The organism is Ihubacter massiliensis, from assembly GCF_024125305.1.
Lineage (GTDB): Bacteria > Bacillota > Clostridia > Peptostreptococcales > Anaerovoracaceae > Hominibacterium > Hominibacterium faecale.
The window spans coordinates 3,625,749-3,741,091 of sequence record NZ_JAMXVH010000001.1; the positions used below are offsets into that span (position 1 = coordinate 3,625,749).

Sequence of the window (115,343 nt, forward strand, 5' to 3'; positions counted from 1 at the left end):
ATTGAAAATTATCCCGCCGTACCATCGGTAACAGGGCCGGATTTTGCGGAAAAAATGTATGAGCAGCTGACCTCTTTGGGCGGCGTAATCAAACTGGAAGAAGTTAAAAAAATCGATGCGGAGCATAAAATCATAGAGACGGGAGCCAATCAATATCAGGCACAAAAACTGATTATCGCGGCCGGACTCAAGAGGAGAAAGCTGGGCTGCCCAGGTGAAGATGAGCTGGCTGGAAAAGGCGTTTCCTACTGCGCCATCTGCGACGGGCGCTTTTTCACCGATAAGGATGTGGTCGTGGTGGGCGGAGGTAATACGGCTATGGAAGATGCCCTGTATATGGCAGCCTACTGCAATCATATTACCATTGTCTGCCGCAAGGACAGTTTAAATGGAGAAGAAACGCTCAAATCCGGAGTGGAGAAAAAAGACAATATATCGGTGATGTATGGTGTCAATGTAGCTGAGATTCAAGGCGAAACGGTTGTTGAAGAAGCGGTGCTGGATAATGGGGAGATCCTACGGACCAGTGCGGTTTTTGTTGCCATTGGATATGAAGCTGACAGCAGTTTTTTGGAAGGACAGGTGGAATTGACTCAGGAAGGCTATGTAATTGCTGGAGAAGATTGTCGTACTAATGTGCCGGGTGTTTTTATAGCAGGGGATTTGAGAACCAAAGGGGTACGGCAGATTGTGACTGCTGCTGCTGACGGAGCTGTGGCAGCGTTGGGAGCGGCAGACGAGCTATTAAAGATGTAACTAGTCACAAAAAAACTTAAAAAAAACAAAGTTTAATGTTGAAAACGGTTTCATAAAGTGCGATAATTATAGTAGTAATATTCTGAAAATATATGTGGGTGAGCATTTTAGAGAAGAATATTCGGATGATAGCCGCCGAGATGAGACCGAAACTGCTTTCATTCTGCAAGAGCGGGATCTTTTTACTGGGATTCTGACAGGCAGAGATTCGAAATGTAGAGGCTTGGCGGTGTCCAGGCCTTTTTGTCATAAGGAGATGAGAGCTTCAAGGGCGGTGCCGAATTATATAGGAACCAAAAAAACGGAAAACTGAAAATGAGCACCAGATAAGCCTTCTGAAAAGGTGAGGACTGACATGTACGGTGCCGGCCCGGTCAGGCCGCGCAGCGTATGATTGAATTGGACAAAATATTAATGATTGAAGAGGGCGCTATGAATATCAGACATATTGCAAAACAGGCTGGTGTTTCTGTGGCGACGGTTTCCCGGGTACTGAATCACCCGGAAAACGTGGCGCCGAAGACCAGAGAAAAAATCGAAAAGATCATTGCGGAGACAGAATATACACCCAACTGGTTCGCACGGGGCCTGAATTTTAATAAGACTGGGACCATCGGCCTTATGATACCCCATATATTGAATTCCGTACATATGGAGATCGCTAAAGGTGTAGAGGATGTGGCGCATCAAAAGGAATATATCGCCTTAATGTGCAACGTGGAGCACGATGCAGCCAAAGAAAAACGATATCTGGATCAGCTGATAAAAAGAAGGGTAGACGGCATCATCTTTATTTGTTCTTCTTTGGAAAAAAAAGACTTTCAGCTGGTGCAGGAACAAAAAATTCCGGTGGTGCTCATCGGAGAGCATAAAAATAGTCTGGGGCTGCACGTGGTAAGCATCGACTGCAAACAGTCAGCAAAAAAAGCAGTGAACCATCTGCTGGAAAGCGGTCATGAAAAAATAGCTATGCTTTATGGGACCGAACCTCAGATCGAGAATGAGTATAAAATGGCCGGATATAAGCAAGCGCTCAAGGAAGCGGAACTGCCCTTTGTCCGGGACTATCTGCGGGAGGTAGAAAACACCATCGAAGGCGGTTACCTTGGGGCGAAAAAACTGGCAGAACTTGCCGATCCCCCGAGAGCGATTTTTGCCAGCAGCGACTATATCGCCTTTGGTGCCATGGATGCTATTAAAGATAAAGGCCTCAAGATTCCCGATGATATGGCAGTAATGGGTTTTGACAATGTTAGAATGTCAAATCTGGTAGAACCAAAGCTGACTACCGTAGAAGTACCGCTGCATAAAATGGGAGTATACGGTGCGCGTCTGCTATTTGATATTATAGAAGGCGAAGAGGAACCAGAGACGGAGCCGAAGACGATCCTGCTTCAGTCTAAGCTGAAGATTCGAAAGTCCAGCGGCCATAAAGAAAGAATTGGAGAAATGTTTTAATGATGAAGACAGAATTTTTAGGTCTGAGAATGGAAAATCCGATTATGGCAGCGGCGGGTCCCTGGAGCAGGGATGGTGAAAGCATTCGCCGCCTGATCAAAGCAGGAGCGGGGGCTGTGGTGACAGAGAGCGTAGTCAGCGATACCCTGCTGGATGTACGACCACGGATTGCTTACGATGGCATGGGAGCTCAAAATATAAGACTTTACAGCGATATACAAATTGAAGGCTGGGAACGGGAAATGGAGATCGCAAAGAGCGGCGGCGGCGTGGTGATCGCCAGCATTTCCGCCCATACGCCGTCGGAACTGGCCTATTTGGCTACAAAAATGGAAAAGTTCGGAGCCGATGCCATTGAAATCAGCGTATCCAATCCTATGTGGGAATCTTTGGAAGTCATGGCTTCCCATCCGGAAACCGTTTTTGAAATGACCAAGGAGGTTGTATCCAACGTAAAATTGCCGGTAATCGTCAAGCTTTCCCAGAATACAACCAATATCTCCGCGGTAGCCAAAGCCGCTAAAAACGCAGGTGCCAGCGGCGTCAGCGCCATCAATACCATTCGCTGCATTCTCAGCGTGGATATTGAAACGGGAAAACCATCTCTGGCTACATATGGCGGATATTCGGGAGGGCCGATTCGCCCTCTGGGGCTGGCTTCCGTAGCCACCATCGCCCAGACGGTAGATATTCCTATCTGCGGTATCGGCGGCATTACGGATTACCGCAATGCTTTGGAATACATCATGTTGGGAGCATCCGCCGTGCAGGTGGGAACAGCCGTGATGATCAACGGCCCCGAGGCCCTGACCAAAATCATAACCGGTCTCAATCAGTGGTTGGAGGAAAAGAAGATCGGCAACATTTCCAGAATAAAAGGAAAAGCGCTGCGAAATCTCAAATCATTTGATGAGATCAAAATCGAGCCGGCGACCAGCACTGCTATCAGCGTGCCGTGTACGGCTGATTGCGGCATCTGTATCCATGCGTGCATGTATCACGCGATTTCCAAAAAAGACGATCAAATTTGTGTAGATCAGGAGCTTTGCACCGGCTGCGGTTTGTGTACCTGTATCTGTCCGGCAAAAAAATTAAAATTGGATTGGTAAAAAACTCTTGCAATTTTCTGAAAATATGGTATATTATTAAATGTAACCGGTTACAGAAACTTGTTGCATTGTGAAGGTATGGTAACTAATTTTTTTAAATATAAAAAGGAGGACGAAGATTATGTATACTTGTAGTTTGGACAGAATGACTGATAAAATCAAGACATTCAGTAAATATGGTGATGCCGGACACGGTGGAATTACTAGATATTCGCTGTCACCGGAAGCGAAACTGGCAAGAGAAGAGTTCATCAAAAGAATGAAGGCCATCGGCGCGGAAATCGAAATTGATGATGTGGCCAACATTTATGCGACTCTGCCGGGAACCGATCCGGGCGCCAAGAGAATTGTAACTGGTTCCCATGTGGATTCCGTTAAAAACGGCGGCAACTACGATGGTATCCTGGGTGTAATGAGTGCAATGGAAGTTTTGGAAACCGTTGCCGAAAACAACATTCCCCACAAACATCCGCTTACGGCAATGATCTGGACTAACGAAGAAGGTTCTCTGTATCCGCCGGCGATGATGGTTTCCGGTATTGTATGCAACGACTACCTGCCTCCTGAAATTGCAAAGAACTTTAAATATGAAAACATGATGAAATCCAAGGCAATGGAAGAGCATGAAGGCAGCGCCAAAACCTTCGGCGAAGCTCTGGATGCATCCGGCTATAAAGGCGATGCCAAATATCGTCTCAGCCCTGACAAATATCTGTGCAACTTCGAAGCGCATATTGAACAGGGACCGATCCTGGAAGAAGCGGGAAATGATATCGGCGTTGTTGACTGTGTACTGGGCATGTTCAACTACTCCCTGAAGTTCACCGGATTTGCGGCTCATGCGGGAACTTTCCCCATGAGCAAGAGACATGATGCTCTCTATGCGGCTTCCCAGGCCCTGTGCTATCTTCATGATGAGATCGACAAGCTGGGCAGACCAGAACTGGTTTACACCACAGGCGAAATCTACTGCCATCCATGCGTACATACTGTAATCCCGGACGAAGTGGAATTCTCACTGGATGTCCGCCACGAAGATCCAAAGGTCCGCGAGCAGGTTATGGAGATCGTGAAGAAGATCGCCACTATGAAATGGGCTGGCTGTGACTGCGAAATCAGAGAAAATTGGAAGCGCGACACCGTTTATTGGAACGAAAAATTGGTCGGCTATGTAAAATCTGCAGCTGAAGATGCAGACATTTCCCATCAGATGATCCATTCCGGCGCAGGCCATGATGCACAGTTCGTAGCATATATGCTGCCGACAACGATGATTTTCATCCAGACAAAAGACGGACTGTCCCATTGCGAACCGGAATACGCAAAACCAGAACACTGCACCAGCGGCGCTACCGTACTGCTGAATGCGATTCTGAAAGCGGACGAAGACTTTGAATAGTGACGATTCGTCACTACAGAGGATAATGGAGGGAGCTTTTGTCAAGCTCCCCTGAATGGATAAGCTGCATTTTCACTGACCCTAAAAGCCATTTGATGATGCAGCTTTTTTTCCAAAAGGAAAGAAGCGACGCGGTAAGGAGGAATGTAAATTGAGTAAAGTAGTAGAAGCAAAGTACACCGCAGAAGCTGTTTGTGGATTTAGCCATAGAACCGCTATGGAAGAAGCCGCAAGATGCCTGTTGTGTCACGACGCACCATGCAGCCAGAGCTGCCCGGCAGGAACTGACCCTGCAAAGTTCATTCGCTCGATCAGATTCAGAAACGTCAAAGGCGCAGCTGAAACGATTCGAGAAAACAATGTTTTAGGCGGAACCTGCGCAAGAGTTTGCCCATATGACAAGCTTTGCGAGGAAGCTTGCTCGAGATGCGGCATCGACAGACCGATTGAAATCGGAAAGCTGCAGAGATATGCCATTGATCAAGAAAAGACGTTCGGTATGAAAATACTGAATGCGCCTGATGAAAAGAAGGCGGCAAAGGTTGCCTGCGTAGGAGCAGGACCAGCATCTCTGGCCTGTGCCGCAGAACTGGCCAAAGCCGGATATCAGGTGACAATCCTGGAAAGAGAAGCCAAGGCCGGCGGCGTGCTTACATACGGAATCGTTCCCAGCAGACTGCCTCAGGCTGTCGTTGACCACGATATCGCACAGGTAGAAGGTCTGGGTGTTAAGTTTGAATTTGGAAAAGAAGTAAAAGAAGCAGATGTTGCAGATTATGATGCCGTATTCATCGGTGCCGGTTTGTGGGGCATCCGGATTCCGGATATCGAAGGAAAAGACCTGAAAGGCGTTTACGCGGCAGCTGATTTCCTGAAGGAAGCCAGAACCAAGGGCGAAGGCTTCGATCCGGGAAAGAAAGTCGTCGTTGTAGGCGGCGGCGATGTTACGGTTGACTGCGCCGTAACCGCAAAACTTCTGGGAGCGGACGATGTGAAGATCGTTTACAGAAGAACACTGGAAGAGGCTCCCGGCAATATGTCGGAATTCCAGTACGCGCTGGAGTTGGGTATCGGTATTACCACCGGTATGGCGCCGGCAGCGGTAAAAGGAAACGGCAAAGTTGAAACTGCCGTATTCAAAGGATTCAGAGACGATGCGGCTCAGATGCAGGTTTCCGCGGATACCATTGTATTTGCAACCGGCCAGGGTCCACAGGATATGACGAAGATCGCTCCTGTCAAAGTTACGGAAAAAGGCACGATTGATGCCGGCGAGGACGGCATTACCAGCGCCGACAAGTATTTTGCGGCCGGAGACATTGTAAACGGCGGCAAGACAGTTGTAGAAGCAGTAGCGGCGGGAAAAGATGCCGCAGCCTCTATGATTGCATATCTTGAGAAGAAAGGAGTGAAGTAGGATGGCAGTTAAAAAAGATTTATCTATAAACTATTTAGGTGTTGAATGCGAAAATCCGTTCTTCCTTTCAAGCTCACCGGTTGGAAGTAATTACGAGATGGTTGCAAAGAGTTTTGAAGCAGGCTGGGGCGGCGTGTTTTATAAGACCGTAGGTATCTTCGTTGCTGACGAATGCTCCCCCAGATTTGACAATGTGAATAAAGAGGGCCTACCATGGGTCGGCTTTAAAAACATGGAGCAGATTTCCGACAAGCCTACTGAATTGAACTTTGAGAATATGCGTAAGCTCAAGAGAGCTTATCCGGAAAAAATCATGGTTGCTTCCATCATGGGAAGCAACGAACAGGAATGGAGAGATTTGGCTAAGATGGCGGAACAGGCGGAAGCGGATTTAATCGAAGGAAACTTCTCCTGCCCGCAGATGACCAGCCACGATATGGGTTCTGACGTAGGAACCAATCTTGAACTGGTAAGATCTTATTCCAAAGCGGTTTCCGAGACTACAAAAATCCCCTTCATCGCCAAGATGACACCCAACTGCAAGAACATGGAAGAACCTGCAATCGCAGCTATTGAAGGCGGAGCGGCCTCTGTATCGGCGATCAATACCATCAAGTCGATTACCAACATTGACTTTGAGAATATGACGGCAATGCCTGTTGTAAATGGAAAGTCTTCGATTTCCGGCTACTCCGGCGCAGCTGTTAAGCCCATCGCGCTCAGATTCATCGCTCAAATGCTCCAGAATGAAAAGTTGAAAGATCTGGAGATTTCTGGAATCGGAGGTATTGAAACCTGGAGAGACGCGGCTGAATTCCTGGCTTTGGGATGCAGAAACGTTCAGGTTACCACTGCCATCATGCAGTACGGATATCGGATTGTTGAAGATATGGCGAGCGGCCTCATGCACTTTATGGACGAGAGGGGTTACAATAAACTGGATGAATTTATCGGCTGCGCACTGCCGAATATCATCCCTGCGGAAGAGCTGAACCGTGACTTCAAAATCCTGCCTGATTTCAATGAAGATAAATGCATTGGCTGCGGCAGATGTTATATCTCCTGTTATGACGGCGCTCATCAGGCCATTGACTGGAATGAAGAGAAAAGAAGACCCGAACTGAACGACAACTGCGTAGGATGCCACCTGTGTATCAACGTATGCCCGGTTCAGGAATGTATTACACCGGGAGAAATCAAGTGGAAAGACGGCAGAAAACCGGCGGATATCACTCTCAAACATCACTACGAGTAATCTTCACACAAAGTTACCATACACAACGGGATTACACCTCTCCGGAGGTGTTTTCCTGTTTTTGGCTGTGGTTCTTGACAAAAATAGGATCCTCGTTTAGCATGGGACCCAAAGGAGATACGATTATGGAACATATGGATCAAAGCTTGTTTGAAAAAATCAAAGCCAAAGTGGAGCTTTACATGAAAGCGCTGGAAAACGTGGGAATTGCCCAGTACGAGACTTCCAGGATGAAAAAGAGCCCTCAGACAGAGGACGAGCTGCTAGCCGCACTGGAGGTCATCTTTCAGTCGAGCAAAGAGTTGAACCTCATTTTTGAAGAATCTCCCAACAGTTTCTTTGTCTGCGATGCAGACGGCGAATGCCTCAGGGTTAATAAATCTTATGAGAAAATGGTGAAAATGAACCGGCATGAAGTCTTGGGCAAAAACGTGGCTGACCTGGATGGGGACGGGATTTTCCGGCCTTCTGTGTGTTTGCTGACCCTCAAGGAAAAGCGGCCGATTTCTGTACTGCAGGATATCCGTGATGTAAAGCGTATGGCCGTGACCGGCGTACCGGTATTTGATGAAAATGGTACGCTCTTCCGGGTTGTTACCAATGCGGTCAAGCTGGACGAGATGAATTCTTTGACCCGATATATGCGAGGCAAAGAAAAGTGCGAAAAACAGAAGGTAGAGAAAAAAGAAATCATCGCTGAGAGCAAAGCCATGAAAGAGGTTCTGGGATTGGCGGATGTGATTAAAAACACGGAATCCAATGTGCTGATAACCGGAGAAACCGGTGTGGGCAAAGGCGTGCTGGCCTCCTATATCCATGAAACCAGCAATCGCTCCGTAAAACGGATGGTCAGCATCAACTGCGGAGCCATACCGGAAAACCTCCTGGAGTCAGAGCTATTCGGCTACGAGAGCGGAGCATTCACTGGAGCTGATAAAAAAGGAAAGCCGGGACTGATCGAGCTGAGCGACGGCGGAACGCTGTTTCTCGACGAAATTAGTGAGCTGCCTTTGATGCTCCAGGTTAAAATCCTTCATTTTTTGCAGACCAAAAAATTGACCCGGGTAGGGGGTACCAGAGAAATTCCCATCGATACCAGAATCATTGCTGCCAGTAACCGGGCTTTGGAGTTGGAAGTGGAACGGGGAACCTTTCGATCCGATCTCTATTACCGAATCAATGTCATCCCCATTTACATTCCGCCGCTGCGGGAAAGACGGGATGATTTGGGCGTGATCACTCAGCATTTCCTGGACATGTACATGAAAAAGTATAATAAAAAGATGAAGTTGGACGAAGAAACCATGAATTTTATCATGAATCACGATTGGAAAGGCAATGTGCGCGAACTTGAAAATTATATTGAACGATTGGTCGTGACCAATGAATCCGGCTGGGTGCTGGCCCTGGATCAGGATGAACGCAGCCAGGAAGACGGCAGAAAAGATGCCCTCAATAAAACAGTGGAAGAGGTGGAAAAGGATATCATTATTAAAGCTTACGAGCGCTATAAGAGCAGTTATAAAGTAGCTGAGGTCCTGGGCATAAGCCAGTCGACGGCCTATCGCAGAATTAAAAAGTACATAAAGGAAAGTCAAGGCTGAATCGCGTAATTCGATTTAGACTTATATGGGGCCGCCTGAAGGAATTCAAACCTTTAGCACGGTTCTTTTTTAATTCTTTCTAGCCTTTATTTTTTCGTATTTTCAGAATACTGCCGCGTTTTCCAAATGCAACCTGGCATGGATGTTGCGGAATATAGGGGGCAAATATCAAATTTGGAAAGGAGAGACTTAAAACAATGCGAATAAACGAGGAGAGACTTAGACAGCGAATGGATCGAATTAACGCAATAGCTGTAACCGAGGAGGAGGGAATGATGAGGCTTGCCCTGTCGGATGCCGATCGTGAGGCGCGCGATTTATTAGTCTCATGGATGGAGGAAGCTGGAATGTCGGTGCGCATCGACGATATGGGAACCGTATACGGCGTGATGAAGGGAACGGATGAAAAGGCGCTGCCAATCTGCGTGGGCTCCCATATGGATACTCAGCCCAACGGAGGGAAATACGACGGATTTTTCGGCGTCATGGCCGGATTGGAAGCCATCCTCTCCATCAAAGAAAGCGGTCTTGAGCTGGACAGTGATTTAATTCTTGCTGATTGGACCAATGAGGAAGGCGCAAGATTTGTTCCGCCTATGCTAGCCAGCGGGGTAAACGCAGGTGTGTTTGATCCTCAGTGGGTATACGACCGGGAAGATACAGAGGGGGTTCGCTATGAAGATGAACTGAAGCGAATCGGTTATCAGGGAGAGAAAGAAAACCGACTGACAAAGGCCAAAGCTTATTTGGAGCCCCATATTGAACAAGGACCGGTTTTGGATGCCAAGGGCCTTTCGTGCGGAATCGTAACCGGTGCACTGGGAATCACTGGACTTGACATAACCATTTCCGGAGAAGCAAACCATGCAGGAACAACGCCCATGTCCCATAGAAAGGATGCATTGGTCGCCGCCGCAGAAGCCATTTCCCGCATTCGCAAGAACTGCATTGACTTTGGAGAACCGGCTGTCATTACAAACGGCATCATAAATGCTCAGCCGGCCAGCAAGAATATCGTTCCGGGAACCGTATACTTCAGTATTGACCTGCGCTACCACACCGATGAGGGTATGGCAGAACTGGAACAGCAGACGAAAGATATTATCCAGAAGACTTGTGATGAATTTGGTGTTTCCGTTCAAATCGAGCAATACTGGCGGGCTAAACCGGCCGTCTTTAATGAGACGATTGTTGGCTGCGTGGAAGAAGCGGCCAACGAAAAGAATCTGCCCGCTATGCGGATTATTTCAGGGGCCGGCCATGACGCCGTATTTATCAGTGAAATCATCCCCACGGGAATGATCTTCGTCCCCAGCATCAAAGGAATGAGCCACTGTCCTCAGGAGAACACCAAGTGGGAAGATTTAGTGGCGGGAACGGAACTGACTGCCGACGTCCTGGTTAAATTGGACAAGGAAACGATTTAAGTCATCATGACTTAAAAAGTCGATTCTGACTTAAAAATGATAAAAGTTTACGGTATTTTTTGAGGCTGCCCGCTTTTTATAAAATCCTCAAGCCATTGGTTTTCTGTCAATTCTCAAGAATCTGAAAACTGCACCGATCGTATTTGGCACATATATTGCGGTTATATATGGGTGTGAATTGAAAAAGAAAGGAGTCGTCAAGTGAGTGAATTAAATAAGATCAAAGATTTTTTGATCAAATGGAACGAAGAGAACACAGAACGCTTCTATGAAGCGGAACAGAAAATCTGGAATACACCGGAACTGTCCATGCAGGAATTCAAGTCATCGGCTGTGCTGATGGACCTGCTGGAGGAAAACGGATTCCAGGTGGAGAGGGGCGCTGCGGGCATGCCTACTGCTTTCATCGCATCTTATGGAGAAGGCCGTCCCGTGATTGGCATCAATGCGGAATATGATGCTCTTCCAGGACTTTCCCAGAAGGCGGAACCTCTGACTAAGGAGCCGGTTGTTGAAGGCGCACCGGGACAGGGCTGCGGCCACAATCTGCTGGGAGCAGGAGGCGCAAAAGCAGCTATTGCCATCAAAAATGCAATGGAGGAATTCGGTCTTGGCGGAACTGTCAAAGTCCTGGGAACTCCCGCCGAAGAGCTGTGCTTAGGAAAACCTTTCATGGGAAAGGCCGGCTGCTTTGAGGGATTTGATGCTTTTCTGGACTGGCATCCATGGTCCTACACCAAGGCCAATTATGACAGCTGCTGCGCGTATTTCAGCGTGAAATATCATTTTAAGGGGAGAACTTCCCATGGCAACTCTCCGTGGCATGGAAGAAGCGCTCTGGATGCGGCCATGCTTCAGGCTCATGGCGTGGAGTTGATGCGGGAACACATCTATCCAGGATGCCCGCCGGATGCGGCCAATACCATCAACTATACACTGACCAATACTGGTCCGGAATTCCCAAGCGTTGTCCCAGATGTGACTACTGCCTGGTATATTGGCAGGTTCATCACTACAGAAGATGCGCAGAACGCCCTGGGCCGGATTACCAAGTGCGCGGAAGGCGCGGCGCTGGCAACAGAAACAGAAGTGGAAACCGAGCTGATTACCGCTACTCACCACAAAATCCCCAATAAGGCGCTGGCAGAAGCGGTACATAAGAATATGCAGTTGGTCGGTCCGCCGGCCTTTACCGAAGAAGAACATGAAAAGGCCAAGGCGATTCAAAGAGAACTGGGGGCGCCGGAAACCGGACTGCCGAAAGAAATTTCCCCATTTGAAGGCGGATATACGGTTGTCTGCGATACTTCGGAATTCAGCTGGAATGCTCCCTATGCTTCGCCGTGGATCGCGATGGGCATGGAAAACTGCGGATGGCATCACTGGGGCGTTGCCAGATGCGCGGCGGATACCATGGGGCAAAAGAGCATGGACACCGCGGCCAAGGTTATTTCCTTATCAGCGGCCGATCTGCTGTGCGATCCTGATCTGCTGAGCAGAGCGAAGGCGGAATTTGATGAAAGGATGGAAGGGCGTACTTATAAATGTCTGCTGCCGGATGATTATGAACCGCCGATCCATCTCAATGAAGACGTTATGGCAAAATATAGATAAAATAGAAAGGAGACAAAATGAACACTATCGTTACAATTTCCATCGTGGTACTGATCATACTGGTCATCGCTTTCATCGGCGCCGGTATGTGGTTCAAACGGCTTGCCACGACCTCCGACGACTTCCTGCTGGCAGGAAGAAAAGCGCCGTTCTGGCTGCTGGCTACCGCTTATCTGGGCGGCTACGTGGGAGGCGCCAGCGTTTCCGGTTATGTAGGAAACGGCTTTAACTCCGGTATCTCAGAAATGTGGGCATCCCTGTTCGTTGTTACCGGCAGCGTAATTTTCATTATTTTATTCTCAAGAAGGCTGAACTATTTCGGACGAAAGACCAATGCTGTCACGATCTCAGACTTCATTTGTGCCAGGTACGGCGAAAAGCTCCGTGTACCTTCTGCAATTGTTTCGCTGACGAGACCGGCAATCCTGACCGGTATGCAGTTCTTAGCGATTTCCGTTTCCATGAAGGTCGTCTTCGGCACCAGCACCGAGTTCGGTGTAGTCGTTTCTTCAATCATCATTCTGCTGTATCTGATTACGGCAGGGCAATACTCCGCACTGATCACACAGTGGTTCCAATCCATTCTTCAGGCGGCAGGAATTATACTTTTCGCTCTTGTAGCATTCAAAGTGATTGGAGATCCTAATACGGTGACTGTGGCCTTCTATGATGTACTGCCTAAGAGCTTTACCAACTTCTGGGCCATCGACACATCTACCTTTACCGTATATGCGCTAACGCTGGGCCTCTTCTATCTGGCTGATCCGTGGATGTATATGTGGGCATATGTGGGAGAATCTCCGAGAGTAAGCTCCAACGGAATGCTGGCTGTACTGGGCGGATCCTATTACAACGTGCTCCCGTTCCTCAGCGGTATGGCGATTCTGGTGGGTGTGACCATCGGCAAATTCACCATGCCCGACGGTCTGGCAGGCGACTCCCTGTATGCATGGTTTACCATTAATTTCTCCAATACGGCTGTAGGCGTGCTGATTCTCACCGGATTGATGATGACCATTATCTCGTGCGGTTCATCCTTTGCGATGAATGGTGTAACCATCCTCACCAGAGATATTTATCAGAAGATTATCAATAAGAAGGCTACGGACAAACAGGTTCTGTTTGCCAGCAGAGTTTCTTTGGTAATTGTTGTGGCCATCGGTATTGCCAGCGCTCTGTGGCTGCCGATTTTGGTTCCTCTGTGGGCTTTGGCTCAGGCGATCGGACTTTCCGGCCTCTTTGCCACGACCATGAGCGCTTGGTTCTGGAAACGTTCCACGACAGCGGGTGCTCTGGCCGCTACGATTGGAGGCGGAGCTGTAGCTCTTTGCTGGGCAATGTATGCGTGGGCGACGACAGGAAGCCCGGGCGGCCTGGTATTCGGTCTGCATGCGGTACATGTGGGCGTGGCAATTTCCATTCCTTTGATGATCATTGTCAGCCTGGCTACCAAGCCTGATTACGAGATGGCAAAAGCGACCAGCTATAAGGTTCTCGGCGAAGAAATGAAGGCCAGCAAGCTGATTGCAGAAGAAGACAAACCGCAAAGAGGCGGCATCTTTGGATGGCTTTGCGCCAATACGACCGGTTGGAAGGTATTCTGGGTTGTAATCGCGGTTATTTTCCTGGGACACTATGTTCTTTCCCTGGGCTTTGCAAATCAGGGGCTGGGTATGGCCATGGTATGGGTATCCTTCATCGTCGGCGGACTCATGATCTTTATGCTGGCCATCCTGGGCGGAAAAGATATTATCAATATGGCAAAAGCGAGCAAAAGAGCTGGCGATAAGCTGAAAGACAGATAAATGGAACACGGCGGGCAGATCGCCGGAATAATAAGGAAGGGCTGGCTGCGAAAATGGACATTCGCGGCCGGCCTTTTTGTCTGACGCTGCCTGGGTGCGGTGAAACGGCCGTTTTGATCCTCGGACTTGACCAGCCGACAGGTCCAGTTACCAGCCAGCTGGGCCGTTTACACTAATTTTGATAGGTTGGCTGAAATTAGTGTAAAATTTCAACGGTTTCGGCCAGTTGGATATTATGTCAGTGCAGAGATAATTGCAGCCCCGGCCCCAGATCATGAGAGATAAAATGAAACATATCAAAAATTGACTTTACATATTTTTACAAATGACATATAATGGTATAAATAAACTCTAAGGAGAGAATGATGGAACAATTAGAAGAGTATGTATTGCAATTGGATCATGCAAATTTTATAATAAAAGAAGATACGGCGTACTACCGTACCAGCCGGGATTTTAAGGATCGGATCTTCCGTCTGTTGTTCAGCGAAAAAGAGGAGGCGTTAGAACTGTTTAATGCGTTGGAAGAGACGAATTACGCACAAACAGAGAAACTGGAAATCGTGACGCTGGAAGATGCGATTTATAACCAAAAGGTGAATGATTTGGCTTTTCAATATTCTGCGGCGTTGCTTTCCGTTGTGGAGCACCAATCGTCATGGAGTGAAAATATGCCTCTGCGCGAGATGGTGTATTTGGCAAGAACCTATGAAAAGATACTGGATAACAGGAAGGCCTATCAAAAGAAACTCTATCAAATTCCTACACCGCACCTGTTTGTGCTTTACAATGGCCAGGAGGAGCGCCCCACTGAAACGATTCAGTATTTGTCGGAAGCGTTTCTCCGGAAAGAAGGCTCGCTCTATGGCCAGATTATGGTTAAAATCATTAATATCAATTATCATAAACAACATCCCATCCTGCTGCGCAGCAGAACGCTGAGGGAATATTCGTACTTTATAGAAGAAGTAAGAGGGAATATGCGTAAAAAAGGGATGGATCGGGATGAAGCGATTCGTCATGCAATATGGAGTTGTACGGGAAAAGGGATTCTAAAATCTTTTTTAGAGCAACACGGAAGCGAGGTGGAAAATATGTTAACATTGTATTTGACCGAAGAAGAATTTATTGATATTCGTGCGGAGGAGAAGGCGGAAGAACTGGTGGAGGAGCGAGCCGAGAAACTGGTGGAGGAGCGGGCCAAGAAACTGGTGGAGGAGCGAGCCGAGAAACTGGCAGAGGAGCGGGCCGAGGAAAAGGAAAGAGAAATTGTCTGCAACATAGCACGAAGCGGCATGATCCCGGCAAAAATTGTTGAAATGACTGGGATACCGGAAGCAACTGTCAAACGATACCTTGAGTGAATCTGTCGCCACTGACAAAACGAAACGGGAAATAAAAGATAGATCCTCTTACTGGCACGAAAGCTGCACTTGTACAAATCAGGCGCAGAAAAAGCTAAGGAGTATTTCACCATGTATAAGAAGTTTATAAAAGATCATTATCGGGAGTTCTTGGATATTTTAAATTGCCTGAAGGTTGGCGTCTATATTACGGATGGAAAAGGGAAAACTCTTTTTCTCAATGATGAGTCCTGCAAGACCGGCGGCCTGACCAGAGGTGAAGTTCTTGGAAAAAACATGAAGGAGCTGGAAGAAATGGGCTTTATCGCCGATTCCATCACCCTGAAAACCTTGAAGAGCGGCAAGGAAGAAGAGATCATTCAGAGCCTGGGAGACGGGGATAAAGTATATGTAACCGGAACGCCCTTGTATCACAACGACAAGATCGAGCTGGTCATATGTACGGAACGGGATATCACAGAAACCCTGACTTTGAAGGAGCTCTTAAAAGAGCGGGATAACGATAATGTGAAAATTAAAGAAGAGGTAGAATATTTAAAACGCCAGAACATCGTTATGTGGGGCAATATGATCGCAGAAGACGAAGCTTCCAAACAGCTTGCGGAAAAAGCCAGGCGCATCGCCAAGATGGATGCAACCGTCCTTTTGACGGGAGAGTCGGGGACCGGAAAAGAAGTTTTCGCCAATTTTATCTACCAAAACAGCAAGCGGGTGGGAAAACCTTTCATTAAAGTCAACTGCGCCGCCATTCCTGAGCATCTGATGGAATCGGAGCTGTTCGGTTATGAAGGCGGAGCCTTTACCGGAGCTGATAAAAATGGGAAGATGGGCCTGTTTGAGATGGCCAACAAAGGAACTCTTTTTTTGGATGAAATCGGTGAGCTGCCCATTCATCTTCAGTCCAAACTGCTGCGGGTATTGCAGGAACGGGAACTGATGCGGGTTGGCGGATCGAAAACGATTTCCCTGGATATCCGGTTAATCGCAGCGACTAACCGTGACTTAAAGAAAGCCATTGAGGAGGGAGCTTTCCGAGGGGATCTGTATTATCGGCTCAACATCATGCCGCTGGAACTATTGCCTCTGAGGGGAAGGAAAAAAGATATTAAGGCGCTGGCGATGTACTTTGTCCGCCAGTTTAATAAGGAATATAAACTAGAGAAAATCATTACGGAGGAAGCGATGGAGCTCTTGCAGCGCTTTCAATGGCCGGGCAATATCCGTGAGCTTGAGAACGTTATCGAACGTATCATGATCAGCTTTGACGGAGAAACGATTACCAAATTCCAAGTGGAACGGGCCATCGGTATTCCAGTTGAGTCTACAGTTTCAACGGATGCCATTGCCAGCGGCAAAAGCATGGAACAGCTGATGGAAGAATACGAAAAATATATCCTGGAGTCGATGATGAACAAATACAGGAGGGCCAGCGACGTAGCCCGAGCATTGCAGATGAACAAATCCACTTTGTCAAGGAGATTAAAAAAGTACCAAATTGAATAAAAGTTTCAAAATTAAAACCGTTTGTTTCAAATGTGAAACCAATAAGAGGGGTTTTATGGGAAAGCAGGAAAATGTTTCATTAATGAAACAAAACCCTGCTTTTTTCATCCCTCCAATGGGCGTTTTTTATAAAAATGGAATAGGGAAGGCTAAATAAGCGTTGGAATTGCAACGTTTTATAAAACTAAAAAAAAGATGGCACGGCACTTGCGTTATATATAGGCATCGCGATACAATCATAAATTTTCATCTTAAATATAATCGATGGATAAAGGAGGAACAGAGAATGAAAGTATTAATCGTAGGTGCTGGTGGACAGGGTGGAGCATGCGCATCCATTCTCGCAAGACAAGATGCAGTTGAAGAGATTCGCCTGGTAGATTTGAAGGAAGAGACCGCGCAGGCAGTGGCAAAACAGATCGGAAGCCCGAAGGTAAAAACAGGTGCTGTCAACGCCACGGATCCGGATGATGTAGCACGAGCCGCAGAAGGCGTGGACGTTGTGGTAGACATGGTAATGCCGTGGATGGTTACATATGTCATGAAGGGTGCGTTAAAAGCAAAAGCCAATTACATCAATACTGCCTTTGACGATCCGTACTGGGATGAATTCCTGGAGGGAAGAGCCATCGAAGATTTGACCCTTTGCAAAGAATTTAAAGAAGCCGGACTAACCGCGCTTTTCGGCTGCGGATTCGCACCGGGCATGACCAACGTATTGGCTAGAAGATTTGCCAACAAGCTGGACCAGGTGGACAGCATTAAAATGAGAATTGGTAAAGCGACTGTACTGCCGGGCGAAGCTCCCTTCGACTGGGTACTGAGACCTTGGAATCCAGGATGGTCGCCAAAGCAGGCTCTGGTTGACTGCGCCAGCCCGACCTATGCACTGGAAGGCGGAAAGTACGTACTATATCCTCCGTTCGGCGGAGTTGAAATGTGCGATTTCCCCGAACCGGTAGGAACCCTTCCGGTAACCCATCACTCTCACGAAGAAATATACAGTATGCCGTCCACATTTGAAGGCGTAAAAGAGCTGGACTTTAAATATTATTTAATGTACCAGCCGGCAATCTTCTACGCATCCGGACTCTGCTCACAGGAAAAGGTCAAAGTAGGCGATACGGAAGTGGCTCCCATCGATGTGGTAACAGCCATGGTGCCGCCTCCACAGAATAACATTTTCGGCGCCACCGATGAGCAGCTTGCAGAAGCGGACAAAACGGCCTTTATTGAACTGATCGTTGAAGTTTCTGGAGAAAAAGACGGAAAGAAGATGACATACAAAGCAAATTGCCCGAAGATGAATGCTCCTGGTCCTGAATTGAAAAAGCTCTACGGAACCGCGCTGGTTTATGTAGCGCTGCCGCTGGCGATTGGAACCGTTATGCTGGGCCAGGTGGAAATGGATAAGGGAATTATTTTCTCAGACCAGCTGGATCCAGAAGATTTCCTCAAGAGAATGATGGATACCGGTTATCCATATAAGTGGAAGGAACAGTGCATCGAAGGATAGCGTTAAGCGTTCTTTGTAAGGTGAGTCTGCCGGCGGAACTGAAAACCGCCGGCAGGCGGCAATGAAACGAGGTGAAGAACTTGGAACAGGCTGTAGATTATGGATTACTCACATTAGTGCCGCCGCTGATCGTAATTGTGATGGCACTATTGACCAAAAGAACCATTGAACCGCTCATCATCGGCGGCGTGCTGGCCTTTGTAGTAGCGCATGGGATTGGATTTATCCCGCCTTATTTGGAAGCATTATATTTTACCATTTCTGACAATGCGTCAATGCTTGTCACCATGGGCTTGTTTGGAAGCCTGGTCATGCTTTTCGAAAAATCAAGAGGTACTTTTGGATTTTCGAAAATTGTGGCGAAGCTGGCCAATAAGCCGGAAAAATCTTTAATTACTACTTTTTTCTTAGGCATTATTGTATTTATGGACGATGCTCTCAATATTATGACCCTGACCTCGGCCATGAGAGGCGTTTGCGACAGGCAGAAAATCCCCAGAGAGATGTTTGCTTACGTGACAGCTTCCACGGGGGCGCCAGTGTGCGTATTACTGCCTTTATCCACCTGGGCGATTTTCTTCGCAGGAATCTTCTCCGACCAAAAAGAACTGCAGCAGTACGGCGAAGGGATGTCTATCTACATACACGCCATGCCGTTTATCTTCTATGCAATTACGGCTCTGATCGTAGTTCCGCTGGCAATCTACGGTATCATTCCCAAACTGGGCACCATGAAAAAAGCATACCAAAGAGTTGCGGAAGGCGGCAATGTCTATTCTCAGCAGAGTGAAAAGTTCAACCTATCAGAGAAAGTTATGAGCCAAGAAGAACTGGACACTCAGGACGGAAAAGTTATGAATTTTCTGATCCCGATGATCGTTCTCATTGCAGTGGCTGTCGTCACAGGAGAAGTTCTGTACGGGCTGATCGCAGCCATTCTGGTAGCGTTGATCATGTATCTGCCGACGAAAACTTTGACTTTCACCGAATTCGGCGATTCCTTTGTCAACGGTTTTGCATCTATGACACCCATGTTGTTTATCATCGTCTGCGCACTGACCATGAAGACCGGGCTGGATGAAATCGGCCTGCCCGCTTATGTAATCAACGCGGTTCTGCCTTATATGAGTGCCGGACTCTTTCCCGCCATCGCCTTTGTCGTCGTTGCGGGACTGGCATTTGTAACAGGAAGCAACTGGGGAATTCCAGCTATTACGGTACCTATTCTGATACCCCTTGCGGCAGCCATCGGGACCAATGAACTTTTGGTGCTGGGAGCCATTCTTTCCGGAGGAACCTTTGGAAGCCACGCGTGTTTTTATTCCGACTGCACAGCACTCACATCCCAGGCATGTAAAATGGAAAATCTGGATCATGCCCTGTCACAGCTTCCATATGCGGCGATTTCAGCAGCTATGGCAGTGATCCTGTTTATTGCATTCGGATTCTTATTATAGCAATTATCTTACCTTTTCAACATTACAAAACAGCCTTTTGGATTTCGTCCAGGGGCTGTTTTGTATTGTCTGCGTAAAGAGATGGGGCGGAAGATTTTGCCATACAGAATCTTTCTGTTCCCCGGGACCCCTCTATGGGTGTATAATGGAAACAATCTATAGAACAGTACAAATATAAGGGAGGTCTCACTTATGAAAATACAATTTTGCGGAGCAGCATCAGGCGTAACTGGATCCTGCCATCTGATTACGACAGAAAACCATAAAATCCTTTTGGACTGCGGCCAATTCCAGGGAGGAAAAGCTATGGAGGCAATGAACCATGAGCCCTTTCCTTTTGATCCTTCTGAGATCGATTATGTGGTACTCAGTCATGCCCATATCGACCATTGCGGCCGGCTGCCTCTTTTAGTGAAGCGGGGATTTCGCGGCGATATCTATTGCACGGATGCTACGGCCGATTTGCTGGAAGTCATGCTTCGGGACAGCGGGTACATACATGAAAAAGAAACGGAATGGAAAAACCGTAAAAATGAACGGGCAGGGCGGCCGCCGGTGGAACCGCTCTATACAGTGCGCGATGCGGAAGAGTCCCTCAAATATGTCAAACCGGTGCTCTATGACCAGCTGGTGGAGTTGAATCCGGAGATGCGGATCGTATTCAACGATGCCGGACACATTTTGGGTTCCGCCATTACTGAACTATGGGTGACAGAAGGAGATAATGTTTCCAAAATCGTTTTTTCCGGCGATCTGGGCGTAATGGACCGGCCCATTCTCAGGGACCCGACGATTATCAAAAAAGCAGATTATGTGATCATGGAAACGACCTACGGAAACCGGCTCCACCCGGAAAATTCCATGGATGTAAAAACCTTGATGGACATTGTGGTCAAGACGGCCAGACGAGGCGGAACAACGGTAATTCCGTCCTTTGCTGTAGGCCGGACTCAGGAGCTGATTTACGAGTTCAGCCGGTTTTACAACAATGAAGATTATCGCCGGGATTTGGAAAATCTGATGGTCTACGTGGATAGCCCAATGGCCACGACTGCTACCGAAGTATTTCGTAAAAATGCTCAGGTCTTTGACGAAGAAATGAAAGAAATTATTACTGCAGGGGATAACCCTCTGGATTTTAAAAATCTCAAGTTTACGCGCAGCACGGAAGAGTCGGTATATTTAAATAATGACCGTCATCCAAAAGTGATCATATCCGCCAGCGGCATGTGCGACGCCGGCCGGATACGCCACCATCTTAAGCATAACCTTTGGGATGCCAGGGCCAGCGTGATTTTTGTCGGTTATCAGGCGGAGGGAACTCTGGGACGGAGGCTGGTGGAAGGTGAGAAGGAAGTAACCCTCTTCGGCGAGGAGATCAAGGTAAACGCTGAAATCTATAATCTGGAAGGTTTCTCAGGGCATGCGGATCGGGATGGACTGCTAACCTGGCTCAGTGGTTTTCAGAGGGAGCCCAAACATATCTTTTTGGTACACGGCGAACAGGAATCAAAAGATGATTTTGCCAAAACCGTAAAGGAGAAGCTGGGGTATGAACCCATCGTTATTTCCGGAAATTCAGAATTCATTCTGGAAAAGGACGAAATCGTCAATAAAGAACAGGCCATACAGGATGCGATGGACAGCGAAGCCATGGAAAATATGAAAAAGAATATTTCCGATATCCACAGGAGACTGGAAGGAATTTTGTACAACACCCATCTTGCCGTAAGTGAGAAAATGTCTCCTGAAAAGATGGCCGAGATCAATAATATTGTCTTAGAATTGGAGAAATATTCGGTAAATCTCGGATCTGCGGTAACGGAAGAAGATGATAACCATATGGACATTCATACGGAAAGTCAAAATTGATCGAAAGGATTAAGCACAGCTAAAATCGTTCATTTGCGATAAATATTGGCTGCGCTTTTTCAATGCCTACAGCCGCCCCTTTTAGGAACCGACTTATCCCTGACTCTGGCCTCAACGGGGCCTTTGGGGGATATTCATACTGCATAGGCCGAAGATTTTCTTTGTTGTGAATATTCAATCGTATTATGAATGAGAAAAAATCTTAAAAACCATATTAAAATCTTAACTTCCATGGTATAATATTGGTGGAGCTATACGTAAATGATAAAGGAGAGAGCGATGTCCATATTAAAACAAATTTCCAATAGTGTCACCCAGGTGGCGGAGGCTATTAGTATCGCCATTGGTGTGGAAGTTGAGATCGTCGATACGGATTTGACGATTTTAGGCGGAACGGGCATTTACGCTGCGATGATCGGCCAAAAGGAAGAAAGCGGCCGACTGGATAGCAATTATCTGTATGCCAGAGTTCTCAGAAGCGGCGTAACAGAATACATAGAAGATGCAAAAGCAGAAGAAAACTACGATGACATGGGCAGCGGACAGACCCATTTCGGAGAACTGTCAGAGATCTGTACGCCCATTAAAATGGGTGAAAATATCATAGGAGTCATCGGACTGGTAGCCTTTACGGAAGAGCAGAGGGAGATTCTACTGGATAAAAAAAGAAGCATGGTTACCTTTGTTGAGAAGATGGCCGACCTTTTAGCAGCGAAAGCTGCTCAGCAGGAGATACTGGAGGACGTGGAAATCTCCAGGGACGAGATGTCTACGGTTTTGGAGACCACCCACGAAGGCATCTTTGCGCTGGATAGAGGCGGATATATTAAACACTGCAATAATATGGCGGCCACCCTTTTTAAAACGACCAAGGCAGATTTGATCGGAACCCATATCAATGAGTTTATGCTCGGTACACCGGCACTGGAGGTCATAGAAACCGGCCGGGGCTATACGGAAAACGAAGAGATTTTCAAGACGGACCGAGGTCAGATGCATTTTATTGTAACGGCAAAGCCTTACATGTCAGGAGATGACATAGGCGGAGTGGTCATCTCTTTCCGAGATATCGAAGAAGCACAAAAACTGGTTTATAATATCAATACCAGAGCACTGAAAAACACTCTGGACGATATTGTCGGCAACAGCGACGAAATAAAACGGGCCAAAAAGCAGGCTATGATTACGGCCAAAGGCAACTCCACCGTATTGATCACTGGAGAGAGCGGTACGGGAAAAGAGATGTTCGCCAAAGCCATCCATTATGCAAGCCCAAGAGGAGAAGGCCCCTTTGTAACGGTCAACTGCGGAGCCATTCCTGAAAATTTGCTGGAAAGTGAACTGTTCGGCTACGAAAAGGGCGCCTTTACCGGTGCCAGCGATAAAGGCAAGGCCGGAAAGTTCGAATTGGCCAACGGCGGAACCATTTTTCTGGATGAAATCGGCGATATGCCGCCCCACCTGCAGGTTAAAATTCTCCATGTTCTTCAGAACATGCGCTTTGAAAGGGTTGGCGGCAATAAAAATATTATTGTTGATGTTCGGGTAATCGCGGCCACCAATAAGGACCTGGAAGGTATGATCCGCGAGGGAACGTTCCGTGAGGACTTATATTACAGGCTCAGTGTTATTCCGCTGATGATTCCTCCATTGAGAGAGCGGCGAGATGATATCAAGCTTTTGATGTACCATTTCTTGAAAAAATATAATACTTTCATGAATCGCAAAATTACCGGATTCACCAAGGAAGTTGAGGAGCTTTACGTCAATCACGACTGGCCGGGAAACGTCCGAGAATTGGAAAATGCAGTGGAATACGGAACCAACATGGCCTTCGGCGATACTATTGGCATGGATGAAGTCCCAACCCGGCTTTTGCGCAACGAGGACAGCATCATGAAATTTCAGGATACCAATCTGCCTCTGTCGGAGCAGGTCAAGCGATACGAAAAAGAAATCATTACCCGTAAGCTTAAGAAGTATGGCAGCAGCGGCAATGCGAAGGATACAGTTGCCAAAGAATTGGGCCTTTCCAGGGCAACCTTGTACCGTAAGCTCACTGAGCTGGATATCAATGTGTAGTATTTTTACCATTGAATACGGCGTTGCCGCAGGGTAAAAATTACTGAATCTTGCTGCGACGCGGCTTGCAAGGTATACTATTCTGACCAGATTAATACGGAGCTGCCGAGAGGTGCAGAATAAGTGAAACTTGCTCAACCTGGCTCGCAAGTTATAACATATTGACCGGATTGATGTGGTATTGATTCGCACAGATTTTTAAGAGAATATAGAAAACAGGGCTGCTGTATGAATTGCTTTTTCATGCAGCAGCCCTTTTGCGTGAGTGCGCTGGGCAGCGTATGCTTTTTCTGATTTTCTAAGGGGCTATCCCTATTTTTTGAGACTCTGTTTCAGCGCTGTCAGGTTTTTGCTCATGGAAGCCAGATAGCGCTGGCTTTGGTCTTGTTCTTGTGCAGCAGCGCCGATCGTTTGTGCAGCCTGATATCCCAGAGTACGAAGCGTCTGTATCTGCTGCTCCACAGCTGTGATGAAGAGGGTGACGCATTTGTTGAATAGAGCTTGCTGCTCCGGCTGCACATCCGTCTTATCAGAATCACGGGCCAGCTCCTCGGCCGCTTTTTTTAAATGAAGGAGGCCGTGAATCACACCATTGTAATCAAAGCCGTCCCTTCCTGCCTGCATCCATTGCTCGGACATCTGAACATTCAGTTCCCGGTAAGGGTGAATGATCTCTTCAATAAACGTTCTTATTAAATGTGAAATATGTTCCTTTTCATTAATCATAAAAATCCCCCAATATGTTTTTCTCTGGCAGACTGTCGAAATGCACGGCCGCATATCAGCTATGCAAGTCAACATAGAACCAGCTTATAAGATAAAGTATTCTTTCCCATACTTGCATGGAAGTATCTTCTTCCCTTTTATTATTGACACAATCTACCCTAAGAAATACGCAATTCTTGTGCCATTGACGAAATTTTTTGTTTTTTCAATAATTGTGGTGGAATGGAACTTGCAATTCCTATATGTAGAACATATAGGTGTGGGGAGAGGATAGAATGTTTTCATTAAAAGAAAAAATCAGATATGGCGCCGCTTCACTGGGCGATACGGCAGTTTACAATTTATTGGTGATTTATGCGCTCTTTTTTATGACCGATATCGCAGGGGTAGAAACGTTGGCGGCCGGCCATATCATTTTTATTTCCACAATATGGAACGCTTTTTCAATCGGACTGATCGGCTATCTTTCCGACCGCTTTTCCTTTGCCGGCGGCCGGCGGCTGCCGTATATGAAGGCTTCCATTATGCCAATGTCTGCTGCACTGGTGATGATGTTTACCGTTGTAAAAGGCAGCGCCCTGTTTGTCGGCATTTACTATACGGTTGTAATGTCCCTGCTGATGACAGCCCACTCCTTTTTTATGATTCCCTATGAGGCTCTTGGGGCCGATATGACGACGGATTCAGGGGAACGAACATCCCTGCGAAGCTACGCCAGATTTTTTATGGGGTTGGGGAATCTGACCAGTATTGCCATATTGCTGCCACTGGTAAAGCTTCTTCAGTCAGAGGGCTTGAGCCAGGAAAGGGCGTGGCAGGCCAGCATACTGGGTATCGCCGTTCTCTCCGCCCTTTCGCAGATTGCAACATGCAGATGGTTCTCCAGCAAAACGACCGGCTTGCCGCCGAAGCTAAAGCAGCAGAAGACGGTTATAAAAGAATATTGGGAAGTTTTTCAATTAAAGCCGATGCGATTACTCCTTGCCGTGACTCTGCTGGTGTGCATAGCCAATGTTTTCTCCAGCTCCAGCATCGCCTACTTTATGAAATATAACCTAAGCATTTCAGAGGAGAGCAAATCCGTTGTGTTTGCAGTTATGACCGGCTTTGGAATTCTCATGACTCCAATCTTGTCTGCCTGCACCAAAAAAGGTGATAAACGGATCGTCATGGCAGGATGTTACATTGGGGCCGGTATTCTATCGATCGGTTTTGGTATATTCGGCATCAACTCTCTGCTCTTTTTATGCCTTTATATAATCGCCTTTACAATCGGCAGTTCGGCCTATTGGCAGCTGATTTATCCCATGCTCTACGATATCAGCGAAGTGGATGAATACCAAAACCACAGGCGCCGGGAAGCAACGATTCTCTCTTTGTCCAAAATCATTTTGAAAGTATCCAATGCCTGTGCTACACAGCTGCTGGCCGGTGTCCTTTTTTTCTTTGGCTATGAACCCGATATGCTGCGGCAAAGCCGGACCGCCCTATGGGGGATCCAGATTTCTCTGACCGTGGTACCAGGGATTTTATTTTTAACGGCAGCTGTCTTTGTGCTGCTTTATCCGATTTCAAAAACGAAGCACGAAGAGCTGATTCGCCGTTTGAGAAACAGGTGTTGACGCATAGGCATTATGCGCATGCGCATAGAAAGTCTGAAGAATCAGTGAAAATCGTTGAAAATAAGCATTTTCAAATTGGCATAGAGATTGCGGATTAAAAAGGATATCAAAGGAATACTGGTTAGCTATTATGATGCGAACAGGAGGATTTGTTCATGATGAAATTAAAGAAAATGACGTTGAACATGAATGGCGCGGATCGAACGTTTATTTGTGACCCAGAGAAGGATACCCTGGCGTCGGTAATTCGCCGGCTGGGTCTTACTGGGACAAAGGTCGGGTGCGGGACCGGGGTCTGCGGCGCTTGTTCTGTAATTCTCAACGGGAAGGTGATCCGTTCCTGCACAAAGAAGATCAAAACAGTGGAAGAATACAGTCAGCTGACAACGATAGAAGGAATCGGCACGCCCAACCAGCCCCATCCCCTTCAGGCAGCTTGGGTTAACTGCGGCGGCGTTCAATGCGGATTCTGCACACCGGGCTTTATTGTGTCTGCCTATGGACTGCTGAAAGAAAATCCAGCGCCTGCGCGGGAAGAAGTCAGAGATTGGTTCCAAAAACACCGAAACGTCTGCCGCTGCACCGGATATAAACAGCTGGTAGATGCGGTGATGCTGGCAGCAGAAGTGATGCGGGGTGAAAAGACCATAGAGGAAATTTGGTATAAGCCAGATGACCAGACTAAGGAATACTACGGAAAACCTGTTGTAAGGCCTTCCGCATTGGGTAAGGCCTGCGGTACGGTGGACTACGGCGATGACGTGGAGCTGAAAATGCCTCCGGGCACCTTGCATGTAGCACTGGTTCAGCCGAGAAAAGTAAGTCATGGAGCCATCATTAGCATCGACTGCACAGAGGCGGAAAAGATGCCGGGCGTTGTCAAAGTAATTACCAGCAAAGATGTAAAAGGCACCAATCATATGGATCTCTTTACAGCATCGCCCCTTTCCACCAACATGAAAGCGCCCCATCATATTCTAGCGGAAGATCGGATCCGTATGTACGGCGATGTGGCAGCCATGGTGGCGGCTGTAACAAAAGAGCAAGCCAAAGCGGCGGCCGAGAAGGTAAAGGTCGAAATCGAACCTCTGCCGGAGTATGTAAACTATCTGGATGCGGCCATGCCCGATGCCATTCGCATCCATGAAGAATCCCCCAATATTTATGCAAAGTGGCCCCTTGTCAAGGGAGATGAGGATGTGGAAACGCTCATTGATGAAGGGGAGTATGCAGTGAGCGGCAGTTTTTATTCCACAAGAGAGCCTCACCTTTCCATTGAAGGAGATACTGTACAGGCGTACTTTGATGAGGACGATGTTTTGACGATCCATTGTAAATCCCAGTCCATCTATTGGAATAAAAGCGATGTTGCCCAATCCATCGGTTTGCCGCCGGAACGGGTGCGCATGGTTATGAATCCGGCAGGCGGCAGCTTTGGCTGGTCCATTACAGCTGCATCTTTTGCACTGGCTGGGATAGCAGCCATGGCAACAGAGATGCCGATTGCGTTGTCCATGTCCTACGAAGAATTCATGCACTTCAGCGGAAAACGGTCCGCCGCTTACAGCAATGCCCGCTTGGCCTGCGACGAGAACGGAAAGATTACTGCCGCCGAGTTTGATATCGGTATTGACCACGGAGCTTATGCTGAAATGGGCGATGATCTGGCCAACAAAGTCATCCGTTTTGTTCTGTTCCCCTACTCTGTTCCCAACGCCAGAGTCTTGTCACGGGTTGCCTTTACCAACCACGGCTTTGGCACGGCATATCGGGGATACGGCTCGCCCCAGGCTTATACGGCGGGAGAAGCGGTCATCGATATGCTGGCAGAAAAGATCGGCATGGATCCTTTTGAAATTCGCTGGAGAAACATCGCCAGGAAAGGAGACAAAAATCTGGCAGGATCTGATTTTGTCGATTACCCCATGGAAGAAATGATGAAACGGTTAAAACCGCTTTATGAGAAGGCTGTTGCAGAGGCCAGGGCTGAGGATACGCCGCAGAAACGAAGAGGCGTCGGCCTGGCCTGGGGCGGTTATAATGTGACCGATAATCCTTTTGATCAATGCACCGTAGCCATCGAATTGAACCCGGACAATACCTTTACAAAATATGATACCTGGCAGGATTTGGGCCAGGGAGGCGATATTGGTTCGCTGATGGTAACGGCAGAGGCGCTCAAGCCGCTGGGCGTAACCTTGGATCAGATCAGGCTAATACAAAACGACAGCGCTGTGTGCCCCAACAGCGGTTCATCCGCCAGCAGCCGTTCCCACTACATGAACGGAAAAGCGACGATCATTGCTGCAGAAAAACTGATAAAAGCCATGCGCAAAGAGGATGGAACGTATCGTACTTATGAGGAAATGACAGCAGAAGGAATTCCGACCAAATATGTGGGACAGCATGAAAATGCCACTGTACCTGGTCTGGTGCCGACCGATCCAATTACTGGCCAGGGAAACCCGTCCATCGACTATACTTATGCGCTATATATGGCGGAAGTTGAAGTCGATACGGAGACAGGAAAGACTACGATCCTCAAATTCACCTGTATCGACGATGTGGGAGTGATTGGAAATATCCATGCAGTAGAAGGCCAGGCCTACGGCGGTATATCCCACAGTATGGGATTCGCCCTCAGCGAAGATTATCTGGATGTGAGGAAGCATAACAACCCATTCTCCTGTGGTGTGCCATATATCAAAGATATTCCGGATGACATTCAGCTGATCCATATGGGAACCAGGAGAAAGAACGGACCCTTCGGCTCATCGGGAGCATCGGAAGCCTTTCAGTCCAGCGGCCATATGGCAGTGATCAACGCCATAAGCAATGCCTGCGGCGTGCGCATTTACGAGCTTCCGGCAAAACCGGAAAAGGTGAAAGCCGGCCTTGAGGCCATCGCAGCCGGAAAAAAGGTTGAACCGCCTAAAAAATATTATTTGGGTCCGGACATGTACGATGAAATCCAAAAGATACGCGATACCGGAAAGTTTTAGAGACGTCTGGCCATGAGAGAATACGTTAAGACCTGTAAAGAAAACGAACCGTCTTTTTGCTCCGCAGCCTGTCCCTTTCACCTGGATGTACCGGATTTTATGAACAAGATACAGCGGGGCAACTTCCGCGCCGCTTATAAGCTTTATCAAAACTCAGTGGCGTTTCCGCTGGTGGTATCTGCCCTCTGCCCGGAGTACTGCCGGGGAGCATGCCCCAGAAACGAAATTGATGCGGCTGTTGATATGCGCCGGCTGGAAGAGGCTGTGATCGGGTTGACGAAAAACTTAGACCCCATCGACTACAATGTCCCGCTAAAGGGAAAACGGGCAGCTGTGATCGGCGGCGGGATCAGCGGCCTCAGCTGCGCGCTCAAGCTCTGCCTGAAAAAATACCAAGTTGTGGTGTTTGAACGGGATGCTCGTTTGGGCGGTCATCTGTGGGAACTGCTGCCGGAAAGCATATTTCTCACCGATATACAAAGACAGTTTCAGTATGAAGAGCTGGATGTGCGATTAAATTCTGAGATCCTGTCGCTGCCAGAACTGGCTGAGGAAAACTTTGATGCGGTCTATATAGCCACCGGAAGGAATGGAAGAAATTTGGGGATTGAGGAAAAGGAAGGCGTTTTCATAGGAGGTTCCATCCTGGGAGCGGATACAATCCAGGCCATTGCCCAGGGAATCGAGGGTGCTGTGGCCATCGAAACCTATTTCTTAACAGGTAAAATGACTCATGAACACAAATCGTTTTCCACAACGATTCCTTTTCCCGATCTGGGAGAAATCCTGCGGCAGGGGTCGTTTCTCACAGGAGACGGCCCTGCCGAAAAAGAACAGGTCATGCAGGAAGCCGGCAGATGTCTGCGGTGTTCCTGCGATGCCTGTAAGAAAAACTGCGATCTGCTCCGTTATTATCGGAAATCCCCGCTTAAAATGATCGAAGAAGTAAGGGGAACAACCCAAGTGAAAGGGGTGCTATCGGATATAACGGTGGCCACCAAGCTGATTGCATCCTGCAGTCAGTGCGGATACTGCGTTAGATGCTGCCCGGAGGGCATCGATTTTCAGTCATATTTGCTGGAAGCCCGGCGCATTCTTCATAAGAAAGGCCGTATGCCTTGGGCATTCCATGACTTCTTTCTGCGGGATATGACCCATGCGCGGGAAAACAGCGTGTTTCTTTGGGACAGGAGGGAAAACCCCAGCTGGCTGTTTTTCCCTGGATGTCAGTTGGGAGCATCGGATCCTCAGTACGTTTTAAAAACCTATCAGCGGATTTGCTCCCATGTGGGCCGGGTGGCGCTGCTTGTAGACTGCTGCGGCGCACCTGCTCTCTGGTCAGGCGATGAGGAAAGGGAAGGCCGCATGTTTGGGGATTTCCAGAAAAAGTGGGAGGCGCTGGGTCAGCCCAAGGTGATTTTTGCCTGCGCCACTTGTAAAAAAATGATGGAGGAGCATATTGGAGGGCTGAAGGGAGAGATGGTTTATACGCTGCTGGAAAAATGGCGGACTCCTATGAAACAGCAGCTCAATCATGCGTCCTATGCTGTCTTTGATCCTTGCAGCGCCAGACACGACGATGCCGTCCAGCAGGCTGTTCGCAGTCTATCGGAACGGGCAGGTGCAGAGCTTTTGCCAATACCTGCGGAAAAAAGCAGAGCCCGGTGCTGCGGATATGGGGGCCATACGGCGATTGTCAATTCTCAGTACACGAAGGAAGTTACACAAAGGCGGGCGGCACAGAGTCCGGTCCCGTATATCACCTACTGCAGCAACTGCAGAGATCTGTTAGCCGCGGAGGGAAAAGATGCTGTCCATGTGCTGGATCTGGTATTTTCTTTAAACTGCCAGAACCGCACGGCACCGACACAGACGCAGCGGAGGCAAAACCGGGAAGCGCTGAAACATCAGCTGCAAAAAAGCGATGATCAAAAAGAAAATTCCGGCCTTACCGCCGACCGTCTTGTCAAAGGGAAACCAATTGATATTAGCCAGGCATTGAAACAAAAATTGGATCACAATTATATTTTGGAGGACGATCTGTTTCACGTGATTTCTCATTGTGAAAGGACAGAGCATAAGATGCGCAATCAGACCAACGGGCATACTCTGGGATCTTTGAAAATCGGATTTATGACCTATTGGGCCGAATATGTGGAGAAGGAGACCTCCTATGAACTGATCAACGCTTATTGTCATCGAATGGCGTTTGAAGAAGGAGAAGGATGATGGACGAAGAGATGGAAGTGGTCTGCTGTAAGTGCCGGCAGAGGCTGGTTGAAAAACCGGTTAGATTTACTTATTTAGGAAGGGAATTTAACCACGTCATGCCCTGCTGTCCCAAATGCGGCCAGGTATTGATAACAGAAGAGATGGCCCGGGGAAAGATGGCTCAAGTAGAGATGATGCTGGAGGGCAAATAGAAGTGAGGAGGATTTGATTATGATCACAATCCGAAGTAAATATATATATACCAACAAAGAAGGCCAGTGGATCGATGGATATGTCTGCATAGACGGCAATTCGATCCATCAGCTGATTCCTTATGAAAAGCGTGAAGATTTTCCACAGTTGATGAAAGCAGAGGACGTTTACGATTTTACGGATAACTTGGTGCTGCCGGGGTTTTGTGATTTTCACGTTCACTTGATCAACAGCGCAACCATTGAGCTGGATGGCGATTTGCGAACGGCAGCCTCTGAAGAGGAAGCCGCCCGGATGCTGTGGGAAAGAAATAAAAGTAAGACAAAAGAACAATGGGTCCTGGGAGGCGCCTGGGACGACATTCTGTGGAATACCAGCAAAGAGCCGAGCAAGGCTGCTCTTGACCAATATTTCCCCGACGTTCCGGTCTTTGCATTGAATAAAGAGTGTCACGGAGCATGGGTCAACAGTAAGACGCTGGAAATCTTCCATATAACAAAGGAGACGCCGGACCCGCCCAATGGGAGGATCAGCAGAGATGAAGAGGGGAACCCCGCCGGATACCTCCATGAAACGGCTATGTTTGAGGTTCAGAAAAAAATATTTGAGCGGATGTCGGATGAACAGGTCGCCAACTACGCCAAGGTCTTTATTAAAACCGCCAACCGCTGTGGTATCACCTCTCTCGGGGATGTCGTAGGCGTCTGTCCCATTCGGCCGGAAGCGTATAAGTACCTTGAGGACAGCGGTGGGCTTAATGCTAGAATTTTTTTCTATGTGGAGCTTGAGAAGCCACTCAAGGAGGTTCATGAGCTGCAGCGCAAATATTCGTCTTCGATGCTCAAATGCTGCGGCGTGAAAGCCTTTATCGATGGAACGCCCCAAGGTGACTCGGGGTATATGCTGGAAGGCTACTGGGACAATCCGAAAGAAAAGGGAACGCCCATGATCGATCCTGATCGATTTTTAGAGCTGGTGAAAACCTTTCATAAAGGTGATGTCCAAATGCGTATTCATGCCTGCGGTGATGCGGGGGTGCGTCTTTGCCTTGACTGCTTTGAAACTGCTCAAAACTTGTACGGGAGAAAGGATCTGCGCCATTGCATCGAGCATATCGAAGTTACGACGCCGGAAGATATACCCAGGTTCGGAGAACTGGGTGTCATTGCCTCCGTTCAGCCGGAGCATCTGCCCAAATATGATTTTGTGGAGCACCCTTTTCACAAAAAATTAGGGCCAATCCGGATGAATTATTCCTGGCCTTTTGAATCGATCCGCAAAGGGGGAGGCGTTTTGGCCTACGGCACGGACAGCCCTGTGGCACCGCTGGATCCGTGGAGAGGCATCTTTCGTGCGGTCAATCGATTGACAAATCAGCTCCAGCCACAGGGCGGATGGAATCCAAAAGAACGGGTGAGCGTGGAGGAGTCGGTAAAGGCTTATACATACGGAGGCATTTTCGCCGCCGGAATGGAGGAGCGATTAGGTACTTTGGAGGCAGGCAAACTGGCGGATATGGTCGTGCTGGATAAAAATATTTTTCAGATCTGCCATGACAGAGACCAAATGTTCCATGTTAAGCCGCTTCTGACCATGGTAGACGGCAGAATTGTTTATGAGGAGGAAAAAGGGTGAAAGTATTTATTGTAGAGCAGAGTGGAGCAGAGGATGAATGGCTTTCTGCTTTGACCATGGCAAAAGAAATTGAATTGATTAAGGTGGGCCGCCCTGATGGCTGCCCGGATTTTCACGACAAAGAACGTACCGGTAAGGACAAGGTGGTAGTGGATAAAGTCAATGCCACGGATCCGGAAGAGATCGCCCGGGCAGCAAGAGGGATGGATCTGGTGGTGGATATGGTGGATTCCTGGATGTCCCCTTATGTGAAAAAGGGAGCGCTGAAGGCTGAGGCTGATTACGTCAATCCTAAGGCGGACATCAGTTTTTGGAGCAAGTTTAAAGAAGGCAAACGGAAATTACAAAATGCTCCCTATATTGTTTCGCCAGAAGTGAAATCCATTAAACATAAAAAGGGCGTTTAACGCACCGTTAAAAGGAACGAATACTTTGTCAAAAGGAAAAAGGTATCGCCAAAAGTGGTGATACCTTTTTGCTGATGGTCCTCTAAGCAGAAAACAGACTTCCTCTTTCTAAAAGTCATAGGCCTTCTGCAGGATTTCCAAGAACTGCTTATGGCCGATGGGGCGCGGATTTGCTTTTTTGCAGGCGTGGGAGTCGCACAGAGCGGCAATTTCTTCAAAGTCCTTGGGATCAACCACCTCCAGCTCACTGAATTTTGGAATGCCCAGTACATCATTTAAATCAAAGAGTCTGCTGACCCCTTCTGCGGCAGCTTCCTCATCGGACAGTCCAAAGGTTTCAATCCCCAGGCATTTAGCTGCAATGGCATGTTTTTCATAATCTGCACGCATGTTATATTCCGTGACAAAGGGCAGGAAGATGGAATTGGCGATACCGTGAGGGATATCGTAAAAACCACCCAGCCGCTCAGAAAAGCAATGGACAGCCCCAAGAAAGGTGTTGGTAAAAGCAATTCCAGCCATCAGGCTTCCCACCATCATATCTTCCCTGGCTTTCAAATTAGACCCCTCTTTTGTCGCCGTGACAATACTGCCGGCGATTTTATTCATGGCATACATGGCGATGCCATCAGAAATGGGATGCGAGTAGGTGCAAGTAAAAGCTTCCAGTGCATGAGTAAGCGCATCCATACCAGTGGAAGCTGTTACCAGCGGCGGTACCGTCATGGTTAACTCCGGGTCCATGATCGCCACTTTGGGAGCCATTTTAAAACCATCGGACATGGAGACTTTCATGCCCAACTCAGTAGCGGTAATGACCGCTTCAAAAGTTACTTCGCTTCCAGTTCCGCAAGTTGTTGGTACGCAGATGACGGGAAACAGCTCCTTGTCAAATTTTCTGACCTTTGCCCAATGGGAGCAGCTGCCGCCGTTGCTCATGAGAACGCTCACCGCCTTGGCGCTGTCCATACTGCTGCCGCCGCCAATACCGAGAATCACATCAGCGCCAAAATCCTTACCCAGTTCCGCTGCTTCATCGCAGCTGGTATCTCTGGGGTTGGGAAGAATCTTGTCATAAACGGCATACTCAACGCCTGCTTGTCTAAGGCTGATTTGAATTTTATCAACGATACCGGCATTGCGTACACCGCGATCTGTGACGATCAATGCCCGGGTCCCATAACTGCCCACTTCCTTTCCTGTTTCTGAACATATACCAGGCCCAAAACAAATTCTTGTGCGATGGTTGAACGCAAACGTGTGATTGATAATCATATTGTACCTCCTTCATGATCTAGACTTTGTTATTAAATAATGCAAATCCTATACCATTTTTCTGACAAGCTTCCATTGCAGCCCGCGGCGAACGGGTTGGCATGAACATTGCGTTATAAATAATCGTCCGATATTTCTGACGAATCAGGAGGTGCTTATGAAAGGAGTAAGTTTTAATTTATCGACGAGAATCGAATTTGGAAACGGGTATGTGGACCGGGCAGGAGAACTGGTAAAAGAGCAGGGGGCCCAAAAAGTCATGATCGTCACCGACGAAGGGATCCGCAGAGCGGGCATTACAGAAAGGGTGGAAGCGTCTTTAAAAAAAGCGAAAATCTCTTACGTGATCTTCGATCAAATCATGCCCAACCCAAGGGATATCCATTGCGTGGAGGCGGGAAACATAGCCATTGCGGAACAGGTGGACTTTGTATTGGCCGTGGGCGGCGGAAGCAGTATGGACAGCGCCAAAGCCATCGCTTGTCTGGTGACCAATCAGGGACCCATCGCCAACATCCTCAAACCCAATAAAGTCAAGGAAAAACCCATTCCCCTCATGTGCATACCCACCACAGCGGGAACGGGAAGCGAGGTCACATCTTTTGCGGTTTTGACGCTGGATGCAGAGAAAAAGAAAACCTGTATTTTTGACGATAAAATACGGCCCGATATCGCTCTGCTTGATCCGCAGCTTTTGAAAGGGCTTCCGCAGGGGATCATCGCCTCTACAGGGGTTGATGCTTTAACCCACGCCTTAGAGGCTTATACCTGCAAATGCGCCAGTCCCATTACGGATGCCTTTGCCCTGGCTGCCATTAAACTGATCGCTGCCAATTTAAGAAATATGATGTATCAAAAAGGCGATGAACATGCGTATGGGATGATGATGGGAAGTTTGCTGGCCGGGTTGGCTTTCGGCTTTTCTGACATTGCCTCTGTTCATTGCCTTGCAGAAGCAATCGGCGGATATTACGATACGCCCCATGGGGTCGCCAATGCGATCTTTCTGCCGGTGGTATTTGAATACAATATCCCTGCGGATGTGAAAAAACATAGGGATGCAGCCCTGGCGCTGGGGATCGATCCGACAGGAAAATCTGATCGGGAAATCGCGCAGTGCGGTGCCCAATGGATCCGGCAGCTCTCAAAAGATCTTGAAATTCCCTCTTTGCGCTCTCTGGGATATGTAGAGCCGGATAAATTCGATATGCTGGCGGAGGTCTGCATGGTAAATGTATCCACCCCCAGTAATGCCAGACCGGTAAATAAAGAAAAATATATTGAGCTGTTCCAAAAAACCTATGAAGAGGGCTAAGCGTATGCACAGCTGCAAAAACCATATGCGGGAGAGCATAAAAAATAACTGAAAATTCATAAAAAAACAGCAATAAAAATAAAGAGCGCTGAAAAATGCGCCAATATAGAGAAAAAAGTGCAGTGGCACGGATATTGCTCTATTTGGTAGGCAGACAGCACAAACCGTTTTGATGAAAAGGAGGGCCGCAATATGAAGAATAAAACAGTACGAATTACGGAAAGGAGTAAAACCATCGACCAAGCTGTCGCGGAAAAAATGAAAAGCCTCAATGTGAAGTTTTTGGGACTTTTCAATCCGGTTCCGTATGAAATGGTTTCGTACCGACCGGTATTAGTGCCCTACAACATGTTGATCTATTACTATTCCATGCAAAAGGGGCCGCAAAAAACAAAATTTCTCAACAGACAAGGAGAAATCGCGATCATTTTCGACGCCAACGAGGTACACGGTTTTCATTTTGATTTAGTAGAAAAAGAACGTTTCCGTACAAAGAGCAATAATTTATCGGAGCTTGACCAGCCTTTCGAACTTTTGCAAAAAAACTGTACGGAACAGGAGATGGAACAAAAATGCTACGACATGATACGTTATAAATATTTGCAGCGGATCTCCAGAGGGAGATCGGAAATTAAACTAAGGAAGAAAAATGAATTCTATCGTCCCGCGGTTGAAATGGTCGTTGCTGCCAGGGGAAAAGAGATGGTGAAATACGCTTATTTGGATCAATACGCCTTATCATCAGAACATATTAGCGGACTAAAGGTAAGACTGGATAGTTAAAACAGTAAAAGCTTTTTTCAGGAAAGGAGAAAAAAATGATTGATTTTAACGAATTGTGGTCATCGCTGGATTGGATCATACTGGTAGTTTATTTTGTGGCTGTCCTGGGTGTGGGGTTCGTTATGCACAGCAGGGCCAGCAAGAGCTTTAAGAGCTTTTTCGTAGCTTCGCGCCGGCTGACCATTCCCGTCCTCATTGGTGTGGCCATGGCCGGGTGGTATGACTCGTGGACCATCGTCGGTCTGGCTGAATGCGGCTGGACCATGGGAATTTCTATTTTATTTATTTATGTAGTGCCAACCGGGTTGATGCGTTTGCCTCTGGCTATCTGGATTGGACCTTTTACAAGGGACAAGATTCCCGATTATGTGGTGACGCTGCCGGATTTGGTCGGATACTTTTACGATAAGAAAACGAAAGCTTTGTCTACCATTGTCCCGATTTTCTCCGTGCTGTATTCAGCGGCGCTGCTGTTCGCGGTGGGCGATGTGCTCCATATGGTATCCGGGCTTCCTATCTATGCCACCGTGGTCATTGCGGGAGTGGGAATTATTTTCTACACGGCAATGGCAGGTCTGTGGGCGCTGGCAGTAACCGACATGATTCAGTTCGCGGTTATGACCATTGCGGCCGGAGCACTGGGGCTCGGTCTCTTGCTCCATTTCGGCGGATTGCAGCCGGTCTATGATTCCATTGCGGCTACCGACCCAGTACTGCTCACGCCTTTGGGACATAACTCGGCCCTGGATGTGGTGGCATGGGTAATTGGAGCTGCGGCCCTATATGTCAATGCGCAGAGTTATCAGAGATTCGGTGCTGCTAAGGGCGGAGGCGAAATTAAAGTCGCTTATTCGGTTATGTTGGGAATCGGAATCTCCTTCAGCGCAATCATGGTCTTCGGCGGTATGGCAGCATCTGTCATGTTCCCCGAAGCAGAGACCATCTCCCAGGGATTCTGGGCCGCGGTATTCACCGTTTTGCCCACCGGTTTGAGAGGGCTCTTTGTAGCCGCCCTGGTAGCGGCTGTCATGTCCACCTCCAGCGCCGATATTTTAATCAGTGCAGGTATTTTGGCAAAGGATGTGTGCAAAGATTTAATAAAGCCGAGTATGAAGGATGCGGCAGTTCTCAAATTGAGCCGGGTAATGATCGTATTTGTGGGATTGTTCATTATCCTGGGGACGTATCTTTGGAGCGACGGCATTGCCAACGCCTGGTACTACATAGGCGGATTCCAGGTCGCGGTGTTCTTCATTCCCATTGTAGCTGGGTTCTTTTATAAGCGAAAGACCGCCAACGGAGGTTTTATTGCAGTACTCTGCGGCATTGTCGCCTATGCGATATGGGAGTTTGCTTTAAAAGCACCCTATGGAATACCATCCAATGTATTTACCTGGGTAATCAGCTTTGTGGTTTACTTTACCGCCTGCCCCATGACTTACAAGGCACAAAAAGAAAAGGATAAGCTGGGAGCATAGAAAGAAAGGAGAACGTCATGTCTGATAAAAATAATCGAATCGGAAATATTTTTTCGGTTGTCGTCGTAATCATAAGCCTGCTGATTCTGTATGGGTTTACGGTAGGAAATACGCCCATATTCTACTTTTTAATCATTGCTAATTTTGTTTGCGGACCTATTTGTCTGGTTCTCTACTTGATAGAAATCAAACGAGGGGTCTTCCGGGTAGAAGAGGACGAAGAATAAGCTTGAAGGAAGGGGGCTGCCGCTATGCCAGAGAACATAAAAAATATGCGCAGGTGCATGGCGGCGGCAGACCATAGCTGAACGGCAAAAGATTGCCCGACTGTCAAGAGGCGGGAAAACGTTGAAAAACAAGGGATCAGAAATATAATAAAAAATATTTTCGCTTTTGGCACACCGTTTGCGTTACAAATAAGTGCAAATATTTAAACGTAGTGATCGGCAGGAGCAGATTAATTTAGGAGGTAAAACGATGAAAGCGGCAATAACAGGTGGAGCAGGAAGGCAGAGCTTATCTGCAATCTATGATTTTGTAGAAACGGAGGATGTGGAAAAAGTCTTATTGATCGATATCAATGAAGAGGCATTGAAGGCCAGAAAGGAACTGGTCGGTTCGCCCAAGATTGAGACAAAGGCAATCGATCTCAAGGATACGCAGACACTGGCTCAAGCATTGGAAGAATACGATGTTGTCATCAACGGTTCATCCCATGTGTTCAATATGGATGTGATGGACGCCTGCATCGAGTCAAAGACCAATTACACGGATTTCGGCGGCCTGTTTCACTGGGCGGTGGAACAGATGGGACGAGACGAGGATTTCAGACGAGCGGGAATTACCGGAATCGTGGGATCCGGCAGCGCTCCGGGAATCGTAAACGTATTGACTAAATATGCGACGGATCGTTTGGATACAGTAGAGGATATTTTGATTCTGGATGCGATCATCAATCGCAGTGCGTCTGGATATGGCTTTGTTCCGCCCTATGCTCTAAACACCATTATTGAAGAATTCACAATGAACAATTTTGAATATAAGGACGGAGAGCATGTGGAGCTGCCGCCTTTTTCCGGCAAAATGACGGTGGATTTTCCAGAGCCCTACGGAACATTGAATCTGTATAACATGATTCATTCGGAAGTAGCTACCATGCCCATTGCATATAAAGACAAAGGCATTAAGAACGTAGCCTTTAAGCTGGCGCTGCCCACACTGTTTGAAGAACGTCTGCGTTTCCTCATCGAAAATGGACTGGGCAGTCAGGAAAAGATCAACGTAAAAGGCACGGCGATCGCACCTAGAGATTTTCTGCTGGAAGTGTTCGAGACCAAACCGGGAACAAAGATGGGAACGCCGGATGATATGAAACTTTTGCGTGTCATTGTTACGGGCACAAAGGACGGGAAGAAATGCACGTATGAAGTGGAGACGGATCTCCACCACCATCCTTGGGGTTTATCCAACGGACATTTCTCAGTAGGTTTTCCGGGGGCGATTACCGCTAAAATGCTGGCAAGAGGGCAGGTCAAAGAAAAAGGCTTCTTTACCGGCGAACAGGTTCTGGATACTGATATCTATTTCAGGGAGCTGGAAAAGAGAAACGTGCATGTATTTGCCAAAGTCACAGAACAACTTTAGTTCTGACATTTTAATCTTTTGTAAAAGGACACTTGGGGTAATAAAGCTTCAAGTGCTCTTTTACTATTCGGAAGCAAACAAGAATTTTTACAGAATTATTGTAGTGATTTTAAGCAAAATGTAGTACATTTGAACGGGTGGGTGTGTAAACAACGAGGAGAACCAAATATGGAAAAGGAATTTGAGCTAAAAGGCTCTGCTGAAAAGGCGATTGTGGAGAATCGGCTGTATGTGGGGCTTATTTGCGGATGCAGCGACGGCCTGATTTTGTGCGAAAAGAAAAGTTTTAAAATCTTAATGATCAACAACAATGCGAAAATGCTCTTGGATCTGGACCCGGCTGAGAAGGCCGGCAGCGTTAAAAGTATCTTAAAGAGTGAAGAGCTTGGCCGTCTGATGGAGGGGGAGCTGCTGAACACAGAGATTAACGGCATGCCGGTCAAAATCAACTGTGCGGTTGAAGAGGATTACATCTGGTTCTTCATTGTAGACTTTACAGATGTAATCCGGGTGGAAAATCTGTCCCAAAAGACGCTGGAACTGAACCGGGAGCTGATCAGCGTTTTTAATGAATACGGCGACGATACGCTGATGGTGACCGACGGCAAAGGAAACATTGAATTCGCAGGGGAGAAGATCTCCCAGACCTGCGGGGTATCGTCCAATTATTTCGTAGGCAAAAATGTGTACGATGTGGAGCGAGAGGGTATATTTGTCCCATCGGTAAGCGTTAAGGTACTGGAATCAAAGCAATCCCAGGTGGTCATACAGCGGACTCGAATCGGCGAAGAACTGGTTTCCGTCAGCGCGCCTGTTTTGAATAAGGACGGAGAAATTGAAAAGGTAATATCCGTCACCAGAGACTATTCAACACAGATGAAGATCAGCAAAATGATCGCCGAGCTGGGCGAAAGCGAAGCCTTTGATAATATCCTCAGGGAGAAAGAAGACAAGATCGTAACTTGCAACGACACCATGTTTGAGATTAAGACTCTGGTAAAAATGATTGCGCCTACAAAGGCTACGGTGCTGATCAACGGCGAGACCGGAACTGGAAAAGAAGTGATTGCCCGGTATATATACAGCCTCAGCGACCGCAAAAATCAGCCGTTTGTCAAAGTCAACTGCGGAACGATTTCGCCGTCTATCGTAGAATCCGAGTTGTTCGGCTATGAAGAGGGTTCTTTTACAGGAGCCAATAAAGGCGGAAAAATTGGATTGGTAGAGGCGGCCAGCGGCGGTACGTTATTTTTAGATGAAATCAGTGAACTGCCCATTGAACAGCAAGTAAAACTCCTGCATGTGCTGCAGGAAAAAATGCTGATTCGAGTGGGAGGCACCCAGGAGATCGATCTGGATATCCGCGTCATCGCGGCTACCAACAAAGACCTGGAAGAGCAGGTGGCTTTGGGAAATTTCCGTGAGGATCTGTATTATCGGTTAAACGTGATTCCCATCAGCATTCCGCCTCTGCGGGAGAGAAAAGAAGACGTGCCCCTATTATCAAAACATTTTTTCAAACGGTTCTGCGCTGCTTACAACAAAGAAATGCAGCTTTCCAACAATGCCATTTCTGCATTGGAAGAATATCCGTGGCCGGGCAATATCCGCCAGCTGGAAAATACCATTGAAAGGCTGGTTCTGACCACGCCCAAGCCGACGATTACCATTGATGATCTTCCGCCGGTCTTTAAAGGAGAAGAATTTCAAAAAAAAGTAAAAGTCAATCAGATTACCAGGCTGGATGCCGCTATCGAGGAACTGGAAAAAGATCTGATCAAAATGGCGCTGGACGAATACGGCACCACGGTCAAAGCGGCTGAAGTGCTGGGAGTCAATCAATCTACTGTCTCACGAAAGATCGCCCAATATGGCCTCAAAAGCCGCATGGACAAATCCTGAGCCGAATTTCTTGAAAACGAGACGTTAAATCAAATATTAGATTCATGGAAAACAAAGGTGTCCTGCAATAAGGGCAAACAGAAGTATTCAGACCATTTTAAAAAATGAGAAATTTGCTATATACCTTGCGTTTCAGGTCAAAGTAGGATAAAATTAGATTGTTACTTACAATTGATAATTTTGAAGTATATTATGGAGGAAACAAAATGTTAAGAGAAGCATTACCGAAAATCGTAACACCGTTACCTGGTCCAAAGGCAAAGGAAATCATCGCCAGAAGAGAAGCTGCGATTCCTAACGCGATCAAGTGCGGATATCCGCTGGTTATCAAACGCGGTGAAGGCGCAATGATCGAAGACGTTGACGGCAACCTGATCTTAGACTGGGTAGGTGGAGTAGGTGTACTGAATATCGGATACAGCAATCCTCAGCTGATCGATGCTGTAAAAGAACAGTCCGAAAAATACTTCCATGCAATGATGAACATCACAACCCATGAAAGATATATCGAACTGGCTGAAAAGATGAACGAAATCGTGCCAGTAAGAGGCGACAAGAAAAAGACCATGTTCGTTAACTCCGGAGCAGAAGCAGACGAAAACGCTGTTAAAATCGCTAAGAGCGCAACAGGCCGTCCGAATATCATCGTATTTACAGGCGCGTTCCACGGAAGAACGCAGATGACCATGGCCATGACCGCTAAGAAAGCATATGCGATCGGTATGGGACCATTCCCAGACGGCGTATACAGAGCAGAGTTCCCCAACCTCTACAGAAGACCGGAAGGCATGAGCGAAGCAGAAGCGATCGAATACTACGTAAACAAGCTGGAAGACGTATTCATCGAAGCGACTCCGAAAGACGCTACAGCAGCCATCGTATTCGAGCCTGTACAGGGTGAGGGCGGATTTATTCCGGCACCGATCGAATGGGTTAAGGCAGTAAGAAAGATCTGCGACGACAACGGAATCCTGATGATCACAGACGAAGTACAGTCAGGCTGGGCAAGATCCGGAAGAATGTTCGCGTCCGAATACTTTAAAGAAGCAGGATGCGCACCTGACATCATGACCACAGCAAAATCCATCGCAGGCGGAATGCCTCTGTCAGCTGTAACAGCAAGCGCTGAAATCATGGATGCGGTAACAGCCGGAACCATCGGCGGTACATACTGCGGTAACCCGGTATCCTGCGCAGCAGCACTGCAGGTAATCGATGTTATGACAAAGGAAGATTATCCGGCAAAAGCAAGAGCAATTGCAGAAAAATGCACAGCTAAGTTCAACGAATGGGCGAAGAAATATGATGTAATCGGCGACGTTAGAGGAACCGGATGCATGATGGGTATCGAATTTGTAACAGACAAAGCGAAGAAGACTCCGGCCGCTGACCTGGTAGCTAACATTGTAAACGCTGCAGTTAAGAAGGGCCTGATTCTGGAATCAGCAGGTACATACGGCAACGTAATCCGTTTCCTGTGCCCGCTGTGCGTAACCGACGCTCAGATCGATGCTGGTCTTGAGATTTACGAAGAAGCAATCAAGGAATGCCTGTAATATCGGAACCATATCGAGTATATTTCAATTACAAGGGTGCATGATTTTTCATGTACCCTTTTTTTAAAGGAATTTACATAATGCAGACGAAAAAAATTGTTTATGCAGCGGCGGTCATTGAATCGGTTCTTTTTGGCCTCACTTTTTTGGGATCAAAGATCGCGCTTACACAACTGGATGCGATTCAGGTCTTGGCCTGCAGGTGGACGATTGCCATGGTTCTTTTCCTGGCATTGGCTATGTTTAAACTTATCCGAATTCATTATCGAGGAAAGCGGGTTTGGCTGGTTGCGCTGGCAGCTTTCATTCAGCCATGTATCAATACAATTTGCGAGACCTGTGGAGTTGATCTGACAACAGCCTCAGAATCCGCTATAGTCTATGCCATGATTCCCATTGCAGTGGTCCTGATTACGGCTCTGATCTTAAAACGTTCCATCAAGCCCGTTGTGGCCGGCGGGATCGCCCTATCCTTTTTGGGCGTAATTATTTCCATTGTGTTCAGTGAAGGTTTTTCTCTGGGAGGAAAAGCAGGAGGTTATTTGTTCCTGATCGGCATGGTGGTGACTGGGGCGGTGTTCACCATTATGTCGGGACATATATCAGACCAATTTTCCCCCATGGAGCGGACCTTTACCATGGCTCTTATGGGGGGCATCTGGTTCAATCTTCTTAACCTTATAAGAGGCAAAGGCTTTTCCTGCTATGCCGTCTGTTTTCAATATCCGGAAGTGGGTTTGGCGGTATTGTTTTTAGGTGCGGCCGGATCCTTTCTTTGCTATATTTTGTTTAATTACGTGGTTTCAAAGATGCCGGCGCCCCAGGCTTCCATGCTTCAAGTGAATTTGATCACCCTGACCGGAGTTGTGAGTGGAATCGCATTCCAAGGAGATTCCTTCGGATGGTACACCGCAGCGGGTTTGATCCTGGTTGTGGCGGGGGTAATCGCAGCAAACCGCGTTTCTGAATAAAATGTTGTGGAAGCAGACCGCTTTTTCTTGTATAATGGACTAAGAGCAGAAGAGAAAAAGGAGGGCGTTTCATGAAAGAGGTAAAATTGGCTTTAATCGGTTTTGGCAATGCAGGACAGGCGTTTGCAAAGATTCTATTGGAAAAGGAGGAGGTGCTCCGAAAAAAGTATAACACGCGGGTGACCGTTGTCGCGATCACGACCAAAACGAGGGGCAACCTGGTAGATGCTTGGGGCATTGATCTGGATAAAGCGCTTAAGAATGTTCAAAATAGCGGTAGATTTGATAAGATTTTAGGATTTTCTGAGAATTCCACATCGCAGAATATCGTGGACAAAGTGGATTATGATGTGCTGATCGAGCTTACGCCTCTGGAATTCGCATCTGGAAAAGTGGCAACTAACCATATCCGGGGAGCCTTGAAGCGGGGCAGACATGCCATAACAGCCAATAAAGGCCCGGTTGCATGGGCGTATCGGGAATTATCCCAGCTGGCTGAAGAGAATAATTGCAGGTTCTTATATGAAACGACCGTAATGGACGGTACCCCCATATTCAATATGAAACGCGATTATCTGAGTATGTGCGAGGTAAAACGAATATCCGGAATCCTCAACAGTACGACGAATTACATACTCTGCGAGCTGGCAAAAGGCCGCAAGTGTGCAGAGATTATTTCCGAAGGAAAAAAGCGGGGCTTTATTGAAGCCAACCCATCCACCGATATGGGAGGATATGATGCGGCGGCAAAAGTTGCTGTGCTTGCCAACGTATTTATGGATGCGGATATGACGCCGCTGGATGTGGAACGCGAAGGCATTGAACATATAACGCAAGCGGACATCAAGGAGGCTGAACAAAAGGGCCGCGTCATTAAGCTTATGTGCAGTCTCTACCGTGATGAGGACGGAGTTGTCCATGGAAAAGTAGGTCCGGAAGAGGTGGATAAAAACAATATTTATGCCGCAATTGACGGTACATCTTCCATTATTACTGTGGAGACCGACCTGATGGGCAGATTGACGCTGATCGAGGAGGCACCGGAGACTCGCCAGAGCGGATACGGCATCTTTGCTGATTTGATGGCTATTATTGCACGTGATTGACGTTTAAAGAAAAGAGGCAGCTTTGCAGGCTGCCTTTTTCCATTAGGGGAAAGAGGGTTTATTTTTTGAAGAGAAACATATTGCTAAAGACAAATCTGTTGATCTGTGCAATCGTTATCATTGGGTTTGTTTTGACAGCACTGCTCAGTTATCAGGCTAACTACAGCCAATCTATTGAAAATATCGAACAGGTGTCAACCTTGGCTTCAGAGGGAATTTATCAGGAACTGAGTTCCATACTTTCAAAACCGGTGAACATCTCTCAAACCATGGCGAATGACAGTTTATTGAGAACGCTTCTGATAGAAGAATCTGATCATCTAAAGAGCAACGCCTACATAGACACGATTCGCGAATATTTGGAAACCTACCGCAGCAAGTATGGATATGATTCGGTATTTCTGGTTTCTGCGGCAACAAAGCGCTATTATAATTTCCAAGGATTAGATCGAACCTTGACAAAGGATAACCCTGAAAATGACTGGTATTATACCATGGCCGGCAATGATGAGGAATATTCGCTGAATGTGGATAACGATGAAGTTGCGGCTGCCAACAATGAAATTACCATTTTTGTAAATTGCAAAGTCAAGGACGCATCGAACAACCTTCTGGGTGTGGTCGGTGTTGGTCTGCGTATTGCTGATCTGCGAAAAAAACTCCTGCAGTACGAAGAAGAATTTGGCGTAAATGCGTTTTTTATCAATCGCAACGCAGAGATTGAGCTTTCTGCCGATTATAATGGGTATGAAAAAAAGAGTCTTTTCCAAGTCAACGACTATGATCGAAACAGCCGGGAAAAAATTCTCAGCTGGAAGAACGCCAGCGGAAAGGTAGAAAGCTTTTGGTCCGGCGGGAAAGACAAAAGCGGAAAAAAAGACTATGTTGTAAACCGTTATATTCCCGAGCTGGACTGGTCGCTGGTGGTTGATCAAAATACGGGAAAGATTATAAAACAAATCCGAATGAACCTGATTGAGACGGTTTTGATTATTATTCTCATTCTGGCGATTATCTTGATTGTACTTACCCGGGTAGTTAAAAGCTTTAACCGAAAAATTATGGAGCTTACGGAAGAACGGCAGCAGACATTTCGCAAGGTAACAGAGCAGTTATATGAAAATATCTATGAACTGAATATCACCAAAAACTGTGCGGCCGGTGCAAGTACGGTCCGTTACTTCGAAAGCCTGGGAGTACCTAAAAACATGATGTTCGATGAGGCGCTGAAAGTAGTTGCAGAAAAACAAATTAAAGAAGAATTTCGTCAGGGGTATATTGATCTGTTCGCGCCAAAGCATGTCATGGAAGAGTTTGAAAAGGGAAATTCGCATCTATGCTATGACTTTATGATCAGCGAAAACGGTACCGATTATTTCTGGATGCGTATTGATGCAAATATTTATTACAGCCCTGAGGATGCTTGTGTTCACATGTTTACCTATCGGCGAAACATTGACCAGGAAAAACGTCAGGAAATCCACATGGCGCAGCGAGTAGAAACCGATGAAATGACGGGCTTGTACAATAAGACTTCGACCAGGCAGCATATTGAACAGCTTTTAAAGGAAAATACGGATCAAAACTATGCATTTGTTATTTTTGATATTGATAATTTCAAGCTGGTTAATGATCGGTACGGACATGCAGCCGGTGACTGCGTGATATGCGCCTTTGCCAAAACCATACAAAGCCGTATTGCATCAGATGCTTTTGCAGGTCGAATCGGGGGAGATGAGTTCGTAGCCTTCATGCCATTTCGGGAGATGAGCCAACTCCAAGAAAAGATAGAAGACTTATCACAAGCTCTGGATCGAGATTATGTCATCGGCAATTTGTCGCTGCACAGCACGGCCAGCATCGGAGCGGCGGCAGCCCCAAAGGATGGAGCTGATTTTGATACACTTTATAGAAATGCGGATGCTGCGTTGTATCAGACAAAGGAACGTGGTAAAAACGGCTTCACAATCTATTAATTATTCTGCGGACGAGAAGATGATCCCCTTTTCGTCCAACTTTTCTTTTATAAGGGAAAACACGGCTGAATCTTTGCAGCCAATCCGGTGAAGGTGAATGCCTCCTGTGAGAACGCTGAGGGGTTTGGCATTTTCCGCAGCTTCTACTTTTTCAATGAACAGGTCCACATCGTAGCGGGAGCCGATGTTCAATGGGCCGGACAACTGGCCGTATAGAGGATGTTCGATAGTGACATCGATGACAAAACCTCCGTAATCGACGATGGTATAGAGTTCTTCCCGGAGCTGGTCAGGACTATGGCGACAGGCCAGCAGACCTTCATAAGGGAAGGCGGAAGCCTCTTCTTCATAAACATACCCTCTGGGTGTAGCTGAAATATGGGCGCCTGATGCTCTTAAAATGGCCACATCTCCTACAATAATCTGCCGGCTTACCGATAACTGTTCTGCCAGAGATGATGCGCTGACCGGCATCTGAGATTTTTTCAATAGGGCGAGGATTTGAGATCTTCTTTTGTTTGCATCCATATGGCTGCCTCCTTTCTTCCACCAATCATAGCACAATCTCATTTATGAAGCAATAAGGCGAACTAAATATTCATGACATGTGTCTTGACATGAAAGAAAGGTCTTTGCTACAATGAACACAATTGTCCAAGAAAGAAAAGGAGAGACTGTCATGGAAGAAAAACAAAGCTTTCTAAAACGAAAAAACATTGAATTCACAGCCAAGCGCTATTTTCAGGATGCGCTGTCGGCAATGGCTCTGGGGTTGTTCGCATCCCTTCTCATCGGACTGATTATCAAAACCCTGGGAGAACAGACGATCAATCTCTTTGGTGATAATACGGTTTCAAAGTTTTTGGTGGATACGGGAACTACAGCGATGGGCTTGATGGGGGCGGCCATCGGTATTGCTGTAGCGTGGGGATTAAAAGCTCCGCCGCTCGTTCTATTTACCAGCGCCATAACCGGGATGATGGGCGCTGATCTGGGCGGGCCGGCTGGGGCCTTCATAGCGGTTGCCATTGGAGTTGAATTCGGCAAAGCCATCTCCAAAGAAACGAAAATCGATATTATTGTGACGCCGGCGGTGACGCTGTTTATAGGCGCTTTGTCGGCCAAGCTGATCGGCCCCCTTGTGGGAGAGCTGATGTATGGTCTTGGTAAGATTATTATGACGGCGACAGAATGGAAGCCGTTTCTCTTCGGGATCGTCATTTCCGTGATTGTAGGACTGGCACTTACAGCACCCATTTCCAGTGCCGCGCTCTGCATCATGCTGGATTTGTCCGGTCTGGCCGCAGGGGCCGCGACGGTGGGCTGCTGCGCTCAAATGGTTGGATTTGCCGCAATCAGCGTCAAGGAAAACGGAATCGGTGGCATTGTGGCACAGGGCATTGGAACGTCCATGCTGCAGATTTCCAATATAATTAAGAATCCATGGATTTTGCTGCCGCCAACTTTAGCCAGTGCTATCATAGGACCCATGTCTACGGTCCTCTTTCAGATGACCAACATCCCTGCGGGCGCAGGGATGGGAACTTCCGGCCTTGTGGGACAGATCGGCACCTTTACCTCCATGGGGTTTACCGTGCCGGTGCTGCTGTCTGTTTTGTTTCTGCATATCTTCCTGCCTGCGATCCTGGCAATCATTTTTGACCGACTCCTCAAGGCAGTGGGAATGATTCAGGTGGGGGACTACAAGTTGGATTTGTAGGAGCTTTAGAATAGGTAAGAGGGGCCAGCAGCCAAAATCTTTCATGCTGCTCATTTCACACTTTTTTGCGGAATCCTATTCGAAATAAGCAAAAACACGATGCATGTCCATATAAAAAAGTAAGAATTTCCCTATTTTTTCTTCTGGCAGCAATTAAGTTGCTGTTTCACGAACAGATTTTGTGAGAAGTTCGCACGAACTTGTCTCATAATACCCAGGGAGTACTGCGTTTTCGTAGAAAAAGGCCAAATTTATATGGACATTGACTGCTAGAAGGCTGGTTTTGAAGAGGAACGACGAAAATTTTTGTTGTAGCAGCTGATGTGCTGCCGAGCAATTAAAAATGGTGTAAGATGTTCAATACTGCGAACATCTTACACCATTTTGTTGTTCTCGGGACTAAAACTTATTCGGATTTAATTTCAGAAGCAGGTGAGTCGGCTGTTTCTGCTGCCGGTTGAGCAGAGCCTTCCAGCTTCCGTTCTTTACGAAATGCCCATTTGACAATGAACGCTTGAATGATTCCGGCAATGGGAACCGCCAGGATCATCCAGATGATTCCGCCGAAGTACCCAAAAACACTTACCGCCAGCAGAACTGTCAGCGGATGGAGCCCAGTGGAAGAACCCACTACTTTCGGATAAATGATATTGGAATCGATCTGCTGCACGATGATGAGAACGATGACAGCCACCGCCGCTTGTGTAAAGTCTTCCGTAAACAAGCCGATGATAAAGGCCGGGATCATTCCCAGCAGAGGTCCGAAGTAAGGAATTACATTGGCGATTCCTGCAAATACTCCGATAAACACAGCAAAGTCCAGGCCAATGACCGAAAGACCTATGGATGACAAGATGGCCACGATTACTGCATCCAGGAGCGCTCCTCGCACAAATTGGGAAAGAACGCCGTTGACCTCGCTGAGGGTTTCGGTAACTGCGGCATTAGCGCGCTGCGGCAGAAGCAGGTGCAGGAGCTTTCTCCATAAGCTGAGGAAAAAATCCTTATCCTTCATCAGATAGATGCTGACAATAGCCCCGATGGCCACGTTGACCACGCTTCCCACGGCTCCGGTGACCGCGCTGATGGCATTGGAAGCGCTGAAATTGGTAGAAATCCAGCTGATAATAGAGTTGGCGATTTCCATAAACTTGTCCGACATGAAGCCTGCCGGCAGATTTTGCGCAATCCATTGGCGAAGCTCCACTTCATAATTAAGGAACGTCTGAACGACCCCTTGCGCCATTTCCGAGAAGTTGGAAAAAACGAATTGACCCAGAATCATTACCGCAAAGCCATAGATAATAGCAGCAATAGCGGCGATGACAATTAAAAACGTCAGCAGCACACTGAGAAACCTGCTCAGATTTCGTCTTTTTTCAGCTTTGACCGGATCGTCAGGAATGCGGAAAAACATCCGCCGCATCATACGTTTGTCAATGATGGTTACCAGCGGATTGAGCAGATACGCGATCACCAGCCCGATAAAGAGCGGCGAAAAGGCGGAAACCACACTGCTGATTCCCTTGCCTGCAGCAATGGCAATAACATCAAAGTTTTTTACAATAAAATAGAGAACGTATAAAAGAAAGGCATTGAAGACGATAAACAGGCTTCCTCTTACAAATGACCTTTCTTTCATGACCTCTTTGAACTTTTTCATCCTTGTATCCCTCCCATATACGGGTTATTATATACTATACCCAACAGAATAGCAAAATTTTTCTCATCACATGACAGGAGAAGATTATGATCATAGAAAAACCGGAACTGCTGGCCCCGGCAGGCGGCATGGAGCAGCTGACTGCCGCAGTTGAAAACGGAGCCGATGCGGTCTACTTAGGCGGCCCGCTTTTCAATGCCAGGATTAATGCGCAGAATTTTACAGAAGAAGAAATTAAACAGGCGATCGACTATGCCCATATACGAGACGTAAAAGTGTATGTGACCCTGAATATTCTGCTGACCGACCAGGAATTGCTGCCGGCGCTTCAGTACGCGGCCAGACTTTACAATATGGGAGTGGACGGGCTGATCGTGCAGGATCTGGGCTTAATCGATCTGCTGAGGGAGCATCTTCCTCAGCTCCCGCTGCACCTGTCTACGCAGGGCAGCATCTACAATCTTTCCGGCGTACGCAAGGCAAAATCTTTGGGCGTTTCCAGGGTGGTGCTGGCAAGAGAGCTCTCTCTGTCAGAGATTCGCAGAATAACCGAAGCATCGATCTGCGATATTGAAGTCTTTGTCCACGGGGCGCTTTGCATGTGCTATTCCGGTCAGTGCCAGATGAGCAGAATGCTGGGCGGAGGAGAACGGAGCGGTAACCGGGGCCTCTGTGCCCAGCCGTGCAGGCTGCCCTATAGGAATGAGAAGGGGAAGGTTTCCTATGCCCTAAGCCCAAAAGATCTGTGTACCATTGACCGTCTGGGGGAATTGATTGAGGCGGGAATCAAGTCTCTTAAAATAGAAGGCCGGATGAAATCCGCCGAATATGTGGCAGCGGTAACCGGAATATACCGCAAGTATCTGGATCAATATTTTCAGCAAGGGTACACAGATGTTTCACAAGAGGACCGAAGGATTTTGATGCAGATTTTCAACCGAGGCGGTTTTACCGGAGGGTATCTGGACGGCCGCCCTCAAAAACGATTTTTGTCAGGCAGACTTCCAAAGCATCAGGGCATCTACATTGGACAAGTTATCCGGCGAGTATCCAAAAACAGATTGATCGACGTAAGGCTGGATGAGTTGCTGGAGATGGGGGACGGCATTGAGATCAGAAGCGACAGCCTGACTGGAAATGTGGTGACTTATCTGGAGCATCGCGGAGGGAGCATTTGGCGGATCGGCGATATTAAGGGATCTGTAAAAGAAGGGGATCAAATCTATAAGATTACCGATTTAGAATTAATGAAGCAGATGCGAAAAACCTTTGAAGAGGGCGGCCCCGGTGGCAGCAAACATCGAAAGACGGTCCCTGTTTCCATGAAATTGGAAGCCGCGGCGGGAAAACGGCCGAAGCTGACGATCCAGGATGGAACACAGGAAATTATGATTTTAGCCGATGCTCCGGCGGAAAAGGCCCAGCACAGACCCTTGTCCGCAGAGGCCGCGGAAAAACAGCTGCGAAAAACAGGAGGCACGCCCTTTCATGTGGAAAGGGTGGATCTGCAGCTGGAGGAAGGGTGCAGTATGCCGCTTTCGGTACTGAATCATTTGCGGAGAAAGGGACTGAACGCCCTGCAGGAGAAAAAACAAGTCCGCAGGCATGCGGAGATACCGGAAAGAATTCCTCAGATGTCAGCCTCCATGGAAAACCGTATGGCCTTTTACTTCTATGATTGGAGAAAATTCGAGGAATGGGATTTTCAAAGTGCGCTGAATGCTTTGGAAATAGAAACTGCACGGGCCTATGTACCGCTGCGGTATTTCATGGATGCCGATCCCAGGCGCAGCTCTATTGAGGTTGTGCCGTATATCCTCAATATCAGTAAAGGCTTGTTGGACAAATATATTGAGCAGCATCTGGATGAGATCGCGGATCGGGTGAAAAGTTGCGGTATTGCGGCTGGCAACTTGGGCTGGATCGACGAATTTACCCAGCGGGGTGTAACCGTTTATGGAGATTATGGATTGAATATATATAATAATAGGGCGACCCTTGCGCTGCAAAAGGAAAAGGTTGTTCCGATTTGTCGTTCCCATGAACTGCATGAACGTGCTTTTGGGCCGATCCCGCTTATGATCATGGAACATTTGCCTGAGGCAAAGACCTTGAAAGACCGGAAAAATCAATTGTATAAAATCGTATACAATCCGGAAGGCGATAAGGCCATGCTAGTTCCCCATCACCGGCAGCCGGACTGGGAAACCCTGAAAATACTGCTGAAAAACACCTGGCAGGAGGCCCGGATTTATATCCCGTAATCCTTTAACTCAAAGGGTTGCAGGATTTTCAGAATAGTGAGAATTGTTTCTTTTGCAAGTATCTCAAAAAGAACAAAAAAACCGGTTGACGAAGGATTGTACTCGGGTGTACTATGTATACAAACAACGGCGATCGTGAAAACTGACATCCTTTACTTCGCCAAAAGGGAAGGAACAGAAGGCTTGGGAGAAAGGCAAAACGCCGAGCAAATTTTTTTCTGATTATTTGTATACATTATACAACATACAATGTGAAGGAGGGTACAATCATGAAAGAACAATGGAAAGGGTTTAAGCCGGGAGCATGGACGGAAGAAATCAGCATCGAGGAATTTATGCAGCTCAATTATCATCCGTATGAAGGAGATGAGAGCTTCCTGGCCGGCCCTACAAAACGTACGGAAATCGTTGCCGAAAAGGTTCAGGAACTGCTGAAAGAGGAAAGGAAAAACGGGGGCGTTTTAAAAGTAGACGCCAGCAGGATTATGACTGCCACCGCATTTCCTCCGGGATATATTGATAAAGATCGGGATTTAATCGTCGGCCTGCAGACCGATGAACCGTTGAAGCGGGGCATATGTCCCTTCGGCGGCATTCGAATGGCCAGACAGTCGGCGGAAGCATACGGCGAAAAGCTGGATGACGGCGTGGAAGAGATCTTCAAATATGTGACGACTCATAATGACGGTGTGTTCAGCGTATACTCCGATGAAATGAAAAAGGTGCGACATTTGGGGTTCATTACAGGACTTCCGGACGCTTACGGCAGAGGCAGAATTATCGGCGATTACAGGAGAATTGCTCTGTACGGAATGGACTTTCTGATTGAACAAAAGAAGCGCGATAAGGCTTTGCTGGCTGAGAAGGCTATGACCAACGAAAATATTCAGCTCATCGAAGAAATTCACAAACAGATTGTAGAAATGGGTGAAATTAAAAAGATGGCCGCCATGTACGGCTATGATATTTCAGATTCCGCCAAAAATACAAAGGAAGCGATTCAGTGGCTTTATTTCGGGTATCTGGCAGCGATCAAAGAAGAGAACGGCGCAGCGATGTCTCTTGGAAGAACCTCCACTTTCATCGACATCTTTGCCGAGAGGGACCTGGCAAACGGGGTATATACGGAAAGCGAAATTCAGGAGATGATTGATGACTTGATTCTCAAACTTCGTGTCGCCAGACATCTGAGAACTCCTGAGTATAACGAGCTCTTCGGCGGCGACCCCATGTGGATTACAGAAGGAATCGGCGGTATGGGAGCGGACGGCAGAACCAGGGTTACTAAGAATTCCTATCGGATGCTCAATACCCTGTACAACCTGGGGCCATCGCCGGAACCGAATATGACCGTGCTCTGGTCGGAAAACCTGCCGGAACCGTTTAAGCGGTTCTGCGCCAAGGTTTCCATTGATACAGATTCGATCCAATATGAAAACGATGATGTCATGAGAAAATCCTACGGCGATGATTATTCGATCGCTTGCTGCGTATCCGCCATTAAGATGGGGGAACAGATGCAGTTCTTTGGAGCGCGGTACAACCTGGCGAAAATTCTCTGCCTGGCTTTAAACGGCGGTGTTGATGAACGAACCGGCGAGCGGGTCGGACCCCAGATGGAACCGGTGGGAGACGGACCGATCGATTATGAGGATGCGATGCGCAGGTTCAATATTTACAGAGACTGGCTCTGCGGCCTTTATGTAAACATTATGAATATCATCCATTATATGCATGATAAATACGCTTATGAAAAGAGTCAGATGGCGTTCCTGGACAGCGACATCGGCAGACTGATGGCCTTCGGCGTAGCAGGCCTCTCCGTTGCGGCGGATTCTTTCAGCGCCATTAAGTACGCGAAGGTTTATCCGATTCGCAACGAGGCCGGCGTCATCGTTGACTACAAGACCGAAGGTGACTTCCCCAAATACGGGAACGACGATGATCGTGTGGACAGTATTGCAGTTGAGCTGACGCAAGGGACAATTAATGAATTGAGAAAGCACAAGACTTACAGAAATGCCGTGCATACCCTGTCGGTTCTCACTATTACTTCCAATGTTGTCTACGGCAAAAAGACCGGCAATACGCCTGATGGCAGAAGAGCTGGAGAACCGTTTGCTCCGGGAGCAAATCCAATGCACTGCAGAGATGACCATGGAGCTATTGCATCGCTGAACTCCGTGTCCAAGGTTAAATGGGACGATTGCAAGGATGGTGTGTCCTATACCTTCAGCATCACGCCTGAAACCCTGGGCAAGAGCAAAGAAGAACAGGCCGATACTCTGGTGGGCCTGATGCGCGGATATTTTGATCAAGGAGCGCATCATCTGAATGTCAACGTGCTCAATCGTGAGCTTTTGATCGATGCCTACGAAAATCCGGATAAATACCCAAACCTGACGATTCGCGTGTCCGGGTATGCTGTGAAGTTCAACGCTCTTTCCAAAGACCATCAAAAAGAAGTCATCCAGAGAACCTTCCACTCAGCTATTTAAAAAGCTATAATTCTCCATTATAATATAAGGTGTCTGCTCTGCAGGCATCTTATATTACTCTCTATCGCGCGTGCAAGGAGGAACTATGACTACTGGTAAACTACATTCAATTGAAACATTCGGTGCTGTTGACGGCCCGGGAATCAGAACGGTATTTTTTCTGCAGGGATGCCCTGCAAGATGCATGTACTGCCATAACCCGGACTCATGGACGGTTACAGAAGAAACGGAACAGATTACCATCGAACGCGTCGTTCATACCGCCAAACGGGGCCGCCCTTATTATGGGAAAGATGGTGGCGTCACCTTTTCAGGCGGAGAGCCGCTCATGCAGGGGGCCTTTTTATCGGAAGCGATGGATGCCCTGGCAGAAGAGGGAATCAGTACAGTGATCGATACCAGCGGCACTTATATCGATGAATTTACTCAAAAAGTCATTGAAGACAGCCAGCTGCTTCTGCTGGATATCAAGCATTCCGATCCTAAGAAGTTCGAAGAAATAACCGGACTGAAACAGGACAATCTGCTCCGCGTCATCGATCTGGCCAATGAAGCGGATAAGCCCCTTTGGATCCGGCAGGTTATTGTTCCCGGCTTCAATGATACGGAAGAAAATGCGGCAGAGTTGAAAGCGTTTGTCAAACAGAGAGTGAAGAATTTATACAAGATCGAGCTGCTGGGCTATCACAATATGGCGATTGAGAAATGGGATAAGCTGGGCATACCATATAAATTGAGAGACGTGGAACCTATGGACCGGGGAAAGCTGGCAAGGCTCAGTCAGACCATCGGGCTTTGATTGCTTCAGGAACACGGCAGGGAATTCTGCGCAAAAGGAGGACCAGCTGGCCTTGTGAACAGGCTTCCTTTTATAGAGATAAAAAAACTCATACATTTTATGTATAAGTAGTCGTATTATGGAAAGCCTATTTATTGGGAAACCGAATAAGAACACGTTTCCTACTATATTACCAAATAAAACAGGCTCTGTTTTAGCGGCTTTCTCCCATGTAAAACGCAAGGACAGAAACTTTATGAAAAATAGAAAGAAAAAAGTTGAAAAAAGCGGTTGACATGTTAGTAGAAGTTTGGTAATATAGACAAGCTGTCAGGTGAGAGCAGCCACAAAAGAGCTAGAATGACAGACAAATGGAAAGTGAAAAACTTTCCAAAAAAAGAAAAAAGTGGTTGACAAAACACCGGAATGATAGTAAAATATTAAATGTTCGCTCGACAAGAACGAACAAGGCCAAAACCGAACGGTTGAAGCCTGAAGAACCTTGAAAACTTCATAGTGTAGAAATTTAGTCAAAACGGGAATCGAGAGATTCTCAAGGAGATTAAAGAAAGAAACAATCATAAAATTGGTAAGACAATTGCGTGAGAGTTTCCGACAATTTCTAAAAAAGAAACAACAATAATTTCGAAAGAAATCGCGAAACGCGATGCGTTCGGAAGAGTAAGAACAAACTAGATTTATGTCTCGAAAGAGATTTAAATACCATTTATATGAGAGTTTGATCCTGGCTCAGGATGAACGCTGGCGGCGTGCCTAACACATGCAAGTCGAGCGAGAAGCTGATGATTGACACTTCGGTTGAGAGAATCAGTGGAAAGCGGCGGACGGGTGAGTAACGCGTAGGCAACCTGCCCTTTGCAGAGGGATAGCCTCGGGAAACCGGGATTAAAACCTCATGATGCTGTATGTCCGCATGGGCAGACGGTCAAAGATTTATCGGCAGAGGATGGGCCTGCGTCTGATTAGTTAGTTGGTGGGGTAACGGCCTACCAAGGCAACGATCAGTAGCCGACCTGAGAGGGTGATCGGCCACATTGGAACTGAGACACGGTCCAAACTCCTACGGGAGGCAGCAGTGGGGAATATTGCACAATGGGGGAAACCCTGATGCAGCAACGCCGCGTGAGCGAAGAAGGCCTTTGGGTCGTAAAGCTCTGTCCTTGGGGAAGAAAAAATGACGGTACCCAAGGAGGAAGCCCCGGCTAACTACGTGCCAGCAGCCGCGGTAATACGTAGGGGGCAAGCGTTATCCGGAATTATTGGGCGTAAAGAGTATGTAGGTGGTTTCTTAAGCGCAGGGTATAAGGCAATGGCTTAACCATTGTTCGCCCCGTGAACTGAGAGACTTGAGTGCTGGAGAGGAAAGCGGAATTCCTAGTGTAGCGGTGAAATGCGTAGATATTAGGAGGAACACCAGTGGCGAAGGCGGCTTTCTGGACAGTAACTGACACTGAGATACGAAAGCGTGGGGAGCAAACAGGATTAGATACCCTGGTAGTCCACGCCGTAAACGATGAGCACTAGGTGTCGGGCTCGCAAGAGTTCGGTGCCGGAGTTAACGCATTAAGTGCTCCGCCTGGGGAGTACGCACGCAAGTGTAAAACTCAAAGGAATTGACGGGGACCCGCACAAGCAGCGGAGCATGTGGTTTAATTCGAAGCAACGCGAAGAACCTTACCAGGGCTTGACATCCCTCCGACCGGTCCTTAATCGGACCTTTCTACGGACGGGGGAGACAGGTGGTGCATGGTTGTCGTCAGCTCGTGTCGTGAGATGTTGGGTTAAGTCCCGCAACGAGCGCAACCCTTGTCATTAGTTGCTAACAGTAAGATGAGAACTCTAATGAGACTGCCGTGGATAACACGGAGGAAGGTGGGGATGACGTCAAATCATCATGCCCCTTATGTCCTGGGCTACACACGTGCTACAATGGTCGGTACAAAGAGAAGCAAGACCGCAAGGTGGAGCAAATCTCAAAAACCGATCCCAGTTCGGATTGCAGGCTGCAACTCGCCTGCATGAAGTCGGAGTTGCTAGTAATCGCAGATCAGAATGCTGCGGTGAATGCGTTCCCGGGTCTTGTACACACCGCCCGTCACACCATGGAAGTTGGGGGCGCCCGAAGTCGGCTAGTAAATAGGCTGCCTAAGGCGAAATCAATGACTGGGGTGAAGTCGTAACAAGGTAGCCGTATCGGAAGGTGCGGCTGGATCACCTCCTTTCTAAGGAGACGAACGTTTCTGCACTATGAGTTTACACTGTCGAATTCTGCAAATCGCAGATTTGTGAATTCAGTAGTGTAACACCTACTACGGTTTGCTGTGCAAACCTAGTTAGGTGTTTATATGGGGAATTAGCTCAGCTGGGAGAGCACCTGCCTTGCACGCAGGGGGTCAAGGGTTCGAGCCCCTTATTCTCCACCAAGAATCTCTTAAGAGATTCTTTTATCTTGTTTGTACCTTGAAAACTGAATAATGTAAAGAAGTGTAAAAACAAATTTACAACGAAAACGAAATCGAGCTATTTACCAAACGGTAAATAGAAAAAAGTATGCAACTAAGACAAAGTCTTTTTGAAAAGACTGCGATTAGGGTAATACTGCGATTTCAACCGAGAAACCAGAAAAAAGCTGATTCACAGAGTGAATTAACAGTAAAAGACCTGATCACGCTAGATCAGGCAGACCAATAGGTCAAGCGAATAAGAGCATAAGGCGGATGCCTTGGCACTGGGAGCCGAAGAAGGACGTGACAAGCTGCGAAAAGCTACGGGCAGGAGCAAATATCCGACAATCCGTAGATATCCGAATGGGGGAACCCACCGCTCGTAATGGGGCGGTATCCCGTACTGAATACATAGGTGCGGAGAAGGCAACGAGGGGAACTGAAACATCTAAGTACCCTTAGGAAGAGAAAGAAACATCGATTTTCCTAGTAGCGGCGAGCGAACGGGAAAGAGCCCAAACCGAGAACTTTAGTTTTCGGGGTTGCGGACCACTCAAAGGACATGAAATTCATAGCCGAAGCTGCTGGAAAGCAGGGACGAAGAGGGTGAAATCCCCGTAGGCGAAATGGAGTTTATGCAGGAGTGGCACCAGAGTAGGACCGGACACGTGAAACCCGGTTTGAAGCAGGGGGGCCCACCCCCCAAGGCTAAATACTACCCAGTGACCGATAGCGAACAGTACCGTGAGGGAAAGGTGAAAAGAACCCCGGGAGGGGAGTGAAAGAGAACCTGAAACCTTATGCTTACAAGCAAAGGGAGCGCAAGTGACCTTGTACTTTTTGTAGAACGGGCCAACGAGTTATGGTATGTAGCGAGGTTAAGATGCTGGAGCATTGGAGCCGAAGCGAAAGCGAGTCTTAAGAGGGCGAAAGTTACATGCTGTAGACCCGAAACCGGGTGACCTATCCATGTGCAGGTTGAAGCGAGAGTAAAATCTCGTGGAGGACCGAACCCATATACGTTGAAAAGTGTTGGGATGACGTGTGGATAGCGGTGAAATTCCAATCGAACTCGGAGATAGCTGGTTCTCCTCGAAATAGCTTTAGGGCTAGCCTGGGGGAAAGATACACGGAGGTAGAGCACTGAATGTTCTAGGGGCCTTCACCGGTTACCGAAAACTATCAAACTCCGAATGCCGTGCGATCATACCCCGGAGTCAGACTACGTGAGATAAGTTTCGTGGTCGAAAGGGAAACAGCCCAGACCTACAGCTAAGGTCCCAAAATGTAAGTTAAGTGGAAAAGGATGTGGAGCTGCATAAACAGCTAGGATGTTGGCTTAGAAGCAGCCACTCATTTAAAGAGTGCGTAACAGCTCACTAGTCGAGTGGCTCTGCGCCGAAGATAAACGGGGCTAAAACTTACTACCGAAGCTTAGGATACCGCAAGGTATGGTAGAGGAGCATCGTATACAGGCAGAAGGTGATCTGGAAGGATTGCTGGACGGTATACGAGAGAGAATGTTGGCATGAGTAGCGAGAGGCAGGTGAGAATCCTGCCCGCCGAAAATCTAAGGTTTCCTGAGGAAGGTTCGTCCACTCAGGGTAAGTCGGGACCTAAGCCGAGGTCGAAAGACGTAGGCGATGGACAACTGGTAGAGATTCCAGTACCACCGAAAGTCATTTGAGCGAAGTGGGGACACAGAAGGATAAGCAGAGCGCGCCGTTGGTAGAGCGTGTGCAAGCGTCAAGGGAGTCACGGGAGGCAAATCCCCTGTGATAATTCTGAGGCGTTACGCGGAGGGAAGATTAGTACCGGAAGCTGCTGATTTCAAGCTGTCAAGAAAAGCCGCTAGCGAGACCGTAGGTGCCCGTACCGCAAACCGACACAGGTAGATGAGGAGAGAATCCTAAGGCGAGCGAGAGAACTATTGTTAAGGAACTCGGCAAAATGACCCCGTAACTTCGGGAGAAGGGGTGCCTGCGCAAGCAGGCCGCAGTGAAAAGGCCCAGGCGACTGTTTACCAAAAACACAGGTCTCTGCGAAAGCGAAAGCTGAAGTATAGGGGCTGACGCCTGCCCGGTGCTGGAAGGTTAAGGGGACTGCTTAGCTTAGGCGAAGGCATGAACTTAAGCCCCAGTAAACGGCGGCCGTAACTATAACGGTCCTAAGGTAGCGAAATTCCTTGTCAGGTAAGTTCTGACCCGCACGAAAGGCGTAACGATCTGGGCACTGTCTCAACAATAGACTCGGTGAAATTGTAGTACCGGTAAAGATGCCGGTTACCCGCAGCAGGACGGAAAGACCCCGTGGAGCTTTACTGCAGCTTGATATTGAGTTTCGGCATTGCACGTACAGGATAGGTGGGAGACTGCGAAGCTAGGGCGCCAGCTTTAGTGGAGTCACCGTTGGGATACCACCCTTGTAATGTTGGAATTCTAACCATGCGCCGTGAACCGGCGTTGGGACAGTGTCTGGCGGGCAGTTTGACTGGGGCGGTCGCCTCCTAAAGAGTAACGGAGGCGCCCAAAGGTTCCCTCAGTGCGGACGGAAATCGCACGAAGAGTGTAAAGGCAGAAGGGAGCTTGACTGCGAGACAAACAGGTCGAGCAGGGACGAAAGTCGGGCTTAGTGATCCGGTGGTACCGAGTGGAAGGGCCATCGCTCAACGGATAAAAGCTACCCCGGGGATAACAGGCTGATACCCCCCAAGAGTCCACATCGACGGGGGTGTTTGGCACCTCGATGTCGGCTCGTCTCATCCTGGGGCTGAAGTAGGTCCCAAGGGTTGGGCTGTTCGCCCATTAAAGAGGTACGCGAGCTGGGTTCAGAACGTCGTGAGACAGTTCGGTCCCTATCCGCTGTGGGCGTTGGAGATTTGAGTGGAGCTGTCCTTAGTACGAGAGGACCGGGATGGACATACCTCTGGTGCACCAGTTGTTCTGCCAAGAGCATAGCTGGGTAGCTAAGTATGGACGGGATAAGCGCTGAAAGCATCTAAGTGCGAAGCCCCCCACAAGAAAAGATCTCCTTCATGAAAATGATAAGACCCGTGGAAGACTACCACGTAGATAGGCCTCAGGTGAAAGTGCAGCAATGTATGAAGCTGAGAGGTACTAATCGGTCGAACGCTTGACCAATGGTTTCAAGGAAGAAGCGTGTAAAGGAAGAAAGACACTTGACATTATTCAGTTTTGAAGGTACAATACTTTCAGATGAAAAGAAAATCCGGTGACTATAGCGAGGAGGTCACACCTGTTCCCATCTCGAACACAGAAGTTAAGCTCCTTAGCGCTGATGATACTTGGCGGGCGACTGCCTGGGAAAGTAGGACGTTGCCGGTTTTTTTAGGCCCTATGGTCAAGCGGTCAAGACACCGCCCTTTCACGGCGGTAACCCGGGTTCGATTCCCGGTAGGGTCACCAAAGATAATCCACGTTAAAAGTATAGGCTGCTTTTAATCGTGGATTTTTATTATATGAAAGATATTTTAGTGCTATATGCGAGGGATCAGGAAACTATGAATAACAGTAAGGGTAAGATTCGGTTTGTTTTAGAGTTACTAATTGTATGTGTATTATCATTACTCTTCATAATGATCGGCAATCGAATTTGCGGCTATATACCAGGGGGCGCTGGAGAAACGGATGTCGAAAGCGCAAAGGTCATTAAACTAGTAGATATTCGAGAAGAGATAATTGAAGGCCTTCAAAATACCGTAATTGTCTTTCAAGCAGAAATGCTTACAGGAGACGAAAAGGGACAAGCCCTCGAAATGGAACAAATCATCAATGATGTAACGATTGATAAACCCAATCCGGTAGAAGTAAAGGATCGAATACTTGTCTCCAATACAGATCTCATGGGTAATGCAACAGAAGATGCCCAGTGGTACTATTTACAGCAGGATAGAATTCCCGGGATGCTGTGTCTTGCAGCCATATTTTTGATATTGTTGTTGATTATCGGGAAATTAAAAGGGCTGACAACGATTATTTCTTTAGCCTTTACGGGAGCGGCAGTATTCTGTGTATATATTCCAGCGATCCTATCCGGGAAAGATGTCTATTTGACTACTATTATTATTACTATTTACATTATTTTTTCCAGTTTGATTCTTCTCAATGGATTTAATAAAAAAACGCTGTGTGCAATCGTTGGCAATATTGGCGGGATATTAGCGACCGGAGTCCTGGCTTTCGTTGTAAATTATGCTTTAAAAATCACAGGGATGGTCAATGAGGATTATGTCTTTTTAGCTGCAATTGGAGACGATTCTTCTATAGATCTTCGTGCCATCGTTTGGAGTGGAATTATGATTGGCTCCTTAGGAGCGATTATGGACGTTTCAATGTCCATTGCCTCGGCCATGCAGGAATTAGCTGTTGAAATGAAAGACCGCACCTTTAAAAGAATGGTTTCTTCCGGAATGAATATTGGAAGGGATGCAATCGGGACAATGACTATTACCTTGATCCTGGCCTATGCAGGCAGTTCGATCGCCTCTATTCTACTCTTTACTTTGAATAATCGTAACCTGCTGATTCTCATGAACTTTGAAATGATTGTGGTAGAAGTGATACAGGCTATTGTGGGAAGCCTGGGAATTCTTTTAGCGGTCCCAATTACCGTATTATTTGCCGGAGCAACCTTTAATAAGAACAAGAAGGCCCCTGGACAGTTTGACTAAAAATTGATTGTTTCGTTTTTACTTTCCATTTGAAAAGTACTTGCAAAATGAAACTTGGTATAGTATAATCTAATCTGTTGATTCGCATTTGAATGTTTATACGCGCCTGTGGTGGAATTGGCAGACACGCTAGATTTAGGTTCTAGTGGGCGACCGTGGGGGTTCAAGTCCCTCCAGGCGCACCACAATCTATCCGAAAAGGGCTGGAAACACATTGAAATCGGGAAGATTTCAATGTGTTTTGTTTTTTGCGGAGCTAAAAAAGAGGGTTATACTCTCTCAATGACATCCAATAGGAAGCGGGCGCCGACCCAATTGACTGCCCCTTGACAAAGTGTAGGCAAGAAAACTCAGCCCAGCTCGGCCGTGACTTTCGCAATTCCTTTGCCGAATACGTAATACGCGCTGTAATACCACGGGGCGGTCCCAAAAGGATGCTCAGAAATACACAGGTGTTGTTTTGATTTCTCCACATCATCTGTGATTTTTAGAAGTATGGTCTTCTCCGCGGGTAAAGGCTCCGATCTCCCCAAGGCCGTAGACTTCAATATATAGATTACCGTGCGCATAACAAGTTGGCAGCACTCTCGCGCGCAGACAGATTCGATCATGAGTGTCCTGCTGGAACGGACTGTCTTGAAGCGACGTGTCCAAGCCGGAAGAAAGGAATTCTTTACTTGTTTTTGTGCTTTTCGTTTATTGCTTTCATTGTTTCGTATATAATAAAAGAAAAGATAAAGAAGAATGTGATTTGATAATAAGTTGTGTTCTTTTTTATTTTACCTTCGTACATCTCATTGATCAGCCCAAAATAGGATGAAGGTTCATTAGAAAAAGCGTTCAAAACGAAAAAACTGTACCTAGGTACCATATGAATAATTTTTTAACAAATGTATAATATTCATAATTAATATCGCTATGAACGTAGCCGTGTACTTGATTTATATGGATTAATTATTGAAGAATCAAAGGAGCTATTATGAATAGTCATTTAACTTCTAAAGACTGGAAACGCATTAACGATATTATTCTGGAGATGAATTACGAAAGTGATATTTTGAAAGCGCTCAATTTATTTCTAGTTGGGATCGATAAGATGGTGCCATATGAAAAGGCGACAGTCTATTTTTACACGCTAACAAGGAATAAAGTGAATGTCGACACCCGAATCAGCCAGGGGTTTGACAAAAGAGATCTTGAAACATACGATGAATACTATTGTAAAATTGATGATATCGTTGAAAAAATGCTTCCTACCAAACTGACTACGGTTAGGAGCAGCGATATTTTCAACCTTAAAGAACGGAAGCAAACCGAATACTATAACGATTATATTCGGCCGGTGCGAACACATTTTTCCCTGGATTCAAATTTTAGGTGGAATAAAACGGTAAAGGAGACAAGTTTTGGTTCCCTTGACCTTTTCAGAACGGAAAAGGAGCGGGATTTTACGGATAAGGAAGTTGAAATCTGTAAAATTCTGCAGCCGCACCTTGAAACAAAGGCTTCCCAGTATGTATTTTCATTTGTTGATTCGCTGGAAGATATTCTAAGTAAATTTTCCTTTACAAAAACGGAAAATGAAATCGCGCGCTTAATATTACGTGGATATACAAATGAACAAATATCCAGAGAAAAATTTATCACTGTATCAACTGTAAAAAAGCATGTGACCAATATTCTGGAAAAATCCAAGTCCATTTCCAGGATTGAGTTTATATGCAAAATAAATTTTGATGGAAAGGATATATTATGAAATACGAAAAAGATGTTATGAATGTCGCGGTTGTGGACTTTAAAGTATATGCAGGACAAAAGGAACGCAACCTTAAAAGAATGAATGAATACTCGATCGCTGCCGCAAAGCGCGGTGCCGACCTTGTTCTGTTTCCGGAACTGAGCTTGAGCGGATATGATTATTTTATTGATGATAACATCAGCCTGGAAGAAAAGAGAGCCATGGCTGAAACGATACAGGGACCATCTTGTTCCTATATGGCCGAAACGGCGAAGAAATATGGCATATATATTGTGTTCGGTTTGGCAGAAAAAATGGAAGGCGATGAAGATAAAATATACAATTCCGCTGTGGCAATTGGGCCTGCGGGCGTGATCGGTTCCTATCAAAAAATCCACCCTTTTGATTTGGAAAATAAGTTTTTTAGCAAAGGGGAAACGCCCTTTATGTTTGATACGGAGTGGGGCCCCATTTCCATCGGGATCTGTTATGATACATATCAATTTCCAGAACTGATGCGGTATTATGTTGCAAAGGGTTCCAGGCTTTATTTAAATCCCACAGCGGTAGTAGAAGAAATTTCAAAGCAAGGCAGCAGACAAGCATTTATTGATTATTATGCTCCCACACTGGAATACGGCGTATTGTGCAATACGATTTTTATTGCCAGCGCAAACTTGACCGGCTTTGATGATATCAGCTACTTTGGCGGGGGAAGTGCAATATTAGGTCCCAAATTAACACCATTTTTTGAGACCAATGTGTACTATTATGCTGGGAGCAAAGAAAACACACAAGAAGGAATCAGCCTTACAACTATCGATCTTTCATTGGCCAGAAGACGGCTGATGGATTGTTCAGGAGCTGCTGGAGAGCCGGATTACAGACCGGATTTATATAAACAGTTTATTTAATTATTACTATTTTAAAGGAGGAAACACAATGGATTCTCAATTACAAAATGCTCCAACATTTAAGCGGAGCCTGAAGCTCTACCATTTGACCATCTTGGGCGTGGCTTATATGACACCAATGATCGTCTATGGTATGTACGGTGTTATTGCGGTCACTTCACATGGGCAGGCGGCAGGTGCCTTTGCGATCGGCGTTGTAGCTATGTTTTTTACCGCGTACAGTTATTGCCACATGGTAAAAGCATTTCCGATCGCAGGCTCTTCTTACACCTTTACCCGTCAGGGACTCAATCCAAAGCTGGGATTTATGACCGGATGGATGATCCTTCTGGATTATCTCTTTATCCCTATGGCGATCTGGCTGATTGGCTCTTCATACTTTGAAGCGGCGATTCCTGCAGTGCCTCGTTGGGCGTGGGTTTTGATTTTCATATTTGTTACATCGGCTCTTAACATTATTGGCATGAAAATTGGGGCTAATGTAAATATTTTTATGGTATTAATCCAAATTATGATTATTTTGGCATTTATCATTTTTTCCGTTAAAGCAGTCATGGCCGGTATGGGTGAGGGAAGATTCACACTAACTCCCTTCTTCAATCCGGACGTTCCGTTTGACTTTGTTGTTGCCGGCGCGGCGATATCGTGTTATTGCTATTTAGGGTTTGACGCGATCACGACGTTTGTTGAGGAAGCGGTAGAGCCGGAAAAAAATATCCCGAGGGCTATTATGCTGACTCTGTTAATCTGCGGGCTCGCATTTGCTGGCGCATCCTTTTTCACAACGCTGGCGCATCCGTCCTATGATTTTGCAAATGTCGATAATGCATCCTATGAAGTGGCGAAAATAATTGCACCTCCAATTTTTGCCTCAATTCTATTGATCGGTGTAATTATCGCGCAGTTTGCCTCCGGCGTATCTGCCCAAGCGAGCGGAGCAAGATTATTGTACGCAATGGGCCGCGATGGCGTGTTGCCGAAAAAAATCTTCGGGGTGTTAAATGGAAAATTCAATACTCCGGTAAGAAGTATCATCGTCACCGGCATCATCGCTTTGCTGGCTACGACGCTTGATGTGGCCACCTCTACTTCATTTATCAACTTTGGCGGCTTTATCGCATATATCTTTGTTAATCTGTCTGTAATTTTCCATTACTTTGTCAGAAAAAAAGCGAGAGGGATTGGCTCTGTGATAAAATATCTGATTTGCCCGGCTTTGGGAGCGCTCTTTGTATTCTACTTACTGATCCATCTGGATAAGTCCGCCATTATTTTGGGATGCAGCTGGGCTGTCGTTGGATTTATTATTCTCCTTTACCTGACGAATATGTTTAAGAAAGAACCGCCTGAAATGACGATCGACGAATAAATAAGTAATCAAAAGCAAACACCTGATTTACATGAGTGAATCAGGTGTTTTTTGATGAAATTAATTTGGCTTAGGCTGTAAATAAACACTTAGCTAAACAATTTTATCTTGACAGAAGATGAATTGTTGTATATAGTAAAACTAACGAACGGTCGATAGATAAAATAACCCATCGATTTGGCAAACAAACTTTGAGATATTTGCCGATTTAGACTTGTTTAGCAGAGGAGGAAATAATATGAATAAGTGTAGTTTTTTGGAAACAGCAATGCAATGCGGAGTCAGCCATTCTTTTTTAAAAAGTGATTATGTATCATTTGACAATGCCAGCTTCTCGCTGGAGCAGGCCGATTACGCAGTGATCGGCGCTCCATTTGAACAATGCTGTGTTTACCGGCCGGGAAGTGGATTTGGGCCCCAATCGATTCGTATCGCATCAGAGCAGTTTTCAACCTATAATATTGAACTGGATGTGGAGATTACCGACCACTTGAAGTTGGTTGATGCAGGCGATGTTGCAGTGATTCCCGGCAATCGGGATAAAAGTTTGGAACGCATTGAGGAAGCGGTGGAACGTATTTATCGGCATGGGACCATTCCTATTTTGCTGGGAGGGGATCATTCTGTTACTCTACCGGCGGTTAAGGGGATTTTAAAGAATTTTAACGGAAAACTGGGAGTGATTCATTTTGATACGCACCTGGATACGGGGGATGAATATGCGGGCGAGAAAATCAGCAACTGCACACAGATGCTTCGGATTTCGGAATTCGATCAAGTGGATGGATCAAATATCGTACAGATTGGAATTCGTGGATGTTTAAACCCTAAGGAAGAGTATGAGTTAGCTAAAAAAGCTGGGATTCATACAATTCTCATCAACGAAGTTTTGAAGCGTGGAATGGATTCTGTTGTAGAAGAAGCAATTCGACTGGCGTCAGAAGGAACGGATGCTATTTATTTAACGGTTGACATCGATGTCTTGGATCCTATTTATGCGCCAGGAACTTGTGCGCCAAGTCCGGGAGGACTGTCAATCCGCGAATTAATCGATGCAGTAAGGAAAATCGGAAAAGAAAAAGTAGTCGGATTTGACTTGGTAGAGGTGGCCCCTCAGTATGATTTGGGCGGTGTAACACAACGCTGTGCGGTAAGCACGATTCTAGAATTCTTATCCGCTTGCGCTATTGAAAAATAACCTTTTGAATATTACGTTTATGAACAACGCTGTTTCCAAATTATTTATTGGAAACAGCGTTGTTTATCGATCTTGTTTCATCATCTGCCAAGCAGTATCCCAAATGATCGTAATACGCTTTTGAAATTGTTCCGGTGAGTAGTAATGGTACTCCAAAGCAACGCCGTCCATAAGACAAAAATAGTAGTCAATCAGAGATTCAATAGCAATCGGTAGGATCTCTTTCCGCTCGATACCCTGCTTCAAAATCGATGCTATGATTTCCGATACATCTGCTTCATATTCCATGAACGTTTCCTGCATGGCGCTCTTTAAGGCCGGAGGCTTAAACTGACAGAAGCGATCGAAGAAATACATTTCCATTTCAAATTTTGCATTTCGTTCGCCATAGTATTTTAGAAATGCAAATAATTGATCCTCAACCGGCAATTCTTTCACAGCTTCATAGAGCTGTTGCATTCGCATAAGATCAGAATCGATAACGCTGTTATAAATACTCATAAACAACTCTTCTTTGTTTTTAAAGTGAAAATAAATAGTAGAGGCACGGATACCGACCTTTTCTGCAATATTTCGAATGGAGGCCCCTTCATAATCGTATAAGGCAAACTCTCTTAGTGCACACTCTTTAATGCGCTGCGCTGTATCGCTGGTATTTTTTTGTTCCGTATTAATCAGAGCTGTTTTTCCCATTGTAAATTCCTCCAGTATAAATAATACTAACATATTTAGCCTGATGATACAATTGCCGTTTAAAAGGAGATAATATGACTAATTAATTTCTTGATTGACAAGGGTCAGGTTCTTGTGTACAATATAAACATACCGATCGTTCGTTAGGTTAATTATCGTTTTGCTATTCTCCAAGGAGAGAAAGGGAAAAAATGAGTTTTTTTAACTTTATCGGATATGATCAGGACGGCAGTATTCAAGAACTGAATACCAATCTTGAAAAAAATCAACTTTCTACATGGCATATCATTTTGGCTTCTATGGGCTGGAACGCGCCTGCCTGGGTAGCAGCATCCTCCATACCACTGCTGTATGCTGCAGCAGGACATGCGGGCCCTCTAGTTTTACTCGTAACCTTTCTTTGTTCCACGTTGATCATTATGTTTTGCATGGTATACCTTGTCAGACAGGCGCCCTCTGCAGCTGGAGTTTTTACCTTTACAGAAAAATTTGTGAATCACGATATAGCTACAGTAATCGGTACAAGCTATGTGATTTGCGCTATGATTATTTTGGGAATGACTACGAATGTGGCAGGCACTTATATAAAAGCGCTATTTCCTTTCATTAAGGGGGAATACTCAGGGCAGATCGTAGGAACCTTCTTTATTTTGATTTTATTGACAATTGCATTACAGGGTGTCGCGCTCAATGCCAAACTATCTGCGGTTTTCCTGGCAGTTGAAGTTACGATTGTAGTCGGACTGGGTATCTGCGGAATTGTGAATCCGCGTATTGAAGGAATTTCTCTAGCGGAATGCTATTCAATTGAGGAAGTAGGCGGCATCGGCGGTTTGGTCAGCGGTGTACTAATTGGAATCTTTATCATCTGCGGATATGACACCACGATTAATTTCATTGAAGAAGCGAAAAAACCAGTACGTTCTGTACAGAGGTCATTGATGATTATTGTTTTTGTCATTTTCGCTATTTACACCATTGCTACAATTGGATGGCAGCGAGCTGTACCATTGGAAGTTTTGACTCAATTTGAAAATGGAGACGGCGGACCAATCGCCTCGGTTGCAGCAGCGTATTTGCCGGCCTCCATGCAATGGATCGCCATTTTTGTTGTCATTACTTCCACCTATGCCGGATCAAGTAGCTTTGATGTCTGGAGCCAGAGCAGCGTATCGTATGGGAGAAGAAGGCTGCCTACCGCCTGTTTTCCGATTGCTGAACAAGCATAAAACCCCGTGGTTCTCGACAGTACTGATTGCAGGCGTAGGGCTGTTGTTTATTTGGATCAAGCCCATGTCAGAACTGGACTGGTATCTGAATATTATTTCCATCGGGTTGATCCTATCATTCTCAGCAACATTGATTGCGTTCATCTTTGCAGTATTTAAACAGAAAAAACGGGCGCATGCTATTGCTGCTTCTCTTCTTCCAGCCTTTGCGGTATGCTTCATGGTCTATGCTGCGTATGCATCAGGCGCGGGAGCATGGAAATCAGGACTTGTGATTGTATTGATCGGTATAGCATTCATTGTTTGTGGAAAGACGATCGGCAAAAAATATATATGAGAATTTGGTTGCATTAATATGGAAAGGTTTGATATATTCGGCTGCGCAGCCGACTGCGCCAGAACGCGGAAGGTTTTCTGATATGGAGAACAACACCGAACAATCCTGACAGCTGGGATATAGCTGGCGGCGTCTGGGGAGATAATTGCGATTTTATGTTTGGTTATGATTCCTGTAAACTGGATACAGGCCTAAGGACGGCAGCCAGTCTTGTGCTGTCAAGGCAGAAGTAAAGTAGCTTATATATTAAGGCTAATACTCATGCACCAATTTTGCTGTTTTCAAAATTGGTGCAATTTTAATACTTTCGATGGTTAAAGATTATGCTTTATTCCGATCAAATATGGGATAAAGTGAGCTTTTCTTTTTCCCGGAAGTCTGTCTTATTTTATCATGCTCTCAACATATTCATCCACGACTCCGCGAGCCAGTTTGGGCTTGTCGGTTATAATACCCATGGCCCCCATTTTTAAATAAGACTCCATAGACTGCTTTTTATCCACCGTCCAGACATATACCGGAAGATATGCACGATTGCATTCAGCAATAAAGCTATTGGTAGCCATGCTCTCCTCAATGATGAGAAAATCTACATTAAGCTGACGCAGCGAGTTGAGCCTTGCTTGCCCCAGATTACCATATACACAGTATCCTACGGTATATTCGGGGTAATGCGTCTTCAAATCTTCTACAAGGCCGTACTCAAGAGACATGATCTCGCAGTTTTTTTGGAAATGGTTTTGTTCGACGACTTGCGTGACGGCTTTGACAATATTTTTCTTCTCATGGCCGTGGAGCTTCAATTCAATCAGCAGGTCAATTTTCCCCCGGGAATAATCGATGACCTCATCCAATGTAGAAATCTTTCCAGCCTTATCATTCTGTTTCAAATTAATTTTTTTCAATTCACGAGCCGTCAGATCATATACGTTGACGTTTTCTCCGGAAAGCCGTTTTAAGTTATCATCATGGATGACCATGGGGATCCCGTCTTTGGAAAGAAGAATGTCAATTTCCGCATAATCTGCTTTTGTATCGATTGCGCCTTGAATAGCTTCCACGGTATTTTCGACTCCATATTCACTGCCTCGATGACCGACCACCACCTGGTCGTAGGAATTGGGCTGGCTGTAAAGAATTCCAAATACCCCGAGAAATGCTAATATGCAGATTATAGTCCAAATGGGTTTTTTGTGATTTTGATAAAAGGGCCGTCTTTGAACCCAGCCGGCAATCGCCGAAGCGATCGTTTTCAAGGCATTGTAAATCTTTGACGCCGCCCCCTGCGTCTTTCTCAGCCTGCGATCGATCGTCGGCATGGCTTCTTCGTTGAGGCTGACCCTGCCGCGGCATTGGAGATACAGAGCCACCAGAAACGATAGCAGCAGTAAAATCAGACAGATTTGTAGGCATTCTGTTAATAAAAGCTGTAGTAAACTTTTCCAAGAAAAAAAGAAATTTCCTAATATTTCTACAATCCCTGTATCCGAGATACCGGCATAATAAGTCGGAAGAACGCCTGGATAAAGGAATAGGACACACCAAACTACGAAGATGATAATTAAGGGTATGGCATTTCGCAGCTTCATCGATAGCAGCAGAGCTAAGCTGCTTCGGCAGGCCCGGCCGAATTTGCGGCGGCGCAGGACCATGGAGGGCAGCACGAAAATCAGGCAGAAGAACAGCAGATACATAAGAACATAAAAGAACACCATCAGAATACTGCCGAAGGTAGATTTGTACAGCTCACCGCTGATAAAATTGGGAATATCCCCGTCGGGACGAATAGACGGCGCGATCCCCATCCCCACGAGAGGAAGCAGGCCAAGGGCATATAGGATGAATCCAATGGTGCCAAAGCTTTTGAGACTCCTGAAGGTGGTCAAAGCCATTTTTGCCGCATTTACCAGCGTTATCGGCGTACCGGAATATCGGTAGTAAATCATGATAATTATGACCGAAAATTCATAAAATGCAAGGAACGCTCCCAGAATGCATAATAAGATAGTAGCGATGATTCCTGCCGCATTGGTGAAGAAGCCTGCGATATCTCCATTAAAAACCACCTCGTGGCCGCTGATATGGAGGGCCTGCTGCATAATCAGCGATAATAACGGGCGGAATATCAGGGTACAAATCAGTTTATAGATAATTTCAAAAAATAGAAGCGCCGGCAGCACGCGTATGAAGGTCAAGGCTGCTGTTCCAATCATATTTAAAGTTGGTGATTTAACGTGTTTCATAAAATTACCCCAATCGTTTCTTTCCATTATAGGCTCTGTAACAGAAGAATTCAAGACCGTTATCAAAGAGGTATTAGATCCCCCCTTTCGGGAATACTGAAAGCAGGAGGAGTGAATGAGAAACGGCGGGTACAAATGGTTTCGCATTTTTTTATATGGCCTGTTTTGTGTTGGAGTCACAGCTGTATTGGCAGTAAGTCTGCCTCAGATGCTGCTTCACTTTTATGATGCGGGGTACCAAGATCGCTGCGGTGAGAAGGTGTCCTTATCTAAAATTTTGGAAAAAAACCGACTAAGCAGCAATGACTACCAAATCATCTTTGAACAAACTGGACTGGGGCGGCAGGCGGTAGAATCCCTAAGAGATCGGCAGGGTTATCAAAAAGATGAGATTCAAGCTTTTCAGACGGCAATTTTTTCAAAAATAAAGATAGAATGCAGAGCTACGAGCCCAATTACCAGACAGGATCGATGCTGCTCAGCAGAGGTGAAAAAACTGCCGATTGCGCCGATTGAAGATGGTGACATCCTGATTTCTTTTTCTTCTCACACCTTTGGGTGGAGGCATGGGCACGCAGGGATCGTGGTGGACGCGCAAGAGGGGCTTTGTCTGGAAGCGCTTACGCTGGGCAGCGAGTCAGAGCTAAAGGATCTGGATCATTGGCGGGAATATTCCAATTTTGCTGTTTTACGGTTGAAGAACACCGATGCACAGGAACGGAAAGTCATTGCCCAATATGCAAGGGATTGTTTAAACGGTGTCCCTTACAGCTTGTTGAGCGGCCTACATGGAAAAAAAGAGGCTGTTTCTAACTGCTGCGGTCAAGCCCAGTGCGCCTATCTAATCTGGTATGCATTTGCTCATTTTGGATATGACTTGGATAGCGACGGAGGCCGGATTGTTACTGTAGCTGACCTTGCAGCCAGTTCTTTGCTGGACGTTGTTCAGAGTTTTCATATCAGTCCTGAAGCTTTCTATAGATTCGAAGACGATAAACGGTTAAAATCAGTCAAAATACGTGAATGAGTTTGAGAGAAATTGATTGACTTTGGAAGAGATTGTGTTATAATAAAAGCGCTAGGAGGCAAAGCGATGTTGCAGGATGAACGGCATGAAAAAATTTTAAACGAGCTGAAGATCAAACACGCTGTTAAAGTAACCAGCCTGGCCAAGGAACTGGGAATCAGCGAATCCACAATAAGGCGTGATATCAACGAATTACATCAGATGGGAAGGCTGAAGCGAGTATTTGGCGGAGCAGTCTCCGTATCCGCAGATATGGCTTCAAGAGAAACCGATGTTGCTGCCAGATCCCAAATCAACATAGAGGAAAAAGAGCGGATTGCCAGATACGCGGCAACGATGATCAACGACAATGACTTTGTTTTTATTGATGCAGGGACAACAACAGAAAGGATGATCGGGTATCTGGAAAAGAAAAACGTTACATATGTTACCAACGGCATTGTTCATGCGAAAAAACTAATTCAAAAGGGGTTTAATGCATATATCATAGGAGGTCTGCTGCGGCCCTCTACGGAAGCTGCTATTGGTACGGCCGCCATCGCTTCAATGAGCAGATACAACTTTACCAAGTGCTTTATGGGAACCAACGGCATTGATATAGAAAGGGGATTTTCAACGCCGGACATTGGAGAAGCAGCCGTAAAGACCGAAGCGATGAAGCAATCCTATGAATCGTTTGTTCTAGCCGATCATGCGAAATTCGGATTGATCTCTTCTGTCACGTTTGCCGGCCTGGAAGATGCCTGCATTCTTACCGATTGGACACCGGATGCCAGGTATCGCCAGTTTACGATTATCAAGGAGATCGAGCGCTTATGATTTACACAGTTACCTTCAGTCCAGCCATAGATTATATAATTCATATGGATGCACTGACGCAGGGAGAAATCAATCGATCGAAACGGGAAACGTGCCATTTCGGCGGCAAAGGTATCAATGTATCCGTTATGCTGGAACGTTTGGGCGTTAGAAATACGGCGATGGGTTTCATCAGCGGCTTTACGGGGAGGGCGCTGGAAGAAAGCCTTTGGAAGGCAGGAATAGATACAGATTTTGTTTATCTGGATGAAGGCATTACCAGAATCAATATTAAGATTAAAACTGATCAGGAAACAGAGATAAATACGCAGGGAGCCTCCATTTCCCATGAAAAGCTGAAAGAACTGTTTCTTAAACTGGACGCACTGAAAGAGGGAGACATACTGATTGTTTCCGGCAGTGCTCCCAGCACAATTCCTGAGGGCAGCTATGAAACTATGCTGGACAGGCTGGAAGGAAAAGGAATCCGCTTAGTAATCGATACAACAGGGCCGCTTTTAAAAAAATTGCTGAAATACCGTCCCTTTCTCGTTAAGCCTAACAAAAAAGAGCTGGAAGAGCTGGAAGGAAGCAAGATTAGGAGCGATCAAGCATTGGAAGACAGGGCCGGTGCACTGCAAAAACAGGGTGCGCGGAATGTCCTAGTTTCACTAGGGGCAGAGGGTGCATATTTACTCAGCGAAGATACAAGAGCTTATAGAATGCAGTCTCACAGCGTGAGTGTTGTAAATACGGTGGGTGCCGGAGATTCTATGGTAGCGGGTTTCTTGGCAGGTTACTTGAAAACCGGCGATTACCCATTTGCGCTGCGCCTTGGTCTTGCGGCAGGTTCTGCAACAGCTTGCAGTGAAGGATTGGCCAGCCTGGAAAAAATTAAGCGTTTTATGAATCCATTTGATCGATTGGATTTAGGGAGATGATTTACCACGTCAAAAAGGAGACGGAGGCGAGAAAGGTTTTAAAGCCTGAAGTCGCAATTTCGTAAAACTTTCATATAATAAATGATGTAATTCAAGGAGGATGAGCACAATGACAAAGATTGCAATTAATGGGTTTGGGAGAATCGGAAGATTGGCGTTTAGAAAGGTTTTTGACAATCAAGACTTTGAGGTGGTAGCCATTAATGATTTGACAAAACCGGATATGCTGGCTTATTTATTAAAGTATGACAGCGTGCAGGGCGCTTACAGAGGCCATACTGTGGAGCATGATGAGGAATCTCTGATCGTAGACGGAAAGCGGATCAAAATCTATAAAGAGTCTGATCCTAAAAACCTTCCCTGGGGGAAACTGGACATTGATATTGTATTGGAATGCACAGGCTTCTTTACTTCTAAGGCAAAATCGCAGGCACATCTAGAGGCAGGAGCTAAAAGAGTGCTGATCTCCGCGCCGGCCGGTAACGATTTGCCGACGATTGTATATGGTGTAAATCATGAAAAGCTGACAAAGGATGACCATATCGTATCAGGCGCATCCTGTACAACCAATTGTTTAGCACCGATGGCAAAAGTCCTCAATGAATATCGAGAACTGAGAACCGGGTTTATGACCACGATCCATGCTTATACCGGAGACCAGATGATTCTGGACGGCCCTCACAAAAAGGGTGATTTCAGACGTGCAAGAGCCGGGGCTATAAACATTGTTCCCAACAGCACCGGTGCAGCGAAAGCAATCGGCCTGGTCATTCCGGAGCTGGCGGGCAAACTGATTGGATCCGCCCAGAGAGTACCAGTACCCTCTGGTTCAATCACCATTCTTGATGCAACCCTGAAAGATGAAACAGAAAGTGTCAGTGTGGAAGGAATCAACGAGGCGATGAAGGCGGCTGCCAACGAATCCTTTGGGTATTCTGAGGAAGAATTGGTGTCCAGCGATGTAATTGGCATGAGCTATGGCTCTTTATTCGATGCTACACAGACATTGGCGGAGCGGTGCGGCACTAAAATTTACGAAGTCCGTATTGTCGCCTGGTATGATAATGAAATGAGCTATGTTTCCCAACTATTGAGAACCTTGGGCCATATGGCAAGCTTGCTGTAACCTATTGACCATTTTCCGCGTCCCATCTCGGCCTAAATTTGGGTTCCAACTCCAGGTTTTAGCTTAGGGCATTCATATGCGCATCTGGCCTAGCGATGCTCCGAAAATCAATACGCAATAAAATCAAATGGCAGCGAAGGCGATTCAGCACAGTGCTGTCAGATAAAATTAAACGAATAAGGGTGAGGGCTTTCGGTTTACAAAGATAGAACGGAGGCCCTAGCTCTTTTTTGTGGTGTTTAAGATGAGGATTTTGATTTGTCGACTCGACGATTGCTTGTGAATGTGGTACACTTTTAAAAGGAGAAACTCATGATAGATAAAGAATTCCGGTTGAAAAATTATAGAGTGCAGAGACAGGCCCTGCTCAACGCCGGATATCGGGAATACGTGGGAACGATATCTATTTTAAAGGCCAATTTGTGGGCCTTGGCGACTGCCGGTCCATTCGCGATTCTGGCGGCAGTGATCTATATAATAAAATGGGGAGCATTATCCATCCAGCTGAATCTTTGGAATGTGGTGCTTTTCTTACTGCTGTTTCTGATATCGATTCCCGTACATGAAGGGTTGCATGGTCTGACCTGGGGAATTTGTTGCCGGAATCATTTTAAAAGCATACGATTCGGGATTATGAAAGATTCGGGTACTCCGTATTGTCACTGTATGGAGCCCCTGCATTTCGGCAGCTACATAGCGGGAGGACTAATGCCGTTCTTCCTTTTAGGGATCATTTTGTTTTTGATCAGCTTGTTGTTGCATTGTTTCTTATTGCTGCTGTTAAGTATGATTAATATTTTGTGCGCGGGCGGCGACACCACGATCGCGTTAATGCTTTTTCGCTATCGGGATGCAGAGATTCTGGATCATCCTACAGATTGCGGATTTGTAGCATTTCGCAAGGAGAAAGGAAGGGAAAGATAGTGAGTAAAAAAAATATTTGGGCCATGTATTTCAGCCCAACAGGTACAACAGAAAAGATTGTTCGCTGCGTTGCGGATGTTTTAGCGGACAGCGGGCAGACACAAGTCTTTGATTTTACGCTGCCGCAGGCCAGGACAGAGGGAAAATCGTTTACTCAGGATGATGCGGTAGTCTTCGGCGTTCCAGTATATGCAGGAAGAGTGCCTAATGTGCTCCTGAAATATTTAGACACAGTGCAGGGATGCGGTGCGCTGGCGGTTCCCATTGTTTTATATGGAAATCGAAATTACGATGATGCTTTAATTGAGCTGCGGAATATTTTGGAGAAAAACGGTTTTCGAACAGTGGCGGCAGCCGCCTTCATTGGAGAGCATTCCTTTTCCAAAATATTAGCGGCGGGACGACCCGATGAAGCTGATATGAAACTTGCCCGGGATTTTGCATCCAAGATCGTTCTTGAGGATCGGGGCATGATCCAAGTAACAGGAGAAGACCCTATTCGAGGATATTACCAGCCGCGGGACCGGAAGGGGGTATTCATCGATATTCGTAAAGTAAAGCCTCTTACCGCAGACTCTTGCGACAATTGCAAACTTTGTGCGCATGTGTGTCCGATGGGTTCAATTTCTATGGAAAATGTAAGGGAATTTACTGGAATTTGTATAAAGTGCGGAGCATGCATTAAAAAGTGCCCTCAGGGTGCTAAGTATTATGAAGACGAGGGTTATCTATATCATAAGCGCGAACTTGAAGAAGGATATACTCGCCGGGCCGAGCCAGATTTGTTTTTGTAAGATAAAGGCAGGCTGGCAGACTGCAGTCCCTTTTTTGTGTTTTCTTTATACGAACAGCTCATAGATACCAAGGATTACGATGAGAATGCCGGAAATTAGCTCTGAGTAGGCGCCTAATCGATTATTGGTGAACGTAAGCCCTATTTTCACACCAATAATTAGCAGAACCATGCTAAAAATAAGGGTACATAAGGATGTGAGAATAATTGGAAGCCCGGCAATATTGGCCCCAATACCAAAGCCCATGTTGTTGATCATTAGCACCAAGGCAAGGCCAAGACTTTGCCGAGTACTCATCGAAATTCTGTACCCGCTGCCTTGGACAGAAGCTTGCCCCTGTGCTTTATCATCGGCATTATCATTTGGGCCAGAGACGGATTCTGTTCCTGTTCTTTGATTAGAGGATGCCTTATGCTTTTTTCGAAAAAAGCCGGCGACGAGCCATAATCCCATGATAATGAGAATGCTGCAGCCGATCAGTGCTGCAGTCTCTTTTTTTAAAAACAGGGTGATTATTGTACCAAGGGACATAGAAATGAACGTACCGGCACTGGTGATCAGCGCGATTAATAGGTTGCGGGCAAAGTTGATCCTGATTCCGCGGATTCCGTAGGCGATCCCGAGGGGAATATTGTCCATGTTGGCAGATATGGCGAACAGGACGGCTGAAATAACATGCATAAATGACCTCCGTTTTTTGACACTACGTTATATATATGAATCAATGACAGAAGAAGGTTCGAGGAAATATGGAAAATATGTTTGAACAAGTCTATAAAATTGTAGCAGAGATTCCGACCGGCAAAGTAACGACCTATGGGCGGATTGCCAAAATGCTGGGCAATCCCCGGCTGTCAAGAGCAGTCGGATACGCGCTTTCTGTCAGTCCGAGCAATCTGCCCTGTCATAGAGTGGTCGACAGGAATGGGAAATTGGCAGATGCCTTTTTTCATGACGGAATCAATGAGCAGCAATTGCTTCTTGAGGAAGAAGGCGTGCCTTTTACTGAGCAGGGATTGGTGGATTTGGAGGCTTGCATCTGGGATAGTAGTAGGCTGGTATGAGAATAGAAGACAAACATTCTGCGCACAATAACATGCAAGGAGTGTGAAAAAAATGAATGAGAAAAATTATAATGCCGAACTATTGAATTTCATATATCAAAATTCACAGATGGGTGTGGACACCATTACGCAGCTTTTGGAAATCGCGCAGGACGGAGATTTTAAAGATCATTTGCATGCCCAGCTGAAAGAATATCGGCAGATTCACGATAAGGCGGCGCAAATGCTGGAAGCAAACGGGTTTACGGAAGAGGGCCTGACTGCTTTTGAGAAAATCCGTACCTATTTAATGATTAACTTCCAAACCTTATCCGATGATTCCACTTCTCATATTGCGGAAATGCTGATGGTGGGGAGCAATATGGGGGTGATCGATGCTATTAAAAATATCAGAAAATATAAGGATGTGGCAGAAGCAGATATTTTGGAGCTGATGGAACATCTGAAAAAATTTGAAGAAAATAATGTAGAGCGCTTTAAACCATATTTATAAATAAAATCGCGTTTTCTGTCCCTTTGGGCGGGCCTCGTTTGTTCTAATGAAAAAAGCAAACTTCGTACAACGCGACGTTTGCTTAAAAGAGGGTGCTTTTAAGTTGTTATTCGCCTTACTAATAGCGAGGGTTTGCTGCTATGGTCAAGGCCGGTCCCACCCGGCAGCAGCAATCATCCTGCTGAGTCGTTATCAGCGCAGAATGACTAGACTGCAGCTTTTTTCAGAGCCTCTTTATCGACTTTCTGTTCTTGTAGAAATTTGGACCAGTCAATTGCTGCGCCCAGATCCGTTTCCAGAATTTCGAAATTGCGCTGGGCCTGATGATGAAGCTCTGCGGTCTTTTGTCTGGAAAAATCGTTGAGCTCGTTCATGGAAACTTCCAGACCAGCAAGTCTCGATTCCAGGCTGGAAATTCTTTCGCCCATGGAAGATTCCAGGCTGGAAATTCTTTCGCCCATGGAAGATTCCAGGCTGGAAATTCTTTCGCCCATGGAAGATTCCAGGTTGGAGATTCTTTCGTCCATGGAAGATTCCAGATTGGAGATTCTTTCGTCCATGGAAGATTCCAGATTGGAGATTCTATTGTCCATGGAAGATTCCAGGTTGGAGATTCTCGTATCCATTGCTTCAACTTTGTTTTCCAGTAAAGTCGCTCTCTCCAACAGATTGGCAAAGCCTCTTTCCAGATTGGTGACCCGAACCTTTACTTCCTTCACCTCGTCATAGATCATCACTAGCAGTTCTTTGATTTCACGAATGTTTTGCTCCATAATAAAGTCCTTTCCCCATTGTCCCTGACAATGGCTTTTTTGATTGAATCAATATCCGTATTATAGCATGCACAACACATTGTTGCAAGAGAAAAAATGTAAAAAAATTACAAATTTAATTGAGTCAATTGTAAACTTTATATAAAAAAAGGTTGACAATTTGCCCGGCGCAAGTATACTAGGCATAGAAGAAACTTTTCTTGTGGAGGTGTTGATATGACAAAAGCCTTTTCTGTGCAGAAGATGATTCTGTGTTCCTTGTTTGCAGCTTTGATTGCTGTGGGCGCCTTTATCAAAATACCGGTTCCTGTGGTGCCCTTTACTCTTCAATTTCTCTTTACCACATTGGCGGGTATGTTTCTGGGAGCACGAAACGGGGCTGCGAGCGTGATCCTTTATTTGATTCTGGGTCTTGCAGGACTGCCGATCTTTGCCCAGGGCGGCGGCCCGGGATATGTCCTGGTGCCCAGCTTCGGCTACTTGATCGGATTTGCGGCAGGAACGTGGATCACGGGAAAAATGACCGAATACTGGCCTAGTCCAAACTTGAAACAATTACTGGCAGCGAATTTTTTCGGACTAATGGCTGTGTATGCGATTGGCATGGCATATTATTATATAATATGCAATTATGTTCTTGGAACACCCATCGCTTTTTGGCCATTGTTTTTGTATTGCTTTTTATTGGCAGTTCCTGGCGATCTTTTGATTTGTGTCGTATGTGCGATTCTAGGTCAAAGGCTTTTACCTCAAGTAAGGAGGTTTATAAAATGATAAACAAGGAAGAGCTGATAAAGCTGGCAGAGCGACCTTTTAAAAAGTTATGCGAGGAAGCGGACCGGCTTCGCTTTGAGATGTGCGGAACCGAGTTTGATCTGTGCAGCATTGTAAACGGAAAGAGCGGCCGCTGCAGTGAAGATTGCAAATACTGCGCTCAGTCTATGTATTACCAGACGGAAATTCCAGAATATCCATTGATGGATGAAGAGGCGATCTGCAGTGAGGCAGCATATAATCAGGAGAAAGGCGTGGCCCGATTCTCTGTCGTTACTTCGGGAAAACGCCTATCTGATATCGAGATTGAGCAGCTTTGCCGTACATATAGAAAAATTGCTGCTGAAAAGAAGATTTCCCCATGTGCATCCCACGGGCTTTTGACAGAAGATCAATTCAAAAAACTAAAGGAAGCTGGGGTAGTGCGCTATCACAATAATCTAGAAGCAAGTGAACGTTTCTTTTCGAAGATTTGTACAACCCATACACAAAAAGATAAACGAGAAGCTCTTAGGCGAGCAAAAAAAGCAGGTCTTTCCATATGCAGCGGCGGAATCATCGGCATGGGGGAAACGATGGAAGACAGGATCGACCTGGCGCTGGAACTGCGGGATTTAGGCGTAAACTCCGTTCCTCTAAACATTCTCAATCCAATTCCAGGAACACCTCTGGCCGCTCAAAAGCCGCTGTCAAATGAGGAGGTATGCCGAACAGTAGCGCTTTTCCGTTTCGCCTTGCCGAAAGCATCAATCCGTCTGGCCGGAGGAAGAGGTCTTTTGCCCGACAAAGGAAGGATGGCTTTCCGATCCGGAGCAAACGCTGCTATTTCCGGCGATATGCTGACTACCGCCGGTATCAGCATTAATCATGACTTGGAAATGATTGAAGAACTTGGATATAAGGTGGTGAAATGCAATGACTAAAGGACTTTTTATTACAGCAACTGGAACCGATGCCGGAAAGACCTACCTGACCGGACTGATGATCAAAAAAATGCGGGAATCCGGGTACACTGCCGGATACTATAAAGCGGCGCTGAGCGGGGCGGAGCGAAAGGGAGGGGCGCTGATTCCCGGCGACGCAGATCATGTGAAACGAACCGCAGGGCTAACGGAACCCTTTTCGCAGATGGTTTCCTATATCTATGAAACTGCCGTATCACCCCATTTGGCGGCAGAAATAGAAGGCCCTTTGATATCGGAAGAAAAGGTCCTTGCGGACTATAAAAAAGCTTGCCTGAAGTATGATTACATAACCGTTGAGGGAAGCGGCGGAATTATATGTCCCATCAGACGGGAAAAGCCCCAGCTGATGCTGACTGATCTGATCAAGGCGATGAACTTGGGGGTACTGATCGTCGCGCCGGCCCAATTAGGTACGATTAACAGCACCATTCTAACCATTGAATACGCCCGCACAAAAGGGATCCCGGTGCGGGGGGTTATGCTCAATTACTTCCACCCAGGTGATCGGATGGAGGAAGATAACAAGCGATTTATTGAAGAATATACCGGTGTGCCCGTACTCGCTTGCGTTAAGGAATTGGAACAGGATCTGCCGATGGATGGGAAACTGCTGGCAGAGCTTTATCGATAAGGAGATCATTATGAATTTGAAAAAGGACTACATCTGGCATCCGTGCACACAAATGAAGGATCATGAAGCGTTTCCACTGGTCATGGCTGATCGGGCGGAAGGAATCTACATCTACGATGAAGAGGGGAAAGCCTACATAGATATCATCAGCTCCTGGTGGTGCTCCCTGCTTGGACACAATCATCCGCGGATAAGCAAAGCGGTAAAAGACCAGCTGGATAAAATGGAGCACGTCATGTTCGCGGGATTTACCCACAAACCCGCAGAGGAGCTGTGCAGACGGCTTGCAGGACTGCTGCCTCCAGGGCTGGAGAAATGTTTCTTTGTGGACAATGGCTCTGCTGCTGTGGAATGCGCCATGAAGATGAGCTTTCAGTATCATCTCCAGACCGGATATCCAAAGAAACAGAGATTTATGACCCTGGCAGGCGGATATCACGGTGAAACACTGGGAGCACTTTCAATGGGCGGTATGGACTATTATTCTGACATCTATCGCCCGCTGCTGCTTTCCGCGATCCATGTGGATGGTCCGGACTGTTACCGCTGTCCCTATGGAAAAGAACGGGACTCCTGCCAAGCGGAGTGCATTCAGGGAGCGGAGAAGGCTTTTGAACAATACGGAGAAGAAACAACAGCCTTTCTACTTGAACCCATGTTTCAGGGAGCAGCCGGCATGCGGATCTATTCCCCTGTCTATTTGAAAAGGCTGCGCCAGTTGTGTGATCGTTATCATGTGAATTTGATCGCAGATGAGATTGCGGCCGGTTATGGAAGGACTGGAAAGCTCTTTGCTTGTGAACACGCGGGGATTACTCCGGATTTCATCTGTCTTTCCAAGGGGCTTACCGGCGGGTATCTGCCAATGGCTATGACGGTGACCACCCCGGAAATTTACCAGGCTTTTTATGCTAATTTCAATGAGAAAAAAGCATTTGTCCATAGTACCACCTACAGCGGCAATCCGCTTGCTTGCGCAGCGGCCGTTGAAGTATTGAAAGTGCTAGAAGAAGAGGATACTCTTGCGCATACGGAGGAAGGTTATCTAAAAAAGGTATTGAATAAGGCTTTGGCAGGCCATCCCCATGTGGGAGAGATAAGGACGATCGGATTAATCAATGCCATTGAGCTGGTAGAAAATAAAGAGACAAAAAAAGCTTTTGCCCCGGATCAGCGTATAGGGTATCAAATTTATAAAGAGGCTATGATGCGGGGGCTGGTGCTGCGGCCCATGGGAGATGTGCCTTACTTCAATCCGCCGCTGAATATCCGGCGGGAGGAGATTGATCAGGCGGTTTTGATCTGCCGGGAAAGCATTGAGGCAATCCTGGGTTAGCGGTTATCCTTCTAAGGCTGCAGGAGATGATAGAAATGGATTTGCCTCTGAATCTGTGTTATAATAAACCATTATTGCAGCGTGCGGACCGACCTGGACGGAAGATCGGATTACGACAGACTGCACAATGGCAGATCGAAAAAAGGAGGCAAGGAATATGAGACAGGAACTTTGGGAAAAAGCAGTCGCGTTTCACGGCCACCAATGCGGCGGGATCGCACTGGGTGTTCGGGCCTGTATGGAAGCGATCGACCGGCTTGGAATCACCTTTTCCGAAGATGAGGATCTGGTGTGTGTAACGGAAAACGATGCCTGCGGCGTAGATGCGGTACAAGCGATTTTGGGCTGCACCCTGGGCAAAGGAAACCTGATCTATTATGGAACGGGAAAAATGGCCTTTAACTTTTATAACCGCAGAACAGGTGAAAGCTTTCGCATGATCGCCAAACCAAAAAAGGCCGGCGGAAAAAAGGGAAAGGCGTATATCGATGCTGTACTCAGCGGCCCTTTGGAGGAAATTTTCGATGTGGGCGAAACCAGATATCCGCTGCCGGAGAAGGCCAGAAGCCTCAACACGGTCCTATGCCAGATTTGCGGAGAAGGAGCGCCGGAAACCAAGATGCGGATTCAGAATGGAAAGCAGGTCTGCCTGGAATGCTTTAACGATTATACCAGGGGGTGGTAGCGGCGATGGATTACATCAAACTTGATAAAAAAGCCATCGCAAGCTGGAGAATCGGCAGAGTCCTATCCTTTGCAATCCTGCTTCTGGCATGCGCAGCCCTGCGTATCATCAGCGGCAGGATCCCTCAACTGGATCCTTTTCTATGGATCATTACCTTGGCGCTTTCCGTGATTGTACTGTACAAGCTTTTGGGAATTCTTATCTATCCGATGATCGAATATCGTCAGTGGGGATATTATATAACGGAAGACAAAGTGGACATTCACCATGGAATTTTTTTCGTGACCAATACCATCGTTCCCATTATCCGAATCCAGCATATCACCGTCAGCCAGGGACCGATCAATCGCAGACTGGGGCTGTACGATGTGGAGCTTTCCCTGGCCAGCGATAATTTTAAGATCGAATGTCTGGCAAAAGACGTTGCCGATGAAATTGCCGAGAATCTGAAAAACAAGCTATACACAAGGCTGAAAACCAAGGAGGAAGGCTAATGAGATTCGGACCAAGACGCGGCCACTTTCTATTCATCTTTGAACGGTTTTTCCGGGATTTCGGACTCCTTTTGGCAGCTGTAGTCATTTCGCTGGTTCTTGGTGATTATCAAAAACTGTTGGAAAACGTTCCTGTGCTGGTTGTAGTGCTTTTTGCACCGATAAGCAGGCTGATCCAATATCTCTTTACCTATTACAGCATCGACGATGAGAAGCTGCTGGTAGAAAGCGGATGGATCAAAAAGAAAACCCAAGAAATCCCCCTTACCAACATAACCACAGTGGACTTTTCGCAAAATATCGTTTTCCAACTGTTCAAAGTTTACAGCGTAAACGTGGACAATGCGGGCAGCATCAGCGGAGATTCGGGAAAGGTCAAGATGGCCTTCAAGATGAAGGATGCCATTGCGGTGAAACAACTGCTGCTTTCCAAGCGGCAGCAGCCTGATCCGGAGATTCACAATGACCGCATTTCGGAAGATGATAGCGGTAATACCATTTTAGCTGGAACTGGAGAGATCCTGTTGATGGGGCTTTTGCGTTCAAAAGCGCTGGTGGTGATACAGGTTCTGGCTTACGGCGGTGTAGCCATCAGCCTTATTTCAAGGATTTTTCTCTCTAAAAACGTGGACGGCCAGGAACTGATGCTGAACTATTTTCTCAGCATTTCTGCGCCCCTGCTGATTGCAGCGCTGATCATCGCCCTTTATTTGCTGGGAGTAGCCATCAGCGTGATTCTGACTACGATTAAATATTACGGCTTTCGGATTACCAATCGAGAAAATTCGATCTTCATTGAATATGGATTATTGAACAAAAAAACGTATACTTTAATTAAAGAGAAAATCAGCGGTGTATCCTATAATCAATCGATTCTCATGCGGATTTTCAAAAGAGGGACTCTGGAAGTTTTTGCAGTGGGCTACGGCAGCAATGAAGAGGATAGTCAGGAAGTGGCTATACTCTATCCTATAATCAAAAAGGACCGGTTAGAATTTTTTTTGAAGCGATTTCTGCCGGAACTGGAGCTGGAGAAATCACCAATAGGAACTGAAGCAAAAGCCTTTCCATACTTTTTCCTCTGCGGACGTTTCCTTTTCTCTGCACTGCTGCTCCTTTCCGCAGCAGTATCGACGGTCTTTTTTATTAGATTGCCGATAATCAAAGCTGTGGTGCTGGTTGTCTGCCTGCTGATTTTCCTGAGCGCTCTTGCGTCGGTAATACTGGAATACGGCAATACGGCGATGGCGGCGGACAGCAGAACCGTTTTTTTGACCTGCGGCGGCTTTACTAAACGCACTGTGCTGCTGAGGACAGAAACCATTGAATATATTGAGGAGAGGGCGACCACCAGAAAAAAGAGGAAAAGAGGGCTAACGACCATACGTCTGGGTATTCTCGCTCCGCCAGCGGTTTCACACCAGAGAGTGCGCAACTTGGCAATGGGCGTTTTTGAAGAGGTCAGGGAAAAGCTGACCTACTGATTTAAGGATGGAATTTATGACACAACTAACACAGCGAGCAATGGCGGCTTCTTTAAAAAAAATGCTGTCAAGAAAAACATTGGATAAGATAACCGTGAAGGAGATTGCGGACGACTGCGGCGTAAAAAGGCAGACTTTCTATTACCATTTCAAAGATATTTACGATCTTCTGGAATGGACCTTCGTACAGGAAGGGGAGCAGTTCATCGATGCGGAACGGATCTGCAAAAATTGGCAGGATGTATATCTGGAGGTATTCCAATATATTGAAAACAATAAAAACTTTACAATCAATGCCTACAATTCCATGGGACGGGAGCACTTGGAACGATATTTTTACAAAATTGTCTATGATTTAATCGCGCTGTTCATCGAAGGCACAAGGGATTCTCATAAAATTTCCCAAGAGGACAAAGACTTCATCTGCAACTTTTATAAATACGCGCTGGTGGGAATTATCTTAGACTGGATCCGAGGCGGGATGAAGGCGGACCCGAAAGTGATTACCAGTAAGCTGCACAGCCTGCTTAAGCAGCAGATGCATACAGATCTATTTCCTCTGAGCAGCGATTAATTTTTGACAAATCAGGAGCAGTGTTAAAATTTTTAACACTGCTCTTTTTTTGTCTATGGCACAGCCGGTTTCAAAGGCTTAGAATGAATAAGATTTAAGAGAAAAAAAGGAGGCCGGATATGTTAAAGTTCGGGGAAAAAGTAGTAAACCACAGGAGGGTCATCTTAGTCGTTTGCTTGCTGCTTTTGATTCCGTCCGTTCTTGGGATGATCAAAACCAGAATTAATTACGATGTACTGACTTATCTGCCCGATGATATTGAGACCATAAAAGGTCAGGACATCCTACTTAAAGACTTCGGCAAAGGTGCTTTTTCCATGGTTATGACTGAGGGTCTTTCTTCCAAGGAGAAGGTGGTGCTGGAAGATAGGATGAAACAGGTGGATCATGTGGCCTCGGTCATCAGTTACGAGACCGCTTTGGATGCGTCCGTTCCCATGGAGATTCTGCCGGATAAGTATAAAGCATCCATCCAAAAAGGCGATACATCTCTGATGGCAGTTTTTTTTGACACGTCCACATCCGCCGATGAGACCATGGACGCCATACGGGAAATCCGCCATTTATCCGCAAAACAATGCTTTGTCAGCGGAATGTCAGCTGTTGTGACGGATACCAAAGATTTGGCGGAGCATGAAGAACCAATTTATGTCATGATTGCAGTTGCCTTAGCTGCTGTTGTATTGGGTGTCTGTATGGATTCGTATATTATTCCAATTATATTCCTTTTGGGAATTGGTATGGAAATTCTGTACAATTTGGGGAGCAATTACTTTATGGGGGAAATTTCTTATGTGACAAAAGCCCTCAGCGCAGTATTGCAGCTGGGCGTAACCATGGATTATTCCATATTCCTGTGGCACAGTTACCAGGAAGAATGTGAAAAACTGCCGGGAGATAAACCGGCGGCAATGTCCCAGGCAATCGCCCATACCATAACCTCGGTATCGGGCAGTTCCATCACCACCATCGCCGGCTTCATCGCTTTGTGCTTTATGACCTATAAGCTGGGGCTGGACCTGGGGATCGTAATGGCCAAGGGCGTTATTTTCGGCGTCATCGGCAGCGTCACCATTCTTCCGTCCATGATTCTGGTATTCGATAAATTGATTCAAAAAACTATGCATAGGGAAATCATACCGGAAATGAACCGGCCGGCAGCCTTTATCATACGCCATGCCCGCCTCTTTGGCCTTCTGTTCCTGATTTTGCTGGTACCGGCCCTGATCGGATATACCAGGACCGATGTCTATTACAATTTAGATGCCAGCCTGCCAAAGAATCTGGACAGTATTGCAGCCAATGAAAAGCTGGAAAAAGAGTTTGATATGGGGTCCACCTATATGATTCTGGCCGATGCCAACCTTAGTGCCAAGACTGCCGACCGGATGACAAAAGAGATTGAGAAGGTAGACGGCATAAATACTGTTCTTGGTTTTAACTCAGTGATGGGACCGGCCATACCAAAGGATATGATTCCGGACAGCGTTTTGGATGAACTGCAGGAGGGCGGCCGCCAGCTGATGATTATCAATTCCAAATACAAGGTGGCAACGGGAGCCGTTTATAAACAGATCCGGCAAATTAACCAGATTACGGAGAAGTATGATCCCAAAGCCATGGTCATCGGCGAGGCTCCATGCACCAAGGATTTGATTTCCATCACCAACCACGACTTCAAGGTGGTCAGCTTGATTTCCATCATTGCCATCTTCCTGATCATCGCCATCAATTTTAAGTCGGCCTCTTTGCCGGTCATACTGGTGGCTGTCATCGAACTGGCGATCTTTATCAATATGGGAATTCCATTTTACACTGGCACCCGCCTTCCCTTCATCGCATCCATCTGCATCGGTACCATTCAGCTGGGGGCGACGGTGGACTACGCCATACTGATGACCACTCGATTCAGGCGAGAGCTGCAGCTGGGAAGGGAAAAAAAGGAAGCTGTGCGGATTGCACTCAGCACTTCCATTCCGTCAATCATCGTCAGCGCGCTATGCTTTTTCGCGGCCACATTCGGCGTTGGCATTTATTCGGATATTGACATCATCAGCTCTCTGTGCGGCCTGATGGCGAGAGGGGCTCTGATCAGCATGATGGTTGTAATCTTTATTCTGCCTGCAATGCTGGTTTTATTCCACCGCATCATATGCAGCACCAGCATGGGCTTTAAGCATTCAAAGGAGGAAGCAGAAAATGAAAAGAAACTTGAGGCAAACTAGAATCCTGACTGTGATACTGAGCCTGGTCCTTGCGGCAGCAGGCAGCACCGCTCCGGTCTTTGCCGCCGAAAAAACGGATGACGCCTTAATTTCCAAGGAGGAAACCGTGTATGTCATGGCCGACGAAAATGGAGATGCCAGTAAAATTATCGTCAGCGAATGGCTGAAGAACGCTGGTGAGCTCAGTCTAATCAAAGACTATACGGAACTGAAAGAAATTGAAAACGTTAAGGGCGACGAGTCCTTTGATCAAAAAGACGGCAAGGGAACCTGGAAAGCGGAGGGTAAGGATATTTATTATCAAGGAAAAATAAAAAAGGAGCTGCCCGTCGAAATGAAGGTCAGCTACTACTTGAATGATAAGGCTGTCACATCGAAGGAAATTGCCGGAAAAAGCGGTAAGGTAAAAATTCGCTTTGACTATACCAACAACCAAAAGCTGCACGGCGTCTACGTTCCTTTTGTGGTGATGACCGGCATGAGTTTGGATAACGATATTTTCAGCAAGGTGGAGGTGAAAAACGGCAAGGTGATCAACGACGGTCAGAAATCCATGGTTGTTGGCTATGCGCTCCCGGGACTTGCTCAAAGCTTGGAGCTGAAAGATACGGAGGTTGTTATACCAGATTACGTGGAGGTGACTTGTCAGGCAGAAAAGTTTGCATTAGGCGGGACCATGACCGTTGCTTCAAGCAGCTTACTGGATGATCTGGATTTGGGAAGAATTGATTCCATGGACGACTTGAAAGCTGCGCTGGATCAGCTTCAGTCAGCGGCAGCTCAGCTGGAGGAAGGCGCTGAAAAACTCCAGAGCGGAGCGGGCGATCTGGCCAAAGGAACCAGTGATCTCTCGAAAGGGGCGGGGACGCTTTCCAAAGGGACAACGGATTTGTACAAAGGGGCGGGGACGCTGAAAGAAAAAGTGGAGCAGTTGGGGAATGGACTGAAGGAGGCCAAAGATGGAAGTGCCCGGCTGCAGACAGGCGCCGATCAGCTTCTGAAAGGCGCAGGCGATCTGGAGTCAGGTGCCGGCCGGCTGAAAGGAGGGATCGGCCAAATCCCGGGTAAGCTCCAGGAAGCCGTAGGCAAAGTATCGGCGGGAATTCAAGGAGCGCAGGGTCAGCCGGGAACCATACAGGCGGATGAAGCTGCACTGGCCGCATTAAACAAGATCGATGCAAGTAAGCTGAGCGATGGGGAGAAGACAGCGCTGGCACAGGCGAAAGGCGCCCTCCAGAAGAGCATAGACGGCCAGAAAAGCATTGTATCAGGGCTGACAAGTGAAAGTGCAAAGATGAAAGACAGCGTGGCAGCCTTGAGTGACGGCGCGGAAGAGCTGGCGGCGGGAACAAAGGACTTGAAAAACGGCCTGACCGATCTCTCCAGCGGCGCCAAAGACTTGAATACAGGAATTACAAAGGCCTGCGAGGGCGCAGGACTTTTAAAAGACGGAGCTGCCGATTTAAAAAAGGGGGCCCATCGAGTTAACGATGGTGCAGGCGATCTGAATGCAGGGGCCAAAAAAGTAAATGCCGGTGCCGGTACTTTGGCGACGGGAGCCAGAGATTTGGCCGGGGGCATTTCCAAGTTCAAGAGCGACGGGGTGGATAAACTGGCAGAAGCCTTTAACGGAGATCTTTCCAAGGTAGTCGATCGTCTGAAAGCTTTGCAGAAGGCGGCATCCGATTATCAGAGCTTTGCCGGCAAACAGGCACAGACCAAAGGTACCGTAAAATTTATCTATAAAACCGACGAGATCGAGTAAGAGAATTGCTTTTGCTGCCGCAAGTGTGTTAAAATTACACAAAAGTCAATAAATGCGGGAGGAATGAGACGATATGGTAATTGCAGTAGTAGACGGACAGGGCGGAGGTATCGGAAGGGCCGTCGTTGAAAAGATAAAGGCAGCGATGCCGGCAGCACATGTGATCGGGCTGGGCACCAATTCAGTTGCTACCGGCCAGATGCTGCGGGCAGGCGCTGATGATGGCGCCACAGGAGAAAATGCTATTGTCCACAATATGCAGCATGTTGATATTGTGGTAGGAGTAATTGGAATACTCAATGCCAACTCTATGATGGGTGAATTGACACCGGCTATGGCCTCTGCCATCGGCGGCAGCCATACCTATAAAGTGCTTCTACCCATCAATCGCTGTCATATCCATGTGGTAAGCGTCGAAGATGTTCCTTTGGGCAAACATATCGACCATGCCATTGAAGCAATCAGGAGGTATATTGAGGAACAGGAATGAGGAGAAGGCCGCTGCCTGGAAAAACTGAATATCATAGAAAAACCCTGCACTGCGGGGCTTTTTTAGTTTGAAGGAAGACTTTAGGAGATGTGTCAGACCATGGATTTTCGGGGAACAGAGGAGTAGCAATACAGGCTGTATGGCTCAAGGCAGCAAGCATCAACAGGGATGAACAGCGATGGTATTAGAAAATATTGGTTACATTAAATGTAATCGAAATGTAACCTTGAACAATTATAATAACCTTAACGTAAAAAACAAGGGAGTATTTCCATTTACATAGGGAGGATTTTGTTCATGAAAAAAGGAAAAGGTATTCGAATCGCATACAGCCTGCTCATCGTATGCTTTCTGTTCGCTCAGATGACGACGATGGCTTTCGCGGAATCCCAAGGCGGGTCTGAAAAAGCGTCGACTGCGGAACAACAGAAAACGGAAAGAACACAGGATAAGAGCAGCAGACAGGCGGATTCGAAAGAAGTCGGTTATTATACCATCGAATATATCGTTGATCCCGCCTACGATCACTATTATGTGTTAAAGCAAAGCGGCAGCCGCAGCTATACAATGAAGAAAAAAACCACCGAAAAGATTACCTCTTTCGGTGTATGGCTGCTAGCAAAAAATCAAACCGGAAACGGAGACATGAACGTAAAGATGACACTGCTCAACACGGCTCATGGAAAATGGGGACAAAAGGATGTACGTTTTGCACCGGGCGATGCCATCGATGTACACAAAAATAATCAGGCTTTCGTTAATTATAGCAATGGGTTCGGATTTACTAATTTTGATGCGGATTCGACGATTCGTATTATGGTCAGCCCATATAATCCGCCGGTGGAAACAGCTTTACATTCCATTGAATTCCGCGTCAGTCCCAGAGGCGGCGGAAAATTGACTGGTAAGACGTATTTTGAAGACATTGCTCATGGAACCCTTTTCGGAGATGTGGTAACAAAGCTGCCCGGAGCCGACCCTGACCCGGGATATCAGTTTGCGGGATGGGATCCTGTAAAAGGGCTGCCTGCAGCGGACAGTAAAGTGGAAGGAAATCTGCATATTGAAGCGGAATTTGAAGAAACGGAGGCTGCGATCCGCTATCGATCTTCTGATGAAACCGCAGGTACGGTGGATCGTGAGGCTGAATCGGTGAAAGCAGTCAGCGGCAGTACCAAAGGCGTTGCTGCCAGTGCCAACTCCGGCTTCCGCTTTATCAACTGGACTGATGAGAGCGGAAAAGAAGTAAGCAAAGAAGCAGGCTTTAACCCGCAAAAGAATGATGACAGCGTTTATGAAACACAGACCTATACGGCTCACTTTGAAGAAGAGGTGGAACAGTTTTATAAAGGTGAGGAGAATACGTCTTCAACCCAACAGCAGCAATCCTCTGCCGGAGAACGGCAGCAGAACGAGTACGTTAAGAAGGGAGCTGCAGGGAATACAGCAGAATCCGCCGTTCAGACAAGGGCAAATCGGAATGCTTCGGTGAATACAAATACGGCGGATGCAGCTGTGGGCAGCGCTGACTCGCAGGATAAAACGGCCCCGGCCGCTGTCTCCATCCAGGACAGTCAGGTTCCGATGGCCGCGGGGATATCCAAGGAAAGCGGCTGGGCATTTCTCAACTTGATCTTCGCAGTCTTGGCAGCTTTGATGAGCGTATATGTTCTGGCAGGCAAAAAGCAGAGCAAAGGCATGTTTAAGGCAGGCAGCGCATTTGCGGCTATCTGTGCAATTATGATCTTTATACTGACGGCTGAGATGAACCTGCCTATGATTTTGGCGGATCCGTGGACTGCGCTTATCGGGCTGTTGACGCTTTTAGAAGCAGTGATAACAGGGCTGGCGATAAAAGATGCTGCAAGAAAAAAAGGAAACTAAGGGTTACAAAATGAAAGCTGGGGCTGCTCACATTGCTTGGTGCGGCAGCTCCAGCCTTTTTATGTTACACGGCTGATGGAAAGGATTACTAACCTTAACGAAATAAGCCTGGATCATGCGTACTCCTATGGGAGGTAGTCGAACAATAAAATTGTTAGCACTCTACTCGGGTGAGTGCTAAAAAAGTTCTTTACTTTTTGCTCATGCAGGATTACAATATAGGTGTAAGATAAATTATCCTTGTTAATACTAAAGTTAACAGGCGCGGAGGTGAACATAAATGAACTTAGAAAAATATACGCAAAATGCCCAGGGGGCCATTATGGATTGCCAGAATATCGCCATAGAAGAAGGACATCAGCAGCTTGAGGCAGAGCATCTGCACCTTGCACTAATCATGCAGCAGGACGGGCTTATCCCGAAACTTCTCAAGTTCATGGAAATAAATGTTGGGGCTGTTATTGGGGATTTAGAGGAAGAGATGGAAAAGCTTCCGAAAGTAACCGGCGGAGCCGACAACATGTATTCGTCCAGGCGGCTTTCTCAGATCCTGATGAAAGCGGAAAAAATCGCAGAGGAGTTCAAGGATGAATATGTCAGCGTAGAGCATATGTACCTGGCCCTCCTCGAAGAAAAAGGGACGCCGTCTTCCAAGATATTCAAGAAGTACGGCATTACAAAAAACAAATTCCTGGAGGCCTTGGAAAAAGTCAGAGGCAACCAGAGAGTAACCAGCCAGAACCCAGAAGATAATTATGATGCATTGAACAAATACGGCCGTGACCTTGTGGAAATGGCAAAAGAGGGAAAGCTGGATCCGGTAATCGGCAGGGACGCGGAAATCCGCCACACCATCCAAATCCTTTCCAGAAGAACGAAGAATAACCCGGTGCTGATTGGCGAACCGGGCGTAGGCAAGACAGCCGTTGTAGAAGGCCTGGCCCAGCGTATCTTAAACGGCGATGTGCCGGAAGGGCTGAAAGATAAGACCATCTTTGCCCTGGATATGGGGGCGCTGATCGCAGGCGCCAAATTCAGAGGTGAATTTGAGGAGCGGCTGAAAGCCGTATTGAATGAAATCGAAAAATCGGAAGGCCGGATCCTGCTGTTTATCGATGAAATCCATAACATTGTAGGCGCCGGCAAATCGGAAGGCGCGATGGACGCAGGCAACCTGCTCAAGCCAAAACTGGCCAGAGGCGAACTCCACTGCATCGGCGCGACCACGTTGGATGAATACAGAAAGTACATTGAAAAAGATGCAGCTCTGGAGCGGCGTTTCCAAAAAGTATTGGTGGACCAGCCGACGGTAGAGGATACCATTTCAATTTTAAGAGGATTGAAAGAACGCTTTGAAATTCATCACGGTGTGCGAATCACGGATAATGCGCTGATTGCCTGCGCGACCCTTTCCGACCGCTATATCACGGACCGGTTTTTGCCGGATAAAGCCATCGACCTGATGGACGAGGCGGCATCGAAGATTCGGACCGAGATCGACAGCATGCCGGCCGAGCTGGATGAGATTTCACGAAAGATCATGCAGCTGGAGATTGAAAAACAAGCGCTGGGTAAAGAGACGGACGACGCTTCCAAGGCCCGGATGGATCATTTGGAAAAAGAATTGTCCCAGCTCAAGGATGAAAGCGCTACTATGCGGGCTCAGTGGGAAAATGAAAAGAAGGCCATCACTGAGGCCAAGGGGACCAAGCAGCAGATCGAGGAAGTTAAACTTCAGATTGAAGAGGCTGAGAGAAATTACGATTTGGAAAAACTGGCCCAGCTGAAATACGGAACCCTTCCCGAACTGGAAAAGAAGCTGGAAGACGAAAAGGAGCAGGCTGACGAGGCCAAGGAAAACCGTCTTCTGAAAGAAGAAGTCGGCGAGGAAGAGATTGCAGAAGTCGTTGCAGGTTGGACTGGAATCCCGGTGAGCAGACTGGTGGAATCGGAGCGGGAAAAATTGCTGCGTCTGCCGGAAACGCTGCACAAACGAGTCGTCGGCCAGGATACGGCGGTGGATGCAGTAGCAGAAGCCGTGCTCAGGGCAAGGGCCGGATTGAAGGACGAAAGCAAACCCATCGGTTCCTTTATCTTCCTGGGACCCACCGGCGTGGGCAAAACCGAGCTGGCAAAGGCATTATCAGAAGCCATGTTCGATTCGGAACGCAATATGGTGCGGATTGATATGTCCGAATATATGGAGAAGCACTCTGTATCCAGATTAGTAGGGGCTCCTCCGGGATATGTGGGCTACGATGAAGGGGGACAGCTGACGGAAGCCGTAAGGAGAAAACCATATAGCGTGATCCTCTTTGACGAAATTGAAAAGGCTCACCCGGATGTGTTCAACATCCTGCTGCAGCTTCTGGACGACGGCCGCTTGACGGATAATCAGGGAAGGACCGTGGATTTTAAAAATACCATTGTTATCATGACGTCCAACATTGGCAGCCAGTATTTGATCGATGGAATCAAGGCCGACGGCACAGTGGACGATGGCGTAAAACAGCAGGTTGAAGACGAGACGAAAAAGTATTTCCGGCCAGAGTTCCTAAACCGTGTGGATGATATCGTCGTATTCTCGCCGCTGACAGAAGACCAGATCGGCAGAATTATCCAGCTGTCCATGGTGGATATTGAAAAGCGGCTGGCGGATAAGAATATCCATCTGACCCTTACAGATGCGGCCAAGAGCTTTATTGCCCGAGAAGCTTACACACCTGCGTATGGCGCAAGACCTGTCAAACGGTACCTGCAGAAACATGTGGAAACCGAGCTTGCAGGCGAGATTATCCGCGGCAATATTAAAGACGGCGACAGCGTTGAGATGAGTACGGACGGTGAAGCTTTGACCTTTATTACAAAATAAAGACGTGTGCATAGGAATCTTGGAGTCCTGGACCGATTGGAAGAAGCCAATCTCAGGCAGGGCCCATGCAAAGAAGGGGCTGTCACAATGTGGCAGCTCCCTTCTACTGCGGGATTCCATCATGCACACGTTTTTTAGATGGCATGGGCTTTTTCGTAAAAAACTTAAAATAAATTCTAGTATTTACGCAATTTGCAACGGTTGTGCCCTCTCCAACCGGTGTTAAAGCAGTTTTGACCGTTCCCGGCCACCATCAGACCCCGCAAACCCACAACTTTGCGTAAAAAATAAAACGTTTTCGAACGTTTTCCCGGTTTGGCTTCCGGGACCTCCCGGATCAGTCAGGCCTGGCCAGGTCCAGCCGCCTGGAGCAGCCATTTGGCACTGCCCCTGTCGTTTTGCCTGTCCAAGCTAATTTCCCCGCAATCAGAGCAGATTGAAGCTGGATTTTATCTGCGGAAACTGATAAAATCTATCGTGGATAGATTGGAATTATAATCTTAGATAGGAGATAGACGATAGATGCTTGAACTGGATCAATTAAAGCGCAGCACCTTGGCGCGGTTTTACACCAGAGGAAAACAATTGTACGAACAGGGACATGTGCGCAGCCTGGAAGTTCAGAGCTTCGGACAGGGCGGCGGAGCGCCCGCTGTCCATGTAAAGGGCGAAGTTCTGGGAAGCAGCGGAAAGGTGTATAAGACCAGCGTGTTTATACGAAGCGATAAAATGTTTTCCTATGGCTGCACCTGCCCATCAGTTAACCAGTTTCCATATCCCTGTAAACACTGCGTTGCTTTGGCCCTGAGGTACCGGCAGCAGCAGGAAGATGCCAAGGGAAATACAGGCGTCCTTTTCCTACAGCAGGAACTTCAGAAGCAGGAAGAACCGTTTTCAAGACGGCTTTCGTCTTCCTTTCCTATACAAGAAATGATCTATCATTACTCGATGACGGACAAGGCGAGATATTTTCAGGCAGAGATTACCGGTACTATTGATTTAACACCAACCCTTCATAAGAGTTTTGGATCGCCCTGGCAGGTGGAATTCAAAATCGGAACGGAAAAACGAATGTATGTACTGAAAAACATTGTTGATTTTGTCCGCGCCGTAGAAAAGAAAGAAACGACGGCTTACGGCAAAAATCTGGAATTTATCCATGAAATCAGCGCCTTTACAGATCGTGCGCAGAAATTTTACATTTTTCTCAGAGAATGTCTGCAGGAGCGATCTGTAAGGGACAGCCAATATGGATACTCGAGGCGATATGGAGAAATGGAGAAATTGCGCAAGATGATCCTGACGGATAAAAATTTGGCCGATTTCTTTTCTATAATGTGGCCTGAACCCTGCCAGGTCAGCGACAAAAACAGTAAGTATATCACGTTTTCGGAAGAAGAACCTAAACTGGAAATGGCATTGGTGAAATCTGCGGCGGGCGGCTACGATCTGGCTATTCCAAACGTGCAGATGGTCAGCAATGAGCAGGATAATTTTCTGATCAGCGGCGATCAGGTATTACGATGCAGTGATGAATTTCGCAGTCATATGGAAGCTCTGTGCAGCGCAGCGGGCCGATACGGAGGAGAAGTTCTTCATATTGGAGAGAAAGATATGCAGGCATTTTGCGCCACAGTGCTTCCGGCCGTTCAGGGATTTTCTGAGATTGCAGGTCTTGAAGCTGCTGAACAATATCTGCCCGAGCCATGTCAAATCCGCTTCTTTTTGGATAAGGAGGACGGCATGTTTGTCTGCCGCCCGGAAAGCCGGTATGGGCAAAAGGAGACGTTCAACCTGCTGCAAAAGCTGGAAGTCAGTCAGATGTACCGGGATACGGTCGCCGAGGGAAAGGCGGTCCAGGCCGCGGGCCGGTATTTTCCTGAGCAGTACCGGGACCATCTCTGGCTGGATGAAATGGACGAGGACCGGGTGTACGATCTTTTTTCCGATGGTATCGCAGACTTGGAGCAGCTGGGGGAAGTCTTTTTATCGGCTGCCCTCAAGAGGATTTCCATTCATCAGGCGCCGGAAGTAGGCATTCATGTGGGAATGGACAGCGGTCTTTTGGATCTGAGCATCGATGCCGGAGATATGCCTCAGGAAGAAATGGAGGATTTGCTCCAGGCCTATCGGTTGCGCAAGAAGTATTATCGGTTGAATAATGGCGATTTTATGCGTCTTGCGGACAGTGGCCTTGCGGCGGTCTGGGAGCTGGCCGACGGTCTGGGAGTGAGCGACGAGGAATTGCGGGACGGCCATTTCCATGTGCCTCAATACCGGTCCTTTTATATCGATCAGGTGTTGAAATCCTGTGAAGGTGCGGTTGTCAGCCGCTCCTCGTCCTTTAAAAATCTGGTGCGCAATATTAAGGCGGTTGAGGACAGCGATTACGAGGTCCCCGCGCCGATCACGCCGGTTCTCAGAGGTTATCAGAAAAACGGGTACCGGTGGCTGATGACCCTGAGAGATCTGGGATTTGGCGGCATACTAGCGGATGATATGGGACTGGGTAAAAGTTTGCAGATGCTGACCTTTCTCTATACGTCCAGGGAAGAGGCAAGGAAGAACGGAGAGCAGAGAACCAGTCTGCTGGTCTGCCCGGCTTCCCTTGTCTATAACTGGATGGAAGAGGTGCTCAAGTTCGCGCCGGATTTAAAAACCCTGCTGGTTACCGGCACTGCTGCCGAACGGGAAGCAATGCTGGAGGAATGGACGCAATATGATCTTCTGATTACCTCCTATGACCTGCTCAAGCGGGATGAACACAATTATGAAGAAAAAGCATTCTATTGTCAAATTCTCGATGAGGCCCAAAACATAAAAAATTATCAGACCAAGGCTGCCAAAGCGGCGAAGAAGATTCGGGCGCAGGTTCGCTTTGCTCTGACCGGCACCCCTATCGAAAACCGCCTCAGCGAGCTGTGGAGCATCTTTGATTATTTGATGCCCGGCATTCTGGGCTCCTATGCATCCTTCCGAAAAAAATATGAGCTTCCCATCGTGCAGGATGGCAATGGTGAACTTTCTTTGCGGTTGCAGAGAATGATCAGCCCCTTTATTTTACGTAGGCTGAAACGGGACGTACTGAAAGAGCTGCCTGAGAAGAACGAAACCATCGTCTATGCCAGGATGGAGAAGGAACAAGAAGCCCTTTACAAGGCCAATGCCAAGCAATTATCGGAGACCATCGCCGGTAAAAACGGAGAACAGTTTCGAACCGGAAAGATTGAAATCCTTTCCGCATTGACCAGGCTGCGCCAGCTGTGCTGCGACCCCCATCTGGTCTATGAAAATTACCAAGGGGCTGCCGCCAAGCTGGAAACCTGCATGGATCTGGTGGAGTCGGCCATTGAGTCGGAGCAGAAGGTGCTGCTCTTTTCCCAGTTTACCTCCATGCTGGATTTGATCGCAGATGAGCTGGAGCGCAGAGGCATTTCCTATTACATGCTCACCGGAGCCACCGGAAAAAAAGAGCGGCTGGAGATGGTCCACCAGTTCAATGAAGGGGATATTCCGCTGTTCCTCATTTCCCTGAAAGCAGGAGGAACCGGACTCAACCTGACTGGTGCTACCGTGGTTATCCATTACGATCCCTGGTGGAATGTGGCTGCGGAAAATCAGGCGTCCGACCGGGCTCACCGGATCGGCCAGGATAAACAGGTCACGGTATTCAAACTGATTATGCAGGGGACCATTGAGGAACGAATCCGCAAACTGCAGGAACGCAAAGCCCATTTGGCCGATGAGCTGATAGGCGGCCAGGGCATGGCATTATCCCAGCTTACCAGAGAAGACTTTATGGAGCTGTTGAATGTGTAAGTGTACACACCGCAGGCAATTTCCTATTTGCTTCAAAACGGACCACCGGCCATGAAGCCAAAAGCAAAGAGGGCTGTCGCATGAAGTGTGATTGCCTATGAATTTTGGTTTACCGTAATACCAGAACAGCCACATGAACAAATCCGTACGCAAAAAACAAAGGCCCCATATGTCGGTTCATATGAGACCTTGTTGTAAAATATGCGGACCTATCTTCCATCCTCCTTAAACCAAGAGAACAAGCCTTTGGTCATACATAGGATAACGACGATAAATGGCAGCGACGTGATGATGGTAATGGTCTGCATGGTGCTGAGCGGCGCCCCGATGAAGTTCATGCACAGGGGGATCAGCGCCAGCGTCACGCACCAGAACAGCCGCAGCAGCGGGGATGTGTTCTCGCTTTCCTTCAGCTCCTTGGTCGATGCGGCCGATAAGGAGAAAGCCGCAGAATCAAGGGATGTTGCCAGAAACAACACAGTAATGACAAGGAAGGCAATAATGCCGACTATGCCGAATACGGTTTCATCCAGAATGGCGATAATCGCATTGGCGTTTCCTTCTTCCAGAAGAGTGTCCACAACATTGAGCTGATTCTTCAGCTCCAAATTCATACTAAAACTGCCATTGATGCCGAAGAAAACGAAGCAGCCGATTCCGCCGCCGAACATGACGCTGCAGATCATTTGCCGCAGAGTACGGCCTTTGGAGACCTTTGTGATGAAGATCGCCATCAAAGTGGCATAAACGATGCCGAAGGCATAGAAGAAAATGGTCCATGCTTCGGGAAATCCGCCCTGTTCGACCGGATCGGTCCACAGACTCATACCGATGTAATTCTGCACCATAATGCCCAGGCCGTTGGTGATTTCCTTAATAATGAACTTGGTCGGGCCGGTGAACAGCAAAGCCAGTATGAAGATAATCGCCGCATAAACATTGAAGGAACTGAGTTTTTTCATGCCCTTTTCAATGCCCACATAGGAACTGAGGGTAAAGAGGGCGGCGATGGCCAGGGTTACAATCACATTGGTGGTAAAGGTGGGCTCGAACTGAAAGATTCTGCCCAGGCCGGTTGCAATAACGGGAATCCCCAGGCCCAGAGTTACGCTGAGCCCGCCGACAACGCAAAATACGAAAAAGAAATCCACCAGCCGCCCCAGGGGACGGGCATACGGCTTATCGCCGATCATGTTTTCGCAGATTGAGCTGAAACGGAGAGCCGGTATTTTTCTGCAATGATAGCCATAGGCCACAGGAATTGCCAGAACTACGAACATGGCCCAGGGCGTAAATCCCCAGTGAAACAAGTTGTATGCCGTCGCCCACTCGGCGGCGGACACGCTGAAAGGCTCGATATGCTGTGCCGGACTGGAATAATAGTAGGCCCATTCAACGAAAGACCAGATTACGCAAGCAGAGCCCAGCCCGGCGCAGATCATCATCGACAGGTATTGGAACATGGTAAACTCAGGAGCGCCCTCGCCCAGATGGATTTTGCCGTAACGGCTGAACGCCATAAAACAGCAGTACACAAAGACGAGAAAACCAAACCAGAGTATGGGTGAACCCAGATTATCTGTGATCAAACTGAACAACGAGGCGATGAAATCCGTCCCGCTTTCCGGGAAAACCGCCAACAGGACAACGACCACGATAATCAGAAACAAACTGACGATCATTAATGGTAAATCGATATTCTTACTTTTCATGCCACCCTCCTTTCTCTATGTGAATCGGAACCTATTTCTTCTCATAAATCTTTTCGCCGTCCAGCCAGGTTTCCATGACTTTGATGTCCCGCATCCGCTGAATTTCATCCTCTTTCAGGTCCAGGGGAGACTCGCTGAGTATGGCGAAATCAGCCAGCTTTCCAACTTCAATGGAGCCGGCGATATGGCTGCGTCTCAGCGTTCGGGCCGCATAAATGGTATAAGCCTTCAGGCCGTCTTCAACGGTGATTGCCTGCTCCGGACAAAGAACCGTTCCTTCGTTGGTTCTTCTGGTAACCGCGGTAGAAATCGCTTCCATTGGGTTGGGTGTGGTTACCGGCGCGTCGGAAGAAATGGTGTAGAGACTGCAATATTTTTTAAAGCGGGCCATAGGCATAAATTCTCTGCCTTTTTCCTCCCCAATGGCGTCTACTACGCCGTCGCCGTACAAGTAGAGAAACTCCGGCTGGGTGGAAGGAATCATGCCCAGCTTACCCATGCGGATCGCCTGCTCTTCCGTAACCAGACCCGCATGCTCGACCCGATGGATTGCTTCTGGCCATGGATCTTCTGCCTGGGCTTTTTCGATCGCATCGATAATCGGATCGACGGCACCATCGCCGGTGGCATGGGTCAAAGTATGAAGCCGGTTTTTATGGGCCTTAACCAGAATCTCGATCATTTCTTCCGGTTCATGATAGTTGTAGCCTTCATGGCGATCGCTGTCCAGATAGCCGGTGCTGACATTGGCGGTTCCAGACAGGAGGGAAGCGTCGGAATAGAACTTGATGGAGCCGATGGTCAGCCAGTTGTCCCCAAAAGTGCTGTTAAAGCCCAGGGCAATAACATCATCCAAGTAATTGGAAAGGAAGGACATTTCCATACGCATCTTCAGCTTTCCCTGATCCCGGGCCCGCAGGTAGGTGTTTAATTCCTGTTTGGTAAGCTGAACTTCGTTTACGGTGGTGATACCGGCCCTTACGAAAAAGTCCTGACCCACTTCAAACCGCTGCATCAAATGGTCCGGGCTGTCGGGCATGTGAATGTTGGGGCCGTGGTTTTGGGGCTGAACGCCGTCCAGACCTGATAAAAGATCGTTGGCGCTGTCAAAGAGCTGTCCGTTGGGTTTGCCGTCTTTGTCACGTCCCAGCGCGCCGCCTGGAGGGTCGGGTGTCTCATCTGTCACGCCGATGGCCCGCAGCAGCTTGGTGTTAACCACATTGCAGTGGCCGCTGGCATGCATGATCTGAACGTAGACATCGGTAGAAACCTGGTCCAAATCTGCGGCAGTGGGGTGCCTTCTTTCTTTAAAGTTCCTCTGGTCAAAGGCATAGCCGCGGATGGCTTCGCCGGCCGGAAGGGTTTTGCCGTGCTCCTTTAAAACGCGGATCAAATCATCGATCCCCGCCACCTTGGGGTAGTCCAGATCGGCCCAAATTCGGCACATCCCCAGCATCATCGGATGGGTATGGGTATCGACAAATCCCGGCATCATGCAGCGCCCGTTCAAGTCTACGGTCTGATAGCCGCTGCCGGCAGCCTCTCGGCATTCAGCCAAAGTGCCGACGGCCTTGATCACATTGTCCTCCACATAAACTGCTTCCACTTGTTTGTTTTCTGCCATTGTGAGAATGGTTCCGCCTGTAAAAATCCGTTTCATATAATCCTCCTTTTTATTACGCGGGAAATATCATCAGCGATATTTCCGGAGTATCAACAAAGTCTACTTCTTTTAAGAAACGGCGAAGCCGACTTTGTTTTAAAGAAAAACGCCTTTTGCGTTTATAAAAAGCAAAAGGCGTGCCAATGGACATATACGGGAAGCTGAAAGGCGTGCGGACCGCTGAAAATAGAAGGATTATTCTTTCTCAAATAAGCGCGGGCGCTATGTATGAGCTGACTAGATTGAAACCTGTTCTCAATCTTGCATAATGGACACAAAACATGAAATTTCAACGCTTAAGGCCAATATGTAAATATCTGTTATTCAGAGTTGATTAGACGGATGGCGTATTTTTTTATCTTACGCGCGGCAGTGGCCTGGCTGATGTTCAAAGCCTGGGCAACCTTGATGGAAGTGCCATATTTCAGATAGGCGTGGCGTATGATTTCACCTTCGTATTGATCGAGCGCAAATTGCAGGTCGGAAACATCATAAATTGACGTATGGTTTTGCTGCGGGCCATGACACAGGGAATCCATTAAGTCGGCGGGCAGGGCGTCTTTGGTAATAATCTGGTCCTCAGAAGTGACAACCATCCGATAAATGACATTTTCCAGTTCCCGCACATTGCCCGGCCAGTCATAAGTATTAAAGGCGTTCATTACATCCTTATCGATCATCTTCTCCAATCCGAATTTTTTGTTTGCCTTTTCCAGGATACTATTGGATAAGGTGACAATATCCTCCCGGCGTTCTCTCAGCGGCGGAAGGGTGAAGGTTACTGTATTCAAGCGATAAAGCAGATCCTGGCGGAATCGGTTTTGTTCCACTTCCCGGCTGAGATCCTTGTTGGTCGCTGATATGATTCGGCAATCGATTTTGATCGACTGACTGCCGCCGATCCGGCGGACTTGACTGTCTTGGAGAACTTTTAAGAGCTTGGCCTGGGATTGCATGGGAAGCTCGGACACTTCATCGAGGAACAGAGTGCCGCCGTTTGCTACTTCAAAAAGACCTTTTTTGCCCTTCTGGTCGGCGCCGGTGAATGCTCCCCGCTCATAGCCGAACAATTCCGATTCGATGAGATTTTCGGGCAGAGCGCCGCAGTTGACTTCTACAAAACGGCCGTCTTTGTAATCGCTCAGCTCATGTACTTTTTTTGCCAGCAGGGTTTTCCCCACGCCGGTTTCCCCTAAGAGCAGCAGGTTGATATTATATTTGGCTGTGCTTTGCAAGGCTTTCAAGGTTTTCTGAAAGGAGCCGTTATTGGTAAAAAAATTATCGATTACCAGGGATTCATAAGACAGCTCATCCATGGTTTTTTCGTACTGCCTAACCTTGTCCATCAGTTCTTCGTACATGTTTTTAATTTTGATATGCTGGCCCATATCCCGGGTAAAGGTGACGACTTTTAAAATCTTTTTGTTTTGGCCAAAAACAGGGAAGGCGGATACAATGACGTGCTGGCCATCTTTCAGGGTTTGTATGCGGGTGATTTCACTTCCTGTCTTTAAGACGATGGCGGCAGAAGAAGGGCGGAAATATCCTTCCTCTTCCAAGTCGAATACGCTGCGGCCCAGCAGTAAATCGGCATCCAGACCGTAACTGGCTTTGAAGTTGTCATCTACGTAGATTACCATACCTTCGCCGTCGGTGATTAAAACGCCGGAAAAGCTGGCGGCCTTAAAGAGCTCTTTCATGATATCCGTGCTGCACATAATGTTTCACCTACTCCTTCCTGCTGCAGTTTGACTGGGCGCAGTCATTAAAAAAGGGGCGCATGCACAAGAGAGATCAAGTACACGCACCCGGTTTGTTCATTGGCTATTTTTCTTGGTGGACGACCGGTTTGGCCGGCGGTCTTTTGGATGGCGCACCGCCTTCGGTATCCTTGATGATTTCCGTCAGGGAGCTGGCCAGACCGGCGATTCCCTGAATTTCCGATGGAATGATGATCTTAGTCGCTTTTCCGTCCGCCGCGGCCCGGAACGCGTCCAGGCTCTGGATGGTCAAGACCTCCTGTGTGGGTTCGGATTCGGAGAGCATGCGCAGTCCGTCGGCCGTAGCTCTCTGAACCATGCGGATCGCCTCGGCTCTACCTTCCGCTTCTCTGATGGCCGACTGCTTTGCGGCTTCGGCTTCCAGAATAACCGCTTCTTTCTGTCCTTCCGCGATGAGGATGGCGGATTTCTTTTCTCCTTCAGCGCGCAGAATGGATTCACGACGTTCACGTTCAGCACGCATCTGCTTTTCCATGGCCATCTGTATATCCCGGGGCGGAGTAATGTTCTTTACTTCCACACGATTGATTTTGATGCCCCAAGCATCGGTGGCTTCGTCCAGGACAATGCGGATTTTGCCGTTGATATGCTCCCGGCTGGTGAGGGTTCCGTCCAGCTCCAGCTCTCCGATGATGTTACGAAGGGTGGTGGCAGTCAGGTTTTCAATGGCAGCCATTGGGTTTTCCACGCCATAAGCATACAGCTTGGGATCGGTGATCTGAAAATAAACCACCGTGTCGATTTCAATGGTTACGTTATCCTTTGTGATAACAGGCTGGGGCGGAAAGTCGATAACGTGTTCTTTGAGGGAAACCTTTCTCGCCACTTTGTCGATGAGCGGAATTTTAAAATGCAGTCCCACCTGCCAAGTGCAGTGATAAGCGCCAAGACGCTCCAAAACATAGGCGTGCGCCTGGGGCACGATACGGATATTGGTCACGATCAGCCAGATGATCAGTACGATCAGGATGATCGGAGCAATGATAGACATGATATTCATGTAAGATCCTCCTTTTATTTTGTAATCGGTTCTTCAGAAGGAGTTACGACCAGCTTTACGCCTTCCACTCGATCGATGATTACCGTTGTTCCTTTTTGAATCGTAGTATGGCTGTCTTTTGCTATGGCAGACCATACGAGTCCGTCAACTTTGGCCTGTCCCGAACCGAACGGTTCGATGGTCCCTGTTACCATTGCCTCTCTTCCAACCAGCGCATCCACATTGGTCTTTTCATTTCCGATCTTCAGCCTTTTTTTGGCCAGAGGCCGGGTAAAGTAGATGAGCAGGATGGAGACGATAAGAAAAACGATAATCTGAATGGGCAGGGAAAACTTAGCCATAGCCACAATGGAAGCGATAATCGCCCCGCCGGTGAACCAGATTGTTGTAAGGCCCATGGTTGCAGCTTCGATGATGCCGCACACGGCTGCGATGATCAGCCAGATAACCGCCGCGCTCAGGGTAATTCCAAAGATTGTCATAAACACTCCCCCTTCTTTATTCATACACAAGCAATACCGGATTAACTTATTTTATCACAGTTTTCTGTTTATTTACATCTTCTTTTTTTGGAATTGTCGATATGTTTCTCCATCGCTTCGGCGCCTGCTTCCACATCCTTCTCCGTAAAGGCCTTAAAGATCATTCGGTGCTCTTCCAATACGGTGGTCAGATAATCGTCGGCATAGATGTCTTCCTGTAAGCGATATTTAAAATAAGTCTGGTAGGAGGAGAGGAGCTGCCGCAGCATGCGATTGTGCGATGCTTCGTAAATAATCTGATGAAATCCGGCATTGATGGTAAGCATTTTGTCCACATCGTTTCGCAGCGTATAAAACTCCATAAATTCGAAGGTTTCCTCCAGCGCTTCCATTTCATCATCGGTGATCCGCTCAATGGCCCACTTGACCGCCTGAATCTCATAAGCCTTTCGCAGCTCGAACATGTCCTCAAAATCCTGCTGGGAGAGGCCGATAACAAAAGACCCCCGATTGAGAATGTTCTCCACCAGGCCTTCCGTTTCCAGCTGACGCAGAGCTTCTCGCACAGGGGTGCGGCTTACCTTGTACTCCTTGCAGATCGTCTGTTCAGTAAGCTTCTGACCGGGAGCAAGCTTCCCGGTCAGAATATCTCTTTGCAGCTCTGAAAACAAATTTGTGGAAATTGGCGCATTTGATTTAGGATCATCAGAATGCTTGTAGAGTACCATAACTGTCTCCTTTATTGTTTAGCAAATGTTGCTGCTATTTCAGATGGCTGATTACAAATTCGGTAAAGTCGTCTGTCGAATTTCCCGTGCTGTTTGAGGTCATGCTGAGGGCGTCCAAAGCTTCGTCCAGTGCATTGTCCAGGGCCGCAGCCTGGTCACCGTAGCCGATATGTCTCAGCAGCATAGCGCCTGCTCTTACGATGCTGGAAGGGTTGGCATACTGGCCTCTTCCTTCGGAAATCATTCTCGGAGCAGAACCGTGGATGGCTTCAAACATGGCGTAACGGCCGCCCTGGTTGATGCTTCCTGCCGTGCCGACGCCGCCCTGAATCTGCGCGGCTTCGTCCGTGATGATGTCGCCGTAGAGGTTGGGCAGGATGAATACGTTGAACTTGCTGTTGGCCGGTTCTTTAATCAGGTTTGCTGCTGTGATGTCAACGTAATAGTCGTCCACCTGGATTTCCGGGTAATCCTTAGCCACTTCGTAGCAGAGGCTGAGGAATTTGCCGTCGGTCTTTTTCATGATGTTGGCCTTGGTTACGATGGTGACTCTCTGGTTGCCGTTTGCTTTGGCAAATTCGAAAGCAGCGCGGGCAAGGCGGGTGGTTCCGATAGTGGTAGTGACTTTAAAGTCCATGGAAATATCGTCGTTGATATCCACGCCCTGGCTTCCCAGCGCATATTCGCCTTCTGTGTTTTCTCTGAAGAAGGTCCAGTTGATGTTCTTTTCCGGAATGGATACCGGTCTTACATTGGCAAACAGATCCAATTCTTTTCTCAGCTTTACATTGGCGCTTTCCAGATTGGGCATGTTGTCGCCTTTTCCCGGGGTCATGGTAGGTCCCTTGAGCAGAACGTGACAATCTTTTACGGCTGCCAGTACGTCAGCGGGGACGGTTTCCATTTTTTCAATCCGGTTTTCGATGGTCAAACCTTCGATGTCTCTCAGTTCCAGCTTTCCTGCCGCGATCTCGTCCGCCATCAGATGCTCCATGATTTTTTTGCAGGACTGGGTGATGATGGGGCCAATGCCGTCACCGTCGATGATACCTACGATAATTTTATCCAGAGCCTTATAGTCCGTGGACTGGGGAGCGGTTTTCATCCGCTCTGCCCGCTCCAGCTGTTCTTTTACGATTGTTTCAAATGCCTTTACATATTCCATAGTGTTCCACCTTTTTAACCTTTCATGTAATTAATCTTGCCGCCCTTTAAGATCAGTGCGATCTCCAGGTCGGAGAAGTTAGTCTTTGTCTGATATGTTTTGCCTGTATTTTTGTTTTTTACTTCAACCGTGCCGCTCTGCACCTGCTTGGGCGCCTGCTCGATGACCAGCTCATCGCCGATGGTGAAATCGTCGTAATCAGCCGGATTTTCAAATACCAGAGGCATGATTCCGCTGTTGATCAGGTTGGAGCGGTGGATCCGCGCAAAGGATTTTGCCACAACGAACTTTACGCCCAGATACAGCGGCGCCAGTGCGGCGTGCTCCCGGCTGGACCCCTGTCCATAGTTGTCGCCGCCGATGATGGCGCAGGTTCCGGCCTCCTTGCATCTTCCCGCAAACCCGCTGTCAACCTTCTCAAAGCAGTAGTTGGCCAGATGAGGAATGTTGGAGCGATAAGGCAGCAGTCTGGAGTCGGACGGCATGATATCGTCTGTCGTAATGTTGTCGCCTGCGTGGAGAGTCACGGTTACTTCCACGGTTTCAGGAAGGGCGGTGTTTCTTGGGAACGGTTTGATGTTTGGTCCCATGGCCACCGGCGTATTTTCGGTATTGGTTCCTTCCGGGTAAACGATGAAGTTATCGTTTGCGGTAAAGTCGGTGTCTTCGATCTGCGGCAGGGCCTGGCCGGTTTTGCTGCCGTCTGTCAGCACGCCGGTAACCGCAGAGATGGCCGCGGTCTCAGGGCTTACCAGGTAAACGTCCGCATCCAGGGTTCCTGATCTGCCTTTGAAGTTCCGATTAAAAGTCCTCAGGGAAACCGCGCCTGATTTTGGCGATTGTCCCATTCCGATGCAGGGGCCGCAGGCGTTTTCGATGATACGCGCTCCGCTGGCGATGATATCGGCCAGGGCGCCGTTTTCTGCCATCTTAGTGAGAATCTTACTGGATCCCGGTGAAATAACCAAGCTTACATCAGGATGGACTTTCTTTCCTTTGAGGATAGCGGCAACCTTCATCAAATCTGTGTAGGATGAGTTGGTGCAGCTTCCGATGGCAACCTGATCGACTTTGATTTCGCCGATGTTTGCGATGGAATCCACATTGTCCGGGCTGTGGGGCTGGGCAGCCAGCGGTGTCAGACTGTCCAGATCGACGATCAGTTCCTGATCGTAAACCGCATCGGCGTCTGCGGCCAGCGGCGTGTAATCGGCCTCTCTGCCCTGGGATTTGAGATATGCTTTTGTATTTTCGTCGCTGGGGAATACGGATGTGGTCGCGCCCAGCTCCGCACCCATGTTGGTGATGGTCGCTCTGTCGGTTACGGAAAGGGATTTCACGCCTTCGCCGGTGTATTCTACGATTTTGCCAACGCCGCCTTTTACGCTCAGCTGCTGGAGCACGTACAGAATCACGTCTTTTGCCGATGTCCAGGGATGGAGCCGGCCTTTCAGCTCGACTTTAATTACCTTGGGAGCAACCAGGCTGTAGGTGCCTTTTGCCATGGCTACCGCAACATCCAGTCCGCCGGCGCCGATGGCGATCATGCCCAGTCCGCCGCCGGTAGGCGTATGGCTGTCTGATCCCAGCAGGGTTTTTCCCGGTTTGCCGTAGTTTTCCAGGTGCAGCTGGTGGCAGATGCCGTTGCCTGGCTTGGAGAAGAGCACGCCGTGTCTCTGAGCGACGCTCTTGATGAAGGCGTGGTCGTCGGCGTTTTCAAATCCGGTCTGCAGGGTGTTGTGGTCTATGTAAGCGACGGAAAGCTCAGTCTGTACTTTGTCGACATCCATGGCTTCCAGCTGCAGGTATACCATCGTTCCGGTGGAATCCTGCGTCAGTGTTTGATCGATCTTGATCGTGATTTCTTCACCCGGTGTCAGATTGCCGCTCACCAGATGATTCTCCAGGATCTTATATGCTAGTGTTTTTCCCATTGTATATGGACCTCCTTGTCTTATATAAAAATATGTAATTTTGATTGACGCCATTGTATACAAGTATACCAGTATGCGGAATTGGGGTCAAGAGGCAGAATGGGGTTTTTTGAGGTGGTGGGGCGGGGGAAGGAAGGTGGGGGTGCGCAGGGGAGAGGAGCGGGCCCTCTGGGCCAGGATAAATTAAGGCCGAAAAGTAAAATCATCGCTGGAGGCTATTTTAGCCTTGGCCCACGATAATTTTTAATCGCTGGAGGATGAAAAAAGGAGAATCAGCGATGATTTTCCGCTGGTTTTAGATGGAAAGACGGCAAAAAAGGAGCAAAATCATCGTGGAGAGGGCTGCCGGAGAGCGATCACGATGATTTGTCCGGGAGCTCTGGAGCCAGCCCAGCCCGGTAAGTCCCAGCATCAGCCTTCCCCGGAGCCCCGGGCCAACAAGAAATGAAGATTTTATGATATTTTTAGAATCTATTTGAATTTCAAAAGCTGATATGGTACGCTTAGGAACAGAAAGGGGCGCTTTGAGGATGTTAGGATATGTAACAGCGGATAGACCGGAATTAAAAATGCGGGAATTCGAAGTTTATAACGGATACTATTGCGGCGTTTGCAAATCCATCGCCCGGCGTTACGGACAGCTGCCGAGGATGGTGCTCAGCTATGACGCGGCGTTTTTGGCGCTTTTGATCGGCAGCCTCTACAGAGAAGAAGATCAGCCGGCCAGAGAACATTGCATCATTCACCCCATTAAGAAAAAAACCATTGTCAGCAATGAAGCCATCGATTATGCCGCAGATGTGATGCTGATCCTGGCCTGGCACAAGCTTCAGGATGACGCCAGGGATGAGGGAAAGCTGCACGCTAAGGCAGCGGCGAAAGCGTTAAAGCATATCTATCACAGGCTGGAAGCCGCCAGGCCCGGTCTTTGCCTGAGAGTTGAAAAAGGGCTGCAGGGACTGACCCAGCTGGAAAAAGACAAATGCGCCAATTTGGATCAGGCCGCGGAAGCCTTTGCCAAAATCATGGAAGCGATTTTTGAAGAGGGCCCTTTGCCGGGCGGATTTAAAGAACAAGAAGTCCTGCGCAGAATCGGCTATCATCTGGGAAAATGGATTTACCTGATGGATGCCATCGACGACATCGACGAGAACATTGAGAGCGGAGCCTATAATCCGCTGCTCTACCGATTCAGCTACGAGCAGGGAGAAGAGGACTTCCGCGGCCGGATCATGGAAACCTGCGAGTTCAATCTCTACCATTATTTGGGGGAGATAGGGAGGGCCGCAGATTTGCTTGCTATTAAGAAAAATGAAGGTATAATAGAAAATATAATTTACAAGGGGTTACTTCGAAAAACACAGAATATGACCCAAAAGGAGGAATAATGGATCCATATGAAGTACTGGGAGTCAGACAGGGAGCTTCCGAAGCAGAAATCAAAGCCGCTTATAAAGAGCTGGTAAAAAAATACCATCCGGACAAATATCAAAATAATCCGCTGTCCGACCTGGCAGAAGAAAAACTTCAAGAAGTAAATGAAGCTTATGACATACTCATGAAAGGCTCTGGGAAAAATGCCGGAACAGGATATGGACCGGGCTCCAGTCGTGGAAACAATTATGGCCAGGCGCGAACCACACCGGAATTCAACCAGGTCAGACGAAATATCGATATGGGAAATTTGCAGGCAGCGGAAGAAATTCTTAACCGGACCCAGAACCGCAACGCCGAGTGGATGTTTCTGTCGGGGATGCTGTCCTACCGCAAAGGCTGGTACGATGATGCAGTCAGCAAAGTACAGCAGGCAGTCAATATGGACCCGTCCAACCCGGAATACAGTCAGGCTCTGGGGCAGATGATGAACGTGGGACAGAGCTATCAAAATACAGCCTATGGAAGAGGATATAATTCCACAGAAGACGCTTTCTGTAAAGCGCTGCAGTGCTACTGCTGCGCAGATATGTGCTGTGACTGCTTCTAGATTCAAGGGGGATCAGGTGACAAATAAAAAGACCTTCAAGCTTGCACTGGGCGGAATCTGCCTGGCGCTGTCCGTTGTATTTATGTTCGGCGCCTCTTTCGTGCCTGGAGTGGAACTGACACTTTACGCGCTCAGTTCATTGTTTATCGCCGTGATGATCATTGAAACCGGCGTCAAAGGAGGAATTCTCCTCTATGTTGCGGCCATTCTGCTGGGACTTTTGATCGTACCCAATAAAATAGGGATTTTGCCGTATGCCTGTCTATTCGGTCTCTATGGAATCCTGAAATATTTTATTGAAAAGATTAAAAATCCGATTATGCAAGTAGGCCTAAAAGTATTGTTCTTTGCAGGAGTTCTTTCAGCGGCATTCTACGGCTTTCAGGGACTGCTGCTGGGAAACGTGGATTTGCCGGACTTGCCGGCGGCAGTGCTGCTTGCAGCGGGCATCCTGTTTTTACTGCTGTATGATTGGATCTATACTTTACTCATTCGCATCTATCGAAAACGATTCGGAAAGCCGGAAATGGCATCCTTTCAGCTATCGGAAAAGAGAAAAAACGGAAATGACAAGCAGGTATGAAAAAACGCTGGAAAAGGCCTTACTGATCCATATGCAGACCCTTTTGGGTATGGCCGTGGTCGCATTTGCGGCAGAGATTGTCTTTTATTTTGTGCTGACCGCCCAGGGGACCATGGAGTCAGAGCCAAGCAGATATTTCTTGAAATATGTGGCCCTGCCTACGGGCCTTAACGGAATCTGTGTATTGACAGCGTGGCTGACATATCGATCTAATGGTACAAACTTGAAACAAAAAGAATATACCGTGTCACTGCTGGCCGTGGCCGAGGCCTTTATCATTGCCATTGTCCATGCAACCTTTCCTTCTGTCTATCTGCTGTTCGCCTTCATGATTATTGTTACCGTTTTTTATGGTGACAAGCTTTTGACGACGATCATTTTCTTCGCAGCACTGATCGGCCGATGTCTGAGTGCAATTTACTGCATTGACCAAAGCGTTTCCTTCTGTGCTGACGAGCTGGCGGATCTGCTGCTGGCTGTGATTATTTTATGCGGAATTTATGTGCTCTCGTTAACCATTATACGCTTGGAAAATGAAAAAAGAGAAATGATGGTACGCAGTATTGAGGAATGGGGCCGGATGAAGGAGACCGCACAGAAGGACCCTATGACAAAACTATATAATGTCAGAGCCTTGGAAGATTTCCAGAAAAAAGTGCAAGAAAAAAAATTGGGAAGACTGCCTACCTTTTTTGCCATGTGGGATATTGACGGTTTTAAGGAAATCAATGATACATATGGCCATCTGGAAGGCGATGCGGTATTGAGGTTTCTGGGAGAAAGATGTTTGGAACCTGCTTGCGGCATGCTATGTTTTCGCTATGGAGGCGATGAATTCAGTGCGTTTCTCTTTGACGATAAATGGGAGGATGGGCAAAAGAGGCTGAAATTATTGCAAGAACAGTTGAGACAATACACCATAAGCAGTACGGGAGAGAAGTTGCTGCTGTCGATCAGTATCGGGGCTACGCCTTACGCTTCTGATGTTGAGCTGGCAGAATTGATCGCCCGGGCGGATAAAGCATTGTACCAAGTAAAAAAGAAAGACAAAGGAAGTATTCGCTTCATCCAATACTGACTTGGAGCCGCTGCCTGATTAAAAGACTAGGCTGAA

The 115,343-nt window shown here is 47.3% G+C and carries 84 protein-coding genes, 3 tRNA genes, 3 rRNA genes and 1 pseudogene (1 of these 91 only partly in view); 75 read left to right on the plus strand and 16 right to left on the minus strand.

Annotation, left to right across the window (positions count from 1 at the left end; genetic code table 11):
* From NIA71_RS16645 to NIA71_RS16725, 17 genes are all read left to right on the plus strand, one after another.
* Positions 1-756 carry the 3' portion of an NAD(P)/FAD-dependent oxidoreductase gene (locus NIA71_RS16645; RefSeq protein WP_253021009.1) on the plus strand. 132 nt of this gene lie to the left of the window's left edge, so the window shows 756 of its 888 coding nt (coding positions 133-888); the start codon falls outside the window, past its left edge; it ends in the stop codon at positions 754-756.
* Positions 757-1,188: 432 nt separating this feature from the next.
* Positions 1,189-2,214, plus strand: coding sequence for a LacI family DNA-binding transcriptional regulator (locus NIA71_RS16650; protein WP_253021010.1), 1,026 nt, complete (start codon positions 1,189-1,191; stop codon positions 2,212-2,214).
* Complete coding sequence (locus tag NIA71_RS16655; RefSeq protein ID WP_148398423.1) at positions 2,214-3,323, plus strand: nitronate monooxygenase; 1,110 nt, start codon at positions 2,214-2,216, stop codon at positions 3,321-3,323. Before NIA71_RS16650 ends, NIA71_RS16655 begins: the two co-directional genes overlap by 1 nt.
* 121 nt (positions 3,324-3,444) lie before the next feature.
* A complete protein-coding gene (locus NIA71_RS16660; protein WP_148398421.1) occupies positions 3,445-4,722 on the plus strand; it encodes a Zn-dependent hydrolase in 1,278 nt (425 codons plus the stop codon).
* A gap of 151 nt (positions 4,723-4,873) precedes the next feature.
* Positions 4,874-6,139, plus strand: a complete 1,266-nt coding sequence (locus tag NIA71_RS16665) for an FAD-dependent oxidoreductase (RefSeq protein WP_148398419.1) — start codon at positions 4,874-4,876, stop codon at positions 6,137-6,139.
* A 1-nt stretch (position 6,140) separates the two neighbouring features.
* Positions 6,141-7,394 (plus strand): NAD-dependent dihydropyrimidine dehydrogenase subunit PreA, encoded by a 1,254-nt coding sequence (gene preA, locus NIA71_RS16670; RefSeq protein WP_148398417.1) that lies wholly within the window; start codon positions 6,141-6,143, stop codon positions 7,392-7,394.
* A 125-nt stretch (positions 7,395-7,519) separates the two neighbouring features.
* Positions 7,520-8,998: a sigma-54 interaction domain-containing protein gene (locus tag NIA71_RS16675; protein WP_253021011.1), complete on the plus strand. Its 1,479-nt coding sequence runs from the start codon at positions 7,520-7,522 to the stop codon at positions 8,996-8,998.
* 197 nt (positions 8,999-9,195) lie between these two features.
* Positions 9,196-10,425, plus strand: coding sequence for a Zn-dependent hydrolase (locus NIA71_RS16680; RefSeq protein ID WP_148398413.1), 1,230 nt, complete (start codon positions 9,196-9,198; stop codon positions 10,423-10,425).
* 201 nt (positions 10,426-10,626) lie between these two features.
* Entirely contained in the window at positions 10,627-12,039 is a 1,413-nt protein-coding gene (locus NIA71_RS16685) for an amidohydrolase (protein WP_148398411.1), read from the plus strand.
* Positions 12,040-12,056: 17 nt separating this feature from the next.
* Positions 12,057-13,844, plus strand: coding sequence for a sodium:solute symporter family protein (locus NIA71_RS16690; protein WP_148398409.1), 1,788 nt, complete (start codon positions 12,057-12,059; stop codon positions 13,842-13,844).
* Between the two features lie 362 nt (positions 13,845-14,206).
* Positions 14,207-15,208, plus strand: coding sequence for an Rpn family recombination-promoting nuclease/putative transposase (locus NIA71_RS16695; RefSeq protein ID WP_253021013.1), 1,002 nt, complete (start codon positions 14,207-14,209; stop codon positions 15,206-15,208).
* A 111-nt stretch (positions 15,209-15,319) separates the two neighbouring features.
* The gene (locus tag NIA71_RS16700) at positions 15,320-16,711 is read left to right on the plus strand and encodes a sigma-54 interaction domain-containing protein (protein ID WP_148398405.1); all 1,392 of its coding nucleotides are present in this window, start codon (positions 15,320-15,322) and stop codon (positions 16,709-16,711) included.
* A 55-nt stretch (positions 16,712-16,766) separates the two neighbouring features.
* A complete protein-coding gene (locus NIA71_RS16705; protein WP_148398403.1) occupies positions 16,767-16,868 on the plus strand; it encodes a YqaE/Pmp3 family membrane protein in 102 nt (33 codons plus the stop codon).
* Positions 16,869-16,997: 129 nt separating this feature from the next.
* Positions 16,998-18,227 (plus strand): saccharopine dehydrogenase family protein, encoded by a 1,230-nt coding sequence (locus tag NIA71_RS16710; RefSeq protein WP_253021014.1) that lies wholly within the window; start codon positions 16,998-17,000, stop codon positions 18,225-18,227.
* Between the two features lie 71 nt (positions 18,228-18,298).
* Positions 18,299-19,684: a Na+/H+ antiporter NhaC family protein gene (locus NIA71_RS16715; RefSeq protein WP_148398399.1), complete on the plus strand. Its 1,386-nt coding sequence runs from the start codon at positions 18,299-18,301 to the stop codon at positions 19,682-19,684.
* A gap of 192 nt (positions 19,685-19,876) precedes the next feature.
* Positions 19,877-21,556, plus strand: a complete 1,680-nt coding sequence (locus NIA71_RS16720) for an MBL fold metallo-hydrolase RNA specificity domain-containing protein (RefSeq protein ID WP_148398398.1) — start codon at positions 19,877-19,879, stop codon at positions 21,554-21,556.
* A 279-nt stretch (positions 21,557-21,835) separates the two neighbouring features.
* Positions 21,836-23,638: a sigma 54-interacting transcriptional regulator gene (locus tag NIA71_RS16725; protein ID WP_148398396.1), complete on the plus strand. Its 1,803-nt coding sequence runs from the start codon at positions 21,836-21,838 to the stop codon at positions 23,636-23,638.
* A 312-nt stretch (positions 23,639-23,950) separates the two neighbouring features.
* Here NIA71_RS16725 and NIA71_RS16730 read toward each other — a convergent pair whose 3' ends face one another.
* Complete coding sequence (locus NIA71_RS16730; RefSeq protein WP_253021015.1) at positions 23,951-24,364, minus strand: hypothetical protein; 414 nt, start codon at positions 24,362-24,364, stop codon at positions 23,951-23,953.
* Between the two features lie 275 nt (positions 24,365-24,639).
* Here NIA71_RS16730 and NIA71_RS16735 point away from each other — a divergent pair, with 275 nt between their 5' ends.
* From NIA71_RS16735 to NIA71_RS16760, 6 genes are all read left to right on the plus strand, one after another.
* Positions 24,640-25,986 carry an MFS transporter gene (locus tag NIA71_RS16735; RefSeq protein ID WP_148398392.1) on the plus strand — a complete coding sequence of 449 codons (1,347 nt, stop codon included), beginning with the start codon at positions 24,640-24,642 and terminating at the stop codon, positions 25,984-25,986.
* Between the two features lie 155 nt (positions 25,987-26,141).
* Entirely contained in the window at positions 26,142-28,988 is a 2,847-nt protein-coding gene (locus NIA71_RS16740; protein WP_253021016.1) for a molybdopterin-dependent oxidoreductase, read from the plus strand.
* 12 nt (positions 28,989-29,000) lie between these two features.
* Positions 29,001-31,217, plus strand: coding sequence for a pyridine nucleotide-disulfide oxidoreductase/dicluster-binding protein (locus tag NIA71_RS16745; protein ID WP_253021017.1), 2,217 nt, complete (start codon positions 29,001-29,003; stop codon positions 31,215-31,217).
* Positions 31,214-31,411 carry a DVU_1557 family redox protein gene (locus tag NIA71_RS16750; RefSeq protein ID WP_148398388.1) on the plus strand — a complete coding sequence of 66 codons (198 nt, stop codon included), beginning with the start codon at positions 31,214-31,216 and terminating at the stop codon, positions 31,409-31,411. The genes NIA71_RS16745 and NIA71_RS16750 overlap by 4 nt, the downstream gene beginning before the upstream one ends.
* A 19-nt stretch (positions 31,412-31,430) precedes the next feature.
* Positions 31,431-33,047, plus strand: coding sequence for an amidohydrolase (locus NIA71_RS16755; protein WP_253021018.1), 1,617 nt, complete (start codon positions 31,431-31,433; stop codon positions 33,045-33,047).
* Entirely contained in the window at positions 33,044-33,454 is a 411-nt protein-coding gene (locus NIA71_RS16760) for a hypothetical protein (protein WP_253021019.1), read from the plus strand. Before NIA71_RS16755 ends, NIA71_RS16760 begins: the two co-directional genes overlap by 4 nt.
* A gap of 108 nt (positions 33,455-33,562) precedes the next feature.
* On the opposite strand, the gene NIA71_RS16765 is transcribed toward NIA71_RS16760, so the two are convergent.
* Positions 33,563-34,729, minus strand: coding sequence for an iron-containing alcohol dehydrogenase (locus NIA71_RS16765; RefSeq protein WP_148398384.1), 1,167 nt, complete (start codon positions 34,727-34,729; stop codon positions 33,563-33,565).
* A gap of 157 nt (positions 34,730-34,886) precedes the next feature.
* Here NIA71_RS16765 and NIA71_RS16770 point away from each other — a divergent pair, with 157 nt between their 5' ends.
* From NIA71_RS16770 to NIA71_RS16815, 10 genes are all read left to right on the plus strand, one after another.
* Complete coding sequence (locus NIA71_RS16770; protein WP_253021020.1) at positions 34,887-36,044, plus strand: iron-containing alcohol dehydrogenase; 1,158 nt, start codon at positions 34,887-34,889, stop codon at positions 36,042-36,044.
* Between the two features lie 192 nt (positions 36,045-36,236).
* Positions 36,237-36,827, plus strand: a complete 591-nt coding sequence (locus NIA71_RS16775) for a hypothetical protein (protein WP_148398380.1) — start codon at positions 36,237-36,239, stop codon at positions 36,825-36,827.
* Between the two features lie 35 nt (positions 36,828-36,862).
* Complete coding sequence (locus NIA71_RS16780) at positions 36,863-38,305, plus strand: sodium:solute symporter family protein (RefSeq protein WP_148398378.1); 1,443 nt, start codon at positions 36,863-36,865, stop codon at positions 38,303-38,305.
* A 17-nt stretch (positions 38,306-38,322) separates the two neighbouring features.
* Positions 38,323-38,532 (plus strand): hypothetical protein, encoded by a 210-nt coding sequence (locus NIA71_RS16785; RefSeq protein WP_148398376.1) that lies wholly within the window; start codon positions 38,323-38,325, stop codon positions 38,530-38,532.
* 250 nt (positions 38,533-38,782) lie between these two features.
* On the plus strand, positions 38,783-39,949 hold the full coding sequence (locus NIA71_RS16790; RefSeq protein WP_253021021.1) for a saccharopine dehydrogenase family protein: 1,167 nt from the start codon (positions 38,783-38,785) through the stop codon (positions 39,947-39,949).
* A gap of 168 nt (positions 39,950-40,117) precedes the next feature.
* On the plus strand, positions 40,118-41,851 hold the full coding sequence (locus NIA71_RS16795; RefSeq protein ID WP_148398372.1) for a sigma-54 interaction domain-containing protein: 1,734 nt from the start codon (positions 40,118-40,120) through the stop codon (positions 41,849-41,851).
* Between the two features lie 206 nt (positions 41,852-42,057).
* Positions 42,058-43,407: an aspartate aminotransferase family protein gene (locus NIA71_RS16800; RefSeq protein WP_148398370.1), complete on the plus strand. Its 1,350-nt coding sequence runs from the start codon at positions 42,058-42,060 to the stop codon at positions 43,405-43,407.
* 80 nt (positions 43,408-43,487) lie between these two features.
* Positions 43,488-44,378 carry a DMT family transporter gene (locus tag NIA71_RS16805; RefSeq protein WP_253021022.1) on the plus strand — a complete coding sequence of 297 codons (891 nt, stop codon included), beginning with the start codon at positions 43,488-43,490 and terminating at the stop codon, positions 44,376-44,378.
* A 71-nt stretch (positions 44,379-44,449) separates the two neighbouring features.
* Positions 44,450-45,484, plus strand: a complete 1,035-nt coding sequence (locus NIA71_RS16810; protein ID WP_148398366.1) for a hypothetical protein — start codon at positions 44,450-44,452, stop codon at positions 45,482-45,484.
* Positions 45,485-45,549: 65 nt separating this feature from the next.
* Positions 45,550-47,460, plus strand: coding sequence for a sensor domain-containing diguanylate cyclase (locus NIA71_RS16815; RefSeq protein WP_253021023.1), 1,911 nt, complete (start codon positions 45,550-45,552; stop codon positions 47,458-47,460).
* Here the strand turns inward: NIA71_RS16815 and NIA71_RS16820 are convergent, their stop codons facing one another.
* Positions 47,461-47,988, minus strand: a complete 528-nt coding sequence (locus tag NIA71_RS16820) for a transcription repressor NadR (protein ID WP_148398362.1) — start codon at positions 47,986-47,988, stop codon at positions 47,461-47,463.
* A gap of 151 nt (positions 47,989-48,139) precedes the next feature.
* Here NIA71_RS16820 and NIA71_RS16825 point away from each other — a divergent pair, with 151 nt between their 5' ends.
* Positions 48,140-49,180, plus strand: coding sequence for a PTS transporter subunit IIC (locus tag NIA71_RS16825; protein ID WP_148398360.1), 1,041 nt, complete (start codon positions 48,140-48,142; stop codon positions 49,178-49,180).
* Between the two features lie 406 nt (positions 49,181-49,586).
* Here the strand turns inward: NIA71_RS16825 and NIA71_RS16830 are convergent, their stop codons facing one another.
* Positions 49,587-50,843 (minus strand): AI-2E family transporter, encoded by a 1,257-nt coding sequence (locus NIA71_RS16830; RefSeq protein WP_148398358.1) that lies wholly within the window; start codon positions 50,841-50,843, stop codon positions 49,587-49,589.
* An 86-nt stretch (positions 50,844-50,929) separates the two neighbouring features.
* On the opposite strand from NIA71_RS16830, the gene NIA71_RS16835 reads away from it, so the two are divergent.
* The 14 genes from NIA71_RS16835 (at position 50,930) to speB (ending at position 68,757) form a co-directional block, all read left to right on the plus strand.
* A complete protein-coding gene (locus tag NIA71_RS16835) occupies positions 50,930-53,107 on the plus strand; it encodes a peptidase U32 family protein (protein WP_253021024.1) in 2,178 nt (725 codons plus the stop codon).
* Between the two features lie 269 nt (positions 53,108-53,376).
* Positions 53,377-55,605, plus strand: coding sequence for a formate C-acetyltransferase (pflB, locus tag NIA71_RS16840; protein ID WP_253021025.1), 2,229 nt, complete (start codon positions 53,377-53,379; stop codon positions 55,603-55,605).
* An 85-nt stretch (positions 55,606-55,690) separates the two neighbouring features.
* Entirely contained in the window at positions 55,691-56,404 is a 714-nt protein-coding gene (gene pflA, locus NIA71_RS16845) for a pyruvate formate-lyase-activating protein (protein WP_148398352.1), read from the plus strand.
* 706 nt (positions 56,405-57,110) lie between these two features.
* Positions 57,111-58,626, plus strand: a 16S ribosomal RNA gene (locus NIA71_RS16850).
* Positions 58,627-58,751: 125 nt separating this feature from the next.
* A tRNA-Ala gene (locus NIA71_RS16855) sits at positions 58,752-58,827 on the plus strand.
* A 267-nt stretch (positions 58,828-59,094) separates the two neighbouring features.
* Positions 59,095-61,988 (plus strand): 23S ribosomal RNA (locus tag NIA71_RS16860).
* Positions 61,989-62,075: 87 nt separating this feature from the next.
* Positions 62,076-62,192: ribosomal RNA gene (gene rrf / locus NIA71_RS16865) — 5S ribosomal RNA — on the plus strand.
* Together the 16S, 23S and 5S rRNA genes with 2 tRNA genes alongside form the textbook arrangement of a ribosomal RNA operon.
* 6 nt (positions 62,193-62,198) lie before the next feature.
* Positions 62,199-62,273 (plus strand) — tRNA-Glu (locus tag NIA71_RS16870).
* Positions 62,274-62,326: 53 nt separating this feature from the next.
* Positions 62,327-63,538: a YibE/F family protein gene (locus NIA71_RS16875; protein ID WP_253021026.1), complete on the plus strand. Its 1,212-nt coding sequence runs from the start codon at positions 62,327-62,329 to the stop codon at positions 63,536-63,538.
* 102 nt (positions 63,539-63,640) lie between these two features.
* Positions 63,641-63,723: transfer RNA gene (locus NIA71_RS16880), tRNA-Leu, on the plus strand.
* Between the two features lie 794 nt (positions 63,724-64,517).
* Entirely contained in the window at positions 64,518-65,294 is a 777-nt protein-coding gene (locus NIA71_RS16885) for a helix-turn-helix domain-containing protein (RefSeq protein ID WP_148395362.1), read from the plus strand.
* A complete protein-coding gene (locus NIA71_RS16890) occupies positions 65,291-66,190 on the plus strand; it encodes a carbon-nitrogen hydrolase family protein (RefSeq protein ID WP_148395363.1) in 900 nt (299 codons plus the stop codon). The genes NIA71_RS16885 and NIA71_RS16890 overlap by 4 nt, the downstream gene beginning before the upstream one ends.
* A gap of 28 nt (positions 66,191-66,218) precedes the next feature.
* Complete coding sequence (locus tag NIA71_RS16895) at positions 66,219-67,559, plus strand: APC family permease (protein ID WP_148395364.1); 1,341 nt, start codon at positions 66,219-66,221, stop codon at positions 67,557-67,559.
* Between the two features lie 238 nt (positions 67,560-67,797).
* Positions 67,798-68,757: an agmatinase gene (gene speB / locus NIA71_RS16900; protein WP_148395365.1), complete on the plus strand. Its 960-nt coding sequence runs from the start codon at positions 67,798-67,800 to the stop codon at positions 68,755-68,757.
* Between the two features lie 63 nt (positions 68,758-68,820).
* Here speB and NIA71_RS16905 read toward each other — a convergent pair whose 3' ends face one another.
* Positions 68,821-69,450 carry a TetR/AcrR family transcriptional regulator gene (locus NIA71_RS16905; RefSeq protein WP_253021027.1) on the minus strand — a complete coding sequence of 210 codons (630 nt, stop codon included), beginning with the start codon at positions 69,448-69,450 and terminating at the stop codon, positions 68,821-68,823.
* Between the two features lie 299 nt (positions 69,451-69,749).
* Between NIA71_RS16905 and NIA71_RS16910 the strand changes: the two are divergent.
* Positions 69,750-71,016, plus strand: a pseudogene (locus tag NIA71_RS16910) (APC family permease).
* Positions 71,017-71,399: 383 nt separating this feature from the next.
* Here NIA71_RS16910 and NIA71_RS16915 read toward each other — a convergent pair.
* Positions 71,400-73,259 (minus strand): glycerophosphodiester phosphodiesterase, encoded by a 1,860-nt coding sequence (locus NIA71_RS16915; RefSeq protein ID WP_253021028.1) that lies wholly within the window; start codon positions 73,257-73,259, stop codon positions 71,400-71,402.
* Between the two features lie 115 nt (positions 73,260-73,374).
* Here NIA71_RS16915 and NIA71_RS16920 point away from each other — a divergent pair, with 115 nt between their 5' ends.
* From NIA71_RS16920 to NIA71_RS16945, 6 genes are all read left to right on the plus strand, one after another.
* Positions 73,375-74,286: a hypothetical protein gene (locus NIA71_RS16920; protein ID WP_253021029.1), complete on the plus strand. Its 912-nt coding sequence runs from the start codon at positions 73,375-73,377 to the stop codon at positions 74,284-74,286.
* Between the two features lie 66 nt (positions 74,287-74,352).
* Positions 74,353-75,105, plus strand: a complete 753-nt coding sequence (locus NIA71_RS16925; RefSeq protein WP_148395370.1) for a DeoR/GlpR family DNA-binding transcription regulator — start codon at positions 74,353-74,355, stop codon at positions 75,103-75,105.
* A complete protein-coding gene (gene pfkB, locus NIA71_RS16930; RefSeq protein ID WP_148395371.1) occupies positions 75,102-76,025 on the plus strand; it encodes a 1-phosphofructokinase in 924 nt (307 codons plus the stop codon). Before NIA71_RS16925 ends, pfkB begins: the two co-directional genes overlap by 4 nt.
* A 109-nt stretch (positions 76,026-76,134) precedes the next feature.
* Positions 76,135-77,151, plus strand: coding sequence for a type I glyceraldehyde-3-phosphate dehydrogenase (gap, locus tag NIA71_RS16935; protein WP_148395372.1), 1,017 nt, complete (start codon positions 76,135-76,137; stop codon positions 77,149-77,151).
* 312 nt (positions 77,152-77,463) lie between these two features.
* Positions 77,464-78,075 (plus strand): DUF3267 domain-containing protein, encoded by a 612-nt coding sequence (locus NIA71_RS16940; protein WP_148395373.1) that lies wholly within the window; start codon positions 77,464-77,466, stop codon positions 78,073-78,075.
* 23 nt (positions 78,076-78,098) lie between these two features.
* Positions 78,099-78,869, plus strand: a complete 771-nt coding sequence (locus NIA71_RS16945) for an EFR1 family ferrodoxin (RefSeq protein ID WP_253021328.1) — start codon at positions 78,099-78,101, stop codon at positions 78,867-78,869.
* Between the two features lie 45 nt (positions 78,870-78,914).
* Here the strand turns inward: NIA71_RS16945 and NIA71_RS16950 are convergent, their stop codons facing one another.
* Positions 78,915-79,550 carry a sporulation membrane protein YtaF gene (locus NIA71_RS16950; protein ID WP_148395375.1) on the minus strand — a complete coding sequence of 212 codons (636 nt, stop codon included), beginning with the start codon at positions 79,548-79,550 and terminating at the stop codon, positions 78,915-78,917.
* Positions 79,551-79,618: 68 nt separating this feature from the next.
* On the opposite strand from NIA71_RS16950, the gene NIA71_RS16955 reads away from it, so the two are divergent.
* Positions 79,619-79,933 carry an MGMT family protein gene (locus tag NIA71_RS16955; RefSeq protein WP_253021030.1) on the plus strand — a complete coding sequence of 105 codons (315 nt, stop codon included), beginning with the start codon at positions 79,619-79,621 and terminating at the stop codon, positions 79,931-79,933.
* A 52-nt stretch (positions 79,934-79,985) separates the two neighbouring features.
* The gene (locus tag NIA71_RS16960; RefSeq protein WP_253021031.1) at positions 79,986-80,426 is read left to right on the plus strand and encodes a hypothetical protein; all 441 of its coding nucleotides are present in this window, start codon (positions 79,986-79,988) and stop codon (positions 80,424-80,426) included.
* Positions 80,427-80,632: 206 nt separating this feature from the next.
* On the opposite strand, the gene NIA71_RS16965 is transcribed toward NIA71_RS16960, so the two are convergent.
* Positions 80,633-81,199 (minus strand): hypothetical protein, encoded by a 567-nt coding sequence (locus tag NIA71_RS16965; RefSeq protein ID WP_253021032.1) that lies wholly within the window; start codon positions 81,197-81,199, stop codon positions 80,633-80,635.
* A 216-nt stretch (positions 81,200-81,415) separates the two neighbouring features.
* Between NIA71_RS16965 and NIA71_RS16970 the strand changes: the two genes are divergently transcribed.
* The 14 genes from NIA71_RS16970 to NIA71_RS17035 all read left to right on the plus strand — a co-directional run bounded on the left by NIA71_RS16970 (position 81,416) and on the right by NIA71_RS17035 (position 101,197).
* Entirely contained in the window at positions 81,416-81,973 is a 558-nt protein-coding gene (locus tag NIA71_RS16970) for a biotin transporter BioY (protein ID WP_148395379.1), read from the plus strand.
* Positions 81,970-82,896, plus strand: coding sequence for a biotin synthase BioB (gene bioB / locus NIA71_RS16975; RefSeq protein ID WP_253021033.1), 927 nt, complete (start codon positions 81,970-81,972; stop codon positions 82,894-82,896). Before NIA71_RS16970 ends, bioB begins: the two co-directional genes overlap by 4 nt.
* Positions 82,889-83,569 carry a dethiobiotin synthase gene (gene bioD, locus NIA71_RS16980; RefSeq protein WP_148395381.1) on the plus strand — a complete coding sequence of 227 codons (681 nt, stop codon included), beginning with the start codon at positions 82,889-82,891 and terminating at the stop codon, positions 83,567-83,569. Before bioB ends, bioD begins: the two co-directional genes overlap by 8 nt.
* Positions 83,570-83,579: 10 nt before the next feature.
* On the plus strand, positions 83,580-84,905 hold the full coding sequence (gene bioA, locus NIA71_RS16985; protein WP_148395382.1) for an adenosylmethionine--8-amino-7-oxononanoate transaminase: 1,326 nt from the start codon (positions 83,580-83,582) through the stop codon (positions 84,903-84,905).
* A 157-nt stretch (positions 84,906-85,062) separates the two neighbouring features.
* The gene (locus NIA71_RS16990) at positions 85,063-85,590 is read left to right on the plus strand and encodes an FmdE family protein (RefSeq protein ID WP_148395383.1); all 528 of its coding nucleotides are present in this window, start codon (positions 85,063-85,065) and stop codon (positions 85,588-85,590) included.
* A 5-nt stretch (positions 85,591-85,595) separates the two neighbouring features.
* On the plus strand, positions 85,596-86,084 hold the full coding sequence (locus NIA71_RS16995) for a PH domain-containing protein (RefSeq protein ID WP_253021034.1): 489 nt from the start codon (positions 85,596-85,598) through the stop codon (positions 86,082-86,084).
* On the plus strand, positions 86,084-87,568 hold the full coding sequence (locus tag NIA71_RS17000; protein WP_253021035.1) for a PH domain-containing protein: 1,485 nt from the start codon (positions 86,084-86,086) through the stop codon (positions 87,566-87,568). Before NIA71_RS16995 ends, NIA71_RS17000 begins: the two co-directional genes overlap by 1 nt.
* Before the next feature lie 16 nt (positions 87,569-87,584).
* Positions 87,585-88,142, plus strand: a complete 558-nt coding sequence (locus NIA71_RS17005; RefSeq protein ID WP_148395386.1) for a TetR/AcrR family transcriptional regulator — start codon at positions 87,585-87,587, stop codon at positions 88,140-88,142.
* 119 nt (positions 88,143-88,261) lie between these two features.
* Positions 88,262-90,367 (plus strand): efflux RND transporter permease subunit, encoded by a 2,106-nt coding sequence (locus tag NIA71_RS17010; RefSeq protein WP_253021036.1) that lies wholly within the window; start codon positions 88,262-88,264, stop codon positions 90,365-90,367.
* Positions 90,342-92,132 (plus strand): hypothetical protein, encoded by a 1,791-nt coding sequence (locus NIA71_RS17015; RefSeq protein WP_253021037.1) that lies wholly within the window; start codon positions 90,342-90,344, stop codon positions 92,130-92,132. Before NIA71_RS17010 ends, NIA71_RS17015 begins: the two co-directional genes overlap by 26 nt.
* Before the next feature lie 73 nt (positions 92,133-92,205).
* The gene (locus NIA71_RS17020) at positions 92,206-92,622 is read left to right on the plus strand and encodes a DUF3842 family protein (RefSeq protein WP_148395389.1); all 417 of its coding nucleotides are present in this window, start codon (positions 92,206-92,208) and stop codon (positions 92,620-92,622) included.
* Between the two features lie 297 nt (positions 92,623-92,919).
* Positions 92,920-94,506 carry an InlB B-repeat-containing protein gene (locus NIA71_RS17025; RefSeq protein WP_253021038.1) on the plus strand — a complete coding sequence of 529 codons (1,587 nt, stop codon included), beginning with the start codon at positions 92,920-92,922 and terminating at the stop codon, positions 94,504-94,506.
* Positions 94,507-94,786: 280 nt separating this feature from the next.
* Entirely contained in the window at positions 94,787-97,378 is a 2,592-nt protein-coding gene (gene clpB, locus NIA71_RS17030) for an ATP-dependent chaperone ClpB (RefSeq protein WP_253021039.1), read from the plus strand.
* Positions 97,379-97,900: 522 nt separating this feature from the next.
* Complete coding sequence (locus NIA71_RS17035; RefSeq protein WP_253021040.1) at positions 97,901-101,197, plus strand: DEAD/DEAH box helicase; 3,297 nt, start codon at positions 97,901-97,903, stop codon at positions 101,195-101,197.
* A 209-nt stretch (positions 101,198-101,406) separates the two neighbouring features.
* Here the strand turns inward: NIA71_RS17035 and NIA71_RS17040 are convergent, their stop codons facing one another.
* The 8 genes from NIA71_RS17040 to NIA71_RS17075 all read right to left on the minus strand — a co-directional run bounded on the left by NIA71_RS17040 (position 101,407) and on the right by NIA71_RS17075 (position 111,662).
* The gene (locus NIA71_RS17040) at positions 101,407-102,909 is read right to left on the minus strand and encodes a BCCT family transporter (protein WP_253021041.1); all 1,503 of its coding nucleotides are present in this window, start codon (positions 102,907-102,909) and stop codon (positions 101,407-101,409) included.
* Between the two features lie 31 nt (positions 102,910-102,940).
* Positions 102,941-104,569: an amidohydrolase gene (locus NIA71_RS17045; RefSeq protein WP_253021042.1), complete on the minus strand. Its 1,629-nt coding sequence runs from the start codon at positions 104,567-104,569 to the stop codon at positions 102,941-102,943.
* 323 nt (positions 104,570-104,892) lie between these two features.
* Complete coding sequence (locus NIA71_RS17050; protein ID WP_253021043.1) at positions 104,893-106,290, minus strand: sigma-54 interaction domain-containing protein; 1,398 nt, start codon at positions 106,288-106,290, stop codon at positions 104,893-104,895.
* 106 nt (positions 106,291-106,396) lie between these two features.
* A complete protein-coding gene (locus NIA71_RS17055) occupies positions 106,397-107,344 on the minus strand; it encodes an SPFH domain-containing protein (protein ID WP_148395703.1) in 948 nt (315 codons plus the stop codon).
* 23 nt (positions 107,345-107,367) lie between these two features.
* The gene (locus NIA71_RS17060) at positions 107,368-107,835 is read right to left on the minus strand and encodes an NfeD family protein (protein WP_253021045.1); all 468 of its coding nucleotides are present in this window, start codon (positions 107,833-107,835) and stop codon (positions 107,368-107,370) included.
* Between the two features lie 68 nt (positions 107,836-107,903).
* A complete protein-coding gene (locus NIA71_RS17065; protein WP_148395397.1) occupies positions 107,904-108,563 on the minus strand; it encodes a GntR family transcriptional regulator in 660 nt (219 codons plus the stop codon).
* A gap of 34 nt (positions 108,564-108,597) precedes the next feature.
* Entirely contained in the window at positions 108,598-109,728 is a 1,131-nt protein-coding gene (locus NIA71_RS17070; RefSeq protein ID WP_253021046.1) for an isocitrate/isopropylmalate family dehydrogenase, read from the minus strand.
* Positions 109,729-109,742: 14 nt separating this feature from the next.
* Positions 109,743-111,662, minus strand: a complete 1,920-nt coding sequence (locus NIA71_RS17075; RefSeq protein ID WP_253021047.1) for an aconitate hydratase — start codon at positions 111,660-111,662, stop codon at positions 109,743-109,745.
* Positions 111,663-112,192: 530 nt separating this feature from the next.
* On the opposite strand from NIA71_RS17075, the gene NIA71_RS17080 reads away from it, so the two are divergent.
* The 4 genes from NIA71_RS17080 to NIA71_RS17095 are packed head-to-tail and all read left to right on the plus strand — an operon-like array spanning position 112,193 to position 115,307.
* Positions 112,193-113,050, plus strand: coding sequence for a DUF5685 family protein (locus NIA71_RS17080; protein ID WP_253021048.1), 858 nt, complete (start codon positions 112,193-112,195; stop codon positions 113,048-113,050).
* On the plus strand, positions 113,050-113,646 hold the full coding sequence (locus NIA71_RS19995) for a J domain-containing protein (RefSeq protein ID WP_148395401.1): 597 nt from the start codon (positions 113,050-113,052) through the stop codon (positions 113,644-113,646). The genes NIA71_RS17080 and NIA71_RS19995 overlap by 1 nt, the downstream gene beginning before the upstream one ends.
* Positions 113,647-113,662: 16 nt before the next feature.
* Positions 113,663-114,229 (plus strand): hypothetical protein, encoded by a 567-nt coding sequence (locus NIA71_RS17090; RefSeq protein WP_148395402.1) that lies wholly within the window; start codon positions 113,663-113,665, stop codon positions 114,227-114,229.
* Positions 114,213-115,307: a GGDEF domain-containing protein gene (locus NIA71_RS17095; protein ID WP_253021049.1), complete on the plus strand. Its 1,095-nt coding sequence runs from the start codon at positions 114,213-114,215 to the stop codon at positions 115,305-115,307. The genes NIA71_RS17090 and NIA71_RS17095 overlap by 17 nt, the downstream gene beginning before the upstream one ends.
* Positions 115,308-115,343: the final 36 nt, after the last annotated feature.

Bases quoted from the DNA above. Each gene is read 5' to 3' on its own strand.
- NIA71_RS16650 (WP_253021010.1), top strand. From the start codon at position 1,189: ATGAATATCAGACATATTGCAAAACAGGCTGGTGTTTCTGTGGCGACG.
- NIA71_RS16655 (WP_148398423.1), top strand. From the start codon at position 2,214: ATGATGAAGACAGAATTTTTAGGTCTGAGAATGGAAAATCCGATTATG.
- NIA71_RS16660 (WP_148398421.1), top strand. From the start codon at position 3,445: ATGTATACTTGTAGTTTGGACAGAATGACTGATAAAATCAAGACATTC.
- preA (WP_148398417.1), top strand. From the start codon at position 6,141: ATGGCAGTTAAAAAAGATTTATCTATAAACTATTTAGGTGTTGAATGC.
- NIA71_RS16675 (WP_253021011.1), top strand. From the start codon at position 7,520: ATGGAACATATGGATCAAAGCTTGTTTGAAAAAATCAAAGCCAAAGTG.
- NIA71_RS16680 (WP_148398413.1), top strand. From the start codon at position 9,196: ATGCGAATAAACGAGGAGAGACTTAGACAGCGAATGGATCGAATTAAC.
- NIA71_RS16690 (WP_148398409.1), top strand. From the start codon at position 12,057: ATGAACACTATCGTTACAATTTCCATCGTGGTACTGATCATACTGGTC.
- NIA71_RS16695 (WP_253021013.1), top strand. From the start codon at position 14,207: ATGATGGAACAATTAGAAGAGTATGTATTGCAATTGGATCATGCAAAT.
- NIA71_RS16700 (WP_148398405.1), top strand. From the start codon at position 15,320: ATGTATAAGAAGTTTATAAAAGATCATTATCGGGAGTTCTTGGATATT.
- NIA71_RS16705 (WP_148398403.1), top strand. From the start codon at position 16,767: ATGGGAAAGCAGGAAAATGTTTCATTAATGAAACAAAACCCTGCTTTT.
- NIA71_RS16710 (WP_253021014.1), top strand. From the start codon at position 16,998: ATGAAAGTATTAATCGTAGGTGCTGGTGGACAGGGTGGAGCATGCGCA.
- NIA71_RS16720 (WP_148398398.1), top strand. From the start codon at position 19,877: ATGAAAATACAATTTTGCGGAGCAGCATCAGGCGTAACTGGATCCTGC.
- NIA71_RS16725 (WP_148398396.1), top strand. From the start codon at position 21,836: ATGTCCATATTAAAACAAATTTCCAATAGTGTCACCCAGGTGGCGGAG.
- NIA71_RS16730 (WP_253021015.1), bottom strand. From the start codon at position 24,364: ATGATTAATGAAAAGGAACATATTTCACATTTAATAAGAACGTTTATT.
- NIA71_RS16735 (WP_148398392.1), top strand. From the start codon at position 24,640: ATGTTTTCATTAAAAGAAAAAATCAGATATGGCGCCGCTTCACTGGGC.
- NIA71_RS16740 (WP_253021016.1), top strand. From the start codon at position 26,142: ATGATGAAATTAAAGAAAATGACGTTGAACATGAATGGCGCGGATCGA.
- NIA71_RS16745 (WP_253021017.1), top strand. From the start codon at position 29,001: ATGAGAGAATACGTTAAGACCTGTAAAGAAAACGAACCGTCTTTTTGC.
- NIA71_RS16750 (WP_148398388.1), top strand. From the start codon at position 31,214: ATGATGGACGAAGAGATGGAAGTGGTCTGCTGTAAGTGCCGGCAGAGG.
- NIA71_RS16755 (WP_253021018.1), top strand. From the start codon at position 31,431: ATGATCACAATCCGAAGTAAATATATATATACCAACAAAGAAGGCCAG.
- NIA71_RS16765 (WP_148398384.1), bottom strand. From the start codon at position 34,729: ATGATTATCAATCACACGTTTGCGTTCAACCATCGCACAAGAATTTGT.
- NIA71_RS16770 (WP_253021020.1), top strand. From the start codon at position 34,887: ATGAAAGGAGTAAGTTTTAATTTATCGACGAGAATCGAATTTGGAAAC.
- NIA71_RS16775 (WP_148398380.1), top strand. From the start codon at position 36,237: ATGAAGAATAAAACAGTACGAATTACGGAAAGGAGTAAAACCATCGAC.
- NIA71_RS16780 (WP_148398378.1), top strand. From the start codon at position 36,863: ATGATTGATTTTAACGAATTGTGGTCATCGCTGGATTGGATCATACTG.
- NIA71_RS16785 (WP_148398376.1), top strand. From the start codon at position 38,323: ATGTCTGATAAAAATAATCGAATCGGAAATATTTTTTCGGTTGTCGTC.
- NIA71_RS16790 (WP_253021021.1), top strand. From the start codon at position 38,783: ATGAAAGCGGCAATAACAGGTGGAGCAGGAAGGCAGAGCTTATCTGCA.
- NIA71_RS16795 (WP_148398372.1), top strand. From the start codon at position 40,118: ATGGAAAAGGAATTTGAGCTAAAAGGCTCTGCTGAAAAGGCGATTGTG.
- NIA71_RS16800 (WP_148398370.1), top strand. From the start codon at position 42,058: ATGTTAAGAGAAGCATTACCGAAAATCGTAACACCGTTACCTGGTCCA.
- NIA71_RS16805 (WP_253021022.1), top strand. From the start codon at position 43,488: ATGCAGACGAAAAAAATTGTTTATGCAGCGGCGGTCATTGAATCGGTT.
- NIA71_RS16810 (WP_148398366.1), top strand. From the start codon at position 44,450: ATGAAAGAGGTAAAATTGGCTTTAATCGGTTTTGGCAATGCAGGACAG.
- NIA71_RS16820 (WP_148398362.1), bottom strand. From the start codon at position 47,988: ATGGATGCAAACAAAAGAAGATCTCAAATCCTCGCCCTATTGAAAAAA.
- NIA71_RS16825 (WP_148398360.1), top strand. From the start codon at position 48,140: ATGGAAGAAAAACAAAGCTTTCTAAAACGAAAAAACATTGAATTCACA.
- NIA71_RS16830 (WP_148398358.1), bottom strand. From the start codon at position 50,843: ATGAAAAAGTTCAAAGAGGTCATGAAAGAAAGGTCATTTGTAAGAGGA.
- NIA71_RS16835 (WP_253021024.1), top strand. From the start codon at position 50,930: ATGATCATAGAAAAACCGGAACTGCTGGCCCCGGCAGGCGGCATGGAG.
- pflB (WP_253021025.1), top strand. From the start codon at position 53,377: ATGAAAGAACAATGGAAAGGGTTTAAGCCGGGAGCATGGACGGAAGAA.
- pflA (WP_148398352.1), top strand. From the start codon at position 55,691: ATGACTACTGGTAAACTACATTCAATTGAAACATTCGGTGCTGTTGAC.
- NIA71_RS16875 (WP_253021026.1), top strand. From the start codon at position 62,327: ATGAAAGATATTTTAGTGCTATATGCGAGGGATCAGGAAACTATGAAT.
- NIA71_RS16885 (WP_148395362.1), top strand. From the start codon at position 64,518: ATGAATAGTCATTTAACTTCTAAAGACTGGAAACGCATTAACGATATT.
- NIA71_RS16890 (WP_148395363.1), top strand. From the start codon at position 65,291: ATGAAATACGAAAAAGATGTTATGAATGTCGCGGTTGTGGACTTTAAA.
- NIA71_RS16895 (WP_148395364.1), top strand. From the start codon at position 66,219: ATGGATTCTCAATTACAAAATGCTCCAACATTTAAGCGGAGCCTGAAG.
- speB (WP_148395365.1), top strand. From the start codon at position 67,798: ATGAATAAGTGTAGTTTTTTGGAAACAGCAATGCAATGCGGAGTCAGC.
- NIA71_RS16905 (WP_253021027.1), bottom strand. From the start codon at position 69,450: ATGGGAAAAACAGCTCTGATTAATACGGAACAAAAAAATACCAGCGAT.
- NIA71_RS16915 (WP_253021028.1), bottom strand. From the start codon at position 73,259: ATGAAACACGTTAAATCACCAACTTTAAATATGATTGGAACAGCAGCC.
- NIA71_RS16920 (WP_253021029.1), top strand. From the start codon at position 73,375: ATGAGAAACGGCGGGTACAAATGGTTTCGCATTTTTTTATATGGCCTG.
- NIA71_RS16925 (WP_148395370.1), top strand. From the start codon at position 74,353: ATGTTGCAGGATGAACGGCATGAAAAAATTTTAAACGAGCTGAAGATC.
- pfkB (WP_148395371.1), top strand. From the start codon at position 75,102: ATGATTTACACAGTTACCTTCAGTCCAGCCATAGATTATATAATTCAT.
- gap (WP_148395372.1), top strand. From the start codon at position 76,135: ATGACAAAGATTGCAATTAATGGGTTTGGGAGAATCGGAAGATTGGCG.
- NIA71_RS16940 (WP_148395373.1), top strand. From the start codon at position 77,464: ATGATAGATAAAGAATTCCGGTTGAAAAATTATAGAGTGCAGAGACAG.
- NIA71_RS16945 (WP_253021328.1), top strand. From the start codon at position 78,099: ATGTATTTCAGCCCAACAGGTACAACAGAAAAGATTGTTCGCTGCGTT.
- NIA71_RS16950 (WP_148395375.1), bottom strand. From the start codon at position 79,550: ATGCATGTTATTTCAGCCGTCCTGTTCGCCATATCTGCCAACATGGAC.
- NIA71_RS16955 (WP_253021030.1), top strand. From the start codon at position 79,619: ATGGAAAATATGTTTGAACAAGTCTATAAAATTGTAGCAGAGATTCCG.
- NIA71_RS16960 (WP_253021031.1), top strand. From the start codon at position 79,986: ATGAATGAGAAAAATTATAATGCCGAACTATTGAATTTCATATATCAA.
- NIA71_RS16965 (WP_253021032.1), bottom strand. From the start codon at position 81,199: ATGGAGCAAAACATTCGTGAAATCAAAGAACTGCTAGTGATGATCTAT.
- NIA71_RS16970 (WP_148395379.1), top strand. From the start codon at position 81,416: ATGACAAAAGCCTTTTCTGTGCAGAAGATGATTCTGTGTTCCTTGTTT.
- bioB (WP_253021033.1), top strand. From the start codon at position 81,970: ATGATAAACAAGGAAGAGCTGATAAAGCTGGCAGAGCGACCTTTTAAA.
- bioD (WP_148395381.1), top strand. From the start codon at position 82,889: ATGACTAAAGGACTTTTTATTACAGCAACTGGAACCGATGCCGGAAAG.
- bioA (WP_148395382.1), top strand. From the start codon at position 83,580: ATGAATTTGAAAAAGGACTACATCTGGCATCCGTGCACACAAATGAAG.
- NIA71_RS16990 (WP_148395383.1), top strand. From the start codon at position 85,063: ATGAGACAGGAACTTTGGGAAAAAGCAGTCGCGTTTCACGGCCACCAA.
- NIA71_RS16995 (WP_253021034.1), top strand. From the start codon at position 85,596: ATGGATTACATCAAACTTGATAAAAAAGCCATCGCAAGCTGGAGAATC.
- NIA71_RS17000 (WP_253021035.1), top strand. From the start codon at position 86,084: ATGAGATTCGGACCAAGACGCGGCCACTTTCTATTCATCTTTGAACGG.
- NIA71_RS17005 (WP_148395386.1), top strand. From the start codon at position 87,585: ATGACACAACTAACACAGCGAGCAATGGCGGCTTCTTTAAAAAAAATG.
- NIA71_RS17010 (WP_253021036.1), top strand. From the start codon at position 88,262: ATGTTAAAGTTCGGGGAAAAAGTAGTAAACCACAGGAGGGTCATCTTA.
- NIA71_RS17015 (WP_253021037.1), top strand. From the start codon at position 90,342: ATGAAAAGAAACTTGAGGCAAACTAGAATCCTGACTGTGATACTGAGC.
- NIA71_RS17020 (WP_148395389.1), top strand. From the start codon at position 92,206: ATGGTAATTGCAGTAGTAGACGGACAGGGCGGAGGTATCGGAAGGGCC.
- NIA71_RS17025 (WP_253021038.1), top strand. From the start codon at position 92,920: ATGAAAAAAGGAAAAGGTATTCGAATCGCATACAGCCTGCTCATCGTA.
- clpB (WP_253021039.1), top strand. From the start codon at position 94,787: ATGAACTTAGAAAAATATACGCAAAATGCCCAGGGGGCCATTATGGAT.
- NIA71_RS17035 (WP_253021040.1), top strand. From the start codon at position 97,901: ATGCTTGAACTGGATCAATTAAAGCGCAGCACCTTGGCGCGGTTTTAC.
- NIA71_RS17040 (WP_253021041.1), bottom strand. From the start codon at position 102,909: ATGAAAAGTAAGAATATCGATTTACCATTAATGATCGTCAGTTTGTTT.
- NIA71_RS17045 (WP_253021042.1), bottom strand. From the start codon at position 104,569: ATGAAACGGATTTTTACAGGCGGAACCATTCTCACAATGGCAGAAAAC.
- NIA71_RS17050 (WP_253021043.1), bottom strand. From the start codon at position 106,290: ATGTGCAGCACGGATATCATGAAAGAGCTCTTTAAGGCCGCCAGCTTT.
- NIA71_RS17055 (WP_148395703.1), bottom strand. From the start codon at position 107,344: ATGTCTATCATTGCTCCGATCATCCTGATCGTACTGATCATCTGGCTG.
- NIA71_RS17060 (WP_253021045.1), bottom strand. From the start codon at position 107,835: ATGACAATCTTTGGAATTACCCTGAGCGCGGCGGTTATCTGGCTGATC.
- NIA71_RS17065 (WP_148395397.1), bottom strand. From the start codon at position 108,563: ATGGTACTCTACAAGCATTCTGATGATCCTAAATCAAATGCGCCAATT.
- NIA71_RS17070 (WP_253021046.1), bottom strand. From the start codon at position 109,728: ATGGAATATGTAAAGGCATTTGAAACAATCGTAAAAGAACAGCTGGAG.
- NIA71_RS17075 (WP_253021047.1), bottom strand. From the start codon at position 111,662: ATGGGAAAAACACTAGCATATAAGATCCTGGAGAATCATCTGGTGAGC.
- NIA71_RS17080 (WP_253021048.1), top strand. From the start codon at position 112,193: ATGTTAGGATATGTAACAGCGGATAGACCGGAATTAAAAATGCGGGAA.
- NIA71_RS19995 (WP_148395401.1), top strand. From the start codon at position 113,050: ATGGATCCATATGAAGTACTGGGAGTCAGACAGGGAGCTTCCGAAGCA.
- NIA71_RS17095 (WP_253021049.1), top strand. From the start codon at position 114,213: ATGACAAGCAGGTATGAAAAAACGCTGGAAAAGGCCTTACTGATCCAT.